General features: G+C 29.9%; 104 protein-coding genes and 1 other RNA gene. 26 read left to right on the forward strand and 79 right to left on the reverse strand.

Going from position 1 to position 115,343, the window contains the following annotated elements; translation table 11 throughout:
- Positions 1-207: 207 nt before the first annotated feature.
- From L3B98_RS09235 to L3B98_RS09245, 3 genes are all read right to left on the reverse strand, one after another.
- On the reverse strand, positions 208-2,751 hold the full coding sequence (locus tag L3B98_RS09235; protein WP_238916418.1) for a helix-turn-helix domain-containing protein: 2,544 nt from the start codon (positions 2,749-2,751) through the stop codon (positions 208-210).
- A 19-nt stretch (positions 2,752-2,770) separates the two neighbouring features.
- Positions 2,771-3,415, reverse strand: a complete 645-nt coding sequence (locus L3B98_RS09240) for a TetR/AcrR family transcriptional regulator (RefSeq protein WP_238916419.1) — start codon at positions 3,413-3,415, stop codon at positions 2,771-2,773.
- Positions 3,416-3,753: 338 nt separating this feature from the next.
- On the reverse strand, positions 3,754-4,722 hold the full coding sequence (locus L3B98_RS09245) for a flavodoxin family protein (protein ID WP_238916420.1): 969 nt from the start codon (positions 4,720-4,722) through the stop codon (positions 3,754-3,756).
- Positions 4,723-5,441: 719 nt separating this feature from the next.
- Here L3B98_RS09245 and L3B98_RS09250 point away from each other — a divergent pair.
- Positions 5,442-6,272 carry a ThuA domain-containing protein gene (locus L3B98_RS09250; protein WP_238916421.1) on the forward strand — a complete coding sequence of 277 codons (831 nt, stop codon included), beginning with the start codon at positions 5,442-5,444 and terminating at the stop codon, positions 6,270-6,272.
- Between the two features lie 151 nt (positions 6,273-6,423).
- On the opposite strand, the gene L3B98_RS09255 is transcribed toward L3B98_RS09250, so the two are convergent.
- The 10 genes from L3B98_RS09255 to L3B98_RS09300 form a co-directional block, all read right to left on the reverse strand.
- Positions 6,424-8,676: a glycoside hydrolase family 3 N-terminal domain-containing protein gene (locus L3B98_RS09255; RefSeq protein WP_238916422.1), complete on the reverse strand. Its 2,253-nt coding sequence runs from the start codon at positions 8,674-8,676 to the stop codon at positions 6,424-6,426.
- 287 nt (positions 8,677-8,963) lie between these two features.
- Positions 8,964-10,331 carry an MFS transporter gene (locus L3B98_RS09260; RefSeq protein ID WP_238916423.1) on the reverse strand — a complete coding sequence of 456 codons (1,368 nt, stop codon included), beginning with the start codon at positions 10,329-10,331 and terminating at the stop codon, positions 8,964-8,966.
- 152 nt (positions 10,332-10,483) lie between these two features.
- Positions 10,484-11,533 carry a Gfo/Idh/MocA family oxidoreductase gene (locus L3B98_RS09265; RefSeq protein WP_238916424.1) on the reverse strand — a complete coding sequence of 350 codons (1,050 nt, stop codon included), beginning with the start codon at positions 11,531-11,533 and terminating at the stop codon, positions 10,484-10,486.
- Positions 11,534-11,592: 59 nt separating this feature from the next.
- Positions 11,593-12,507 carry a sugar phosphate isomerase/epimerase gene (locus tag L3B98_RS09270; RefSeq protein ID WP_238916425.1) on the reverse strand — a complete coding sequence of 305 codons (915 nt, stop codon included), beginning with the start codon at positions 12,505-12,507 and terminating at the stop codon, positions 11,593-11,595.
- Between the two features lie 80 nt (positions 12,508-12,587).
- Positions 12,588-13,571, reverse strand: a complete 984-nt coding sequence (locus L3B98_RS09275; protein ID WP_238916426.1) for a TIM barrel protein — start codon at positions 13,569-13,571, stop codon at positions 12,588-12,590.
- A gap of 11 nt (positions 13,572-13,582) precedes the next feature.
- Entirely contained in the window at positions 13,583-14,017 is a 435-nt protein-coding gene (locus L3B98_RS09280) for a DUF6379 domain-containing protein (protein WP_238916427.1), read from the reverse strand.
- A 29-nt stretch (positions 14,018-14,046) separates the two neighbouring features.
- Positions 14,047-15,150, reverse strand: coding sequence for a Gfo/Idh/MocA family oxidoreductase (locus L3B98_RS09285; RefSeq protein WP_238916428.1), 1,104 nt, complete (start codon positions 15,148-15,150; stop codon positions 14,047-14,049).
- A 394-nt stretch (positions 15,151-15,544) separates the two neighbouring features.
- Positions 15,545-17,962, reverse strand: coding sequence for a helix-turn-helix domain-containing protein (locus L3B98_RS09290; protein ID WP_238916584.1), 2,418 nt, complete (start codon positions 17,960-17,962; stop codon positions 15,545-15,547).
- Between the two features lie 256 nt (positions 17,963-18,218).
- Positions 18,219-18,413 carry a hypothetical protein gene (locus tag L3B98_RS09295; RefSeq protein ID WP_238916429.1) on the reverse strand — a complete coding sequence of 65 codons (195 nt, stop codon included), beginning with the start codon at positions 18,411-18,413 and terminating at the stop codon, positions 18,219-18,221.
- A gap of 339 nt (positions 18,414-18,752) precedes the next feature.
- Positions 18,753-19,199: a GNAT family N-acetyltransferase gene (locus L3B98_RS09300; protein WP_238916585.1), complete on the reverse strand. Its 447-nt coding sequence runs from the start codon at positions 19,197-19,199 to the stop codon at positions 18,753-18,755.
- A gap of 219 nt (positions 19,200-19,418) precedes the next feature.
- On the opposite strand from L3B98_RS09300, the gene L3B98_RS09305 reads away from it, so the two are divergent.
- From L3B98_RS09305 to L3B98_RS09330, 6 genes are all read left to right on the forward strand, one after another.
- Complete coding sequence (locus tag L3B98_RS09305) at positions 19,419-19,625, forward strand: DUF1657 domain-containing protein (protein ID WP_015394394.1); 207 nt, start codon at positions 19,419-19,421, stop codon at positions 19,623-19,625.
- A gap of 12 nt (positions 19,626-19,637) precedes the next feature.
- Positions 19,638-20,498, forward strand: a complete 861-nt coding sequence (locus tag L3B98_RS09310) for a DUF421 domain-containing protein (RefSeq protein ID WP_015394395.1) — start codon at positions 19,638-19,640, stop codon at positions 20,496-20,498.
- 12 nt (positions 20,499-20,510) lie between these two features.
- Entirely contained in the window at positions 20,511-20,990 is a 480-nt protein-coding gene (gene spoVAC / locus L3B98_RS09315) for a stage V sporulation protein AC (protein WP_238916430.1), read from the forward strand.
- Position 20,991: 1 nt separating this feature from the next.
- Complete coding sequence (gene spoVAD / locus L3B98_RS09320) at positions 20,992-21,993, forward strand: stage V sporulation protein AD (protein WP_077365290.1); 1,002 nt, start codon at positions 20,992-20,994, stop codon at positions 21,991-21,993.
- Positions 21,994-22,013: 20 nt separating this feature from the next.
- Positions 22,014-22,367, forward strand: coding sequence for a stage V sporulation protein AE (gene spoVAE, locus L3B98_RS09325; protein ID WP_015394398.1), 354 nt, complete (start codon positions 22,014-22,016; stop codon positions 22,365-22,367).
- 66 nt (positions 22,368-22,433) lie between these two features.
- Positions 22,434-22,637, forward strand: a complete 204-nt coding sequence (locus L3B98_RS09330; protein WP_015394399.1) for a DUF1657 domain-containing protein — start codon at positions 22,434-22,436, stop codon at positions 22,635-22,637.
- Between the two features lie 57 nt (positions 22,638-22,694).
- Here L3B98_RS09330 and L3B98_RS09335 read toward each other — a convergent pair whose 3' ends face one another.
- The 6 genes from L3B98_RS09335 to L3B98_RS09360 all read right to left on the reverse strand — a co-directional run bounded on the left by L3B98_RS09335 (position 22,695) and on the right by L3B98_RS09360 (position 27,706).
- On the reverse strand, positions 22,695-23,177 hold the full coding sequence (locus L3B98_RS09335) for a MarR family transcriptional regulator (RefSeq protein ID WP_077365293.1): 483 nt from the start codon (positions 23,175-23,177) through the stop codon (positions 22,695-22,697).
- A gap of 26 nt (positions 23,178-23,203) precedes the next feature.
- Positions 23,204-24,730: a DHA2 family efflux MFS transporter permease subunit gene (locus tag L3B98_RS09340; RefSeq protein ID WP_238916431.1), complete on the reverse strand. Its 1,527-nt coding sequence runs from the start codon at positions 24,728-24,730 to the stop codon at positions 23,204-23,206.
- Positions 24,731-24,742: 12 nt separating this feature from the next.
- Positions 24,743-25,396: an efflux RND transporter periplasmic adaptor subunit gene (locus L3B98_RS09345; protein ID WP_238916432.1), complete on the reverse strand. Its 654-nt coding sequence runs from the start codon at positions 25,394-25,396 to the stop codon at positions 24,743-24,745.
- A gap of 18 nt (positions 25,397-25,414) precedes the next feature.
- Positions 25,415-26,392: an HlyD family secretion protein gene (locus L3B98_RS09350; protein WP_238916433.1), complete on the reverse strand. Its 978-nt coding sequence runs from the start codon at positions 26,390-26,392 to the stop codon at positions 25,415-25,417.
- 211 nt (positions 26,393-26,603) lie between these two features.
- Positions 26,604-27,053, reverse strand: a complete 450-nt coding sequence (locus tag L3B98_RS09355) for a MarR family transcriptional regulator (RefSeq protein ID WP_238916434.1) — start codon at positions 27,051-27,053, stop codon at positions 26,604-26,606.
- 26 nt (positions 27,054-27,079) lie between these two features.
- Complete coding sequence (locus L3B98_RS09360) at positions 27,080-27,706, reverse strand: class I SAM-dependent methyltransferase (RefSeq protein ID WP_238916435.1); 627 nt, start codon at positions 27,704-27,706, stop codon at positions 27,080-27,082.
- A gap of 194 nt (positions 27,707-27,900) precedes the next feature.
- On the opposite strand from L3B98_RS09360, the gene L3B98_RS09365 reads away from it, so the two are divergent.
- Positions 27,901-28,137 (forward strand): DUF2164 domain-containing protein, encoded by a 237-nt coding sequence (locus L3B98_RS09365; RefSeq protein ID WP_015394406.1) that lies wholly within the window; start codon positions 27,901-27,903, stop codon positions 28,135-28,137.
- Positions 28,138-28,170: 33 nt separating this feature from the next.
- Here L3B98_RS09365 and L3B98_RS09370 read toward each other — a convergent pair whose 3' ends face one another.
- From L3B98_RS09370 to ulaG, 11 genes are all read right to left on the reverse strand, one after another.
- On the reverse strand, positions 28,171-30,642 hold the full coding sequence (locus tag L3B98_RS09370; RefSeq protein ID WP_238916436.1) for a GxGYxYP domain-containing protein: 2,472 nt from the start codon (positions 30,640-30,642) through the stop codon (positions 28,171-28,173).
- A 619-nt stretch (positions 30,643-31,261) separates the two neighbouring features.
- Positions 31,262-31,909, reverse strand: a complete 648-nt coding sequence (gene fsa, locus L3B98_RS09375; RefSeq protein WP_238916437.1) for a fructose-6-phosphate aldolase — start codon at positions 31,907-31,909, stop codon at positions 31,262-31,264.
- A gap of 57 nt (positions 31,910-31,966) precedes the next feature.
- Positions 31,967-32,896: a transketolase family protein gene (locus tag L3B98_RS09380; protein WP_077365311.1), complete on the reverse strand. Its 930-nt coding sequence runs from the start codon at positions 32,894-32,896 to the stop codon at positions 31,967-31,969.
- 24 nt (positions 32,897-32,920) lie between these two features.
- A complete protein-coding gene (locus L3B98_RS09385; RefSeq protein WP_017810426.1) occupies positions 32,921-33,736 on the reverse strand; it encodes a transketolase in 816 nt (271 codons plus the stop codon).
- Positions 33,737-33,848: 112 nt separating this feature from the next.
- Positions 33,849-34,694 (reverse strand): L-ribulose-5-phosphate 3-epimerase, encoded by an 846-nt coding sequence (locus L3B98_RS09390; RefSeq protein ID WP_015394411.1) that lies wholly within the window; start codon positions 34,692-34,694, stop codon positions 33,849-33,851.
- Between the two features lie 14 nt (positions 34,695-34,708).
- Complete coding sequence (araD, locus tag L3B98_RS09395) at positions 34,709-35,401, reverse strand: L-ribulose-5-phosphate 4-epimerase (RefSeq protein WP_015394412.1); 693 nt, start codon at positions 35,399-35,401, stop codon at positions 34,709-34,711.
- Between the two features lie 114 nt (positions 35,402-35,515).
- A complete protein-coding gene (locus tag L3B98_RS09400) occupies positions 35,516-36,544 on the reverse strand; it encodes a hypothetical protein (RefSeq protein WP_077365313.1) in 1,029 nt (342 codons plus the stop codon).
- A gap of 407 nt (positions 36,545-36,951) precedes the next feature.
- Positions 36,952-37,245 (reverse strand): PTS sugar transporter subunit IIB, encoded by a 294-nt coding sequence (locus L3B98_RS09405; RefSeq protein WP_015394414.1) that lies wholly within the window; start codon positions 37,243-37,245, stop codon positions 36,952-36,954.
- Between the two features lie 81 nt (positions 37,246-37,326).
- The gene (locus tag L3B98_RS09410) at positions 37,327-38,784 is read right to left on the reverse strand and encodes a PTS ascorbate transporter subunit IIC (protein ID WP_015394415.1); all 1,458 of its coding nucleotides are present in this window, start codon (positions 38,782-38,784) and stop codon (positions 37,327-37,329) included.
- A 75-nt stretch (positions 38,785-38,859) separates the two neighbouring features.
- A complete protein-coding gene (locus L3B98_RS09415) occupies positions 38,860-39,321 on the reverse strand; it encodes a PTS sugar transporter subunit IIA (RefSeq protein ID WP_077365315.1) in 462 nt (153 codons plus the stop codon).
- A 57-nt stretch (positions 39,322-39,378) separates the two neighbouring features.
- Complete coding sequence (ulaG, locus tag L3B98_RS09420) at positions 39,379-40,443, reverse strand: L-ascorbate 6-phosphate lactonase (RefSeq protein WP_015394417.1); 1,065 nt, start codon at positions 40,441-40,443, stop codon at positions 39,379-39,381.
- Between the two features lie 390 nt (positions 40,444-40,833).
- Between ulaG and L3B98_RS09425 the strand changes: the two genes are divergently transcribed.
- On the forward strand, positions 40,834-41,628 hold the full coding sequence (locus L3B98_RS09425; protein ID WP_077365317.1) for a DeoR/GlpR family DNA-binding transcription regulator: 795 nt from the start codon (positions 40,834-40,836) through the stop codon (positions 41,626-41,628).
- A gap of 125 nt (positions 41,629-41,753) precedes the next feature.
- On the opposite strand, the gene L3B98_RS09430 is transcribed toward L3B98_RS09425, so the two are convergent.
- The 6 genes from L3B98_RS09430 to celB form a co-directional block, all read right to left on the reverse strand.
- Positions 41,754-42,815, reverse strand: coding sequence for an iron-containing alcohol dehydrogenase family protein (locus L3B98_RS09430; RefSeq protein ID WP_077365319.1), 1,062 nt, complete (start codon positions 42,813-42,815; stop codon positions 41,754-41,756).
- A gap of 168 nt (positions 42,816-42,983) precedes the next feature.
- On the reverse strand, positions 42,984-43,295 hold the full coding sequence (locus tag L3B98_RS09435) for a hypothetical protein (RefSeq protein ID WP_015394420.1): 312 nt from the start codon (positions 43,293-43,295) through the stop codon (positions 42,984-42,986).
- A gap of 201 nt (positions 43,296-43,496) precedes the next feature.
- Entirely contained in the window at positions 43,497-43,805 is a 309-nt protein-coding gene (locus L3B98_RS09440) for a PTS sugar transporter subunit IIB (protein ID WP_077365321.1), read from the reverse strand.
- A gap of 60 nt (positions 43,806-43,865) precedes the next feature.
- On the reverse strand, positions 43,866-45,314 hold the full coding sequence (locus L3B98_RS09445; protein WP_077365323.1) for a glycoside hydrolase family 1 protein: 1,449 nt from the start codon (positions 45,312-45,314) through the stop codon (positions 43,866-43,868).
- Positions 45,315-45,492: 178 nt separating this feature from the next.
- Positions 45,493-45,810, reverse strand: a complete 318-nt coding sequence (locus L3B98_RS09450; RefSeq protein WP_015394423.1) for a PTS lactose/cellobiose transporter subunit IIA — start codon at positions 45,808-45,810, stop codon at positions 45,493-45,495.
- A gap of 43 nt (positions 45,811-45,853) precedes the next feature.
- On the reverse strand, positions 45,854-47,179 hold the full coding sequence (gene celB, locus L3B98_RS09455) for a PTS cellobiose transporter subunit IIC (RefSeq protein ID WP_077365325.1): 1,326 nt from the start codon (positions 47,177-47,179) through the stop codon (positions 45,854-45,856).
- Positions 47,180-47,416: 237 nt separating this feature from the next.
- Between celB and L3B98_RS09460 the strand changes: the two genes are divergently transcribed.
- Positions 47,417-48,271 carry a MurR/RpiR family transcriptional regulator gene (locus L3B98_RS09460; protein WP_015394426.1) on the forward strand — a complete coding sequence of 285 codons (855 nt, stop codon included), beginning with the start codon at positions 47,417-47,419 and terminating at the stop codon, positions 48,269-48,271.
- Positions 48,272-48,455: 184 nt separating this feature from the next.
- Here the strand turns inward: L3B98_RS09460 and ilvD are convergent, their stop codons facing one another.
- The 10 genes from ilvD to L3B98_RS09510 form a co-directional block, all read right to left on the reverse strand.
- Complete coding sequence (ilvD, locus tag L3B98_RS09465) at positions 48,456-50,171, reverse strand: dihydroxy-acid dehydratase (RefSeq protein ID WP_015394427.1); 1,716 nt, start codon at positions 50,169-50,171, stop codon at positions 48,456-48,458.
- A gap of 213 nt (positions 50,172-50,384) precedes the next feature.
- Positions 50,385-51,107, reverse strand: a complete 723-nt coding sequence (locus L3B98_RS09470; protein WP_077365327.1) for a FadR/GntR family transcriptional regulator — start codon at positions 51,105-51,107, stop codon at positions 50,385-50,387.
- Positions 51,108-51,197: 90 nt separating this feature from the next.
- Complete coding sequence (locus L3B98_RS09475) at positions 51,198-52,433, reverse strand: MFS transporter (RefSeq protein WP_015394429.1); 1,236 nt, start codon at positions 52,431-52,433, stop codon at positions 51,198-51,200.
- Positions 52,434-52,610: 177 nt separating this feature from the next.
- Entirely contained in the window at positions 52,611-54,011 is a 1,401-nt protein-coding gene (locus L3B98_RS09480) for an amino acid permease (protein ID WP_015394430.1), read from the reverse strand.
- 292 nt (positions 54,012-54,303) lie between these two features.
- Positions 54,304-55,209: a hypothetical protein gene (locus tag L3B98_RS09485; RefSeq protein WP_238916438.1), complete on the reverse strand. Its 906-nt coding sequence runs from the start codon at positions 55,207-55,209 to the stop codon at positions 54,304-54,306.
- Between the two features lie 120 nt (positions 55,210-55,329).
- On the reverse strand, positions 55,330-56,736 hold the full coding sequence (locus tag L3B98_RS09490) for a HAMP domain-containing sensor histidine kinase (protein ID WP_238916439.1): 1,407 nt from the start codon (positions 56,734-56,736) through the stop codon (positions 55,330-55,332).
- Positions 56,723-57,409 (reverse strand): response regulator transcription factor, encoded by a 687-nt coding sequence (locus L3B98_RS09495; RefSeq protein WP_015394433.1) that lies wholly within the window; start codon positions 57,407-57,409, stop codon positions 56,723-56,725. The genes L3B98_RS09490 and L3B98_RS09495 overlap by 14 nt, the downstream gene beginning before the upstream one ends.
- Before the next feature lie 149 nt (positions 57,410-57,558).
- Complete coding sequence (locus tag L3B98_RS09500; protein WP_238916440.1) at positions 57,559-58,947, reverse strand: L,D-transpeptidase family protein; 1,389 nt, start codon at positions 58,945-58,947, stop codon at positions 57,559-57,561.
- 117 nt (positions 58,948-59,064) lie between these two features.
- Positions 59,065-60,777: an NAD(P)/FAD-dependent oxidoreductase gene (locus tag L3B98_RS09505; RefSeq protein ID WP_238916441.1), complete on the reverse strand. Its 1,713-nt coding sequence runs from the start codon at positions 60,775-60,777 to the stop codon at positions 59,065-59,067.
- Between the two features lie 99 nt (positions 60,778-60,876).
- Positions 60,877-61,227 (reverse strand): helix-turn-helix domain-containing protein, encoded by a 351-nt coding sequence (locus tag L3B98_RS09510; RefSeq protein WP_077365339.1) that lies wholly within the window; start codon positions 61,225-61,227, stop codon positions 60,877-60,879.
- Between the two features lie 176 nt (positions 61,228-61,403).
- Between L3B98_RS09510 and L3B98_RS09515 the strand changes: the two genes are divergently transcribed.
- The gene (locus L3B98_RS09515) at positions 61,404-61,799 is read left to right on the forward strand and encodes a pyridoxamine 5'-phosphate oxidase family protein (RefSeq protein ID WP_238916442.1); all 396 of its coding nucleotides are present in this window, start codon (positions 61,404-61,406) and stop codon (positions 61,797-61,799) included.
- Between the two features lie 125 nt (positions 61,800-61,924).
- Here L3B98_RS09515 and L3B98_RS09520 read toward each other — a convergent pair whose 3' ends face one another.
- From L3B98_RS09520 to L3B98_RS09530, 3 genes are read right to left on the reverse strand one after another with little or no spacing between them, the layout of a single operon-like run.
- Positions 61,925-63,613 carry a [FeFe] hydrogenase, group A gene (locus L3B98_RS09520; protein ID WP_015394438.1) on the reverse strand — a complete coding sequence of 563 codons (1,689 nt, stop codon included), beginning with the start codon at positions 63,611-63,613 and terminating at the stop codon, positions 61,925-61,927.
- A gap of 4 nt (positions 63,614-63,617) precedes the next feature.
- Complete coding sequence (gene nuoF, locus L3B98_RS09525; RefSeq protein WP_015394439.1) at positions 63,618-65,492, reverse strand: NADH-quinone oxidoreductase subunit NuoF; 1,875 nt, start codon at positions 65,490-65,492, stop codon at positions 63,618-63,620.
- A gap of 1 nt (position 65,493) precedes the next feature.
- Positions 65,494-65,970: an NAD(P)H-dependent oxidoreductase subunit E gene (locus L3B98_RS09530; RefSeq protein WP_077365341.1), complete on the reverse strand. Its 477-nt coding sequence runs from the start codon at positions 65,968-65,970 to the stop codon at positions 65,494-65,496.
- A 422-nt stretch (positions 65,971-66,392) separates the two neighbouring features.
- Between L3B98_RS09530 and alr the strand changes: the two genes are divergently transcribed.
- Complete coding sequence (gene alr / locus L3B98_RS09535) at positions 66,393-67,556, forward strand: alanine racemase (protein ID WP_238916586.1); 1,164 nt, start codon at positions 66,393-66,395, stop codon at positions 67,554-67,556.
- Positions 67,557-67,644: 88 nt separating this feature from the next.
- Here alr and L3B98_RS09540 read toward each other — a convergent pair whose 3' ends face one another.
- Positions 67,645-68,232: a DUF1349 domain-containing protein gene (locus L3B98_RS09540; protein WP_015394442.1), complete on the reverse strand. Its 588-nt coding sequence runs from the start codon at positions 68,230-68,232 to the stop codon at positions 67,645-67,647.
- A gap of 229 nt (positions 68,233-68,461) precedes the next feature.
- On the opposite strand from L3B98_RS09540, the gene L3B98_RS09545 reads away from it, so the two are divergent.
- Positions 68,462-69,337: an AraC family transcriptional regulator gene (locus L3B98_RS09545; RefSeq protein WP_238916443.1), complete on the forward strand. Its 876-nt coding sequence runs from the start codon at positions 68,462-68,464 to the stop codon at positions 69,335-69,337.
- 72 nt (positions 69,338-69,409) lie between these two features.
- On the opposite strand, the gene L3B98_RS09550 is transcribed toward L3B98_RS09545, so the two are convergent.
- Both L3B98_RS09550 and L3B98_RS09555 read right to left on the reverse strand, forming a co-directional pair.
- The gene (locus L3B98_RS09550) at positions 69,410-70,315 is read right to left on the reverse strand and encodes a DUF4367 domain-containing protein (RefSeq protein WP_238916444.1); all 906 of its coding nucleotides are present in this window, start codon (positions 70,313-70,315) and stop codon (positions 69,410-69,412) included.
- Position 70,316: 1 nt separating this feature from the next.
- Positions 70,317-70,883 carry a sigma-70 family RNA polymerase sigma factor gene (locus L3B98_RS09555; RefSeq protein WP_077365349.1) on the reverse strand — a complete coding sequence of 189 codons (567 nt, stop codon included), beginning with the start codon at positions 70,881-70,883 and terminating at the stop codon, positions 70,317-70,319.
- A 460-nt stretch (positions 70,884-71,343) separates the two neighbouring features.
- Between L3B98_RS09555 and L3B98_RS09560 the strand changes: the two genes are divergently transcribed.
- On the forward strand, positions 71,344-72,750 hold the full coding sequence (locus L3B98_RS09560) for a peptide MFS transporter (RefSeq protein WP_015394446.1): 1,407 nt from the start codon (positions 71,344-71,346) through the stop codon (positions 72,748-72,750).
- A 70-nt stretch (positions 72,751-72,820) separates the two neighbouring features.
- Here the strand turns inward: L3B98_RS09560 and L3B98_RS09565 are convergent, their stop codons facing one another.
- From L3B98_RS09565 to L3B98_RS09590, 6 genes are all read right to left on the reverse strand, one after another.
- A complete protein-coding gene (locus tag L3B98_RS09565) occupies positions 72,821-74,602 on the reverse strand; it encodes a dynamin family protein (RefSeq protein WP_238916445.1) in 1,782 nt (593 codons plus the stop codon).
- A gap of 3 nt (positions 74,603-74,605) precedes the next feature.
- Positions 74,606-76,375 (reverse strand): dynamin family protein, encoded by a 1,770-nt coding sequence (locus tag L3B98_RS09570; RefSeq protein ID WP_238916446.1) that lies wholly within the window; start codon positions 76,373-76,375, stop codon positions 74,606-74,608.
- Entirely contained in the window at positions 76,376-77,071 is a 696-nt protein-coding gene (locus tag L3B98_RS09575) for a hypothetical protein (protein WP_238916447.1), read from the reverse strand.
- An 11-nt stretch (positions 77,072-77,082) separates the two neighbouring features.
- Positions 77,083-79,602 (reverse strand): dynamin family protein, encoded by a 2,520-nt coding sequence (locus L3B98_RS09580; protein WP_238916448.1) that lies wholly within the window; start codon positions 79,600-79,602, stop codon positions 77,083-77,085.
- A gap of 162 nt (positions 79,603-79,764) precedes the next feature.
- A complete protein-coding gene (locus L3B98_RS09585) occupies positions 79,765-80,544 on the reverse strand; it encodes an SDR family oxidoreductase (protein WP_238916449.1) in 780 nt (259 codons plus the stop codon).
- 283 nt (positions 80,545-80,827) lie between these two features.
- A complete protein-coding gene (locus tag L3B98_RS09590; protein WP_015394452.1) occupies positions 80,828-81,352 on the reverse strand; it encodes a ferritin in 525 nt (174 codons plus the stop codon).
- 231 nt (positions 81,353-81,583) lie between these two features.
- On the opposite strand from L3B98_RS09590, the gene L3B98_RS09595 reads away from it, so the two are divergent.
- Both L3B98_RS09595 and L3B98_RS09600 read left to right on the forward strand, forming a co-directional pair.
- Positions 81,584-82,465 carry a LysR family transcriptional regulator gene (locus L3B98_RS09595; RefSeq protein WP_238916450.1) on the forward strand — a complete coding sequence of 294 codons (882 nt, stop codon included), beginning with the start codon at positions 81,584-81,586 and terminating at the stop codon, positions 82,463-82,465.
- Positions 82,466-82,551: 86 nt separating this feature from the next.
- Complete coding sequence (locus L3B98_RS09600) at positions 82,552-84,444, forward strand: FAD-dependent oxidoreductase (protein ID WP_238916451.1); 1,893 nt, start codon at positions 82,552-82,554, stop codon at positions 84,442-84,444.
- 231 nt (positions 84,445-84,675) lie between these two features.
- On the opposite strand, the gene L3B98_RS09605 is transcribed toward L3B98_RS09600, so the two are convergent.
- The 3 genes from L3B98_RS09605 to eno all read right to left on the reverse strand — a co-directional run bounded on the left by L3B98_RS09605 (position 84,676) and on the right by eno (position 87,720).
- Positions 84,676-85,938 carry an Nramp family divalent metal transporter gene (locus L3B98_RS09605; protein ID WP_015394455.1) on the reverse strand — a complete coding sequence of 421 codons (1,263 nt, stop codon included), beginning with the start codon at positions 85,936-85,938 and terminating at the stop codon, positions 84,676-84,678.
- A 140-nt stretch (positions 85,939-86,078) separates the two neighbouring features.
- Positions 86,079-86,288, reverse strand: a complete 210-nt coding sequence (locus L3B98_RS09610) for a DUF1450 domain-containing protein (RefSeq protein WP_238916452.1) — start codon at positions 86,286-86,288, stop codon at positions 86,079-86,081.
- A 139-nt stretch (positions 86,289-86,427) separates the two neighbouring features.
- Positions 86,428-87,720, reverse strand: coding sequence for a phosphopyruvate hydratase (gene eno / locus L3B98_RS09615; protein ID WP_238916453.1), 1,293 nt, complete (start codon positions 87,718-87,720; stop codon positions 86,428-86,430).
- Positions 87,721-87,973: 253 nt separating this feature from the next.
- Between eno and L3B98_RS09620 the strand changes: the two genes are divergently transcribed.
- The 3 genes from L3B98_RS09620 to L3B98_RS09630 all read left to right on the forward strand — a co-directional run bounded on the left by L3B98_RS09620 (position 87,974) and on the right by L3B98_RS09630 (position 90,128).
- Positions 87,974-88,891 carry a DUF5685 family protein gene (locus L3B98_RS09620; protein WP_238916454.1) on the forward strand — a complete coding sequence of 306 codons (918 nt, stop codon included), beginning with the start codon at positions 87,974-87,976 and terminating at the stop codon, positions 88,889-88,891.
- Positions 88,878-89,498, forward strand: coding sequence for a J domain-containing protein (locus tag L3B98_RS09625; protein WP_238916455.1), 621 nt, complete (start codon positions 88,878-88,880; stop codon positions 89,496-89,498). The genes L3B98_RS09620 and L3B98_RS09625 overlap by 14 nt, the downstream gene beginning before the upstream one ends.
- 135 nt (positions 89,499-89,633) lie before the next feature.
- The gene (locus L3B98_RS09630; RefSeq protein WP_238916456.1) at positions 89,634-90,128 is read left to right on the forward strand and encodes a hypothetical protein; all 495 of its coding nucleotides are present in this window, start codon (positions 89,634-89,636) and stop codon (positions 90,126-90,128) included.
- 319 nt (positions 90,129-90,447) lie between these two features.
- Here L3B98_RS09630 and L3B98_RS09635 read toward each other — a convergent pair whose 3' ends face one another.
- A complete protein-coding gene (locus tag L3B98_RS09635; protein ID WP_238916457.1) occupies positions 90,448-91,467 on the reverse strand; it encodes a pyruvate kinase in 1,020 nt (339 codons plus the stop codon).
- A gap of 156 nt (positions 91,468-91,623) precedes the next feature.
- Between L3B98_RS09635 and L3B98_RS09640 the strand changes: the two genes are divergently transcribed.
- Positions 91,624-92,106, forward strand: a complete 483-nt coding sequence (locus L3B98_RS09640) for a DUF4883 family protein (RefSeq protein ID WP_238916458.1) — start codon at positions 91,624-91,626, stop codon at positions 92,104-92,106.
- 267 nt (positions 92,107-92,373) lie between these two features.
- On the opposite strand, the gene L3B98_RS09645 is transcribed toward L3B98_RS09640, so the two are convergent.
- On the reverse strand, positions 92,374-95,514 hold the full coding sequence (locus L3B98_RS09645) for an N-acetylmuramoyl-L-alanine amidase family protein (protein ID WP_238916459.1): 3,141 nt from the start codon (positions 95,512-95,514) through the stop codon (positions 92,374-92,376).
- A gap of 369 nt (positions 95,515-95,883) precedes the next feature.
- On the opposite strand from L3B98_RS09645, the gene L3B98_RS09650 reads away from it, so the two are divergent.
- Positions 95,884-96,729 carry a PHP domain-containing protein gene (locus L3B98_RS09650; RefSeq protein ID WP_077365378.1) on the forward strand — a complete coding sequence of 282 codons (846 nt, stop codon included), beginning with the start codon at positions 95,884-95,886 and terminating at the stop codon, positions 96,727-96,729.
- A 91-nt stretch (positions 96,730-96,820) separates the two neighbouring features.
- Here the strand turns inward: L3B98_RS09650 and hprK are convergent, their stop codons facing one another.
- Both hprK and L3B98_RS09660 read right to left on the reverse strand, forming a co-directional pair.
- Positions 96,821-97,726 carry an HPr(Ser) kinase/phosphatase gene (hprK, locus tag L3B98_RS09655; protein ID WP_015394468.1) on the reverse strand — a complete coding sequence of 302 codons (906 nt, stop codon included), beginning with the start codon at positions 97,724-97,726 and terminating at the stop codon, positions 96,821-96,823.
- 5 nt (positions 97,727-97,731) lie between these two features.
- Positions 97,732-97,929 carry a DUF896 domain-containing protein gene (locus tag L3B98_RS09660; RefSeq protein ID WP_015394469.1) on the reverse strand — a complete coding sequence of 66 codons (198 nt, stop codon included), beginning with the start codon at positions 97,927-97,929 and terminating at the stop codon, positions 97,732-97,734.
- A 307-nt stretch (positions 97,930-98,236) separates the two neighbouring features.
- Here L3B98_RS09660 and L3B98_RS09665 point away from each other — a divergent pair, with 307 nt between their 5' ends.
- Entirely contained in the window at positions 98,237-98,449 is a 213-nt protein-coding gene (locus L3B98_RS09665) for a hypothetical protein (protein ID WP_015394470.1), read from the forward strand.
- 172 nt (positions 98,450-98,621) lie between these two features.
- On the opposite strand, the gene ssrS is transcribed toward L3B98_RS09665, so the two are convergent.
- From ssrS to L3B98_RS09685, 4 genes are all read right to left on the reverse strand, one after another.
- Positions 98,622-98,811, reverse strand: a non-coding RNA gene (ssrS, locus tag L3B98_RS09670) — 6S RNA.
- 55 nt (positions 98,812-98,866) lie between these two features.
- Positions 98,867-99,265 (reverse strand): hypothetical protein, encoded by a 399-nt coding sequence (locus L3B98_RS09675; RefSeq protein ID WP_015394471.1) that lies wholly within the window; start codon positions 99,263-99,265, stop codon positions 98,867-98,869.
- Between the two features lie 21 nt (positions 99,266-99,286).
- Positions 99,287-99,532: a DUF1292 domain-containing protein gene (locus L3B98_RS09680; RefSeq protein WP_015394472.1), complete on the reverse strand. Its 246-nt coding sequence runs from the start codon at positions 99,530-99,532 to the stop codon at positions 99,287-99,289.
- A gap of 253 nt (positions 99,533-99,785) precedes the next feature.
- On the reverse strand, positions 99,786-100,337 hold the full coding sequence (locus L3B98_RS09685; RefSeq protein ID WP_015394473.1) for a hypothetical protein: 552 nt from the start codon (positions 100,335-100,337) through the stop codon (positions 99,786-99,788).
- 240 nt (positions 100,338-100,577) lie between these two features.
- Here L3B98_RS09685 and L3B98_RS09690 point away from each other — a divergent pair, with 240 nt between their 5' ends.
- Positions 100,578-101,381: an MBL fold metallo-hydrolase gene (locus L3B98_RS09690; protein ID WP_238916460.1), complete on the forward strand. Its 804-nt coding sequence runs from the start codon at positions 100,578-100,580 to the stop codon at positions 101,379-101,381.
- A gap of 65 nt (positions 101,382-101,446) precedes the next feature.
- Here L3B98_RS09690 and L3B98_RS09695 read toward each other — a convergent pair whose 3' ends face one another.
- On the reverse strand, positions 101,447-102,655 hold the full coding sequence (locus L3B98_RS09695; RefSeq protein ID WP_238916461.1) for an NADP-dependent isocitrate dehydrogenase: 1,209 nt from the start codon (positions 102,653-102,655) through the stop codon (positions 101,447-101,449).
- A 361-nt stretch (positions 102,656-103,016) separates the two neighbouring features.
- On the reverse strand, positions 103,017-103,163 hold the full coding sequence (locus L3B98_RS09700) for a DUF3237 domain-containing protein (protein WP_238916462.1): 147 nt from the start codon (positions 103,161-103,163) through the stop codon (positions 103,017-103,019).
- A 438-nt stretch (positions 103,164-103,601) separates the two neighbouring features.
- Here L3B98_RS09700 and L3B98_RS09705 point away from each other — a divergent pair, with 438 nt between their 5' ends.
- Positions 103,602-104,615: an MBL fold metallo-hydrolase gene (locus L3B98_RS09705; RefSeq protein ID WP_238916463.1), complete on the forward strand. Its 1,014-nt coding sequence runs from the start codon at positions 103,602-103,604 to the stop codon at positions 104,613-104,615.
- Positions 104,616-105,317: 702 nt separating this feature from the next.
- On the opposite strand, the gene L3B98_RS09710 is transcribed toward L3B98_RS09705, so the two are convergent.
- Positions 105,318-106,184 (reverse strand): carotenoid biosynthesis protein, encoded by an 867-nt coding sequence (locus L3B98_RS09710; RefSeq protein WP_238916464.1) that lies wholly within the window; start codon positions 106,182-106,184, stop codon positions 105,318-105,320.
- 298 nt (positions 106,185-106,482) lie between these two features.
- On the opposite strand from L3B98_RS09710, the gene L3B98_RS09715 reads away from it, so the two are divergent.
- Positions 106,483-107,064 (forward strand): TetR/AcrR family transcriptional regulator, encoded by a 582-nt coding sequence (locus tag L3B98_RS09715; protein WP_238916465.1) that lies wholly within the window; start codon positions 106,483-106,485, stop codon positions 107,062-107,064.
- 323 nt (positions 107,065-107,387) lie between these two features.
- Here the strand turns inward: L3B98_RS09715 and L3B98_RS09720 are convergent, their stop codons facing one another.
- From L3B98_RS09720 to L3B98_RS09735, 4 genes are all read right to left on the reverse strand, one after another.
- The gene (locus L3B98_RS09720) at positions 107,388-107,939 is read right to left on the reverse strand and encodes a UbiX family flavin prenyltransferase (RefSeq protein WP_077365393.1); all 552 of its coding nucleotides are present in this window, start codon (positions 107,937-107,939) and stop codon (positions 107,388-107,390) included.
- Between the two features lie 22 nt (positions 107,940-107,961).
- A complete protein-coding gene (locus L3B98_RS09725) occupies positions 107,962-108,309 on the reverse strand; it encodes a hypothetical protein (RefSeq protein WP_238916466.1) in 348 nt (115 codons plus the stop codon).
- 149 nt (positions 108,310-108,458) lie between these two features.
- Entirely contained in the window at positions 108,459-108,689 is a 231-nt protein-coding gene (locus L3B98_RS09730; RefSeq protein WP_077365397.1) for a non-oxidative hydroxyarylic acid decarboxylases subunit D, read from the reverse strand.
- A gap of 21 nt (positions 108,690-108,710) precedes the next feature.
- Positions 108,711-110,138 (reverse strand): non-oxidative hydroxyarylic acid decarboxylases subunit C, encoded by a 1,428-nt coding sequence (locus L3B98_RS09735; protein WP_238916467.1) that lies wholly within the window; start codon positions 110,136-110,138, stop codon positions 108,711-108,713.
- 163 nt (positions 110,139-110,301) lie between these two features.
- Here L3B98_RS09735 and L3B98_RS09740 point away from each other — a divergent pair, with 163 nt between their 5' ends.
- Positions 110,302-111,201, forward strand: a complete 900-nt coding sequence (locus tag L3B98_RS09740; protein ID WP_238916468.1) for a LysR family transcriptional regulator — start codon at positions 110,302-110,304, stop codon at positions 111,199-111,201.
- A 319-nt stretch (positions 111,202-111,520) separates the two neighbouring features.
- Here L3B98_RS09740 and L3B98_RS09745 read toward each other — a convergent pair whose 3' ends face one another.
- The 3 genes from L3B98_RS09745 to L3B98_RS09755 form a co-directional block, all read right to left on the reverse strand.
- Positions 111,521-111,700: a hypothetical protein gene (locus L3B98_RS09745; RefSeq protein WP_238916469.1), complete on the reverse strand. Its 180-nt coding sequence runs from the start codon at positions 111,698-111,700 to the stop codon at positions 111,521-111,523.
- A 94-nt stretch (positions 111,701-111,794) separates the two neighbouring features.
- Positions 111,795-113,732: an aconitate hydratase gene (locus L3B98_RS09750; protein WP_238916470.1), complete on the reverse strand. Its 1,938-nt coding sequence runs from the start codon at positions 113,730-113,732 to the stop codon at positions 111,795-111,797.
- Positions 113,733-113,877: 145 nt separating this feature from the next.
- The gene (locus L3B98_RS09755) at positions 113,878-115,188 is read right to left on the reverse strand and encodes an SLC13 family permease (protein WP_238916471.1); all 1,311 of its coding nucleotides are present in this window, start codon (positions 115,186-115,188) and stop codon (positions 113,878-113,880) included.
- Between the last annotated feature and the right edge of the window lie 155 nt (positions 115,189-115,343).

Raw genomic sequence — 115,343 nt, forward strand, 5'->3', positions numbered from 1 at the left:
ATGTATCTAATTTCTAGTGTAGTGTTACGATTATAATTTCTCGATAATGCATACATATTCCATTTATAAGTTTAAGTATTAATTTGGATATCTATACTGATAAACAAGCGTAATAGATTATTTAAACTATCACACTTATTAAAAATTATAAATAAATACTAATCAAACCCTTAACCATTTTCACTAATAATTTATTTGTACATTTAATTAACTATATTCAAAAGTAATCTCATAAAAATTAACCTCATGTGGTGAAAGACAGCTTTCAAGCCTTAGTTCTTCTATGCTCTCTACATAAAAAACAGTTTGCTTTGGTATACAAATTTGTTTTAAATAATCAATTTCATCTTTCTTAATGTTAAAGATAGCATTCATGTTAAGCCATTCGTCGAAGATACTTCCATGTTCTCTATTTAGAACATACTTTTTTATACGATATCGTCCTTTTTTAACTCCTTTTAACGAAATAGAAAAATTCAAATTTTCTTGATTTTCATAAATATTATAATATTGTTCTAAAGTCACGGGTGTTTCTTCACTTAAACAGTAAAAATAATCAAAATGTTTATAATTATAGGTGATTATTTCAAAATTATATAAGGATTTCTTGGTTATTATATATCCATCACCTTTTTGTACTAAATCACTCCCCAGTTTTCCTAACATTTCATAAGCATAAAAGCCTGGTTTATTTATTCCATTAGCACTTATGAGTCCCATATCTCCATAAAGCAAATTTTTTGAATCCTTCAATTCTCCTGAAACATCTGAGCAAAACCAATATCCAAAACTATCAGTTTCATCTAAATTGTCTATTATATTTTTAGCAATAAATGCAGCCTTAAAGGTAGTATCATTAGCTGGATGACGATGCGATATACTTGAATTATATTCTGTAACATGTATTTCTGGAATATTTATTTCTGCTTCCTTCACCATTTTACGTATTTTATCTAATTTTAATTTTGAATAATTTCTGTCTTTAGATGGTAAAAGATGATTTAAATATTCTCCTTCATCATTTTTATAGGCCTTACTCCCAATATTATTTCTTTTACTTAATTTTTCAGCCTTGCTATCTTCAATTAATTCATATGGATATATTGATATAGATAAGAAATCCATCTTAGTACTTGTTTTCTTTACTTGTTTCAAGAATTCATTAAACTGCTTCATATTTACTTCTGGATTAAACCCCGGTCCACCAATTTTAGCCTCTGGCACAATTTCTTTTATAATATTGTAATAATTTTGAAAAGTATTTAAATAATTTTCAAAGTGTCCACTCCAGAAAACATAATCATTATCTCCTTCTTTCCAAATTTCAAAATACCACTGTGAAACTTCATTTATTCCATACCTATTGATACAGTGAAACATAAATTTTTCTAATAAATCTAAAGCTTCTTTTAAGGTTTTCTGCTTTTCTGAGGAATTTCTAAAATACATTACTTTGTCAGAAACAAGATTTAGCACCTTAGCTTTATTCCCTAATTCAATAAATGGTTTTAGGTTAATACTATATAAAAAGTCTATGAGCTTATCAATTTTAGTAAAATTGTAATTCACCTCATTTATATTTTCATCTCCATAACTAAGCATCTCATCACTAAAAATCCCTTGAAATCTTGCATATTTAAATTTAATTTTATTTTGAATATCTGTTAAGTGCTGCTGCAAATCTGATCTTAATCCATCTTGAGCATATCCTAAATTTATTAGATTTCTCCAAGTATGCGCTATATGCTTTGAGGTATAAATATCCGCTTCTACACTTATATTATTTATTTCTTTATAATCAACAATCTTTTTCTCATCTTTTTCATCTTCTACATATCTTGTTAATTTTTCAACAGCTTGATTATAATCAACCTTTGTTACTTCCGACTCCACTTTTTCACTAACATTAGTTTTTATTTGTTTTTTTCTAACTTGGCTTCTATACTCTGCTGGAGTTGTATCATATACTTCTTTAAATATTTTGTTAAAAGCAACTAAGTTAGGGAATCCATTATTCATTGCAATTTTAGTTACTGAAATATCTGTACGAATAAGTTCTTTTACCGCTTGGGCCAATCGAAACTCATTTAAATATTTTGAAAAAGTCATCCCCATATGAATCTTAAAAAATTTAGATAAATATTCAGGTGTTAAGTATTGAGAATCTGCAACATCTTGCAATGATATCTGTTGATAATAATTTTGTTTAATGTATGAAACTATTTTATTTATACGATCAGTATATTTGCTATTTTTAATATCTAAACTTTGCATTTTATAGTCATCTGCAATTACAAAATGAACATTTAACAAATATATTAAATCATACAATAATGACATTATTTTATAATCATAACCATATTCTCTATTTGAATATTCATACATGACTTTTGCCAATATGCTTCTAATATCATCATAATGCTTATTATCGCTAATAGAAGAATTACATAAAAATAAACTTTGTTCTCTTTTTACTACATCATTAAAGAAATCATTATCAATTTCCATTAATAAAATAAGATTTTCTTCTTCACCATAAATTTCAAAAACATCTCCATTATTTATTAATATCACATCTGATTCTGACAACTTGTATTTTTGATTGTTTATTATTACTTCCAATTCTCCTTTTAAAACAAATAAAAATTCCACATTTTTTTGAATATTAGAAGAAATTTTTTTAACCTTGTTCAAAAAAATCATTACTGGTAAATTACTATTTTCATTAGTACTTTGTCTTATATTACTCATATTTCACACTCCTTTAAAGTTAATTACACACATTTTCAATAGACTTTATAAGTGTATCAACAACTTCAAATGAAATTTCTTCAAACGTAATAGGTTCATATTCAAAAGTTATTGGACTATAACTCATTCTTTGAAGCAATCCCATAACAGTTTGGTATATATACATTCCTGTCTTAGGAAGATCTATATTTTCTTTTAAAGATCCATCCTTAATTCCTTTTTCTAAAGCGTACTTAAGCAAACTTTGATTATAATCCTCTTTTGTAAAACTTTTATATTTTAATTTCAATTCTTCATTTAAATCATGAGAACTATAATAAAGATCAAATGAAACTATAAATTTCATTTCCTCCTTATGCTCTTTTGCAAAGTTTATCCAAGCATAAAGCACTGATTTCAAACTTTCCTTTCCATTGGAGCTAAAATCACTTTTTTCTTTTATAAACATAAGCATACTCTTTAATATATCCATTTGCACTTCGAATATTAATTCATCCATTATATTAAAATATTTATAAAAAGTAACCCTGCTTACTCCAGCTATATTACAAATATCAGTTATTTTTACATCATGAAAACTATGTTTCAAAAATAATTCTTTTCCTGTTTCAAGAATTTCTTCTCGATTTTTATTACTAATATTTAAATGCCAATTATTATTCATTTATTCCACCTATCCATTACTTTATTATAGTTTTTATTTTTTAGTTAAATAAGATAACAAAATCACTAATCATTGTTAACCTTTACAAAGACAACGTCAAAAAATTCTTGCTTTAAACAATTCATTTTAGCTCTTTACATCTTGTAAATAATTATACACTGAACTTTACACCGTGTAAATGGCAATTAGCTTACATTTGTGCCGCAAAATCTTTTAATATCATTATAAATGGATATAGTTATAGTAAAAGAGGCCCTTAAAAACAATATTCTTTGTCTTAAAGTACCTCCTCATATTTATTAACTTAATCAGTTAATCTGAAAATTAAAAATACATTATTAGTTTATATATTTTTCGAAGTTCTTATAAACTTCCATTCTCTTATCTAAAAGTTCTTTGTTTGCCATTATCTTTGGTGCACAGATTGCTCCAAACCCTTGGATTTCTACAGTGTGCTCACGAAGACCTGCAAATGTGCCTCTTGCTCTTGCTTGTTGATCTTCAGAAAAAGTTACTTTTAACTTTTCTCCTTCAATTGCAATCTTACCTTCGATTCCGCATATTGGACATTCTACTGTGGTTGTTCCATTAACTGTTAAAAGGTTTTGATGGCATACTGGACATGTTCCTTCTGGACCAAACCATGCAACATCCTTATCGTCTTTTCCATAAGCTTCTGCAGTTTGTTTACCCATCTCATGAATTTCAGACATCATTTTATCATCTAGGATTGGATTAGCTCTTGTCCCCATTCCTGATGCATCGTAATTTCCAATAACTTTCATCATTGCAGGAAAGCCAAAAAGATGCATGGTTGATGTACCCATCGATACCCAATTTGGTGTAATTGCTCCACCAACAGAAATGTAAGATACATAACGTTTTTTCAATCTTTCTTGTGGATATGCGTCTGGATCTCCAGGAGCCTCCCCATTTCTTCTCTTATCTAGTACCCAGTTAATTGCAGATACATCATGACGACAAGAAAATCTATCAACAAAATTTTTAAATTGCCCAACTGGTTGTAATACATATACTGGTGCACCTACAATCAAGCAGTCAGCTTCACGAATTGCTTCTTCTACCATCTGCAAATCATCTTTAACTATACAGTCATTGTCTTTACCGTTTTCAAGGCTTCTTGAGCAAGCACCACATCCGATACAACGATCAATTGTAAGATTGTTTGTGTTGATAAATCTTATTTCTGCATCTGGTGAACCTTCTTTTGCCCCAAAAAGTGCTTCCTTTACTAAAATATCTGTATTGCAATTTTTTCTTCCAAACGATAATCCTAAAACTTTCATAATTTAAAACTCCTCTTTCTTTTATAACTAATTTTTGTTTATATATGTGACCTTAACAATTAACAATTATTAAAAAAGTTCTAAAAGAATTTCTTAAATTGAAAATTGATAATTTATAATTTAAGATAAAAAAATCTTACTATTCAATTATAAATTTTAATGTATATGTATTCATTAAGTTATTTAACCAATTTCAATCAATATTTTGACTTTATTAATTACCTCTCTAAATAAAAAATAAAGACAACAAAAATAACACTATAATTTTTGATATCTTTATTATTTTTATATTAATTCTCTCTTTTTTGTATTTTTGCCGCTTTCTCATTAGAACCCACTGCATATATATCATTTACAATTGCATTTTCTTTATGATTCTTAGGTATAAAACCACTTTTATTTAAAATTACAGTTTTCTGTACACTTTTCCTTTTATAAAAGGAAAAAATCAAATATGGAATTTCCTAACTATAGTTTGTATATATATGGGTTTAGTTATATAATGACTATATGGCGTTGACGTAAAAAAGCAACATCATCACTTAAAAAAATCTATATATTTTTTAGCAACAGCTCTATATAAACACTTAACACTGATAAAATTATCAGCAGTTTCTATGAAATGTAAATTTTTCAAGGAACTAAAGCTTCGTATGAAAAGGTATACAACTTTTTTCTTTGAACTTGATGAGTTAAAAATATATACTGGAGGGTTTTTAATGAAAAAATTGAATGTATTGCTGGTAACAGGTTTACTTACAGCAGAGCACCAGGGACGTTTAATCACACTGCGTCTCAGAGAATTATTAGAAGCAACAGGACGTTTTCATGTTGCAATTGTGGAAGAATTCCGTAATGTGACACCAGAATTTTTAGAACCTTACGATGTACTCTTTGTAGACTATGATGGAAAAACCTGGCCAACAGACCATGCACGTAGATTTGGAGAACAGAGCGAAGCTGCTGTTTATGATTTTGTTTCAAAAGGAAAAGGAATTGTATTTTATCATTCTTCAATTTGGGTCGATGCAGATTGGCCAGATGAGTGGAGAAAACTTTTAGGTGGGTATTGCTCTATGGAAAAAGGATGCAGAAGATGTCCAAAAGATGATCACTTCGTTGAGACTATGGATGAGAATCATCCAATTACTAAAGGAATAGATAAGAAATGGATGAACGTTTTTGATGATTTATTCACACAGCTAATCATTCATCCAGAAGCAAAAGTTCATGTACTAGCATCTATTTATGATGATGTCGAGAATTACAGAATTCCTGGATTCCCGCCACCACATCATCCTGTTGACATTCCAGATGGAAAACTTGAGAATATGGCAGGGGTGAATGAATATACACCGGTAATCTGGACAAATGAATATGGAACAGGACGTGTATTTGCTACATCTATTGGACATTGGGAAGCGCTTGATCGATTTAATTTCATTACTATGCTTGTTCGCGGTGTGGAGTGGGCTGCTACTGGTGAAGTTACATTGGAGAAGCCAGATCGTTCTGGAGACAACCGATTAAAATTGTTTCCATATTATTAAAAAACGTGCTGTCACACTATAATGATGGCGTACAATAAAATACATAAATTTAAATCGCCGGACATATTTTGACCGGCGATATCTTTTTGTTCAAAACTTCCACTTGAATAATAATACTAGTATCAGTTATGAATAAATTTAAAATCATATTTTACCTTGTTTTGTATTTTTTTACTCTATCATCATTAATAACCCCATTAAAATCTAGGCCATATGCAAAGTCATATACATTTCTTAATTCATCTTCATAGCATTCCATATCATGAGGTACATCTTCGCATTGATTTTCTACAGTTTCCATATTAACTGGCATTTGAAATGGTAATAATCCACTTGGATTAATTTTCCCACTTACAATATCCATTATTGCTTGAGTTTGTACACCAAATTCTACTATTATTCCATCTACATGCTCTTCAAACTCTGCTACTACAGTTGGATTTGTCATATTTATAGACACTATTACTGGTTTCTTTTCCATAGCTTCTTTTGTTTCAAGTATTATATCTAAATCCGCTTCATTACTTGCATAATTAGTTTTATTTAAATATGATCTATTATCTGATGTTTCTAGGGGATCTCCTCCAGCTATACTTTTTTCTCTAGCAGTTAATGCTGTATATTTTCTATATTGCAAGCTAATTGGTAGATACCCATCTTCTTTTGTATATCCTACTGTTTTTGGCGATTCTATAAATACAATTGAAAAATCAGCTTTATTTGGATCTTCAACTACATCATAATACTTTTCAATAATAGATTTACTTACTGGCTCCTTTTCATATGCCGGTATTATATTTCCAAACCAGTCTTTACTTTCTTTAATTCTTCTTTTTGGTATATAAACTTTTTTTCTTTCTTTTATTGGCATAATGTTTTCTTTATTTTTTAACATAACAATAGATTTTAACTGTGCATCATATCCAGCTTGCATAAATTCAGAATTTCCAACCACTTCCTTAGATATTTCAGCATCAACATAAGGATTTTCAAACAAACCAGTTCTAAATAGATTCAATAATAATCTTACAGCGGATTTTTCAAATCTACAGCGCATGAACTCTTCTCCATGTTCCTTTACGCCAATTTCATAAGCTTTAATTACAGGTTCTACTTGATTATTACCTCCAAATTGGTCAACACCAGCCATTAATGCTTTGTAATGTCTCTCCTCTACTGAAAGGTTCTCTACCCCCCAGCACTTTCCAGATATAAATGCATCCATTTCTCTATTGTCTTCTGTTATTGCCCAATCTGTACATACAACACCATTATAATTATATTTTTCTCTTAATAAGTCATTAATAATATACTTACTATAGGAATTTCCTACATTTTCATTATTTTTCTTATCTTGATCATAAGAAATCGTGTAATATGGCATTACTGCTGAGGCTGTATTAGTTTTTCCTTTTAACTTAAATGCACCTTCGACAAAAGGCTTTAAATGCTCCTGAAAATTATTACCTGGATAAACAGCAAATTTACCATAAGCATAGTGTGCATCACGTCCACTTTCACCACTACCACCACCTGGCCAATGTTTAACCATTGCATTTACACTTTCAAATCCCCAGTTATCATTTATTTCCATTTCTCCAGTTGATGTTTGAAATCCATCACAATAAGCTTCAGCTAAATTAGCTGATAAAGTTGGATCTTCTCCAAAAGTTCCATTAAATCGCATCCATCTTGGTTCTGTTGCTATATCTACTTGAGGAGATAAAGCTGTTGATATACCTAATGATCTGTATTCTTTAGCAGCTATATAACCAAAGTTTCTCACCAATTCTGCGTCAAAGGTAGCAGCAAGTCCTAAAGGTTCTGGCCATTTGGAAATATCTCCTCCTGCTCCAGCATTAAATTCAGTATCGCTACTTGTTCCATGTCTTGGATCTGTAGATATATTGACAGGAATACCAAGAGGTAATTCTTCTGAAAATGCTTGTACATTATTATTCCACATAGCTCCAATTTCTGAATTCTCTATTATAGTTATTAATATATGCCTTAGATTATCATTTTTTAAGAATTCCATCTGCTGATCAGTTAAATCTGTTATTTTTGCTTCACTTTCATATAATTTTTTACCGTTATAAGTTCCTGCAAACATTTTTGCAAATGAATCTTCACTACTTGAAATTGCTTGATGTCCACTATAAAGCATCAATCCAGCTATTTGTCTAATTGTCATTTTACTTGCTAAATCTTTAGCTCTTTCCTCAACTGGCAATCTCCAATCTTCATATTTTTCTAGCTTCCCGCTTCTACTTAAATTCTTAAAAGCAAACCCATCTTCCTCAATAATTTTTACATTTGACTTTGGTGAATAAGCTACACTTTGTCCACCTTCATTTAAAATAAGATTATATCCTTCTTTTTTAATTTCTTTCCATTTTTTCATAATGCTCCTTATTCCTTTCAATGTGCTCAAGTACATAAAATTTATTAGCGTATAATTCCAAATTATATCATTATTTAAAATAAATATAAATTCTATGTAGCACTCCTAATTAATATTTACTGATTATACATCCAAATTTAATACAAAAGCTTCTTCTAAGTAATTATCTATTTTACTATACGATTATTTCTCATTTCACCAAATACTATTACTAATATCTATTTCAGCTGTAAATTATTTAAGGATTTGAATTATTCATTCAAATCCTCAAAATAAAAATTTATCTGTTATACATTAGCATTAGCACGTCTTTCTTCAATTTCCTTAGCATAGCCTTGAGCCTTTGCTTTAGTTATTCCATAGAAAAGCATTGGTACTACCGCCAACAAGTATACAATTCCTGGAAGAAGATTAACTACCATATTTAAGCCTTTAATAGTTTCAACAGATTGTTGTGCATTTGGAATATACCCAATCCATCCAAGTGCAATTGCAGTAATTCCACCAATTATAGCTGAAGATATTTTTGTAATAAGACTTGTTACTGAATAAATAGCTCCATCTGCACGAGAACCATGCTTCCATTCACTATAATCTATACTGTCAGCAACCATACTAAATATCATTGGAGCGCCAAAACCTACTGGTATAAATCCAATAGTTGATAATATCATTATTGCAGTAACGCTTGTAACAGGTATTAAATATATTCCAATGCAAGTTAAACCACATAATACTACTCCAATAATTGCTAAGGTTCTTTTTTCAAAATATTTAGCTATAGCACCAACTACTATAGATCCAATTGCTGTACATAACCCAAATCCACCCATCAATGGCGCAATTAAATCAGGTCTTTCCATAACATATATATAATAAAAAACTACTGTTCCTAATCTTCCAAATAGTGCTGTAAATAATAAGAATAAGTAAATTGCAATTAACATAAATGGTTTGTTTAATGAAACTGCACGAATTGAATCCTTGATTGAAGGATGACTCCCCTTTGGAGGTTGTATAACTTCCTTGCAATTTCTAAAAACCATATAGAACAGCGGTAATGTAAATAACGATATTACTAACGCACCATACGAAAAACCTTTTTGATTGTTTCCTTGTCCGAGTGCCATTACAAGCGGCATTAATGCAGCCCCTGTGATAACATTAGAGATTAATGAGAAAAATCCTCTAAAGGAATTCAAAGAAGTTCTTTCTTCTGTGTCACGTGTCATTACTGTTCCTAAAGCTCCATAAGGTACATTAACGATTGAATAAACTGTTCCAAGTATAAAATAAGTTACAGTTGCATAAATTATTTTTCCTGTAGGGTTTAAGTTCGGTGTAGTAAATGTTAAAGTATTAAATGCTGCAAGCACTATAGCACCAAAAATTATATATGGTCTAAAACGCCCAAATCTAGTATTAGTACGTTCAACAACTAATCCAACCACTGGATCAACGAAACAATCCCATATTCTTGCAGCAAGTATAATTACTCCTGCTACTGCAGCACTTATTCCAAATACATCTGTATAAAAGAATAATAGATATGTTGATACTAGACCCCAAGATAGATTACTTGCTAAATCCCCTATTCCATAACTAAATTTTGTTCCAAAACTAAGCTTTCCTGTTTTTACATTCTCATTATTCATAATAATTTCTCCTCTTTTTGTTAATAAGTAATATAATATCGTTTACAAAATTGTATAAAAAAAGCATATTATGTTATAATTCATTTGGTTGTTTTTATTAATTACTACTTTTTAGTTTATAAGCAAGGTGCGAACTTGCTTATAAACTTTTATTATTCAAAATCAATTATGGCTTTATTTGTTTTGCTAGATTTCCACGCAGCTTCCATTACTGATAATACACGACGTACTTCTGAAATCTTAATTTTTGATTCTTCTGTTCCATCCAATGCACCTTGTACATTTTTATAAAAATCTACCCAGTCAGTTTCAACTTGTGGAAGCATCTCTTCTACAATTCCTCCTGGAGGTACAGGAGCAAATTGTCTTGTTGGTCCTGCAACAGTTTCAGTTATTTGAGGTGGAAGTTTCTTTAGCATATCTCCTGTACGATAAAGGGCTCCTTCACATCCAAAATTCTTTACAATTATTGTTCCTTTATCTCCTGCTACTAGCCAACGTGGTTGATATTCTAAAATATAAGTTGATAATTCTAAATGGAAGGTAACTCCATTTTCCATCTTTAAAATTATTTTAAAATAATCATCAACTTCTTCATGCAATACGTTCTTTATATCTGCATAAATAGATTTAATCTTTACACCAGGCATCATGAATAAAGCTTGGTCAATTAAGTGAACTCCCCAATCATATATCATTCCACCACCATATTTCTTATAAAGATGCCATTCATGCATATAACCATTACCTGAATGAAGTTTACTTTCAATTGTAAATATATTACCTAAAAGTCCTTCATCATATGCTTTCTTTACAATAAGCATATCTCTATCCCATCTTCTATTTTGATGAGCTGTAAAGAAAACTCCAGCTTTTTTGCAAGCTGCTTCCATTTCATCTAATTCTGCTACATTCATAGCTGCTGGCTTTTCAGTAATTACATTTTTCCCAGCTGCAGCTGCTTTTAGGCACATTTCTTTATGCAAATGGTTAGGTACGGTCAAAATTACTGTATTAACTTCACTATCTGCTAGTAGTTCATCTGCTGATTTATAAAGCTTAAATCCCATTTCTTCTGCTTCACTCCAGCGTTCTTCTTTAATATCACATACTGCTGCAATTTCAACTCCTGCACGAGGTGCATTTTGAGCATGCCACTTTCCAATACCTCCAAATCCTATAACACCTAATTTAATTTTCATTCTTTTCACCTTCTTTTAATATATTGTATACATATTTATACACGTTTTTATTTACTTATCTATATTACAAATTGTCTAATATATCTTGTACTTAAAATTACAGCTTTTTTAGCATCTTCAACTGAACCTTCAAATGCTTTGTCTTCAACTTCAATGCACGTATCACCTGTATATCCTATGTCTGTTAAAGCGGAAACATATTTTCCCCAGTCAACATCACCAAGTCCTGGCAACTTAGGCGACATATATTGAAGTGGTGTTGCCATAGTTCCAATATCATCGAGCTTGTCTTTATAAACTTTTATATCCTTGTAATGTACATGGAATATTTTTTCTTTAAATTCGTATATTGGTTTAATATAATCAATTTGCTGCCATACAAAGTGAGATGGATCATAATTTAATCCAAAGTTTGGACTATCTAATATTTCAAATACTTTTCTCCAATTAGCAGGAGATGTCATAAGATTTTGCCCTCCTGGCCATTCATCATTTGTGAATAACATTGGACAGTTTTCAATTCCTATCTTTACAGCTTTTTCTTCTGCATGTTTTACAATTGGAGGCCAAACTTCTTTAACTATTTCCAAGTTTTCTTCTACTGTTTTTGATGGTATACGCCCTACAAAAGTTGTAATCATATTAACCTCTAATTTACTAGAAGCATCAATTAACTTATTTAAATGCTCAACATATACTTTTCTTTTTTCTAAATCTTCCTCAAGGGTATTTGGATAATATGCCAAAGAAGATATTTTAACATTCTTTTTAGCTAAATAATCTTTAATATAAGAAACTTTAGCATCATCTAGTGTATCTACATCAATATGACATACACCTGCATATCTTCTTTCTGCTTTACCCTTAGGCCAACAGCACATTTCTATACATTCAAGTCCATTTTCAGCAGCAAAATCTACTACTTCTTCAAAACTTAATTCGCCTAGTATTGCACTTACAAATCCTAATTTCATAAGAACTCTCCTTTCTAAATCCCTATTTACCTAATGATTTTTCATCATCAGGTAAATATTAAATTTATGCACTTACCAAATTACATTCCTAAGAATTTTTTCTCCATTGCAATTTGACGTCTTGTAAATTCTGTTCCACCACAGAATAATTCATCTTCATATTCACATATAAGATACCCATCAAAATCTGTATCCTTTAACATTCCTAGAATTTCTTTATAAGGTATACTTGGTTCTACACAATCTTCGCTTAAATAATGGAATTTACCATGCATTTCAAAGCAATATGGGATAATTTCTTTTAATCCATTTAATAATTCAGGTAATTTCTCCTTTGGATTAAATTGAACAAATCCATACATTCCTTGTAATGTACCATTGATTGCTGGATGAGCTCCTGCTTCCATTAATTTTTTACGAGCTTCTTCTATATCAACACCTTGATATCTAAATTCTGCTGCCATCTGTAAATGTTCTTCCTTAACACCTGCTGCAAGAGCCTTATCCCAATGTGGCTTATTTGGAGCAACTGCAAAGCATCCAAAGTCTGGTACAAAGCCTAAATGCTTAGAGCCTGTACGTTTAATAACTTCTAAATATTTCATCATCTTTGGAGATGTTGGTGTTTCTGGATTATGAATTTCAATACCTGCTTTTACATCATATAGTTCTGCATAAGGAGCAAGTCTTTCAAAGGCTTCTGGTGATAACATGTATTGTACACGCATAACCTTACAACCTAATTTATTAGCTGCTTTCAAATCAATAATTGCATCTGCTAACATTTCATCATCAGTAAGATTTCTATCATGACGCATACCTTTATCATTATTTGCACCATATCCAACTGGTCCAATACCATACTTAGCCTTTAATGAATTTACTAATCCTAAAAACTCATCACTTACATTAGGATAAGAAGGAATCATTTGAGTTCCTACAATTTCATATCCTGTTGCACCAGCTAAAGCTGCTTGTTTTACACATTCTTCAAAATCATATTGATATCTTGCATACTCTGTTCCATAACAAAACAAAGTAGCACCTAATTTAATATTACTCATCTTTATTCCTCCTACTCATTTATGGTTACAGTCACAGTATCTCCACTATCAAGTGGCATATATTGATGATCTGGCCCCATTTGCATATAAGGAACTCTAAGTATAAGCTTTAATTCTAATTCATGCTCTCCTATAGCTAATCCATCTTTTTTAATTACTCTGATCTTAGCTAATTGAACTTGGCTCCAGAATTCAGTTACTGCATATTTTAATTTATAAATAGGCATTTCTTTACCATTTAATTCAAAAGTAACTGCTTCTTCTGGCATCTTTTCACCATCACAATATACTTCTAATAAATCTATATCTGATAAATAATGTCCTCTATAATAAGCTAATTGAACATCAAATTCGAAACCATGTTTTTTCCCATTTATATACATACTTTTAAAAGAATCTTCTTTAATAATTTGATTATTAAGTTTCATACGCATTGCAAATGCCATTTTTCTTACCTCCTTTGGTATCAAAAAAATTAAAATTTAACTTCTGCTTTTTGTTCTGCTGATTTGTAAATTGCATCTAATATTTTTGTAACAGCTAATGCTTCTTCAGGCTTAACTAATGGTTCTGTATCATTTGCGATAGCTTCTAACCATTGTTTACAATCCATGCTGCCTTCAGCACCGCCTCCTCCACCGAAGTATGCAACACCACCAACTGGAGATAATTTTTCTTCCATTAATTGATTATTTCTTCCACGGTTATAAATTAATTCATTTTTAGAATGGCTCATTCCTGAATGTATTTCAGCACCTGCTAGTGTTCCACAAAGTGTAGTTGATGCTTCTCTTGATTCAAGTATATTTAATGCCCAGCTTGCTTCTAAGTTTATAGTTGCACCATTTTTCATTTTAACGAAGCCCATTGCAGAATCTTCTACTTCAAAAGTTTCTGGATTCCAAGGTCCAAATAAGTTTCCTTCTGTGGCCTGCTTCAATCCACCTAATTTGTAGAATACAGAACCTGATACACTTTCAACATCATAATTATTCATACACCATAAAGTAATATCTAAAGCATGTGTCCCAATATCTATTAGTGGGCCTCCACCTTGTTGTGCCTTATCCATAAATACTCCCCAAGTTGGTACTCCTCTTCTACGTACTGCATGAGCTTTTCCGTAGTAAACCTCTCCTAATTCACCGTTCTTACAAGCTTCGTGCAAGTTCATAACTTCAGCTCTAAATCTATTTTGATATCCTACTGTAAATTTCATTCCTGATGCTTTCCAAGCTTCAACCATCTTTTCAGCTTCTTCAGTTTTATGAGACATTGGCTTTTCACAATATACATGCTTCTTAGCTGCAAATGCATCAATTGCAATAACACTATGAGATACATTTGGTGTACAAATATGCACAACTTCAACGTCTTTATCCTTTAATAATTCTTTATAGTCTGTGTAAACTCTTGCGTTTTCCACTCCAAATTGTTTAGCAGCCTTAGTAGCTCTTTCTTCAACTATGTCACAAAAAGCAACTATTTCATTTAAATTAGAATTTTCTTTTAATGCTGGAAAATGCTTTTGATTTGCAATCCCTCCACAACCGATAATTCCTACTTTAATCTTACTCATTTTATAATTCCTCCTATTTTCTTATATATAAATTTCTTGTTGTTTCTTCTTATGTATCAAGTATACTTTTTTAAACGTATTCAGACATTCAATTAATTTCACTTAGTTCAATCATTTATTGACTTATTTTATTTTTATATTTGAAAACAAGAAAATAAGGTCAAAAATAATACTAATTATTTTTGACCTAAATAAAAAACTCACCTAATTCTAAAATATTTTTTAATTGGCATGACTCATTAACTTTGATATTTCATATAATTATCTAAATATAAAAGTAGTTTCATATATAACTACTTTTATATTTGCCTATAAACATATACATCCATTTAACCTATAAAAAAAGTCAGTTATAAAATCTATCTCTTTATAACTGGCTTGCTTCTAAAATTTATCACAAAGTCTTATCCCCATAGCATATATGTATAATATCAAATTCATGTGGTGCTAAAGCAACTTCTAAATTTAAAATTTCCTCTTCAACATCACATCGCTTTATAGTTAACCTTGGAGTTGAAATTCTCTTTAAATAATCGATTTCATCTTTATCTAAATCACCAATTTCATCCATCCTCATCCATTCATCTAAAACACTTCCACGCTCTCTATTTATAGAATAAGTTTTTACATTATATTGACCATTTAACAAGTTCTTAAGTTGAAAATTCAAACGTAAATTATCATAATCATTAAATATTTTTCCCTGTTCTCTTGGCTTTATTTCATCTTCTGGTTTTAAATAATAATAATAGTTGAAATGTTTGTAATTATGACATACTATATAATATCCATTATGATTATTAGCAGTTATGATATAATTTTCACCTTTATCTATAATCTTTCCACCAATTTTATTCATAAATTCTATTGCATAGTAAGCAGGCTTTTTAATGCTATTTTTAGAAAGCAATCCTGCACCACCATTTAATAAAACATGAGAATCATAAAATTGAGAAAACAAATCCGATCCAATCCAATAGCTAAGAACATCTACTTCATTTATATTATCAATAATGTTCTTAATTATATAAGCACCTTTATAGCAGCTATCATTTGTATAATTACGATTAGATATAGTGCTATTCCATTCAGTAATATATAATTCTTTAACCGCCCATTTTATATCTTTTAAAGTTTCTTTAATAAGCTTTATCTGATTTAAAACATAATCTTTATCTGTAGACCTCTTTGAATATTTATCTCCTTTTTCTTTAATGACTATATAAGGGTATAAATAGAAGGATAAAAAATCTGGCTGAATAATTTGTTCTTTCCACTGAATAATGTTTTCCATCAATTGTTTTAAGCCATAATCTCCACGAAAACCTGCTCCTCCAACTTTACAGTTAGGGATATATTTTTTTAATTCACCATATCCAACATTAAAAATATTGAGATAGTCTACCTCCATATCTTCAGTTTCAGGTCTCCAGATTTCAAAACACCAATTTTGAGTCTCTTCAAGGCCATATCTTTTAACAATATGCATAGAAAAAGCCCTCATTACATTTTTCCACTGCTTTATATTATTAAATAATTGTTGCTCCTCTTCAAAAATAACTGCTTCCCTTACTGTTCTATCAAGTCTTTTAGGCTTTTGACCTAGTTCAATGAATGGCTTTATTTTATTGTCTAAAAGAAAATCCAAAACTCTATCTATTTTATCAAAGTTATATTTCCCATCTGGATTAGATACGCCAACATACATATCATGACCAAATATACTCCAAAATCTCACATATTCAAACTTCAATTCATTTCTTAACATTTTTACGTGTTCCTGTATATCTGATTGAAGCAAATCACTTGCTGCTCCCACATTGATTACTTTATTCCAATTTTTTATATAATCTTTTTTATCTCTTGCATCAACTATTATATATTGATTATCGTTTACCAAATCAGTATTATTTTCAAATTTACTCATTTCTTCAAAATGATTATCTAATCTATCCAATATGATATCTTCATTTGATTCGACTTCTTCAACATTTTCATATATGCTTTTCTTTACTTTCTTCAAATATGCAGATGGAGTCATATTGTAGGTTGCTTTAAACAATTTATTAAATACTGCTGTATTTGCAAAGCCATTATCTAATGCCGCTCTAGTGATTGTAGCCTCAGTATACAATAAATCTTCTAAAGCATAATGCAACCTAACATTATTCAAATAATCTATAAAGTTCATGCCTAAGTGTTTCTTTAAATATCTAGATAAATAGGCATTAGATAGATGTAGCTGATTGGCCAAGTCATTAAGACTTATTGGCTTATTATAATTGCCTCTTATATAGTTAGTAATTTCATTGATTCTATCATCATATTTATTTTCTTTATCATGAAAACGCTCATCTGCATTATTAATTAAAAAGTTATTGGTTAATAGATTTACTAACTGATAAAACAAGCTATATTCATAAAAGTCTTCTTTGCCCTTCCTATTTAAATAATGATTGAATATTAATTTTAATATTTTTCTAACCTCGTCATAGGAATAATCTTTGTCTATGGTTGAATTACACCAAAATAATATCAAGTTATTTTCAAGAAAACTGCTTAATCTTTGAAAGGAAATATGAAAACTTGCCATTAGTATATCTTCTGAACATTTATAACTATGTTTCTTATTAGGATTTACAACGACAAAGTCATCCTGCTTTAATTTAAATATATCCGCTTCAACTTTAAGCTCCATTTCACCTTCCAATACATAAATTAATTCAACGTCTTGGTGAAAATGTATTTCTTCTTTTTGCTTAACCATTATATTATAGGTAACTATATTTTCCTTGTTAAGATTTGATTTCATCACTTAATTACCCCTACCTTAATCATATTTATTAAGTATTTTATCACATAATTATAATATAATTAATCTATTAAGAATAGTCACTTTATGATCTGATACGTCATTTAAATCTTCTTCATTTATTTTACCGACACATAAAACGTATGCATAATATGCCATTTTTGAGCAAAAAAAAAGCGACTATTTAATATAGTGCCATCTAAATTTCAAAATATTTCTTTATAACTTTATGTAAAAAAGCTTGGTAAAGCTTTATTTACATAGCATATGAAACTTTTTTTGTTTTCATTCCTGCTTTATTTACTTGATTTGCTTCATTATCAAACATTTTAAGTGATTCACTTAATCTAGCATAATCAGCTGCTGCTAAATTTGGATTGCTAAATAACATATTTATTCCCGCCCTTTTTAAATTTCTTGAACTAAATAATTCTCTAATAATATTCATCATAGTTATCATATCTCCTTTTCTTTTTTCTTTATATATTTATAATAAATCACAATAAATTTTAATTCAAACCAAATTTTCCCCTGATATCGTTTCAAATTTGTTAACATTTTGTTAATAAATTCAAATCATTATTGAAAACTTTTACAAAAAGTTTTATAATAATTACCCAACAAATGAGTCAATTGACTAAGTTGATAAAGATTATATTATAAATGTTATCTTAATTATCTCTATTAATTATAAAAAAATAATACGAAATACGCTTTTAATACAATATTTCATCACGTTGATTTATAATTTTATTACTCAAAACTTTTCTAAATGCATACAAGTAATGAATTATAACTTTAAGTTATAATTCATTACTTGTAATGTTAATCCACTTTTTTCAGATATAAAAGTATCCTCTATGCAATTAAATCCAACTTTCTTATAAAAACCTACCGTATCTATTCTTGCATTTAAACTCAGATTATTAATACCTTGTTTCCTAGCCTCTTCTATATGCATTTTTAACATTTCAACTCCAATGCCTTGTTTTGTATACTCATATCCAACAACTACATTAGTAATTTTACCCTCACCATTTAAGTTCGTCATACGGGAATATGCTATAACTTCATTGTCCTTCAACACTGCTAAGTGCAAACTAATCTTATCAAATTCATCATAATCATATTTGTCTATTTTGCCATAGGGCTTAAATAGTACATTAAATCTTAACTCTATTGCTTCTTTAAATTTTTCACTTTTATAATCTATATATTCATATGCAATTATATTCATAATACTTTCCTCTTCTTCTCGTATTTTATTATTATTATACACTATATTCATTATTATTGCATACTTATTCATATTTTAATTAAATAATTATTTATTTCTTTTATAAAATTCACCTAGACATTTTTTCTACTATCTTATTCTTAAAATAATGTGAATTAAATTTAGCCTTATTGGTTAAAGTATCTTAGTAAACATTTTATATACAAAGGAGATTTTTATATGACTGTTGGTTCAAAGGTAAAACAAACATTAGCCACCTTGAAAGGTTCTGAGGCTACTTTAAGAATGTACTCCCTTCAGGAACGTGATAAAAATGCTAAAGCAGCTTATACAGAAGCTTATGACGAATTAAGCCAAATTAAAATAGATTTAGAAAAAAGATTGGGCTTCATAGAATTTCAAGAACCCCAATATAAAGGTAACTAAGTGAGGTGGAATATGAGTACTTGGTTAATATTTTTATTTAATTCAATTATTTTATTTTTTCTTGCCCTTATTATTTCAAGGTATATGAAGAAAAAAACTTTATCTAGGGCTACTCCCTTTGATTTTATTTCTTACGCAGTTATAGCCATTATAATTACACTAATTTCATTAAATACCGTTAACAATGTTTACTTTGCACTAACTACATTAGTTGTTTGGGCATTAATGCCCATGCTTTTAGATTTTGCATCAATGAAAAGTAAATGGGTATACAATCTAATACATGGTAAAGAACGTGTATTAGTTAAAAGTGGAAAAATATTAGAAGATAATTTATCTAAGGAAAGAATTACAGGGCAGGAATTTCTCCAGGAAATGCGGTCAAAAAAAGCTTTTAATTTAGCTGACGTTGAATTTGCTTTAATGGAAACAAGCGGAGATATAAGTGTAAGTTTTAAAGCTGATAAAAAACCAGTTACACCTCATGATTTAGGGAAAAATGTTTCATCTACAGCTGAACCTCAAACTGTAATCTTAGATGGAAATATTTTAAATGAGGGTCTTGTTAATGCTGGATTAAATCATGGCTGGCTTAACACCCAATTAGAGAACAAAGGCATTGCTCTTGAGAATGTTTTTCTTGGTCAGGTAGATTCTTCTGGTGATTTATATGTAGATCTTTTTGATGATATGATACAAATTCCTAAAACTCAAGTTAAAGAAATGCTTTATGCAAGTCTTCAAAAAGCTCATGCTGATCTTATTACTTTTTCTCTAGATACAGATGATAAACCGGCAAAAACAATGTATTTACAAAATGCACAAAAATTAGAGAATGTTATAAAAAATTTAGAACCATACTTATTACGTTAGAAGGTGATATAAATGTCCAATATGAAAAATAAAAAATTAACTACAACTCAGCTTCAATATAACCAATTAGTTACTTCAATAGAGCCCAAGCGTCCAATTCTAACTAACTGCATAAGAGCATTTCTCATTGGTGGTCTTATATGTACCATTGGACAATTTCTACAATGGGTCTTTATAACTTATTTTAATTTTGATGAGAAATCTTCAGTTGGTCCAACTTCACTAGTTTTAATATTTACTGCTGCTTTACTTACAGGACTTGGAGTTTATGATCATCTTGCTCAATGGGCAGGAGCTGGCTCTGCTGTACCAATCACAGGTTTTGCTAATTCTATAGCTTCAGCCTCAATTGAACATAAAAGCGAAGGTTTTGTACTTGGCGTAGCTGGAAATATGTTTCAACTTGCTGGTGCAATTATTGTTTATGGAGTATTTTCTGCCTTTGTAGTTGCTACAATAAAATTGATAATAACATGGTTGGGGGCGATGTAAAATGCTTAAAGGTCATCAATCCTGGATTTTTGAATCTAAACCTGCAATATTATCCTCTGCTGCTGTTGGAGGTCCTTTTGAAGCTGAAGGCGCATTAGCTGATGATTTTGATATTCTTCATGAAGATTTATGGCTAGGTCAAGATAGCTATGAAAAAGCGGAAAAAACTCTACTTGAGCACGCTTGTCAAAGAGCAATACAAAAATCAAAGGTAAAAAAAGAAGATATTAACTTCTTTTTAAGTGGAGATTTAATGAATCAAATAATTTCTAGCAGTTTTGCTGCGAGAACATTAGGAATACCATACTTAGGCATATTTGGTGCCTGTTCAAGTTCTATGGAAGGATTATCTTTAGCAGCACAATTAATTGATAGTAAAGCTGCTAAATATGTTTTAGCTTCTGCATGCAGTCATAATGCAGCCGCTGAAAAACAATTTAGATACCCTACTGATTATGGTGTTCAAAAGCCACCTACTGCGCAATGGACAGTAACTGGAGCTGGTGCAGTATTGCTCGGAAGACGTGGAGGTGGACCTAAAGTCACTTCTGCAACCATAGGAAAAGTAATAGATATGGGAATTTCTGATCCTTTTAATGTAGGAGCAGCTATGGCTCCCTGTGCAGTAGATACCATTGAAGCTCATTTTAGAGATTTGAATATTGATGCTTCCTATTATGATCTTATTGCTACAGGTGATTTAGGAAAGGTAGGACACGAACTAGCTAATGCATTATTTGATAAACATGGTATAGCTATGCCACAACATATATTTACAGATTGTGGGCTTTTAATTTATAAAAAAGACCAGCCAGCTTTTTCTGGTGGAAGTGGTTGTGGCTGCTCTGCCACTGTAACTTATGGTCATTTTCTTAATCGAATGAGAAAAGGAGAATTAAAAAAAATTTTAGTTGTTGCAACAGGTGCTTTAATGTCTCCTATTTCTTTTCAACAAAAAGAAAGTATACCTTGCGTTGCTCATGCTGTTTCAATCGAAATGTAAAAGGACGGTGTAAGTTATTTATGGAAAAATTTATTTTTGCATTTGTAATAGGTGGCTTAATTTGTGTTATAGGTCAACTTATAATGGATACACTTAAGATTACTCCTGCTCATACAACTTGCACACTAGTTGTAATTGGAGCTATACTTGGTGGCTTTGGACTTTATGATCCTTTAGTCAAATTTGCTGGTGCAGGTGCATTTATTCCTATAAGCAGTTTTGGAAATACTCTTGTAACAGCTGCTTTAGCTGACGCCCAGGAAACTGGCTTTATTGGTATATTCACAGGTGTTTTAAAGACAGTAAGTGCTGGTGTCTCTGCTGCAATAGTATTTGGTTTTATGTCTGCAATGATATTTAAACCTAAAGGCTGATTTCAAATTAACAATTTAAACAGATGATAAAATCACTTCGTGATTATTTGAAAGGAGGTGATAATTATGACAGTTGGAACTCAAATGCAAAAAGCAATTGCTGGAATTCAAAGTGCAGCTGCTACAATGAAAACTTTCTCTTTAGAGACTGAAGATCAACAGGCAAAGCAAGATTTTAAGATGATTGCAGAACAACTTGATTGTTCATTGGAACTTTTAAAAGGAAGACAAAAATATATTGAAGAACAAGAACCTCAATATAAATCTTAATTAATATTAAATCCCCTACATCACAATAATTTAATGTGATGTAAGGGATTTAATTTTTTATTCTTCTTCACTTAATAATTTACTAAACTGTCTAAGTCCATATATAATTTTTTCAACTTCTTCTTTATCTGTCTTCTTTATTGCATTAGATATAAATTCTCCAAGAAATTTTTTCTTTATTAAACATATATCATTATTCTTTTTAAATTCTTCAGAAATTGATAATTTTACAGTTCTACGATTATCTTCTGGCACTTCCCTGTTTACAACACCTTGTTTTGCTAAACGATCTACTATTCCTGAAACAGTACTTTTAGTTAAACTCATATGCTCACTTAATTCATTTAGAGTTATTGAAGGCATTTTATACAAATGAAATATAACACCTAACTGTTGCGGTGTATAACCATATTCCTTTGCAATTTTTTCATATTTACAGCTAACTGCCCTTCTAATGCTTTTAAATATTTCAATTATTTCATCCGCTTCTTCTTGAACCATTTCATCATTTGTATTAGGTAAATCTTCTTTAAAATTCATTATGTTCACCTTCCTACTTAAATTCTCTAGATTCTTTTAGTTCTCATAAAGAAAGTTAAAATCAAAGCTGCTATTACTGCTACTACCGTTACCATAACAGCATATTCCATTCCATCTAAAGTTGCTTGACCTTTTATAATTTGAACCAAATAAGATGATGCTGAAACTTTAGCCATGCTCTGAGACATACCAGAATGCATGTATCTTTGTATCAGCGAACTTAACATATCATTTGATGCCTTATTGTAAACATTTATTTGTTCTGCCAATTTAGCATAATTATAATCACTTCTGCTTTGCATTATTGTGGACATTATAGTTACAGCTAACGCACCTGCTACTTGCCTAATGGTATTATTAAGAGCTGACGCTCTTGAAACTAGTTCTGTTTTTACAGCATTCATCCCTGCTGTACTAATTGGCATCATAGCAAGGCCGAGTCCGATTGATCTAATACAGGTAACTAATATTATATATTCTTTACTTGTATTCATATTTATAGTATGTGCAAGTTCATAAGAACTAATACCCAATATTGTGAGTCCAGGTATTACAAGAGGTTTCGCACCCATCTTATCAAACATTTTCCCACTTATAGGCATTAAAATTCCCATTACTAAGGCAGAAGGTAACATAATTATTCCTGTTTCTATAGCAGTATATCCTCTTATATTTTGCAAAAACATTGGTAATATATATGAAGACCCCATAAGTGCTAAAGTTAAGACACTAGTTATAATTAGACTTATACTAAAATCAAACAACTTCAGAACTCGCAAATCTAATAACGGATTTGGATGTGTAAGCTCATTTACTACAAATAATATAAGACTCAATATTCCAAGTGTCATTAATATTGGATTTTCCAGCTTGCTCCAATCGATTGAAGAACCTTCCCCAAGCACATATAATACACTTACTAGTCCAATTGTACAAGATAAAAATCCTATTATATCAAAGGATTTAATAGGCTTTCTTTTCGAATCCTTTAATAAAAATCCTGCCATTATTACTCCAACTACCCCTATAGGAACATTTACATTAAAAATCATTCTCCAATCCATCTTTTCAATAATAAAGCCTCCAAGTGTTGGCCCTATAGCAGGCGCAGCCATAGCTGCTATTCCCCAATAGCCAAGGGCAAGTCCTATTTTTTCTCTAGGGAACAAGCTATATATGATGGACATTCCTACTGGCATTATCATACCACCGCCAAGGGCTTGAAGTACACGAAAGGCTATCATAGTTCCACCACTCCATGCAAAACCACACAATAATGACCCTATTGAAAACATCCCTAACGCAAACATATATATTTTTTTAGATCCAAAAGTATCCTGAAGAAATCCTGTCAATGGGATAATAGCTCCAAGTGTTAATGAATAAGCCGTTATAATCCACTTAGCATCATCTAAAGGCATTCCAAAAACAGACATCATCTTAGGAAGAGCAATATTAACTATACTACTGTCTAGTATAGACATGAAAGTACCTATTACAACTACACCTAATGCTAACCAGCTATTTAATAATCCTTTATTATTCTCTTCCATATTACCACCTCATTACTTAACATGGATCTTAACAACTGCATTAGTTCCTGGAAGAATTTTATTATTAAAATCATCAAGTTCAATTTTTACTGATATTCTTTGAACTACTTTTGTAAATGTCCCACTTGTTGATGATGGTAAAATGGATAAAGCTGAATTTGCAACTTCTCCAATAGATTTAACTTTTCCTGTAAACTTTTGCGAATCATATTGATCGATAGTAATTTCAACAGGTTGTCCAACTTTCACTTTTCCAAGTTTTGTTTCCTCAATATCTGCGGTAACATATAGTTTACTAGGATCTATTAATGTAATTACACTTTGACCAGCTGATATAAGCTCTCCAACAGTTCCTTGTTTTTTTATAACCACACCATCGATTGGCGATCTCATCAAAGATTGTTCAACATTAGTATCCGCAAGACCATTTACATCTTGACGTGCCAATATTTCATTTTTAGATACTGTATCACCTTCTGCAACATTAAGTTCTAACAATTTTCCTGTAATTTGAGGCGTCACGCTAACTAAATCAGCACTAACTCTTGCGTCATCAGTTGAAACATAATATGTATTTTCATACCAGTAATAGAATACTATACCACTTAATGCTATCACAATTGTTGCTAAAATTCCAATAATTAATAATTTACGTTTTTCCTTCATCTTAACTCACCTCTTCTCTTATTCCTTTAATCCAACTTCTGCCAACATTCCAGGTTTTAACTCTGATTTTGGATCTATTAACGCTACTTTAACTAAAACATTTCTACTTTGAGAATTTATTTTAGTATTAATCACTGTTATTTTTCCTTCAAATTCTGTATCTTCAACTTCTGCCACTTTAACAACAACATCTTGATCTTCTTTAAGTTTGCCTACAATATCTAATGGAGCATAAGCATTTACATATAAAGCATCTGCATTAGATATTGACGCTAAAGTTACCCCTGGTGAAGCCATTTCACCAACATTAATACTCTTAGCATTTACTACTCCTGAAATTGGAGAAGCAATAACTCCATTACTTAAGGCTGTCTGTGCAGTTTTTAAAGCTGCTTCCGCTTGTTCAACTTGAGCTTTATAAACATCAATGCTTGTTTCTGTTGCACCTTTTTTAAGCATATTTAATTGCTCATCTGCTGATTTTTTTTGTGCTTCTGCTGCGACAAGCTGCTGATGAGCAGCTTCTAATTGTTGCTGAGTATTTGCTCCTGAATCAACTAAAGCTTTTGTACGTTCATAATTTTTATTTGCGACCTCATAACTTTCAGTTGCACTATCTAGGGACGCTTGAGCTTGAGCAATTTGTTCAGGACGTGTACTATTCATTGCATTAGCTAAATTAGCCTTTGCAGTATTTACTGCTGCTTGAGCTTGATCAACTTGTGCTTGTAAATCTTTTGTATCTAATTTTATTACAGCATCTCCTTGATTTACTTTTGAACCAATGTCAACTAATACCTCTGATACTCTTGCAGAAATTTTTGACGCTATATTAACCTCATCATTGGAATCAATTTTTCCTGCCATTATGTATTTATTTTTAGCTTGCTTTGTTGCAGTATCAACAGCTTGTACATTGCCGTTTCCATTGCTAACTGAGCCGCATCCGCTTAGCATCATTGCCGTAACTAAACAAAGTAACATTATTTTTTTCATATTAATCCTCCTTATGCGAATGTTTCTTACACTTATTGTTCGTATGCTGACATTTATTATATACTTAATATTTTATTAATTCAATACTAAAATTCTAAAAAAATGAATAAGTAACCATTCACCATTCATCTTCCCCCTAGATTTCATCAGCCTCTCAAGTTTCTGAAATCATATAATTTTTTGCAATATAAAAAATAGGCAGAATTACTACCTATTTTTTTGAAATATTTATACTTATCTTTCTTATAAGTTTTAAAAGTTCTTCTCTTTCTTCAAAAGTATCTAAAGCCAGTATTATTGTTCCATAAACTTCATCTTCAAATTTCATATGTTCATCTTGAACTTTCCTTCCCTTTTCAGTAAGTTCTAGTTTATAGGATCTCCTATCTCTATCACTAATAGCTCTAACAATAAAATTGCGCTTCTCAAGTCTATCAATTATACTAGTTAATGTACTTTTAGGAAGCCTTAACGTATCTACAATATCCTTTATTATAACATCTTCTTTCTCAGAAATAATTCTAATAACACTTATTTCAGTTGTACTTAACTCTTGAAGATTTTCATATTTTTTCTCTATCTCATTATATTTAGGTTCTGTAAGCATAACATGCCATAACTTATTTAATTCATCTACTTGTCTTTTGCATTCTTTATCCATATTTTCACTCCAAAGCTTATATAATCTTACCCTACTATTTTAGCATTAATTGCAAAGCTCTTCCAATTAATCATTTTAAAATCACTTGGTTCAAAACCACATCTTAATAACATTTCTTCTATTTCTTTTTTAGAATAGATTCTATAATCACCATTATCAGATAATTTACAAAATATATTTAAAATTTGTCTTATCATTATTGGACATGTTGGATCCCCAATAACTAATGCTCCATTTTTCTTTAATACTCTTTTCATTTCAAGTAAAACCTTTTCCGGGTTTGGATAATGGTGAAATGATGCATTACACACAATCACATCAAAGGTATCGTCATTCCAAGGGATATATTCTGCATCTCCAACTTTTAACTCTGCTCTATCTCCAACATTTTTCTTTGCTATTTCAATCATATTTCCTGAAAGATCCAATCCACTTAAAACAATTTCTTTATTCTCTTTAAGTCTCTTAAGTACATTCCCAGTTCCACATCCAAGATCTAATAATCTCTTTGGTTTTTCACTGATAATCCTACTAATAATTTCTCCATACATCGGCGCAACAAACTTTCCATCACCACTTTCATCATAAATTTCAGCTTGTTTATTGAAATTATTCTTTGAATTTTCTTTAAAAATATTTTTACTGCTTGCCATACAAATTCCCCCTTAAGTAATACCATATTAGTATTACTTTCATTCCAAATAGTCAATTATTTTATCTTTTAGGAAATATTAAGTTTATAATCCAATTAACTATAAGCTCTTCTTTAACACTAAAAAGATTTGCATAGTCTATTAACCTAATATATGATTAGAATGAATTAAATTTTTTACAAAGGAGTGTTTAAATGAGTGATAAAAATAAAATCAAAATAACCAAAGAACAACGTGAAGATATGATTACTTCTATTAAAGAGTATTTTTCAACTGAAAGAGAAGAAGAAATAGGCGATTTAGCTTCAAGCAAAATTTTAGATTTTATTATAGATGAGCTAGCAATAGAATTTTATAACCAAGGCGTCTATGATTCTTATAAGTATATGACTAGAAGTATAGATGATTTGCTATCAATTCAAAAGTACTAATTTAAAATAAGAATAAAGTGACCACGCAACGCTTTAATTCACAATTTGAGGTGTAATATTGTTCCTAATTAGTTCCATAAATACTTCAGGAGTTGTTATTCTTACCTTCGGATTTTCTTTTAGCTTATTTATAACTGTTTCTACATTATTAACATCTTTGCTCCACACATGAATATAAACAAAAGTATACGCTTCTGAAGTATGTATATTAGTTTCACCAGACTTGACTCTAGCATTTATTTTATTTACAAGTTCGTCTTCATCTTCAATAGAATTCCAAAGTAGATCTCTACAGGAGACTATTGGTTTATTGTTTGACCATATAATTTTCCCGCCGAAATTATCATGCCTTGTATAATCAAGATAAAATAAACCTTGAATATTAGATTTTTCAGTGAATCTATTCCAAATTTCAGTATTGTAAAAAGCATAATTATCTATAACCTCAAGATATTTTTCATCTACTATTTTCATATACTCATTTAAAGTATTAATGTATTCACTTAATTTCTTAATATCAAATTTACTTGGATACATATAACCATTTCCTGAAGGTGGCACAATAAAATTATTATAGGTCTTCTCATTGCTTATACTCTTATAATATATATTAAAGACCGTTGGCGCTAAATAATATAAGGCTGGAGTCATTGACCACCCTAAAGAAAGTTTGTCTCTATTTATATTACCAAACCATTTGGTAGAACTATAGTTATTTCCAAGATTCCATTGTAGATTATCGCCATCAGACATAATAAAAGTCACATAATGAACATCTTCTTCTTTAGGTGTTCCTAATGGATATTTTTTCAAACTTCTTGATGTTGGAAAAGAGCTTAAAGTAGTTAAATTATAGGCCCAATCTGCTGCAACTACACTAACGCCATGCTTAGATGCTACACTTACATTAATAAACTCATCAGGCCCCCACCCTAAACAAGTAAAACCTTTATCCATTGAAGAAAATACCTTATCTCTAAGCACTGTTTTGTTTATACTATCTTCATAAAATATTAATGACTTGCTCATTATTGCATAATCTCTTAAAGCAGCATCTTTGTCAGGTGAAAGTTCTATTACCGTTAAATGATTTAATCCTTTATTCCACAGATTATCATAAGCCCAGCTTTCACCTGTATTCCTGCAATCTTCTTTAAATCCTATGCCCATTTTCTTTACTTTAGCTTCTATACTTTCTTCAATCACTATAGCTTTATTTAAAGATGCAAAAGTACAAGCATTATTAATAGATGGGTCTTTGGGTGACTTATTGCTATAAAGTACATATCCATCTATATAATCCTTGTAAATCTCTACTAGCTGCCAGGGATCCGATATTATTTTGCACTGGATATTATTGTTTTTTTTCAAATCGTTCAACCATATTTTATAATCTGGTTCTGAAGAAGTTAAAGTATATATTTGAAAAGAACAATGGTTATTTACCAACCCTTGAAGGCTGGCAACCATTGTTCTTTCACTTGATGACATAGAATCTAATGAGATAACATAAAGAAAATTTGGAATGATTTTATTTCTTATATAAGGAGAATTTATCCTTGGTACTTTAAAAGCTTGAAACATCACTCCATTATCTGTAGTAGAGGCCGTCTTCCATCCTCTCCATTTTCTACCAAACAAATCACTATTTTCTTTGCAGTAGTCATAAAATTTCTTCAAAAAATCCATTCTTTCCTTATTTTGAAAAGATTTAATATTTTCTTCATTAAAAGCTGCCAATGCCATCTGTCTATTAATTATGTCCTCTATACTAACCTCTTTACAATTTTTAATCATATCGTACATAATCATAAAAGTCGTAGTTCTTCCAAATCCTGCTTTGCAATGAAAGTGCAGCCATGAATTATCTTCTTGATTCTTTATAAAGTCTATAAAATAATCAACCATTTCATCTGAAGGTATTCCACCATCTCTAACTGGTATTCTTTTGTATGCTACAGAATTTGACTTAACAATGTCATTTTCATCTTCAACTTTTGTTACTATTACTGTTTCTTTAGGTTTATTATAAAAAGTAATCGGTGATCCAATCTTAATACTCTTAAGCTTACTAGCCTCATCTTCTAATACCTGTTCCCTAGTTAATCCTTCATTAGCATTATTTTTTGAATTTGCCCAGCTCACTGGCAATCCATTGATAAAGCCGTGAGATTCTTGTCTTAAATCTATATCTGTTATAGGCATGGAGGTTCCAATTGATTTTATTAATGTGGGAAGATTAAATTCTGAAAACTGCTGACTTCCAGAAATATTTAATTTATCTAAACCTTTTAAATTTATATTTTTATTATCTTTTATACTTGTTAAATCCGATGTCTTACGAAATTCCTTTGGAATAGTCTCTCCTTCAGTTGATGTATCTAAAACAAGATGTGCAATATTCTCTTCTACACTTTGAGCTTCAACATTTTTTTTCACCATAAAAGATGAAATAGTAGTCATAAACATTACTAATATAACGAGTAGCTTTAATTTTCTATACAATCATATCCTCTTCTTTCGTATTAAATTACAATTCTACATACTTTAATTTAGCATTTATACTCATTAGCATTTAAAATAAACTCTATAATATTTTTTGCAACATTCAAATTATTATACACTCAAATTTATTAAATGAATTATTCACCCTTCATCTATGATAACCCTATATTTAATCAGAATCTCAAGTTTCTGAAATCCTATAATTTCCTGTACAAGAAAAATAGAGCTATCAATAACGGATTTTTACCATTAAGATAGCTCTTTAAATATTAGTTTATATCTCAAAGATTATAGATATCCAAATTAATAATCAAACTTATAAATGGAATATACATGCATCATTGAGAAATTATAGTCGTAACACTACACTAGAAATTAGATACATTTTTCTGGAAGCAGGCATGTGAAATTGAGCTGATGAAAGTTATTAGTGGAGGGTTGTTCCACTTTCTGCTTGTCATAAATTTACTTTAGGAACATGCAGAAGTGGGTGCAACCTTCCACTTAGAACCTTCCAGCGAAAATTTCACTAGTCCTGTGGAAGATAAATGGATCTGATTTCGGTAATTGTTGCATAAGTCTAATTCTCGCTTTTTATATCTTTATCTTCCTAATTTAATTACTTATTAAATGCTTTATCATAGTCAGCCAAGAACTTTTCAATACCAGCATCTGTAAGTGGATGTTTTATCATTTGTACTATTACACTATAAGGGATTGTAGCAATATTAGCTCCAGCCTTAGCGCAATCTAATACATGAATTGGATTTCTAACACTTGCTGCAATTATTTCTGTTTCTATTCCATGAACCGCAAAAACATCTGCAATATCTTCAATTAATATCATACCAGTACTTCCAATATCATCTAATCTACCTAAAAATGGACTTACATATGTAGCCCCTGCTCTTGCTGCAAGCAAAGCTTGAACTGCTGAAAAAATAAGAGTTACATTTGTTTTTATTCCTTCTTTATGAAGAATACTTACAGTCTTTAACCCTTCTTCACACATTGGAATTTTAACTACCATATTTTTATGCATTTTAGCTATTTCACGAGCTTCAACCACCATTTCTTCACTTTTCATAGAAATAACTTCTCCACTTATAGGACCATCTACTATGCTGGTAATCTCATTAATTACTTCTTTAAAATCTCTACCTTCTTTTGCAATAAGTGATGGATTAGTTGTAACACCACAAATTACTCCTAAATCATTAGCTTTTTTAATCTCTTCAATATTTGCTGTATCTACGAACATTTTCATTAATAATCACGCTCCCTAAATATCTAATGCACTTGCTTGTACACCTCTTGATTTTTTCTATTTCTTCAATATAGCATTAACTTCTTCTATAATAGCTTTACTTGTTAATTTATATTTTTCCATCAACTCATTTGGAGTCCCTGACTCTCCAAAGGTATCTTTTATCCCAATCATCTTTATAATAGTAGGACATTCACTGCATACAACTTGTGAAACCATAGCTCCAAGTCCTCCTATTATTGAATGTTCTTCTGCTGTGACTATACCTTTAGTTTCTTTAGCAGCTTTAATTATTAAAGCTCTATCTATTGGCTTTATTGTTGAAATATTTATAACCCTTGCACTAATTCCTTGAGTTTCTAATTCCTTTGAAGCATCAATAGCTTTTTGAACCATCATTCCCGTTGCAATTATTGCTATATCATTACCATCTCTTATTTGGACTCCTTTACCTATTTCAAACTTATACGTATCATCAAAGATATCTTCAGTATTGCATCTTCCAAATCTCAAGTAAACAGGACCTTCAAATTCTGCTGCTGCTTTTGTTGCTGCCATTGCTTCTCTATGATCTGCTGGAACAATTACAGTCATATTTGGTAGTGAATTCATTAAAGCAATATCTTCAACTGATTCATGAGATCCACCATCTTCACCAACAGTTATTCCCGCATGAGTTGCTGCTATTTTTACATTCATTTTAGGATAACAAATTGAATTTCTTATTATTTCAAAAGCTCTTCCTGTTGCAAATACAGCAAAGGTACTTGCAAAAGGTATATTCCCAACATTAGCAAACCCTGCTGCCATACCCATTAGATTTTGTTCAGCAATTCCTGAATTAAAAAATCTATCTTTAAATTCTGATTTAAAACCATTTGTTTTAGTTGATTTAGAAAGGTCAGCATCTAATACAACAACTTTTTCATTTTCACGTCCTAGTTCAACTAAAGCCATACCATATGATTCTCTTGTAGCTTTTCCCATTTAATTAATCCTCCTAAAAACACACTAATTCATAATATCTTTTATAGCTTTTTCTTTTTCTTCTTCATTAGGTGCTTGACCATGCCATTCAGCTTTATCTTCCATAAAACTAACACCACTACCTTTTACTGTTTTAGCAATTATTACTGTTGGCTTTTCTTGTGTATCATCAATACTTAAAAAGGCTTGATCTATTTTATCAAAATCATTTCCATCTTCACAGTAAATTACATTCCAGCCAAAGCTTTCAAATTTTTTATCTACTGGTGCAACGCCCATTACTTCTTCATTTTTTCCATCTATTTGGAGACCATTGTAATCTATAATTGCAACTAAATTATTTAATTTATAATGAGCTGCTGCCATTGAAGCTTCCCAAACCAATCCCTCTTGAAGCTCTCCATCCCCTAAAATAACATATATCTTTGCGTTATTTTTTTGATTTCTAAGACCTAAGGCCATACCAACTGCATTTGATATACCTTGTCCAAGTGATCCTGTAGAAACATCAACTCCTGGTACATGCTTAGAATCTGGATGTCCTTGAAGAAGCGCTCCTATTTTTCTTAAATGTTTTAATTCTTCTTTTGGAAAGTATCCCTTTTCTGCTAAAACAGAATAAAGAGCTGGAGCTGCATGTCCCTTACTCAAAACAAATCTATCTCTATTAGGATCTTTAGGATTTTCAACACTTACCTTCATTGTTTCATAATATAAATAAGTTATTATATCTGCACAAGATAAAGAACCACCTGGATGTCCTGACTTTGCCTCATATATCATTTCAATAATATTTTTTTTAATTTCTTTTGATAAAGAAATTAATTTTTGCTTATTCATTTTTTCACCAACCAATCTATATCTTTTAAGTTCTAAAATTCTAAATAAATTCAAAGTTAAAATAATGAATATTTTTGTAAAACTTTAATTTATATTCTAAAGAAATATGAACTTAAGCTAAAGCTTTCTTAAACTTCTCATCTATAAATATTTTTGTATCTCTAATTACTTCTTTCCAATCTTCATTTCCTGTATACCAAAATTCTGCTGTGAACTTTCTTACACCAAGTTCCCATGATTTCTTAATTATTTCTTCAAAATTAACATGCCCAGTACCAAATGTGATTTCTCTAAATTTTCCTGGAACAGTTTCTTTTAAGTGAACTGCTGCAATATGCCCTTTACCTTTATCAAAATCTTCTGTGGCACTACTTCCCTTTTCCAAAGTTGCATTAGTAACATTTCCGCAATCAGGGTATATTTGAAGATAAGGTGAATCAACTATTTTTACAAATTCCATAGCCTTTTCAACTGTATTCATGAATTCAGTTTCCATTGTTTCAAAAGCAAGAATTACTCCCTTGCTGGCAGCCATTTCAACTGCCTTTCTTAAATTTTCTTCAAAATACTTTCTTGTTACTTCATTACCTTCTTCATAGTAAACATCATATCCAGCTAATTGAATTATTTTAACACCTAAATCATCAGCCAATTCAATAGCTCTTTTCATTATATCCATACCTTTAATTCTTATTTCTTCACTCATACTTCCTAAAGGATATTTCCTATGTCCACTTAAACACATAGTTCTGATTTCAACACCGCACTTAAACATCAATTCAACAATGGCTTTTCTATCACCTTTAGACATATATAATCTAGATAACTTTTCCTCAGTTTCATCTATGCTTATTTCAACAGTATCAAAGCCACACTCTTTTGCACAATTTAACTTTTCTTCCCAGGTCAAATAGCTTGGCATAGACTTTTCATATAATCCTAAACTATACCCTTTCATAAGCTCACCTCTTTCTAACCTTGTCCGTAATAAGCATTTGGTCCATGCTTTCTCATAAAATGTTTTTCTATTAAATCTTGTGGCATTCTATTTGCATTATGATTGCTTAAAAGTTCAGTATTTAATGCCATCATTGCAACTTCTTCAAGTACTACTGCATTATGAACAGCATCTAATGCATCTTTCCCCCATGAAAAAGGTCCATGATTCTTAACTAAAACTGCTGGTACATGAACTGGATTTAACTTGCTAAAGGTTTCTACTATAACACCACCTGTATTGTATTCATATTCATTACTTATCTCTTCACTAGTCATATTTCTTGTACAAGGAATTTCATTATAGAAATAATCCGCTTGTGTTGTGCCATATGGAATTATTCCTTTCCCGGCTTGTGCAAATATAGTTGCATATCTTGAATGAGTATGTACAATTCCCCCAATATCCTTAAAATCCTTGTACAATTTTAAATGAGTTGGTGTATCTGATGAAGGTTTATATTTTCCTTCAACAACTTTTCCATCCATATCAACTACAACCATATCTTCTGGTTTCATCATCTCATAATCTACTCCAGATGGTTTAATTACAAAAAGCCCTGTTTCTCTATCTATAGCTGACACGTTTCCCCAAGTAAAAGTCACAAGTTTGTATTTAGGTAAAAGCATATTAGCTTCATAAACTTTTTTCTTTAATTCTTCTAACATTTAATTTCCTCCCGCTTCCAAAATTCATACTGCTTTACTCTGATTTAAATTTTTCATTAAAGATTAAGCATGGAATTCACTTGATAACCATGCTCGTAAATTTAATATCTATAATTACTCTTTTATTACTGTATAAACAGCTGCTTCATTCTTTGTATGGTTAGCTGAAACAATCAAATCGCAGTCCTTTAAATTAATAACTGCTACATTAGCAGGTCCTGCACCTTTTTCTATAATTGTTTCTTGACATTTTCCATCAACCCATTGAATATAAAACAATTCAGCTTCTACACGTCTTACACCACCAACAAAGCTTGGTACACCGCAAAGAGTTGTTCCTACTAAGGTATGCGCAAAATCTATTTCATGTGGATATGTATAAATTTCAGTATATTTACCATCAATTAATTTGTATATTTTCATCGAATTTCCATGGAATGGTTCAATAGTCATTAGTTCATCCTTGCCATCACCATCTAAATCACACCAAGCAACTTCACTAATTTGACCTTCCATTAAATGATTAACTTCCCACTCTCCAGTTTTACTTGGGATTACTTCAAATACTCCTTGATCACATCCAAAAGTTCCGTGTATCTTTTCATCAACTATATGACGTATATATCCATGATTTCTAAACAAACCATTTTTTAGAACTTTAAGTTCAATTCCATCAGTTGGATTCTCTGGCAATTTACCATAATAAATTGTACCTGAATGACTCCAGTCATCTTTAGCTGCTTTTAGATCTGCTATTGTTGCAGCAACTACATATATTTCACCATCAACATCCCATACATCAAAACGGTGCAAATATGGTAATTTATTAACAGTTTCAATAACCCATTCACCCTCAACTAAATGTCCCCAAACTAATCTAGAACCACTTGGACTTTCTTTTAAATAAAAATCGCGAACTGCTAAGAATTCATTTTTACGGTTAGGAATAGGAATTATTGACATGCATCCTCCACCGTTGTCCCATACTGTTTGACGGTGCTTAAAATCCTTACCACTATATGCATAACAAGGATATCCTTTCTCTTCAGAAGCTACAAATAAATTCAATTCACCATTAACTTCCATTGAACTTGCCGAATATGCCCTATACATTTCATCTAAGTGTTTTTTAATAATTTTCATGTTTAATTCACCTCAATTTCGAATTAACCTAGTTAAATTTCTAGGTATCCAATTTAATAATCAAACTTATAAATATAATATACATGCATCATTAAGAAATTATTATCGTAACACTACACTAGAAATTAGATACATATTTGTGCAAGCGGCATATGAAATTAAGCTGTGCTGGTTATTAGTGGAAGGTTGTTCCACTTTCTGCTTGTCATAAATTTACTTTAAGAACATGCAGAAATGAGTGCATCCTTCCACTTAGAACCCATCCAGCGAAAATTTCATTAGTCCGCTGTAATAAATATGTGTTTAATTTCGGTAAGTTACCCATATGTCTAATTCTTGCTTTGGATATCTATAATACTTTATCATTTTTTTTAGCTATTTGAAGGAATATTATAGTGATATATACTTTACTTTTTATTAACTATTTGCTCTAGAACTTTTTCTTCCATTTCTTGTTCTGATAATATATTTTTCAAGCCTATTATTATAGTTCCTGAATCTTCTGCTCTTTTAAAGTTTGATTTTAACACTTCTGAACAAAATACTACATCAAAACTTGATGCTTGGCTTTTTGCTTCCCCAACACTGTTATGTTGTACTGACACTTCTATTCCCAATTTTTTAAACACTTTGTTTATTTTCATCTTTATAATTTGACTTGATCCCATTCCACTTCCGCACGCTGCTATTACTTTTAACATAATTTATACACACCCTTCTTCATTTTATTTTTTATTTCATTACATTAAATATCGAACTTACTTTACGTTACTATATATTGTTTATGCTTTCTCAATTTCATTAAGATATTCTTCGTAATCTTCTGCTATTTTGAAATAACCTTTTTTATTTTTAAGATATTGGAATTGTGGTATTGCAAGTAATGCTATAACTGCTATTCCAAAACCTACATATGTGAAGTTCTTCATTAAGAATCCAATTACTGGCCATACTGTATCCCAGTCGAAGTTTCCATGCCATCCTCCGAATTGTGATAACCCAAAATAATAAGCTGCAAATGCTCCACCTAATACTTGAATTATTCCTGATACTAATGGAATTATGCAAGCTGCTTTTAATCCACCTTTTCTATTTGCAAATACTGCAAATGTTGCATTATCAAAGAATACTGGAACGAATCCTGTGATTATTAATACTGGGCTATGGAATACTATTAAACCAAGAATTGATATAAATTGTCCTAATGCACCAAATAAGAATCCAATTGTTACTGCATTAGCATGACCAAATCCATATGTTGCTGCACAGTCAACTGCTGGCATTGAACCTGGTAAAATTTTATTTGAAATACCTTGAAATGATTCTGTAAGTTCTCCAACGAACATCTTAACTCCAAGTTGTAATATACTTAAGTAAACCGCAAAACTTAATGATTTTTCCATTATGTAGAAGAAGAAGTTTCTATCTGCTGCAAAACCTGTCTTGTCTATTTGATGTAACAAATCTGATCCTAATATCCCCATAATTGTTCCAAAGAATAACATCATTAAAACACCAGTTGCAACTACATTATCATTGAATATTTGTAAAAATCCAGGTAATTGAAGATGTTCTATTGATTTTTCTTTATTACCAATTTTTCCTGCAATCTTATCTGTAAGCCATATACCAAACATTTGTTGATGACCAACTGCAAATCCACCACCTTCAGTTAATTCTTGAGTTGCTTCAACTGTAAGGTTTGCTGATACTGCCCAATAAGCTCCAAGTAATAGTCCAAGCATAATTACTGCTTGTGTATCAATTATATTAGGGAAACAGAATAATACTAACCATAATGCTGTTGACGATTGTTGAACCATTATATGTCCTGTAATAAACACTGTTCTTACTTTTGTAACTTTTCTAAATAATACCAATATTATATTAAATATAAATGCTATTAATAATACTATCATCATAAGAGAAAATGATCTGCCAATATTTTCAATTGCCTTTTGTGCTGCTGTTTGACCAAAATAAGGATCAATAACTGCTGCTGTTAAATTAAAACGATCTTTTAATCCAGCTAGTATTGGACGGAAGTTACTAACTAATCCACCAGATGCTACATTTAAAATTAAATAACCAACAGTTGCTTTTATAAATCCTGCAATTGCCTCGTAAATTGGACGTTTTAATAACAAATAACCTATAAGTACTATAAAACCAATAAAAAACGCAGGGTTTGTTAAAATATTTACCTGAAAAAATTTCCATATGCCCAATAATATTTCCATTTTAATTCCTCCATTATTTAAATTTATTTTACTTTCATTAATTTTCTCTTTCGATTATCTTTCGTAGCCTTTATTTTATACTGCATTAGCTTGTAACATTTCAACTATTGCATCTAAATCTTCCTTACATTCTGCTTCTAATAATTTATCAACTACAGCTTCGTCTTCTATTAAGCCAACCATATTTGATAAGTTTTGTAGATGTACTTCATTATCAGTAGATGCCAAAACAAAGAATAATCTTGCATCTTGTTCAGGATCATCACTAAAATGAACAGGATTTTTAGTTCTCATAAAACACATTGCTGTTTCATTAACTCCAACTACACCTTCTTGTGCATGTGGTATACAGATATTTGGAGCTATAACTATGTATGGTCCATATTTCTTAACATTTTCTATTATTGCATCAGCATATGCCTCTTCTATTGCCCCATCGTTTATTAAAGGTTTACAAGAAGCCTTAATTGCGTCTTCCCAATTATCAAATCCATCATGGAATGAAATTCTTCCCTTATCAATTAATTCTTTTAACATCTCTTTCCTCCTTATTATTTGGATAGAGGGCTAATTCATAACCCTCTATGAATTTTACTATAACATTGATTTAAATGGTAGGTCTGGTTCTATTTCAAATGCATCGTGGAAGCCTCTATCGTGATGATATTGCATTACATCCTTATCGTTTGGATAAACGAATTTGCCACCGACTTCCCAAATAAATGGTTTAAATTTATATTGTAATCTATATTTTCTCATATTCCATAAAGTTATAATTTCTTGTGTATCAGCCATAAAGTTTGTCCAGATATCATGATGGAATGGAATGACAACTTTAGTATTTAAACATTCAGCCATTCTTAAGATATCAATAGAGGTCATTTTATCTGTCATCCCCCTTGGATTTTCACCAAATGATCCTAAAGCAACATCTATTTTATGATCGTTACCATGTTTTGCATAGTAATTAGAATAATGTGAATCACCACTATGATAAAGGCTTCCACCTGGAGTTTTGAAAAGATAATTTACAGCTAACTTATCCATATCCCTTGGCATTTTATCTTTTAATATTGTACCTTTTGGCGCTGTAACAAGTTCAGTACGATCAAAAGAATCAAGTGCAACAATTTCTGTATCTTTTACTTTTACCACATCACCAGGTTTTACAACTATACATTGGTCTTCTGGAACTCCCCAGCCTAACCAAATATCTACACAAGCTTGTGGTCCTATGAATTTAACATCCTTTGAACAATTTTGAATTACAGCTGCTGCTACATTTGCATCAATATGATCACTATGATCATGTGTAGCTAAAATTGCATCAACTTCTTTTATTTTAAAAGGATCAATAACACAAACTGAATTTCTTAAATTTGGTTGCATTGCTACGCATCCTATCATCCTTTGATGTTGATGCTGTTTAGCCATTAATGGATTTGCTTTTGTTTTCTTTCCTGAATTAACCCATAAGTCTACACATATATTTGCATTTCCTTCAGATTTAAGCCATATTCCTGTACATCCCAACCACCACATTGCAAAGGTTCCTGGTTTCACTTCTTCTTGTTCTATTTCTTCATTAAGCCATGTTCCCCATTCTGGAAATGTGTTTAATATCCAAGACTCTCTTGTAATTTCATTTACTTTTGACACTTTAAATCTCCCCTTTATTATAATTAATGATCTTTTATTTTCTTATTTTATCTTTTTGAACGTTTTGAATTATTTATTTTGAACTTTCTGTCTTGTTTATGTTTTCATAATACACCAACAATTCAAAAAGTTCAAGTATTTTTTGAACGTTTTTTTATTTTTTTATTTTTTGATCATTTTTATTGAACTTTTTGAACATTTATATTATACTGATATTGGATACACTCTAATTATTGTTAATTTAGTCTATACAAAAACATACTATAGATAATCAACATAATCATTAAGTGGATAGTGTATACGCACTTTACAGGAAGTAAATTATCTATATTTTATTTATTCGATATATTCATAAAACTTATCAATTATATTAAAGGAGGAGCAACTTAAATGAAAAAGACTCAAGGTATCGTATCTAAAAGACGAGCAAGAATTTTAGAATATTTAAATTCAAACGAAACTATTAGCAACAATGAATTAGCCGAAAAGCTAAATATATCTCCTCTAACTTTAAGAAGAGATTTGCAAGCATTAGATGAAGAAGGCTTGGTAGTAAGACATTATGGTGGTGCAAAATTAGCATCTTCAAGTGATAAATATGAAAATCCAAGTTCTAATGAAAATGAAAACAATTCAACATTACTTGATAACAAACATGCTCTAGCAAAATATGCTGCTAGTTTGATAAATGATGGGGACACAATATTTATTAATTCTAGTTCAACTGCACTATTAATATTAGAGTATTTAGGCGATAAACGTGTTTATGTCGTTACAAACAATGGTAAAGCACTACATTCTACTATTGGCCCTAACATAGATCTTGTTTTAACTGGAGGACAGGTTTATGAAAGAAAACAATCACTAATTGGGGAATTTGCAACTTACATTCTTTCAAAAATTACTGCTAACAAATGTTTCTTAGGGGTTAGCGGAATAGATTGTGATTTAGGCATTAGTACATCAGTTCTTCAAGAAACACTTGTTAATCACGAAATGATTAACCGTTGTGGCGGACCAATTTATGTTTTAGCTGATAGCAGCAAAATTGGTAAGCACCATAATTTTTCAAGTGGCGAAATAAACGAAATTTCTCATCTTATTACAGATTCAAATATAAGCGATGAGGATATTGAAAAATTCAAAGAAAAAGGAGTTACTGTAACAAAAGTAACTAATGAATAATTAGTAAATCTAAGCTATTGCAAATAATTAGAAATCAAATATATTCTTCCTACATCACAAGAAAAAATATATTTGATTTCTTAATAAAGGCCTTCAATTCCGCTCATACTAATGCTATTTCATATCTAAATTAATACATGTTTTAATATTTCATCTTCATCTACTATTCTTTTAGCAAGAATTCGATTTTCTTCAACGTGAATATATGTGTATCTGCTTGATTTTATTGAAGGCGCATCATCTATTGCCCTCTTAAAATCTTCCTTTTTCATTTTTAAAGATTTAACATATTCAAAAAAACCTGTTTCCTTTAACACTTTACTTATCCTCTCAAATCTATGATTTTGAACCTTTGCCATAATGTAAGTTGCTATACCAACTTGTATCCCATGAAGCTGCGGTACTTCTACGAACTTATCTAAAGCATGAGAAATTAAATGTTCTGAACCAGAAGCAGGTGAGCTATTTCCTGCTATCTCCATAGAAATTCCATTTAAAGTTAACGAATCCACTAACTCTTTTAAAAACAAATCATCTTTAATAGTCTTAAATTCAGTTCGCACAAAACTATTTACTGCTTTCTTAGAAATCATAGTTGCAAAATCATCAACAATAGCCTTTCCATTCTCCTCTTCAAATTTCCAATCATATAAAGCAGTAATATTTGAAACTAAATCACCAATTCCAGAAAATATAAATTTTTCTGGAGCTCCTTTAATTACATCGATGTCTACAATAATTCCATAAGGTGTTTTAGCTGGAACCGACATACGTCTATCATTTACCAATAACGAAGCTCCTGCACTCGAAAATCCATCATTAGAGGTTGAAGTTGGTATACTAATAAAAGGTAGTTTTTTCAAAAAACTCATATACTTAACCCCATCAATAACTTTTCCTCCACCAACCCCAATCAATGCTTCAACATCATTTGATATTTCAAATGCTTTTGTACTTATTGCCTCGAATTTTATATCTGATATTATTTCCACATTAGAAATTTCTATATCAACCTCTTTTAATGAATCACGTATAGCATCTCCAAACAATTCTTCTATACCTTCCCCAAAATAAATCGACACTTTTTGAAACATTGCTTTTTTAATCAAAGTTCCTACATTATTGATATTTCCTTTTCCAACTTCAAGTATCGAAGGAATTGCTATTCTATGAATTGAAGTTTTCATTTCTCCACCCCTTATTCTAATTTTATTTAATATTAAAGCATACTCAAGAATACAATAAGATAATATATAATTTATTATATATCTTTATCCTAAAGTTTTCTTTCATATGCTTTATTTTAAATCAAAAAATTTATTATTATGTATACCTAAACTTCTTGCTAAGAAAAATTAATTCAAATCATTAACTACCTTATTAATTTTTTCAGCCTTATCTACCGCTTGAGTCCACACTTCCTTTGAAGGAATTATTTTTTCAATTGCTGTGTAACTTTCCTTCACTCCAGGTATATTAACTAAATTTGTACTTTGTAACGACATTAGCACAAAATAGCATACTCCTATTATTGCAACAGTTTTTATAATTCCACTAATAGCCTTTATTACAACATAAACAGCTATAATAGTTACTGCTGCTAAAATTATTGTATTAGTTGTCAAATGAACTGGAGCTTTATCTAACATATTATTTATCGTTTCCATTGTAATCTCTCCTCTTCACGGATACTTTTTTGATAATATTATTTTTTTCGCATCCACCTTATAAATTTGTTGTATTTTATTATAACACATGTTAAGTTTTTTTCCATTTCTTCAGCACAAAAAAATTATATTTACATTAATTAAACCGTGGAAAAATACTTTAACCACGGTTTAAAATAAGATTATTGCATTTATTATTTATTATTTATTATTTATTAGACTCATTGCAAAACTCAAAACTTTTGGACCATTACACATACCATAATCTATAGACGGAATTGCTTCTACAGGAATATTATATTTCTCACCTTTTTTCTTCATTTCAGGAAGCTGAAAACGAATTTGCGGCCCTATTAATACAACATCTGCCTTTGCCATATTTGAATCAGCTGCATCAGTGGATACTGCCCAAATTGTCGCTTCAATTCCTTCTTCTTTCGCTGCTTTCTCCATCTTTGTAACTAATAAACTTGTAGACATTCCTGCCGAACAAACTAATAAAATTTTCATTAAAATCACCTCATAATATTTTTTTATATCTTTCACTTTAATTTTACGCACTAAATATTTTTACTTATAAACTGTTTCTGTATTTTTAGCTTCAAAACATCTATCAGTAGATATCTTTTTAAACCAACGACCTGATTTTTTAATAATTCTATTTCTATTCTCTTCTAAATTAATTTCAATTAGCCCATATCTATTCTTAAATGCATTTTGTGGTGACACATTATCAGTAAATGCCCACAACATATACCCAATACAATTGCATCCTTCTTCAACAGCTTTTAAAAGCCAAACTAAATGATCAGATATAAATTCTATTCTGTAATCATCTTGAATTATACCTTCTTCATTTTTATACTTTGCTTCGCCTTCCACTCCCATTCCATTTTCAGCAATGAACCATTCAATATTTCCATATTCATTTTTAATTCTCATTGCCATATCATACATTATTTTAGGATATATTTCCCAACCTCTATGAGGATTCATTTTTTTACCAGGCAAATCAAACATATCATAATAATATGACGGATGAAATGGCGCCTCTGGATTCCACCCATTTGTCCTAGCTTTTACTCTATGCGGAAAATATAAGTTTAACCCCAATAAATCAACAGTGTTATTTTTAATAACAGCTAATTCTTCATCATTATATTCAAATAAACAATCATGTTTTTTTAGAATTTCAAATAATTCTGCTGGAATTTCTCCTTTTACACTTGGATCAAGATAAAGTCTATTAAAGAAAAGATCATACATTTCAGCTGCTTTCATATCATGAGGCGCTGATGATCTTGCATAAGTCACTTCTGGGTTTAAAATAACACCAATTTTCCCTCCAATATCCTTTCCAATTTCACCTAACTTAAAGGCTTCCACTACTTTTGCTGTTGCAAGAATTTTATTATAATTCCACTGCATCCAAGTTCTTGTATTTTGTTCAAATGGCCATCTAATCGCATCTAAATACACTCTAGTTTGCACCACTATTGGTTCATTAAAAGTGAACCAATACTTAACTTTATGACCAAAAGCTTCAAAAGCTTTCTTAGCATATTCTACAAATAAATTCACTACATGCTTAGAGCCCCATCCCCCATATTCTTCAAATAATACAGCTGGTAATTCATAATGCTCAAGACATATCATTGGTTCAACACCATTTTTAATAACCTCATCTATCATATTGTTATAATATTCAAGTGCTTCTTCGTCAACTTCTGCAGTTTCATAATCTTTTATAAATCTAGACCAATCAATAGAAGTTCTATATTTTTGTAATCCCACTTCACTCATAAGTTTAGCATCTTCTTTATATCTTCTATAAAAATCCGTTGCTAATGTAGGTCCATAACCATTGTGCCAAAGATGTGGTGTAGATTTATACCACAAATCCATATATGAATCTTGACCATCCTTTTTACCTGTCCACCCCTCAGTTTGCCATGCGGATGATGATGCTCCAATGAAAAAATTTTTAGGTAGTTCAATTGTACTTTTTTTCAACTCCATATCCTGCCTCCAAATATACTATGAATTTTAATATTGTTCTAATTTCTTTAGGTTTTGCTTATTTCATTATTAAGTTTTTGATTTAACTAATTTTTATGTTATAATATAATCCGAAAATGTTTATTAATTATTCTTGATCAGATGTGCGAAATATGCCCATTTCACACATCTCATCTTTTTATTTTGAATTTGTCATATCTTTTCTTATTTCTATAATTTCTTCTGCCAATTGTTTTACTGTAATGCCTGTCATCAAGTGGTCTTGAGCATGTATTAATAATAGCGAAATTATTTTTGCGTTTCCATCTGCCTCCATGGTCAATAATTCTGTTTGTACATGATGTGCTTGTTCAAATTCTTTACTTGATTTTTTCAATAACTCTTCTGCTCTTTCAAACTCTTTTTCTTTTGCCGCTCTAATAGCTTCGAAAGCATAACTTCTTCCGTCCCCACTATGCATTATTAAAGAGAATGCTTGTTGTTCTAAATTTTCCATTATATTTTCCTTTCCTTTCTTAGTATTAGATTTCTATATTTATCTAAGATACTTCTATATCTTCTTGTTCTTGCCTTACCATATTATGATCATAAGCTTTTAGGAATGGCCAATAAATAATAGCTGAAACAAGTATATTTATACCTTGAAGAATTATAGCTCTCCAATCGCCGTTTGTAGCTAAAAAGCCTGAGAAAAATGATGGTACAGTCCATGGTACTGCAATTCCTGCTGGATAACTAACTAAACCTGTTGCCATTGCAATATAAGTTATTGAACCTACAGCTAAAGGCGCTAGAATAAATGGAATCATCATTATTGGATTCATAACTATTGGAATACCAAATATTATAGGTTCTGAAATATTAAATATCGCAGGTGCAAGAGCTAATTTACCTATTGATTTTACTTGTCTTGATTTTCCAATCAATATAATACATATAATTAAACCCAATGTTGCTCCGCATCCACCTAAACTGTTAACGAAGTTATCATAAAATTGAAGCGTTACTATATTCGGTAATTGGTGACCTGCTTCTAACGCTGAACGATTTTGGTCCATAGCTGGTAGTAATATTGAATCCATAACTCCGAATACTACACGCGTCCCATGTATTCCAAGTGTCCAAAAGAAACTATAAAGTGATACTGTTGCAAACATTCCACCAAAAGATAATCCAACTAAAGCTAATGGTGCTCCAACGAATTTAGTTATAAAAGCAAACACTGTTTGGTATGATGTACTTTCAAATCCTAAACGTATTAAGAAAAACACTACTAAAATAATAAGACCTGGTGTTATAGCTGTAAAAGATTTTGCTACAGCTGGTGGTACAGATTCTGGCATTTTTACTACCCAATTCTTTTTAACAACAAATATAAATATTTCTGTAGCGATTATTGCTGTAAGAATTGCTACTATTAATCCACCTGCTGATAGATTTGCTGTCGGCAGAACTTTTCCCAAACTCAATTTATCACCATTTTGTAATACTACATCAATAGTTTGTACTGGTGTTAGCATTAAAAATGCTGCAAGTGATAGTGTTCCAGCTGATAGTCCATCAACTTCTCTATCTTTTGCAAGTTGATACGAAATCGAGATAACAGCTAGTATTGCTACAATATCAAATGTAACTCTAATAGGATATAAGAGCTTTGTTGTAAAACCAGCCCCAAAGATACCGTTTACAAAATTTGCATAACCCGGCATTGGGAAGTTAGCTAAAATCATAAATATTGAACCTATTATAATTAATGGCATTGTAATTGCTAACCCATCACGTAAAGCTCTAATATGTCTTTGTGCTGCAATCTTACCTGCAACCGGCATTGCTTTTTCTTCTAGGAAATTTATAAATCCATTCATAATCGTACCTCCAAAATTTTTATTAAATGTTTACAATAATGACATGAATATTTTCGGCCGTAAAATTATTATTCATTATCTTGATTTAAATTATATCATTCATGAATTTTTTTTTCAATACCTGAAAAAAAATTTCATTTTGTTTTTTATAACAAGTATTTTTATGTTATAATGAAATAAATATTTCATTAATTTATTTTAAAGTATATAAGAACTACTTGAATGGAGTTGAATCACTTGGGAAACAGTTGTTTATTAGAAATCACTGATAGATATAATACCTTTAGTTCAAAAGAGCGTACAATTGCCGATTTTATTTTGAAAAATCCAGCAAAAGTTATATATTATACAATTGACGATTTTGCTAGAGAGCTTAGTATTTCAGAAGCTACAGTATTTCGATTTATAAAGAAATTAGGATACGAAGGCTACCAATATTTTAAAGTGTCATTAGCAAGCGAAGTTACAAAAGCATCTGACAATAGCAAAAAAAAGCTCGATGCAGATAATATATCCGATATATATAAATACATTACAGATTTATATTCTCAAAATCTTCATGAAACAGCAGCAATATTAGATACTAATTTATTAGATAATATTGTTACAAAAATCTTGAATTCAAAGAAAATAGCTTTTTTAGGCTTAGGATCATCTGGAGAATTATCAAAAAATTCCTATAATAAATTTATTGATACTGGATTATTTTGTATTTATAATGCTGACTATCATATGCAACTAAAGTTGGCATCTCAATTACATTCTGATGATATAGCTATAGTTTTTTGTAATTCTGGTATGAACAAAGATACCATTACATTAGTTGATACACTAAAAGACAATAGTGTGCCTACAGTAGGTATATCCAGCAATCCAAATTCACCTTTTGCTAAAATGGTTGATGATTTTATATATACTCACCCTATCAATCCTAAAACAGTAATTGAAAAACTTTCGTCTTATATTTCTCAAATTACTGTAATTGATTATTTGTATCTTAAAGCACTTTCAAACGGTAAAAATATAGATATAAGCCTTAAGCACCAAAACAAAATTATACAAAGTAGAAAATATACAAATGAAAAATCCTAGTAAATTTAGTATTTCTTTTTATTCATTAATAATACTTAAATAAGTATCTCGTAATAATTCTGCAATTATTATGAGATACTTTTTTAATGTAACTCATTTTTGAATAATTAGTGTATATTAACTCGACACATCAATTAACAAAACTCTTACTGATCTGTTAATTGAAATCTCCAATTTCTTTTGTTTACTTCATATACCCACCTTTCATCGGAGATACTGCATGTTCTGAGAATATCTTCAAAATACCAGATTCATATTTCTGCTTCCTAGGCTTCCAATTCTTCTTACGTTGTTCAAAAATTTTATCTATTTCTTCTTTACTACACTCTTTTCCATCAACTCCAATAACCTGCAAAACTCTATTAGGAATATTGATTTCAATCAAATCATCTTCTTCTATCAATGCAATCGGTCCGCCTACAGCAGCTTCCGGTGAGACATGTCCAATTGCTGGTCCTTTAGAAGCTCCAGAAAATCTTCCATCTGTTATGAGTGCAATGCTTGCCCCTAATTCTTCATCGGAGGAAATAGCCTCTGTTGTATAAAACATTTCAGGCATTCCACTTCCTTTTGGACCTTCGTATCTAATTATAACTGCATCCCCTGGGCGAATGACTTTCTTTAATACAGCTTCGATTGCTTCTTCTTCACTGTCAAAAGGCTTTGCCTTTAATATTGCTGTATGCATTTCTTTTGGAACTGCAGTATGTTTTACCACTGCACCTTCAGGTGCAATATTTCCCTTTAATATAGAAATTGATCCATTTGTACCAATAGGATTATCAAATGGACGTATAACATCTTCTTTCTTTAAACCTACTTTTTCTAAATAAGAGTTACACTTTTCATAAAATCCATTAGTTTTTAATTCCTCTAAATTTTCACCTAAAGTCTTACCTGTTACAGTCATAACATCTAAATGAAGTAAAGGTTTTAACTCTTCCATTATTGCAGGCACTCCACCAGCATAATAGAAATATTGTGCTGGCCATTTTCCAGCTGGACGTATATCTAGCAAGTAATGAGCATTTTTGTGTATTGAATCAAAAGTTTTCTCATCAATATATAATCCAAATTCATGAGCTATAGCTGGTAAATGTAATAGTGAATTGCTAGATCCCGATATAGCAGCATGAACTAATATTGCATTTTCAAAAGACTTAATTGTTACGATATCCTTTGGATAAAGATTCATTTTTGCTAGTTTTACAGCTTGTATTCCAGCTTTCAACGCAACCTCTTCTAAATCTTCACAAGTTGCTGGCATTAAAGCACTTCCTGGAAGCATCAATCCAAGCGCCTCTGCCATAACTTGCATTGTAGCTGCGGTTCCCATGAATGAGCATGCACCACAAGAAGGACATGCATTTTCCTTATAATATGTTAATTTTTCTTCTGTTATTTCCCCTCGCTGACACATAGCACTATAAGCACCTATTTGTTCTAAAGTTAGTAAGTCAGGTCCTGCTTCCATAACACCGCCTGTAACTATTATAGCTGGGATATTCAACCTCCCAATTGACATAAGGTGTGATGGAACAGCCTTATCACAACTTGAAATAAATACTCCTGCATCAAATGGTGTTGCATTTGCATGAATTTCTATTAAAGAAGCAATTGTATCTCTCGATGCTAAAGAATAATTTATCCCATCATGGCCTTGTGCCATACCATCACAAATATCTGTTGCAAAATATCTCGCTGCTTTTCCTCCTGATTGGTTAACTCCATCTGCTGCCTTGTCAACAAATTTTAAAAGATGTGCACTTCCCGGATGACTATCCCCAAATGTACTTTCTATAATAATTTGTGGTTTTGCTAAATCTTCAGTTGTCCATCCCATTCCTCTGCGAAGGGGGTCCATTTCTGGAGCAATTTTTCTTATTTCCTGACTAATCATAACATGTCTCTCCTTTTTACTTTTATATCATTAAAATACATCCGATGTATCCATCATAACACATCAGATGTATTTTACAATATATTCTCTAAAATCTTTTTATTTTTATATTTTTCATCTTTTTTTCTTAATATTCATCTGATGTATTTGCAAGTTCGAAAAAAAATATATCCGCTTACTTTATGAAGCAGATATATCTCGCTCTTTACATAATTAATCATTCATTCTCTTCTTTATAACACCTTTTATATTCCTACGATTATATACTAAATGTAAAAACATTGCATCACGAGCCCCATTAGAATCATGTTCTGTAATTGCATTTAAGACTTCTCTATGTGTTTCTATTGTCTCTTTACGCAATTCTTGGCTTGTAATATCAATAAATATTGCAATAGAACTATTTATAATCGGAATCAAATTCTCCATAACTAAATTTTTGCTACTTTTAGCTATAGCTGTATGAAATTCTATATCCTTTTCAGTATATGGCTCTCCCTTTAAAATTAAAGCCTCTATTTCATTACATAAAATAGTCATTTGCTGAATTTCTTCCTCTGTTGCTTCCACTGCTGCTATTGCTGCTATTCCTGGTTCAATCATAAATCTAACTTCTAACAAGTCAAGAGCTAACTTGAATTTATCTTTTACAAACGTCAATCCTAATGGATCATCTACAATTCCGCATTTTTGAGATACAAAAGTTCCAGCACCTCTTCTAATCTCCAATATGTTTCTTGAAACTAACGCTTTTATTGCTTCTCTGACTGTACTTCTTCCTACCTTAAGCATATCAGCTAGTTCATATTCGTTAGGTAATTTATCACCAATACTCCAATTATTCTCTATAATTAACTGAATAATCCTATCTGACATCTGTTCACCCAAAGATTTTGAAGAATTATTTATATTATTAAACTTATTAGTCGCCGACATATTTCCTCCTAAAAAATTATCTCATTTTTCTAAAATCACTTAATTTTATTATACTACTACATCAACTATATATTTTACACTAACCTGTGATTATAACCCTCTTATTTTTTTCACAAAAAGCAAAGGAATCATTAGAAGAATTATAATCCCACCACAAGCTGCAAACCCTACTCTTGCATTAAAATGTTCAGCAAACAACCCAGCATAAAGATTACCAAAAGGTGTTGATCCTGCAAATACTAAAGTATATACACTCATTACTCTGCCTCGATATTCATTTTTCGAGTTAAGCTGCAGAGTTGAATTAGCACTAGAAGTGAAACATATAAAAAAGAAACCTGTTAAAGCTAAAAAAATTCCTGTTAATAAATATATATTAGTATAACCAGTAGCAATTAATAGCATAGCTACTATTAATGGTACAAAATAAATTATAAACTTTTTAGGACCCGACTTACTTAGAGCAGCTACACACATAGCGCCCAAAAATGACCCAAATCCCATAAAGGACATTAATAGACCAAAACCAGCTTCTCCTTGATTTAAAATCTCCTTTGCAAAAACAGGAACAAGTACATTAAAATTTGGTACAAAGGTACCTACTATGGCTAAAATTAATATTGTATGTAACAAAACCTTTTTTCTATAAATATATTTTAATCCATCTTTAATTTCCGCTAAAATTCTAGTTTCCTTATTCTCTCCTCTTTTTACTACATTTATTTTTATAAAAAACAAACCAACTACAACTGCTGCAAAGCTAATTGAATTTGCAAAAAAGCAAACTGCTATTCCAGCATATCCCATTACTATTCCAGCAATAGCTGGTCCTACAATTCTTGCTAGATTAAATACCATTGAATTTAAAGCAATAGCATTCATTAAATCTTCTTTACCTACAAGTTCTATAATTATAGATTGACGCGAAGGCATATCAATTGTATTAACTATTCCAAGCATTGTAGCCATAATCAAAATATGCCAATATTGAATTTTCCCTGTCCATACCAAAATTGCTAGTACTAATGTAATAACAAGAGATGCAGTTTGAGTAAACAACAAAATTTTCTTTTTTGAAAATTTATCAATTATAACTCCTGCAAATAGTGAAAAAATTAGCATTGGCGTAAATTGTACTATTCCAATTAAACTTAGTAAAAAAGGTGAATTAGTTAAGGTATATGCCAACCATGGCTGGGCTATATTTTGCATCCAAGTACCTATTAATGACACACACATACCTATCCAATAATATCTAAAATTCTTATGTTTCAATGCTGTAAATGGATTATTAAATCTATTTTTAAAATCATTAGTTATATTCATCTATATTCTCTCTTTCTTCTGGATATAAATACATAAATTAAAACATTAGCAATCAAATTTTACTTTTATGCCTAATTTCTACATATATAGATTATACACTATTTTTAATAATAAATAAAAATGAGATGCCTAAGAATTTTTTATCATTCTAAGGCATCTCATCATAACTCAACTATTTTAACTATTTTTTTTAGCAAGATAAGGCATAATTAAGCCTAAACCAAGCAATACAAATGGTGTTATTATATTTAGTGATAATTGGAATGTATCAGTTGAATACATTCCGCCAAGACATGCAAAAGCAGTGAAAGCAAAACACCATGCTCCAAATATCATTCCTATTGTTCTATTTTTAATAAAATGATATTCTGATTTAAATTTGTCTCCTGCCTTTTTAAGTGCAACATATGCAATAAATACCCATAAATAACGAAGAGGCATACATACTGCATTTAACTTAACTAACCATTTAACTAGTGCGTCAACATCTTTAATACCAATAGCTGGTACAATTATTAATATTGAAACTATAACTAAAATAAGTTTATGACCATTAATATATGCTCCATACTTATTCTTCTTAAACATCTTTTCTGGAATGAAATTTCTATCACCACTATCAAGTAACATACGTAAAGGCGCATCTACTGATATAATTAATACAGCAAATTGTCCAATCATATTTGTAACAGCATAAATAACTACAAATAAATTTCCAAGATGATAATATTCTCCCAGCTTTTGGAATGCATAATATGCTCCATTTGTCATTAAGTCCTTAGGAACATTGTTTGAATCAAACATCATACCTAGTGAAATAGTACCTAAAATAGCACATACAGCAACCATAATTGCAAGTGCAATCATCCCTTTTGAAAACCCTTTTTCAGGATCTTCCATTTGGTTAACATAAGGTGATATCTTTTCACAACCACCAACTGCAAAAACTAAAATAGATAAGCTTGTAAAAAACTTCAAATCAAATGTTGGCATAAAAGTATTTATTGACCAATCAATAGAATTTAAATGTGCATCTGTAATTGCAGGTGCCGCTATCATTAAAACAATAAATAAAATTGACATTACAAACATAGATGTTCCTGCAAGTGCAGCCAATTTTTTTAATGGATTTAATCCCTTTGATGCAATATATAGACCAATTATAAATATTACTAAACATGCTAGTTGCATTAATTTAGGGTCCATACTACTAATTCTCTTATCTTGGAATATAGCCCAGCTTGTTGCAATCATAAAACCTGATGGTTTTTGTGAAATATAAGGCATATGTACTACCCAGTATGTCCATCCTGCGTAATAAGCAATTTTAGGCCCTATTGTTTCATTAATCCACGAACTAACTCCGCCTCCATATTCTTTAAATGCAGATCCTAATTCTCCTACCATCAAAGCATATGGTACAAAATAAATAACAAAAATTAAAATCCAAGAAACTATCGATTTAAGACCATTATACTCTGAAAATCCATTGATAACGTTTCCAAATCCCCACACTGTTGAAAACGCCATAAACGCTAAGGTATACCATAGAATCTTTTTATCATTTCTTTCTGACATTTTTTCTTTTCTCCCATCTTTAAATATTTAATATTTATATTAAAATAATATAATATATAATTGTATTTGTATACATGTTCGACAAAACTAGACTTCAATTTGTTATTAATATAACAATTCAGAACTCCTACCATTTATTATTTGAATTTTATTCAGATTAAAATGAAAATAATAGTATCATACTGTAAAATATCAATAAAACATTTTCATTTTCGCTATTTGTAACTATAAAAATAAAAACATAGGTCACGCAGAAAATCCATCCACATGACCTATGTTTTATTTATGATTTTTATACTGTTCCATTTGTTGATTTTACTCTTTTATTAGCTTTAGCTGCTTCCCTAGCTTCTTTTAGCTTTGCTCTTGCATCTTTGTTATTAAGCCCTGTAACATCAACTCCAAGCTTTGCTGCTCTTGCTTCTATTATTTTAGTAGCTAATTGTTCATTTGTAAGTCCAGTAGTGTCAATTCCTAATTTTGTTGCTTCTGCAGTAAGCTTTTGAGTGTTTTCTTCTTTTTTTGTACCACGAACTTCTTTTATTTTTGCTTTTATTTGATCACTTGTTAATCCTGTAGTATCTATTCCCAACTTTGTTGCTTCTGCTTGTCTTATTTTATCTCTTGCTTGATCATTTGTTAGACCTGTTATGTCTACTCCCAATTTTGTTGCTTCTTGAGCAAGTCTTTCAGCAGCTTTAGCTTCACGCGCCTGCTTCATTTTAGCTAATGCATCTTCCTTAGATAAACCAGTTATATCAACTCCTAATTTAGCTGCCTCCGCTTGCATTACTTTATCTCTTGCTTGTTCATTAGTTAAACCTGTTATATCCACGCCTAACTTTGCCGCTATTTTAGAAAGTCGCGCTGCTGCATTAGCTTCACGTACTTCCTTAATTTTTGCATTTATTTGATCCTTTGTTAGGCCGGTAATATCTATGCCTAATTTAGCAGCTTCTGCTTGTCTTATTTTATCTCTTGCTTGTTCATTAGTTAAACCTGTTATATCCACGCCTAACTTTTCTGCCCTTTGTGTAAGCCTTTGAAGAATTTCCTCTTGTGTTAATTGTTTTGTTTGTGTTTGCACTGTAGTAGTTGTTTGAGTTGCTGCAACAGAATCATCTGCAAATGCAGGCACCATACTTGTCATCCCAATTATAGCTGCAATTGCAATTCCTAAAATTTTATTCTTTTTCATATTAATCCTCTCCTTAACCTACTTATTTTCCAATAAAAAAATGTATTTGTAATTCAGTAATAACTGTTTACAAATACATAATAAAATCCTTTTGTGAAATTTATGTGAAATATAATTGTATTAACTTGGTATTTCTATAGAAAATTTTACACCACCATCAATATTTTCTACGCTAGCTGCACCCTCATGAAGTTCAGCTATTAATTTAACTATAGATAATCCAATCCCATGCCCCCCATATTTTCTTGACCTTGCTTTATCTATTCTATAACAAACATCCCATATCTTATTTATTTCTTCTAAAGGTATATACTCACCAGTGTTAGCAACACTAATCGCAACCCCTTCTTTGCCATTTTCCACATTGATATCAATCACTTTTTTATCACTTACATGATCAATAGCATTTGTTATATAATTATTTAAAGCTTTTTCAAGCATATCCATATCCGCAGATATAATAAAATCATCTATACATTCCAAATTTAAACTAATATTTTTTTCCGCAAATACAGGTGTAAATCTCTCAATTATTCTTGATAACAACGCTTTAATATTAAAGGCTGTAATATTTAATTTAATCATACCACCTTCCATCATAGAATAATTCAGAAGTTCCTTTACTAATTTATCCATCCTATCGCATTCTTCAACTAGAATTGTGCAATATTTAGCCATCTTTTCTTTATCTTCAACCACTCCATATTTTAATCCTTCTGCATATCCTTTAATTATTCCTATTGGAGTTTTAAGTTCATGGGACATATTTCTAATAAGTTCTTGTTTGCTATTTATATCCCGTTTTAACTCGTTAATGCTACAATTTAATTTATCAGAAATTTTGTTTATGCTATTCCCTAATCTACCAATCTCATCTTCCGAATTAGTTTTTATCACTTTATCGAATTGAAGATTTGAAATACTTTCCGCTACATTACTCATTTCTATAATTGGCTTTGTTATCTTATTAGAAAAAATAAGTACGATTACAGCTCCAATGAAAATAATTATTATTCCTGCAATAATAAAAAACTCATTTGCAATTACTACACTTTGGTGGATACTTCGAACAGACTTTGTTAAAATAATAAACTCATCATCATTTATTCTTGAAAAAAACACCAATCGAGTATTTTGAGCATTCTCTTTTTCAGCTATATAATATACATACTTCTTTGCATTTTTTTTATCATTAGCTAAAATCTCTTTTTGTACTTGCTTTGATAATCTTTTTTCTTCTTCCGAAGTTTTTTTCCTAACTGAATTGTATTTTATATTAAAGTTCTTATCAGTGATTATCGTATTTATATTTTCTATATTTTGTACCATATCAGCATATTCAAATTCACTACCAGCACTACTGATATATTCATCCTTTATTTTTTCGCTTACCGACACTAATATTCCTTTATTTTTATAAACATAATATGACTCTAAAAATAAAGAATTTAATATTATTCCACCTGCAATCAGAGAAATCATTAACCCTAAGAATATGCAAAAAAGTTTTGTTTTAATAGTCTTCATTCTCTTCCACCTCAAACATATAACCACTGCCTCTTACTGTTTTTATGTAATTTCCTTGGAGCAATAACTTAGCTCTTAAAGTTTTGATATGAGTATCTATAGTTCTGACATCTCCCTCAAAATCATATCCCCATATTTTATCTAATATTTGATCTCTTGATAATACAGTGTTCATATTCTTAATAAAATAAATAAGAAGATTGTATTCTTTTGGATTTAATTTAATATCTACATCATCTATTACAACTTTATGAGTTCCTTGATTTATTTTTATTTTGCCAACATTTAATTCATTTGAAACTTCCCTCTTTATTTTTTTAGCTTGATTATTTAGACGAGCAACAAATACCTCATAGCCAAAAGGCTTTCCAATATATTCATCTGCTCCATTTTTAAGTCCTAAAACTTCATGTTTTTCATCTCCTAAAGCTGTAAGCATAAGTACTGGTGCATCTGAATGTTCTCTTATTTCTTTAAGCACTTCCCATCCATCATAAACAGGCATCATTACATCTAGAATAACTAAATCAATATCATTTCTACTGAAAAAAATATCAATTGCTTCTTGACCATCACACGCTTCCACTGGTGTATATCCTTCTTTTTTTACTATATCACAAACAAGATCTCTAAAAACATTATCATCTTCTGCTATTAGAACTTTAATCCCCATATCTTCACCCTCCAAAAATTCCATTTTAAACAAAAATAAAAGCAAGTTTATGAATTTTCTAAACCTGCTTTTATTTTAACACATCTATTTTTACATCTACTATTAAATTGTCTTATAAATCCATAAATAAATATAAATTAAATAATACCTTATTCATTATATACTACAATTGGAGTCCCAGCCTCTATATTTGCAAATATTGTTTGAGCTAAATTATAAGGACAATTTACACATCCATGGGAACCACTTGCTAAGTATATCTGTTTACCGAATTCTGATCTCCAACTTGCATCGTGAAGTCCAACATTTCCATTAAAAGGCATCCAATAATCCACTGGTGATGAATAATCCTCTCCTTTTAATGTTGCATTTTTTTCTTTATAATTTAAAACATAAGTTCCAACTGGTGTTCCTGTATTATTGCTTACATTTCCTGTAACAACATCTCCGTCTACTACAAGGGAACCATTCTTATAAAACCATACATGTTGTTTAGTTAAATTAACTTCAACATATGTATTTCCAACATCATTACTACCTGTTACTGCTGCTTTTTGAGCATATGCAGGTTCCTTTGTCACATCTTGTCCACCTTTAATTGCTTCAATCAAATCTTTAGTTTCCTGAGATTTATTAACAATCCATCCATAATTACCACCACTAACTTGAACTGTTTTATTTGAAGCTGTCACAAAATCTCTAGTATTACCAAAAGTATTAAAGATACTAGCTATTTTATTTACATATCTCTTTACTTTATCCTCGTTAAATGTAACCTCCATATTTTCATTCACGCTAAGCCAATCATGTATTGTTGAACCATCTAATATCTCAGTTTTTCCATTAGACTTGTATGTAATTTTTAAATTTACATACTTATCCATTATACTTTTAGCATCAGCTACTTCCTGTGACTTTGCGTTATATTTAGGATTTTCATAGGAATTACTTGAAGATAAATCTAAAGATGCTTTTCCATTAACTATTGCATCTGCAACACTATCATGCAATGCTTCTTTATTTATTTTATTTCCAGCAACTTCTTCTACTATTTCATAACTTCCGTTGTTATATTTTAAACCAGCATTTTGAGGATTAGTTGTTTTTTTATTAGTAACACATTTAAGATTATCAATAGCTTTATTAAGCAAATTTTCATCATAAGTTATTACTTTATCAGCTTCTGCATTATCTTTTTTAAATAATGTAGAAGGCCACGCAAAAGAATTCTGTTTATCTTTTAACTCCTTAATCTTCTCATTATCATATTTCAAGCCAATATCAGTACCTTTGATTTGTTCTTTTTCATCTCCTTTCTCTTGTAATTCTAATGTGTATTTTTGCATTTGTGATGATAATTCACCTTCAGCATCTTCAACAGTTTTACCCCCAACATTAACGCCGTTAATTTTAGTTCCAAAATGAAAATGATTCGCGGAATATAAGGACATACCTAAATACGCAGCAGCTAATGTACTTACAGCTATTACAACACTTGGTAGAACTCTGCTACGACTACTATTTCTTTTTCTTCTCATGATGCTTACTCCCTTCCTCTGATATTATACTAAAAAATTCAATTTAATAATATATGTTTTTTCTCCAAAAAAAGCCCGCCTAAAATAAAAATCCCCCTTCAAATTTCTTCTTTCTTCTCATATCATACTTTTACAATATTCTGCTATAGAGTTTGCAGCATTCATAGCAGATAATATAGATCCTTGTATCCATCCATGTGTCAAAGAAACGTGTTCTCCAGCGAAATAAACTCTATTCTCATATTCTGGTTTTTCCATTGCGTAAGAAAAAAGTTGCTGTTGCTCAGGATAAAAGTAACAAAATGCTCCATAAAAACCTTTTTCTTTATTCCAATCAACAGTTTTATAATCAATCACTATGGGATCAAGATATCCTTTTTTGAGCCCATGAACTTTTTCAACTTGCCGCTTTATTTCATAAATTCTATCATTATCATCTAAATTACCTAAGCGTATTGCATCTAAATTAATATTATATGATGCCAATAATACTCCTGCAGATCTATTTAAATTGCTTTTTCTATTTTCTAAAGCACGTTTTTGATTTATATTTCCGGAATGATTTGGATACCATATTGTTTGAATTGGCAAATCCGTACTTGATCCTCCTCCGATTATTCTTTCATTTGCTGAACCTTCTTCCCAAAAGCGCTTCCTACATAGAAATACAGTCTTTTGAGATGATGTATAAAAAACTTCCTTTATTGACTGCATCTTTTCTGTACTAAACATAGGATCAATGTTTACATTCCTAAGACTAGAGAAAGGAATCGAACAAATTACAAAATCAAAATTTTCTTTAAATATTTCTAAGTTTTTTTCATCCCTGTATTCAAGGCATACTTTATTCAATCCCTCAAATTTATGTATACCTATTATCGTTTTTCCTCTCTTAAAAGTGACTTTTCCTAAACTATTTTCATCAATATTAACATATTCCTTTGGCTCAGTAGATAATAAGGATTTATACGAAGCTAAAGGTAATTTAATGAAGCCACCTTCAATTTCATATCTATAGGCATAATCTAGTGTATACTCTTCAATTAAATTTTCAGAATAACTATTATAATAAAAACAGCCAAGAAATGGTGCTATTCCCGAAATCAATTCTATTGCACCTTCACTTAACCCCATTTTTTCCATTACTCTCCTTATACCATATCTACCAACATATTTGATTGTCATAGAATATTCTTTTTTTATTTCTAATAACTCTTTTCTTATATTTGGACTAATTTTATATAAATTACTAGTTAAAGCATATTCAATCAATTTTTGCCATGGAGTATTTCTTTCTTTAGGAGTCAACTTAAATTCAGGATAAATATTTTCCATAACACTTTTACCTTGAGCATCATTCCTAGCTCTCTTATTTCGTATATAAATAAATGCATTTTCGTTATTTTGAATAAAAGGTCTTGTTTTTAATTTAAAAAGATTTATATAATGCCACACAGATTCATGAGATATTGGCAACCGCATTGCACCAAGTTCTCCATAATACCTTTTATCTTTATCAAAATAATGAGTATAAATTCTTCCTCCTATACGATTTTTTTCTGTTTCAAAGATAGTAATATTAAAGCCTAGTTTTCTAAGTTCAAATGCTGACGTAAGTCCTGCAATACCTGCACCTATTATTGCAACTTTAATATCTTTACAACTACCTGGATTTAAAATTGATGTAATTTCTTTAGGTGGACCAAGTAATTTAATTATATTATCGAAATCCTCAAGTCTATTTACTTTCTCTAAGGTCATTCTTAACATTTTATGTCTCTCTTCATTTGTTGGATTATCTGGCTGTATAAAATTCATATCTTTAGCCAAATAATTTCAACTCCTTACAACATCATTTCTAGTATAAATATATTATTAAAATGTAAGGAAAATACTATTCTTTTATTATTACCTAATCATTAATCATATTTATTCCGAAATCTTATCCATTGTTTTCATATGCTCTATATACTTTTCTCCCCACACTGAGATGCTATCTAATACTGATTTAAAATCCTCACCTATATCGGTCAAAGAATATTCTACTTTAGGAGGTACTTGCGGATATACATGACGCCTTACCATCCCATTATCTTCTAAACTGCGAAGCTGTTTTGTCAAGGTTGCTTGGGTTAAATCTGGTAGTAGTTTTTGAAGTTCCCCAAATCGAAGAGTCCCATTGCTTAAATTATGTAAAATTACTACTGCCCATTTACCAGCTATTATTTTTTGAGCTGTTACAAACGGACATTTACCAAACAAATCATATTTTTCTTCCATTAAACTTCTCCTTTATCAATTGCTAATTATGATGATAACATAATCTAATATCAAATCATTAGTATCTTTTGTGATACTATGTATCACAAATAATCGTACTTGAAATATTTTTTGTACAAATATATTATCAAAGTACATAATAATTTTATCATATTAAAATAAAAGGAGCAATTCAAATGAATGAAGTATTAGAATTTTTAACTACAAATCCAACTTTTTATATTGCAACAATTGAAGAGGACCAAGCAAGAGTACGTCCTTTCGGTGCAGTAAACGAATTCGAAGGTAAATTATATTTCGGCACAAATAACACAAAACCTGTTTTTAAGCAATTAGTTGCAAATCCTAAAGTTGAAATATCTACTGTATCACCAAAAGGCGAATGGATTCGTTTAAGCGGAACTGCTGTTGTTGATTCTAGACGTGAAGCTAAAGCTTCTATGTTAGAAGCTTTACCATCATTAAAAAAGATGTACAATCTTGATGATGGAATTTTTGAAGTATTCTATCTTACTGATGCTGTTGCTGTAATTAATTCTTTCACTAATGGTTCAAAAACAATCAACCTATAATTAAGTTTTTTACAAATACTTAAAAGAGCGTAATATCATAAAAATATGATACTACGCCCACCTATAAACATTTTTATTTTCAAAGAGTGGCACTACTACACAAAGCGTCAAACTTATTCAAACTACTACTCTTTTCCTTTATAGTGAACATGTAGTAATTCATGAGTCTTATCTTTTAATATTCCTGAATACAAGGAATCCATTAATGGATTATCATCTGAACGGCTTATGCTTTTCATTTTATCTACCTTATAAAGTTGAGCTCCACGTTTTACCTTTTCTTCAGCCTTTGCAAAAGGTTGACCCGCACCATTTATACATCCACCTGGACATGCCATAACTTCTACAAAATCATAATGTGCTTCTCCAGCTCTTACCTTCTTTATAATATTATCAGCATTCTTTAATCCACTTACTATTGCAATCTTTATTTCTCTATCTAATGCATTAATAGTAGTTTCCTTAACACCTTCCATGCCTCTAACACCTTCAAATGCAAAAGAACGTAATGCTGGTACTGGTTGCTCACTTAAAACTTTACGAATTACAGCTTCAGTAACACCTCCAGTTACACCAAATATAACTCCAGCTCCACTACAGCTTTGGAATGGTCTATCTAATGCTTCTGGCTCTAATTCTGAGAATGCAATTCCTGATTCATTTACCATATTAACGAATTCTTGCGTTGTAACTACATAATCCACATCAGGTACACCATCATTTTTAAATTCTTCTCTTGCTGCTTCGAATTTTTTAGCCGAACAAGGCATAATTGCTACACTTACAAGTTCCCTATCATCTTCTCTATAATGTTCCTTTAATACAGCTGCAAACATCCCCATAGGTGATTTGCAAGATGATACATTTTTCATTAACTCTGGATAAGTCTTTTCTGCATAATTCACCCATGCTGGACAACAAGATGTAAATAATGGCAATGCCTCGTTATTTTGGAGTTTTGATACAAATTCATTTGTTTCTTCAATAACTGTAAGATCAGCTCCTACTGAAGTATCGAAAATCTTATCAAATCCCATTCTTCTAAGAGCAGCTGCCATTTTGCCCATTGCATTTCTGCCATCTTCTTCTCCTAATTGCGTACCCAAACCTACTCTTACAGCTGGAGCTATTTGAACAACTACTCGTTTCTTAGGATTATTTAAATCCTGCCAAAGCTTTTCTGTATTACTTCTTACAACAATTGCTCCAGTAGGACATACTGCTGCACACTGGCCACAAGAAACACAATTTGAATGTCCTATAGGTTCATCAAAAGCTGTAGTTACAGTCATTTTAGAACCTCTTCCTACAAAATCAATTGCTCCAACATTTTGTACTTCTTCACATACTCTTACGCAATCACCACATAAGATACATTTGCTTTTATTTCTAACTATAGCAACTGAAGATTCATCTAATTCAACATCTGGTGCTGTATTAGGAAATCTCACATCATTAATTCCAAATCTTTTTGCTAACTCTTGAAGTTTACATGCTCCGCTTTGCTGACATGTTGTACAATCTCTACAATGATTTGCAAGCAATAATTCAAGAATGTTCTTTCTATATTTTCTAAGTCTTGGTGTGTTAGTGAATATTTCCATACCAGCTCTTGGAGGTGTAGAACATGCTGATTCAATATCTCCACGTTTAGTCTCTACCATACACATACGGCAAGCACCATAAACTGAAAGTTCTGAATAGAAACAAAAGGTTGGTAATTCAATACCTGCTTTTCTAACTAACTCCAAAATGTTTTTCTCATCTTGTATTTCTACAGGTATATTATCAATAGTCATAAACTGTCCGATCATCCTATTAATCCTCCTTTATAGCTTTAAATGGGCAAGTTTCCAAACAAGCTCCACATTTTATACACTTGTTTTGATCTATTACGAATGGTTCTTTAATTTTTCCTGAAATTGCCCCTACAGGACAAACTTTTGAACATTTTGAACATCCCTTACACATAGAAGGGTCAATTAATATTGTCTTAAGCTTTTGACAAGTCTTTGATGGACATTTTTTATCGACAATATGTTTTATATATTCATCTTTGAAATTCTTAATTGTGCTAACAACAGGTGATGGCGCTGTTTTTCCCAGTCCGCAAAGTGCTGTAGCTGAAATTGTGTCCGCAAGTTCAAGTAACATATCCATATCTTCTAATTTACCTTTACCAGCAACAATTCCTTCAAGTATTTCAAGCATACGTTTAGTACCTTCACGACAAGGAACACATTTTCCACAAGATTCATTCTTTGTGAAATTCATAAAGAAACGTGCAACTTCAACCATACAGGTATCTTCATCCATAACTACAAGACCACCAGATCCTATCATTGCACCTGCTTTTTTAAGAGAATCAAAATCTAACGGTAGATCAAGGTGTTCAGCTGTTAGACATCCTCCTGATGGTCCACCAATTTGCACGGCTTTAAACTTTTTACCATCTCTTATTCCACCACCAATATCAAAAATTACTTCCCTCAAGGTTGTTCCCATTGGAACCTCTATAAGACCAGTATTTTCAATATTCCCTGTTAAGGCAAAAGCTTTTGTTCCTGGACTATTTTCAGGTCCAATAGATCTATACCATTCAGCACCTTTATTAATAACTATAGGTACATTAGCAAAAGTTTCAACATTATTAAGTACTGTAGGCTTTCCAAAAAGACCTTGTTCAACAGTTCTTGGTGGTTTTACTCTTGGCATTCCTCTTTTTCCTTCAATAGAAGCAGTAAGTGCACTTCCTTCACCACATACAAATGCTCCGGCACCTCTATTTATTTGAAGATCAAAGCTAAATCCAGTTCCTAAAATATTTTCTCCTAATATTCCATACTTTCTTGCCTGCTCAATCGCATTTGAAAGTCTGCTTACTGCTAAAGGGTACTCTGCACGAACATATATATATCCTTTTTGTGCACCACAAGCTACACCAGCAATCATCATGCCTTCAAGCATTCTATGAGGATCTCCTTCCATTATGCTTCTATCCATAAATGCACCTGGATCTCCTTCATCACCATTACAAACAATATATCTAATTTCTTCTTTTTGGCGACTTACTTGAGACCATTTACGACCTGCTGGAAAACCACCGCCTCCACGACCTCTTAAATTTGATTCTTCTATTTCCTTAATAACTTCATCTGCTTTCATATCGAACAACACCTTTTCAAAGGCTGAATACCCATCTATAGCAAGGTATTCTTCAATTGAAGTTGCATCAATATGTCCACAGTGCTCAAGTGCAAGTCTAGTTTGTTTTTTATAAAATGGTATTTCTTCTTGTTTTTTATATATCTCACCATTTTTAGTATATGCAAGTCTTTCGACACATTCATCATTAATTATAGTTTTTTCAAGGATTTCAGCACAATCTTCTGGCTTTACCTTTATATATAGATATCCAAAAGGCTCAATTCTTACAAGAGGTCCCATCTCACAAAACCCATGACATCCACTTTTTTTAATTCCAACAGTTTCATCATGTGGTTCTTTCTCAAGGCTCACTTCACAATTTATTTCTTTTTCTTTCATTAACTTTATAAATTCTTCATAAATATCTAGTGATCCACCTGCTACACAACCAGTACCAGCACATATTAAAATTTTCTTTTTTTCTTTTATTAAACTTTTTTTATAAAGTTCTCTTGTATTAATCAAATCATTTCTATTAAGAAGCATATTATTTTTCCTCCTTAAAAGTATTTAACAGTTCCATTGCTTTTTCTGGTGTCATTGATCCATATACTTTATCATTAACAGTCATAGCCGGAGCTAGTCCACAAGCACCAAGGCAAGAAACAGTTTCCAAAGTAAACATTAAGTCATCCGTTGTTGTTTTAGCCTCTGAAAGATTAAGTTCCTTTCTTAGCTTGTCCAATATTGGTATAGACTTTCTAACATGGCATGCTGTACCATCACATATTTTAATTACAAATTTGCCCTTAGGCTCTAAAGAAAAATTTTCATAAAAAGTTGCTACACTATAAATTTTAGCTCTACTCATCCCAAGCTTTTCTGAAAGATATACAAAAGCTTCTTTTGGTAGATATCTATACTTTTCTTGAGTATCTTGCAATATTGCAATAATATTACACGCATCATGGTTATATTTTGTTAATATTATGTCTAAGTTACTGTAGTCAAAAGATTTACTCATTTATTCTCCTCCTTGCAATTGTTTTCATGCATTCAACATTTATATATTACTTTATTTAGACGCATATTACAATACGTTTATTCAAAATATTCAGTTATTTCTGATTTTTTCGTTAATTTTTTATCTATTTTTTGTTATATTATTAACATACTTATTAAATTTAGGTATATTAATTAACATAATCAACCACCCTTAATATAAATTCTAATATTAGTGGTACTTTTATTTTTTCGCTCATTTTATTAAAATATATATTGTAAGGTTCAATTATAAATGATTGATTATCAATTTGTTTTGATTTCCTTTGGAAATCTACATATTGGCAATTGATCATTGATAAATGACAATTGTTAATTTTTACTGTTATCTGTAAGATGATATTAGAAAAATTTAATTTAAATAATAATTGCGAGGATAGAAAAATGGAGAAATTACTCAGACCTGTATATGCAGAAATTGATTTAGATGCATTGGCATATAATATGAAAAATATAAAAGCTTTAGCAAAAGATAAGGAAGTAATTGCCGTAGTTAAAGCTGACTGTTATGGTCATGGTGCTGTCGATGTAGTTCCTACTTTACTTGAAAATGGTGCCTCCAGGCTTGCTGTTGCAGTTTTAACTGAAGGAATTGAACTTAGAAATAATAATATTAAAGCTCCAATAATGATACTGGGCTATACTCCAGTTGAATTAGGTGAAGAGCTAATAAAATATGATATAGAACAAACTGTATATGATTTAGATTCTGCAAAGGAACTGTCAAATATAGCTTTATCTCTTAATACAAAAGTTAAAATTCATATAGCAATGGATACTGGTATGGGTAGAATTGGCTTCCTTCCAACAAAAAATTCGGTTGAAGATATTGTTAAAATTTGTTCATTAAAGGGATTAGATGTTCTTGGTATATTTACACACTTTTCAACAGCAGATGAAAAAGATAAAAATTATACCTATGAACAATTCAAGAAATTTACAAATTTCACTGAAGAGCTTTCAAAACAAGGAATAAAAATACCTTTAAAACACGTATCTAATAGCGGTGCAATTATGGATATGCCCGAAACATATTTAGATGCTGTTAGAGCTGGAATAATACTTTATGGATATTATCCATCCAATGAAGTAAAAAAAGAAATGCTTCCATTAAAACCAGCACTAACTTTAAAAGCAAAGATAACACGAGTTCAAGAAATGGACAAAGATATGTATATAAGCTATGGAAGAACCTTTAAAACTAATAGAAAAAGTATAATAGCAACTCTTCCTATAGGTTATGCAGATGGTTATTCACGATTATTTGCCAAGGACGCAAAAGTAATTATAAATGGTCAATTTGCTCCTGTGGTTGGAAGAATTTGCATGGATCAATGTATGATAGATGTCACTGATATTGACTGTACCGTTAAGGTTGGAGATGAAGTAATACTTCTTGGAGAACAAAACGGTTTGAAATTTAATGCAGATGATATAGCAGCAGTCATGGGTACAATCAATTACGAAATACTATGTATGCTTAAATATAGAGTCCCTAGAATTTACACTAAAAATGGTGAAGTGGTTAAGGTTCATAACTACCTTTAATACTAATACAATAGCCCCTCAATATTGTAATTGGACCAAATGTATACTTTTTCCATACATTGGTCCATATTTCTTTATATTAATTAACTTAATGAGCTTCCCATAAACACTCAGATATATTTATTTCAGAAAACTTTGCTTCAAAAGAAGAATTTGATGGGCTACATGCATATAGTCCAAAATTTATTTCATTATCTCCTTCAAATAAATGAAAAATCCTCATCTGTTTAAATACTTTCCCATCCATTGAATTTTCAACACAAAAATCATTTTCTCTACGGCTTAATCTATAATACATTGAATTAATGCTGCTATCTATATCTCTTGTAGCCCAATCTGAATATCCATTATTAGTAACTACACTTCCCAACCTTTGATATTTATCATTTTCATATTCTGTGGATACCTTAAACCAATTATCGCTATTTTGATAGATTATAATTCCACATTGATCAAATTGCTTTTTGCTATTAAAGTTAGTTTTAACTGTAAATGAAAAATATCTTTCATCCGTTTTAATTAATAAAGCTGGCGCGTTATCATTTCTAAATCCATAATAAGTTCTTTGCCAAAAATCTGTTTCTGGCTCTGTAATTATTATAATTTCTTCATTATTAATTTCATATTTTTTAGGTTTATTAATCCAAAAAGTTTTTTCCAAATCAAAATTCAACATCTAAATCCCTCCAAAACAATTATTTTAATCTATACACTCACACCTCAAATACATTTTACTAAACTCAATTAACATTTTTGGTTTTTTATAATAACTTCCAAAAATATTAATTTTTTAGCTATAGCGCCCACCTAATTCCATTATAATGCTATTATAAATAATAAACACTTACAATACTTTTATAATACAGATAATTTATATAAAAATACTGCTTTTTTGAGGTGATTTTTTGAATAATATAGATTTAAAAGAAAATAAAGCACATGGAAACTTCATTCTTCCATTTACAACTTATTTTTGTGAACTTGATAATAAAAATTCTTCATCTGTCGTAACTCATTGGCATGAAGAAATTGAAATTGTATTTATAAAAAAAGGTACTGCTCAATTTAGAGTTGACTTAGATTCCTATATCTTAAAAGAAGGAGATATACTTATAATAAAACCTTTTTCTCTTCATTCTATGAATCCTATAAACAAAATGTATTGTTCTTGGAATGTTATGGTCTTTGATTTAAGTATGTTAAATAGTGCTATAACAGATGGATGTTTAATTCAATACTTTGCTCCAATATTAAATAATGAGCATCAATTACCTTTAATTATAGATAAAGAAAGTAGTGGCTATTTTGAACTATCAAAATGTTTAGAAGAAATTTTTAAATGCTTTAATTCTAAAAAAGCTGCTTTTGAACTTAAACTAAAATCCTTCTTATTTTATTTTTTCTCACTTCTTTATGAAAATGATTTGGTAATAAAGAAAAAAGTTGTTCCGCTAACAAATGAAACAACTCGAAAAATTAAAATAATATTAAATTATATACACGAAAATTATATGAATGATATCTCAATCATTGATGTTTCTAATAGTTGTAATTTAAGTCAATATTATTTTATGAAATTTTTCAAAAAAAATTTAGGAATTACTTGTACCGAATATATTAATGTATATAGATTAGATATAGCCTCAAAGCTTTTAAATACAACTGACAAATCGATAACTGAAATATCTTATGAAACTGGATTTAATAGCGTTTCTTACTTTAATAAACTTTTCAAAGAAAAATTTAAAGTTACTCCAAAAGAGTTTAGAAATGCAAATTAATAAAATTTTCATCCTGCTAATATTTTTTAAACTTTATATTAAGTGAGGTCAAAAAAATCACCCCACTTAATGTTATTTAATTGATTCCGCTACTTTAATAACCTCATCCTTACCAATATTTTTACCCCCTAAATAAAACAAAGTATTATCAGTTTCCCAATCAATATTTCTACCATCTGACAAAATAGCATCTGCCCCATTAATTTTGATTTTCTCAATATCATCTGCATTACCTACTGTTTTAGTTTCATCACAAGCAAATCTCTCTTGTAAAAATATTTCTTTTCCTGTTACTTTATTTTCAAAATTTATATCCGCATATTTACTATCTTTCACATTACCATTTTCGTCCTTAGTGAATTCTGCATCTTTAAATGTATATCCATCAGGTAAATAAGTAGGTAGCTTAACCTTAAAACAAGTATAATCACTTATTTTGTTAATATCAGTAACATATAACTTATCCTCCGACTTACTATTCTTGTCCTTCATTCCAACTACCGAACCATCATTCATAATGAACTTTGTAATTCGGTTTCCATCTTTATCATATATACCATCTTTTGCTGTATCTTTTGTAAGCTTTTCAATTAATTTTCCATTTTTATCATAAGCTTTACCTTTAAGCGAATCTGGCAAATCAACTTCTTTAGGCTCATCATTATCTTCTTCTTGCACCATTGTTACATGTCCTAAATTTATGCTTTTTATAATTTTACTCACTGATTCTTGTGCAAATGATGTTTGAGCTACTAATGTTGAAGCTATTACTAACGATGCTGCTATAGCCACTGTTTTCCTTATTTTATTCATATCTTTATCTCCTTTACTATTAACATTTTTTAAAGTTGTTTCAAAAACATAAGCTTTATTACTTTCTTTACTAAAATCTAATTTACTAAAACCGGCTGCTAAATCCTGAAATTTTTCGTCTATACCTTCAATGTAATTTCCTTTATTATCCTTATTTCGTTTCATTTTATTTAGCCTCCTTTTCCATTTCATTTTTAAGTTTTTTCATAATCCTATGGAGCTTTACCCCAACATTACTTTCACTAATTTTTAAAATTTTTGCAATTTCCACATTTTTTAAATCCGCACCAAATTTATATGCAATAATATTACGTTCTTTAGCATCTAAAATATTTAATGCATTTATTAGTTTATTGTTTCTTTCTTCATTAATAATTAAATCTTCTGGTCCCTTATCCCCTGATATCAAGTCAATAATGCTATCAATTGAAATGATTTTATGTCTTTTTTGTTTTCTAAAGTAATCATTAATAACATTCCTTGATATAGTAAACATCCAAACTTCAAATTTTGATTTTTCAATACAATAAGTTTTTATGTTTAACATAATTTTTTCAAATACCTGACTTGTTAAATCTTCTGCAACTGCCTGCGAATTAACTCTATAATAGGCATAGTTATATAGTCTTTTATAATAAAGTTCAAAGATTTCAGTAAACTCATCTTGCTTATCTACAATCTCATTTATTTTTTTCTCTTTCTGCAAGAAATTAACCACGGTAACCGGCTCCACCTTATTAATCTCCTCCTTACTGCAATAATATTTACTTAGCTAAGCTGCTTACATAAGTAAATACGCTCTTTTTTCTATTTCATTACAAACTTTTTATAAAAAATAATTTTTCTCAATTTAAAACTATTCCCTATTTAAGATACCATATAAAAAACAGGTAATCCCATTTTGAACCACCTGCTAATATTGAGTTTCTTTGATTATAATATTCTCATTTCCAACTACAATAATGAAAATATGAATTTATCATGAAAATTTTATTATTTTTATCATATTCACAATTATGCAATAGGTTTTATAAAACCTATTATTAAATTTTTCATATTAAATATTTAATTTTTAATATCAGCAGTCTTATTTTATGTTTAAATTTAGCAGTTTTTAACCTATTTTTTTGCAAATTGTCAAATTTATTGATAAAATCAAACTGATAACAAAATATTAGAGAAAGAGGATTATTATGGAACTTAAAAAAGAAAATGATGTTATGATAAACGAAGTTTTATCTAACGAAACAAAAAAAATGAAGCATCCACCCGGTTTATATATGTTATTCATGACCGAGATGTGGGAACGCTTTAGTTATTATGGTATGAGAGCATTACTTGTAATGTACTTAACCACAGAATTTATAAAAGGTGGACTTGGTGTTGATAAAGCTTCCGCAATGGGCATATATGCCAACTTCACAGGGTTAGTTTATCTTACCCCACTCTTAGGCGGATATCTTTCTGACAGATATTTAGGTCAAAGAAAAGCTATCACTATTGGAGGAATAATAATAGCTTTAGGGCAATTTACATTGTTCTCAAATCAAAGTTTAGCAGCTTTATATATAGGCTTATTTTTACTTATCATTGGTAATGGATTCTTTAAACCAAATATTTCAACAATAGTTGGACATTTGTATCCTGAAGGAGATAAACGAAAGGATTCAGCTTTTACTATTTTCTATATGGGAATAAATACTGGGTCATTTTTAGCTCCTCTTATTTGTGGAACTTTAGCTGAAAAAACAATGGCAACAGTCCAAGGTGGAGAAATCATACATTATGGATACAGATACGGATTCTTAGTTGCTGGTATTGGTATGGTACTCGGACAAATACTCTTTAATGCTTTATCAAATAAATACCTTGGTGATATTGGAAAATCACCAGTAGTAAAGGTTAAAAACAACACAAATACTAAAGCACAATATCCTCCTTTAACCAAAAAGGAAAAACATAGAACTACAGTTATTTTAATACTTACAGCTTTTGTTATAATTTTCTGGACAGGCTTTGAACAAGCTGGTAGTTCACTTACTATCTATACTCAAGATTATATAAATAGATCAGTTGGGGGATGGGAAGTTCCAGTTTCATGGTTCCAATCACTAAATCCACTTTTTATAGTGACATTTGGAATACCAGTATCAAAATTATGGTACAAACTTGCTTCTAGCAAAAGAGGTGATTTAAGCATTCCTCAAAAGATGGCAATAGGTTCAATAATGTTAGGTTTTGGTTTCCTACTTATGGTTTGCGCGGTTATGCAAAGAGGCGGCAATGTAGAAGATACAGCAGTTAAAGCTAGTATGATATGGCTAGTTGGAACTTACTTCCTTCATACCATGGGAGAACTTTGCTTATCGCCTGTAGGTCTTTCAATGGTAAGCTCATTAGCTCCAGCTAAGCTTGCATCATTCCTAATGGGTGTGTGGCTATTAAGCAGCTTCGTAGCCAACGAAATTGCTGGACACCTTGCTGGATATGTTGAAATTCTAGGTCATTTACAAATATTCAGCGGAATAGCTGTTGTTTCAATTATTATGGGATTAATATTATTAACCTTTAATAAAAAATTAGTAGCTATGATGGAATAATATGCATAATAACTTTAGGCACATGAAAATATTCATGTGCCTAAAAGTTTACTCTATACAAATTGTTCTACTATTTTTTTAAATTTATCAATAAACATTTATTAAGTAAAAAGTCTATCTCTGTTTTAAGTCTAGTTAATTCTTCGGAACTTATATTCTCTAATTCTTTTTTATTATTTTTAAATTCTTTACTTAAATCATAAAATAAAGCTCGCACTTGTTCCATATTAGCTTCTTTCATCTTATCTAAATATCTTCTTACAGCTTCATCTATATTGCTTGCCCATTTATCCACTGCAGTCATAGATATTTCCTCAATTTTTTTCTGCCAAGTCAACGAATCATATAAAAAGAAAATTGAATCTGTGAATACACTCAATGATTCAGTAATTCCTTTTACAGATGCTGCTTTTATAGTTTTTAATACATGATTTAAATTATTGTTAGTATCACCATAACTCACTCTTTCAAAAGCATTCAAAAGTTTCTTTAAATTTTTACTTTCTCCCAAGCCATTTTCTGCTCTTCTAAACATTTCACCAGTAGCTTGCTTTATAATATCGCCTCTATGCTTTTCAATAATTTCCTCAATGACTTCGCTATATAGAGAATTATTCTTCTTAACATTTTCCTCTAATTTTATTATTTCAGCACTTAACAACTTCTCAATTTCTCTATCTAAAGCAATAATTTCATCCTCAATATAAGAATTCAAATTATCAGTTTCTTCATTAGTCAGTTTAGGAACATAATAATGCTGCATTAAATTAAAGGTTTCTTCCTTCATAGTCCATTTACTTTCATCGTATATGTATTTTTTCACATCTTCTTTAATCTTTAAATCAAATTTTCCAATAAGTCTAATAGCTTGTAATTTTATTTTTACAAAACCATTCTCTATTGAATCTAATATATTTTTCTTTTCATCTAAAAATTCTTTGATTACATCAACTTTTTCTCCTGTGCTTACCTTAGCCGATTCAATATCTGCAATTTTAGAATTTATTTTAATATTACATTCACGTAACACATAATCCTGATAGCTTTTTAAAACTTCTGCAAGTTCTTCCTCTTTACTTGGATCAGTAACTCTTTCATAAATGTAATCCCAAAGTTCATCTGTTGCTGGATTTTTTTCACTACTGCTTTCAATTAGAAATACCTTCGTATCTATATGAAGACATTCACTGACAGCTTTTTTTATTTCACAAATTCTTTTATTAGTTTCATCTGTATTTTCTGGGCACATATTAACTGCTAATACAACTTCAACATTTTTATTTATAATTTCTCCAACATATTTTAAAAATTGAAAATCATCTTCCCCTACACCTGTTCTATAAGAAACGACATAGACTATAAAATCACTTTCTGGTATAAATTCCTTTAAAACCTCTTCATGCTTTTCAATAAGAGAACCATAACCTGGAGTATCAAAAATTCTTATTCCATTATATTTTTCATTTTTACTTCTTCCAACATATTTAAGTCTCATTAAATTTCCAATAGGTTTAGTTGTAAGAGCTGCAAATCTATCTTCATCTATAACTGCTCTAGTAAGATCGTCACTTATAGCAATCAAGCTCTCTTCTTCCTTCTCATCTATAACAACTTCAGTAACTACGCCTGTTGTTGGTCTAACACTTTCTACGAGTATCTTTTTATCAAAAATACTATTTATTAAAGCACTCTTTCCTGAGCTTGTCTCTCCTAGCATAACAACATAATGAGCTGGATTAATTATTCTATCCTTCACCAATTGATTTTTAATTGTAACCTCATCACTGTCAAGGATATTAACAACTTTATCTATTCTATTTTGTCTATCTACACAGCTTTTAAAAATATCCATATATTATTTCTCCTTGCACATTTGTATTAAATCTCTTAATATCTTTAAATCTTCTTCAAATTCTTGAACATGTTCCTCGTTATAATGTGTTTCATATCTCATTTCTATATTTTTCATATCTTCTTTAAAAGTCTTTTCTAAATTATTCTTTAATTCTCTAATAGCATCATCTACCTCTTGTTGTTTTGCCATTAAATCTCCAAGGATTTCTTCCTTTAAATACTTTTCCAAATCTTCTATCATTGGCTCTAAGTCCTTCAGCGTATAGCTAGCTCTATTTTCAACAATCTTTTTACGCATTTGATTTCCTATTAATGAAAAGGCTAAGCTAATTCCCATACCAACTAAAATTCCAGCTGGTCCTCCAAGGACACTTACTGCACCAGCAGCTCCTATTAGTCCACTTGACACTCCAAGTACTGTAGGAAGTGATTTTTCATACTTAACTGAACTTTTTCTATTAAAGAATGATATATTTTCATAAGTTCCAGTGAACCCTTTTACTTTAATTTCATCAAGTTCATAATTAATATTCTTTATAAGATTACCTATACTAGCTAAAATTTGATCCATTATATCATTTATTGCTTTATCTGAACTTTCCTTGTAGATTAAACTTAATCTATTTCCATCTACAATTCCTTTATTAATAATTCTTCTTAATTCAATCCTTAAATTTTCCATATTTTCTTTTATTATCTTAGAAGAATTATCTATAATATTCCCCATTTCTTCATCTGCATAAATTCTACATTTTCTTATTTTAGCTTTATTATCAGAAATCAGCATTTTTACCTGATTAATTTTTTCTTCTTTTTCCAATACATTTTGCTTATGTTCATTTAAAGCTAATAACTTATACGCCTCTATTTTATCATTGATCCCTTTTAAAGCTTCATATAATCTTTCTTTTAAAGTTCTTATTAAATCCTCATTATATTCTTTTGAAATGTTTTTTATTTCTTCTATAACTTTAGTAATACCTGATTCCTCATAAGCTAAATTGTCCTTAGTAAATTTTCCTTTTACCGCTTGATAAACATTTACTACATCAACATGAATTTCTCTTTCTTCATTATGAGCATAACTTATACTGCTTAGGACACCTTCATTGTGTTCTTTTGCTTCATTAGCATCTTCTAAACTTTCATCATTCCATTTATTTTGTATAAAAAACGTATTTGAAAGCTTTGGCCATAAGGCATTAATAAAGTTCTTTTCTGATCTTGTTATAGGAGGGTTTGTTCTAATTAAAAAAATTCCTGCTACAAGCTTATTTACATATTCCAAAGTAGTTCTTTGATTTTCAGGCGTCAAACTACCTACTCCTGGTAAATCCACAAGAACAATATCATCTTTCAATACTTCGCTTTGATTATGTAAAACTATTTTAGAAACTTTAAGAGCGTTTCCAGCATTAAAATCATTATGAACATACTTTTCTAAATCTTTAACTTGTATGTTCTCCTTAGTTCCATTTATATAATAGACTATAGCCTCATTAACATTATCTCCATATCTCACTTCAACTGGTACACAAGTTGTCTCATCTACATCTGTAGGAAGAATATTATCTTCCATCAGTATAGAATTTAAAAAACTGCTCTTCCCAGCTCCTTGAATTCCTAACACAGGAACTATTATTTCTTTCCTATTTAAATTTTCTAAAAAATGATTAAAAAACTCTTTATAGTTAACTCCCTGATCATTATGTAAATATTTTTCTAATAACCCATAGAATCTTTCATCTTCAATTAAATTCATATATGACATTTATTGTTCTCTCCTTTTTCCAAAAATCCTAGCGAAGATTGACTTATTGCCCCATTCAACTTCTTCTTGTATATTATCGATTCTTTCATTAAAACTATCTTCCATTTTATTAATTAATTCAATCAAAACATCTTTATCTTCAATTTTATCATCAATCTTCTTAATTTTCTCTAAAACAAAATTATTACCACTAACTAAGTTATCCTTAATTGACTTTTCAACTGCTTTGGTCTTACTTTCGATACTTTTTCCTACTTCTTCAACTTTTTCTTCAACTTTTCCAAGATTAATATTATCAATCTTATTAATAATTTCCTCTTTATTGCTAGTAGCATCTTTTACAATTTTAAGGCCTAAAATAGCAAGTCTATCTTCTATTGAGCTAAATAGAACTTTATTTTGCTCTTCTAAATTTTTATTTATAGCGGCCTCTATTGTATTTTCAATAGTTTTAGACATATTTTTTATACTATTATTTAAATCTTCAAGTTTTTCTTCAAATTCTTCTTCTTGAAACTCTTGAAAACTTCCCTTTAAATCATTTATCTTCTTTTCAATAGGAATTAACTTTTCAATTACTTCCTCTGACATGTTTCTAGACACTTTGGAAAGTGCATTTGCCATATCATCTTGAATTTCACTCATTATATTTTTTGTAACCTCATCACTTTGAATTAAAATTGATTTTTCTTCCATGTTATACTCCTTTACGCATTAAAATCTGCGTCACAGTTTCTATTCAAATAATAACTTAATATTGATTCTAATATTTCTTTTTCTTCCATCCCTCTTGCTAAAGGATTTTCAAACAACTTTTCCTTCAAATTCTTATAATCACTTATTAAAAATTGTCCTTTCTGTGTACTTTCTATCAGTGCCATATTATATATAGGATTTTTAGCATTGATCAAAACATAATCTACCACAACATTATAATATCTATTTTTAATGCTATTTTTTAAATTTTTAACTTCAAATAAAAGTTCTTGAACATTGTTTGCATTAATAAATTCTCTTGAAGAATCTATAACTAAATTCAACATAATGCTTTTGCTATTTTTAAAGAATGCAAGTAAATTTCTACTTTCTAAAATCTGCTTTTTAGAGTTTCCTATTTGAATGCCATTAAATAAAATAAACATATTGAAAGACTTATCTTTAAGTGTATTAATCTTATTATAAAAATCTTTATTATTCTTACATAATTCATAAGCAATTACTAAATTATCAATACTCAGCAAACCTTCTTCTTTTAGCCTTTCACATTCATTTTTACTTAAATAATTTCCATAGGTTCTAAATATAAATTCATTGCAGGAATCTATATCCCATGTCCAAAAAAGATTAAAAAAGCTATTTTTCACTTTTTCGCTACATTTTTGTCTTATATATTGTCCAACTAATAAATAATTTTGCTCTAAAACTTTATTACTTAATACATAAAAATTATATTGCTCTTTTGGAATTTGATATACTATCTTTTGTTCAGGTTCGTCTATTGTTATTGATACTTCATCTTTTTCTTCAAGTTTGAATTCTTCAAGCATATCTTTAATAACTGATAAGCTCCTGCTCACATCATCTAAATCAAATAATTCAATATTTTGATCTTTTTTTTCTTTATATTCTTCTGCTCGTTTCTTAGCTTCATCATAAAATATCTCAATAGATTTATTAAACTGATTACTCCATTCTTTCAATATATTAATATAGCTTATTTTATTTTCATTACATATATCCTTAGCCATTTTTTGGGTAGCATCTTTATCTATTATTTTCTCATCATATTCTACCTCTTTATAGCCCCATTCTTTATCTAACAAATTAGATAAAAATCTTTTTCCTTTATTAAACACTCCATCTTTTTTGAATAGCATAGTCTTTTCTTCAACCCTATGTTTAATTTCTATATTTTTGCTTTCAATATTAGGTAGTGAATAGGAAAATCTTATATCTAAATTTAACTTATCATATATATCCTTTTTACGATTTTCACAATCTTTAACTACATTTATGATATCACTTTCAATATATAATTTCTTATTATTGATTCTATCTACTATATTTAAATAATCTTCAAAATCCTCGGAAGTTGATTCTGTAATTTCACTTATTGTTCCAGAAATAACTTCTTCAATATCTTTAATTTTTAACAAAATTTTTTCCTGGGCATTTTCAAAATCATATACAAGTTTATCAACATCTCTACTTTTTACCTCTGCCAAAGCTTGTATAGCTTCTAAATCATTTCCTTTTACTATTTCTTTGTCAGTATTAATTATGCTATTTATTTTATCCTTAAGGCTAATAGCCCTTTTCATATCAATCTTAGGTATAGTATTTTCCGTGCAGATTTCTACTGCTCTTATAAAACCTTCTAAATTCGATTTTTTATATAATTCATTATCATCATTTATAATTCCATTTAGTCCATTGAGAGCAGATATTTGAATAACTTCAAACTTTTCTTTTCCTTGTGTTGCTTTATCCAATAGATTTTCAGCCCTATTTTTATGTTTTTTCAAAATAGTAATCTTATCTTCTTCAATTATTCCATTTTTACCAATTTTCTCTTCTACTGAGTCAATCATATTTTGTACTAATATTATCTGCTTTTCTTTTTCATCAACAATTTTTATTTTTTCAGCATTTGTTCCATCACTATTAGCTTTAACAGTCGTTACAAAAATGCATATATCTATTGTTGGCAATAGTATTTCTAAAGTTAATTTCTCATGATTTTCTAAATTCCAAGCATCAAGTCCCGGGCTGTCAATGATATGTATATTTTCATCTAATAAGAAGCTAGGGGTGGTAATATGAATTTGTGTAACTTTCAATTCATTGTTAGGATTCTTATTTTCATCAGCATATTCACTTATAGTATCTTCATTTAAATCATCCTCTTTTAATATTTTCGGCTTTTTATCATTAAAATAAATTATTGCTTCTCTATTTACACCTTTCGATGCAGTAATTATTATACTAGAACTTGGCCTTATAGCCATAGGTAAAATCCGCTCACCTAAAAGTGCATTAACCAAAGTTGATTTTCCACTACTGGTTACTCCCATAATAGCAATTCTTATTATATTGCTATTAAATAGTTCTTTTCTTTCTTCAAGCCATTCTATATCTTTATTATATCTTGTTTTTCTATAATCATTTTTTTGTAAAATATCTTTTATTTCTTCAATCGCATTTAATATATAACCATCTTTTATCATAATATCTCCATAACAAACTATAAGTAATTTGTAGAATTAATTTACATTTATCATACCTATATATTAACACAATTAAGCCTAATTATCTAAATAAAAAAAGATACTACCTCTTGTTAGCATAGTATCTATTCTAATTACAAACTTCTTCATTAATAACTGATTTTATTTTTTCTCCTCTTTAAAGGCTAATTTCCTCTGCATTTTGAAATTTAGTGAACTCACTAAACTAGATGGCAGCTTTATTAATATTTTATTTGCAAATCCTGGTACCACTAATCTCTTATTTTTCATTAATCCATAATATGCAGCTTCAGCTACCTTTTCAGGCTCCATGCCACCTGGTACATCTTTCTTTCCGGCATTTTTTGAAAAATTAGTTCTTGTTGCTCCAGGACATAGAGTTGTAACTGATATTTTATATGGCTGCAATTCCTTATAGAGGGCCTCAGAAAAGGATAAAACATATGCTTTTGTAGCATAATAAACTGCTGTAAAAGGGCCAGGTGCAAAAGCTCCAGTAGATGCTACATTTAAAATTCTGCCCTTATTTCTTTTAACCATTTCCCTTGAAAAAAGTTTTGTCATCTCCGTTAAAGAAACTATGTTTAATTGTAATATTTCTAAGTCTCTTTCTATTTCAATTTCATGAAAAAATCCTACTTTACCACTTCCAGCATTATTTATTAAAATATCTACCTGCAAGTTCATTCTAGTTATAGTATTAAATATTATTCTTGCTGCTCCTTGCTCAGATAAATCCTGAGCAATAATATAAGTCATTATGTTATATTTCTCAGATAATTCATTAGCTAATCTAGCAAGTTTATCTGCATTTCTTGACACTAAAATAAGATCATATTTATTAAAAGCAAATATTTTTGCAAGTTCATATCCTATTCCACTAGTTGCGCCTGTTATTAATACAATTTCATTGCAACTCATATTTTGATACCTCTTTTCTGTAAAATAATTTATAATAATTTATTTTAATAATAAACTAAATATGTTCCAATTATCAATTCTCACTTTTCATTTATCAGTTAATAAATTATTCACCATAAACTATTCACTTTTCATCTTTGGTAATTCTATATTTTATCAGCTTATTACTTTTATGAAATTCTATAATTACTTGTACTAAAACAAATACGAACCATAGTAATTTTGATTTTTACTATGGTTCATTTATCTAAACAATGTAAATATTAAGTTTTATAATCAACTTTTATTCTGCTGGCATGGCTGGATTTGCTGCTGGAGTATATGTTCTTGTTAACAATTCAGAATCTAACAATAACAAACCTCGTACATCATCGCCAATTAATTGTAATTTCTTAATATTGTCATCCATATTTGACTCTTCTTCTGCTTGCTCACTAACAAACCATTGAAGAAAAGCATTAGTCTTGTGATCCCTCTCATCAAGTGAAAGATCAACAATTGAATAAATAGACTTTGTAACAAATAATTCATGTTTGTAGGCCTCTTTAAAAACATCTAGTGGAGAATTAAATACTAAGTTTGGCTGATCTATCTGTTGCAACTTAATTTCACCTTGAACGTGAGATATGTATCTAAAGAACATCATTGCATGATCACGTTCTTCTTGAACCTGAACCTTAAAGTAGTTAGCAAATCCCTTAAGGTTTTTATCTTCAAAATATGCAACCATTGATAAATATAAATATGCTGAGTAGAACTCTTTATTTAATTGTTCATTTAAAAGTTGTTCCATTTCCTTACTAATCATATACTTTCCTCCTTTTAATTTGCTCTTTTATATAAATTTTCTATGTTATAAAATAACTATTCCTTACTAATAATTTTATACCTTAAAACCATATTTTTCAATCATCAAATATTTTCTATAGAATAATTTATTTTTTTGAAGTACTCTTAGATTAAGGAAATCACATAATAACAATTATCATAAGTTTCACAAATATTTTACGCATAAATAGGAAGGATATTGATTATAATCATGTATATAAATAAGCTTGTTTATTTTATAAGTGTAGCAGAAAATTTAAATTTTACTAAGGCAGCTCAAGAATGTCATTTAGCTCAACCAGCTATTAGCCAGCAGATCAATTCATTAGAACACGAAATAGGATTTCAATTATTTATACGAACAAGTAAAAATGTTGTACTTACTGAAGCAGGAAAAGTATTTTACGAGGAAGTAAAAAAAATAATTGGAGGCTATAAAACTGCTGTAAAAAAAGCTGAAAGTGTTGCATATGGATTTGAAGGCATGATTACAATAGGAATATGCGGAGGAACTGAAGAAGTATTTTTACCACAGATTCTAAAAGAATTCAAAGAAATGTATCCTTTAATAGGATTCGAATTTAGAAGAGCAGCCTTTAATGATATAAGTAAACAATTAGAAAATAAAATTTATGATATAGTATTTACATGGCCATATGATTTAGAAGGCCTAAAAAATACTGGTTATAAAATAATCTTTGAAGATGAAGCTTGTGCTATGATGAGTTTTAACAATAAGATATCAGAAAAACCTCGAGTTTCTAGATGTGAACTTGCTATGGAAAATAATATAATGGTAGCATATGAAGAAAAAACAAAGACGTATAAACATTTTTCTGAGTTTTATGGTGAATATAATATTAAACCTAGGTCAATTATAACTGTAGAAGATAGTGAAATATTAAATTTAATGATAGATTTGAATATGGGAATAAGTATTGTACCTAAAAGAATTAAAGAATTAAATAGCAACAGATTTTCCTTTGTTGAAATACAAGGTGAACCACATTCAATTAAATTTTGTGTAGCATATTTAAAAGAAAATACAAATCCATGTGTTGAGTTATTTGTCAACAATGCAGCTATAAGATAATCTTATAGCTGCATTGTTTTATTATATTTCTAAATAAAAAAATTGAATGCTATACTAAAAGCATAATTATGACAGGAGGAATACTTATGGACAAAAAATCTAATATTTTTAAACCTATACAAATTGGAAATATTACAGCACAAAATAGAATTGAAATATCACCAGCTGGATCGTTTTTATGTGGAAGAGATGGTGGAAACACTCCAGAATTTATAGCTTACGTGAAGTCACTAGCAAAATCAGGAGCAGGAATTGTGACTTTAGGAGTTTCATCAATTGATGAACAAAGCTCTGGAGTTCCTATTACTAATGTAGGCAATTCATTGTATATATCAGATTTAGCTGATCTTGTTGAAGTTATCCATAGATATGGCGCCTTAGCAAGCATAGAATTAGTATCAGGACAATATATGCTTACACCACCTGAAGTTGTAGCAACTCAAAGCAGCAAAGAAGAAATCGAACATATTATAAAGTTATTTTCAAATGCCGCAGAAAGATGCATGATAGCTGGTTTTGATATGATAATGATTCATGGCGGACACGGGAATGTTCCAGCTATGTTCTTTTCTAAAAAACATAATCATAGAACAGATGAATATGGTGGAACATTTGAAAATAGATGTAGATTTGGTCAGGAACTACTAGGCGCAATACGTAAAAAAGTTGGAAATAAGATAGCAATAGAATATCGTATAAGTGCTGAGGAGTTATTAGAAGGATCTTCAGAATTAGAAGAGACTTTAGAATATGCAAAGAAAATTCAAGATAAAGTTGATATTATGCATGTTTCAAGAGGATTACTTGAAGAAGAATCATTACTTCCATATTTATTTCAACCAACATACTTTCCAAGAGCTATGAATTTGGAAGCAGCGAAAAGATTTAAGAAGGAATTAAATATTCCAGTATCAGTAGTTGGAAGTTTTGATTTAGATACTGCGGAAGAAGCTGTATCAAATGGAGATGTTGATGTAGTTGCAATGATAAGAAATATTTTAGCTGATACAAATTGTGTACGTAAAGCTTATAAAGGAAAAAGTGATGAGATAAGACCTTGTGTTCGTTGTAACACATGTATAAATAGAACTCATACTCAATTTATAAGATTAAGGTGTGCTGTCAATCCATTAGTAGGAAGGGAAACTCAATTTTCTGAAATAAAAGAAGAGGCACGTAGTAAAAAAGTCGTAATAATTGGTGGAGGTCCAGCGGGTCTTGAAGCTGCAAGAATATCTGCAAAGAAAGGTTATAGTGTAGTTGTTTTTGAGAAAAATAGCGAACTAGGCGGGGCACTAAGAATGGCTTCTATTGCACCATTTAAAAAGGATATGCAACGTTATTTAGATTGGTCTATAAGAAGTGTAATAAATAATCCTAAAATAGTAGTCAAACTTAATACACTGGCAACTAAAGAAAATGTTCTCAACGAAAAACCTGATGCTGTGCTAATTGGAGTTGGAGCAAAACCTATTATTCCTAAGTTTACTTTAAGCGACAGTGAAAAAGTTGCTTGGGTTGGAGATGTAGAATCAAAGAAAGCTTCAGTCGGACAAGATGTTGTAATGGTAGGAGCAGGATTTACAGGCCTTGAAGCTGCACTTACTCTAGCACAAGAAGGAAAAAATGTTAAAGTTATTGATATGATTCCTGAAGAAAGAATTGGTGCAGATGGTATACAAATCAGCATGATTGCACTAAAAGAACTTCTAAAAAAAGAAGGAGTAACTTTTGAATGTGAAGTTAAATTATCTGATATAACAGAAGAAGGCGCAATTATAGAAGATAAAGCTGGTAATAAGAAAGTAATAAAATGCGATACTGTAATTTTATCACTAGGAGTAAAAGCTGATAGAAAACAAGTTGAGCTATTTGAAGCTATTGTAGATGATGTTTATGCTATTGGGGATTGCGCTACAAAAGGTGGCACCTTATGGAATGCAACCCGAACTGGATTTGATGCAGCAATGGATTTATAATTTAATATGCAGCATTTATATAAAAATTCTATAAATCAGGTTGCATGTTAAATACTTCAACCCCTTACTAAAATTATAAAGAAGTTCAAAAGAATAAGGCTGTAGCACTAAATAATTAGTGCTACAGTTCATTTTTGTGCAAAAACATAAATCTCAAACCCTATTAGTCTGAGATTTATGTTTAATCCGCTAATGCTACAGCCCTTATCTTCAGATATAATCTTACGAATTTTATATATCTAATAAAAGCATTATATTCAAAGCTGTTATAATAAAAGCAATTATGCCCAAAATTATTTTACCTAGTATATCGTTAGAATATTTCCCCATAACTCGCTTAGATGAAGTTAAGTATATTTGTAAAAATACTGTAATAGGAAGTTGTATACTTAAAAACATTTGTGAATATACTAACCCTTTAAAAGGATCTCCTACAAAAAATATAACTGCAAGTGCAGCTATTAAAGTACCTGCAACTCCAACTTTAGTATGTGAGTCACTTATGTCATAAGGTTCTTTATACATACCTGCAAAAATACTACCAGATGCCATTCCTGCTGTTATTGTTGATGAAATACCTGCAAACAATAAACCAATAGCAAATATTAGTGCTGCCCAATTACCAAGTAATGGTTCTAACATCTGTTTTGCCTGACTAAGATCATCTACAACTACATTATTAGAGAAGAATGTGGTTGCAGCAATTAAGACCATAGCACTATTAATTGCCCATCCAATTAGCATTGAAAATAATGTATCTGCAAATTCATACTTTAATTGCTTTTGAATCACTTCTTCATCTTTTAAGTTCCATTGCCTGCTTTGTATTATCTCCGAGTGAAGAAATAAATTATGTGGCATTACAACAGCTCCAATAACACTCATTATTATAGGTATTGAGCCTGTTGGAAATGATGGTGTCACCCAACTCACAATTGCATCTTTCCAATCTACTTTAACAAGAAAAAGCTCAAATATAAAAGATAAGCCTACAATAGAAACAAATCCAATTATCCACTTTTCTAACTTTTTATAAGAATTAGTTAAAAGCATATACATAATTAATGCAAAAGCTAATATACTTCCAATTTTTATTGGTATTTTAAACAACATATTCAATGCTATTGCAGCTCCAAGAATTTCAGCCATTGCTGTTGAAACAGCAGCTAGTATTGCTGTAAATAAAATACTTTTACTTAGCCATGGTTTTAAGTAAATCGATGCAGCTTCTGATAAGCAATAGCCTGTTGCTATTCCAAGGTGCGCTGCATTATGCTGCAATATAATAAGCATTATTGTTGAAAGTGTTATAGTGAATAAAAGCGAATATCCATATGTTGATCCAGCCATAAGGTTAGATGCCCAGTTACCAGGATCAATAAATCCAACTGTAACTATTAATCCTGGTCCTATATATTTAATAAAATCTAATGCCATAAACTTAGGTTTATGTTCTCCTGTAAAAAGAGATTTATTCTTTAGTAGTTTTTTCACCCTACTCACCTCCATAATTTAATATTAATTTTCATTATTCATATATATATTCCAATTATCAATGATCAATGAATGTTTATTCCCTTTGAAAATCTTAATTGATGAACAATTCTTTTTTCAACATATATATTTTAAATAAATTATAATTCCTTTTTTATTTTTTCATATAATTCCTCAGAGTCTTTTCCTTTAATAAGTTTATCTTTTATCATAGCAATTGGTTGTTCTGAACATTGCTTACATTTTCCCAAACACTTTTTCTTTGAAATCTCAATATCTGGGTATTCTTCTTTTATCCTATTTATAACACTTTTCTTGCCTTTATTTTCTTCACAAAATTTTATTTTCATATCAATCCTTCCTCTCTTAAACTGAAATAACACCTCAATGTTGACAATTGGCCATTAATCCTAGATATTATTAAAGATAATCAATAACATAAAATTTATTTTACGTTATTGATTATCTTTTACTATAATCTACCAAAAACTATTTTATGTTAAAGAAAGCCTTTTTTCCTCTATATTCAGCTACATCACCTAACTCTTCATTTATTCTTATCAATTGATTATATTTAGCAACTCTTTCAGATCTTGCTGGAGCCCCTGTTTTTATTTGACCTGCATTTACAGCTACAACTAGATCAGCTATAGTAGTATCTTCTGTTTCTCCAGATCTATGTGATACTACTGCAGTATATCCTGCTCTATTAGCCATTTCTATAGCATTTAAAGTTTCTGTTAAAGTACCAATTTGATTTAACTTAATCAATATTGAGTTAGCAACTCCAAGTTCAATACCTTTTTCTAATCTTTCAGTATTAGTAACAAATAAATCGTCACCAACTAATTGAACTTTCTTTCCTAATCTCTCAGTTATTAGTTTCCAACCTTCCCAGTCTTCTTCAGCCATCCCATCTTCAATAGATATGATTGGATATTTATTAACCCAATCTTCAAAGAAATCAACCATTTCTGCAGCTGTAAGTGTTCTTCCTTCATGTTGTAATACATATTTTCCATCTTCATAATATTCTGATGAAGCAGCATCAATAGCAATAAAGATATCTTCACCTGGTTTATATCCTGCTTTTTCTATTGCTTCAATGATAACATCAAGAGCTTCTTGATTTGATTTTAGATTTGGAGCAAATCCACCTTCATCACCAATACCTGTTGAATATCCTTTATTATTTAATATTTTCTTAAGTGTATGATAAACTTCTGCACACATTCTTAAGGCTTCACTAAAATCTGGCGCTCCAGCTGGCATAATCATAAATTCTTGTAAATCTACTGAGTTATCAGCATGTGAGCCTCCGTTTAAGATATTCATCATAGGTACTGGAAGAACCTTCGCATTTACCCCTCCTATATACCTATATAAAGGTATCTCAAGTGCTTTTGCAGCTGCATTTGCAACAGCTAAAGATACACCTAAAATAGCATTAGCTCCTAATTTCTCTTTATTTTTAGTTCCATCTAAATCTATAAGCATTTTATCAATATATGTTTGTTCAAATACATTGCATCCTATTAATTCTGGTGCAATTATTTCATTAATATTGTTTATTGCTTTCAAAACGCCTTTTCCTAAAAATTTATCTTTATCTCCATCTCTTAGTTCCAAAGCTTCATATATTCCTGTTGAAGCACCCGAAGGTACAGCTGCTCTTCCTACAGTTCCATCTTCTAAATATACTTCTACTTCAACTGTTGGAAAACACCTTGAATCTAAAATTTGTCTACCAATCACATCTATAATTTCTACATAATCTTTCATTTATAAATCCCTCCTTAAATTCAAAACCTTAATTGATAATTATTATCAAATAAATTATACTACATATTTCGAAAAAATAAAAGTATTTTTATGTAAAATAATCTAAAAATTCAAAATTTTTAGAAATAAATAATTTAAAATAAATAATTTAAAATAAATAATTTAGTTTTTCAAATAATTTTGTTTTTATTGTTTCAAACTTGAAATTTACTGTATAATGGTCTTATACTTAATTCAATAAGGAGTGTTTTTATTGTTTGGATATGTAACCCCCTTAAAAGCAGAAATGAAAGTTAAAGACTGGGGTAGATTTAAATGTTATTATTGCGGATTATGCTGCCATATAAAAAAAGAATTTGGCAATATTCCAAGAATGTCTTTAAATTATGATATGACTTTCCTCGGATTATTATTAGATGCACTAAATCCTGAAGAGCTTCAAGTATCAAAGCATAGATGTGCTCTTCATCCAGCTGAAAAAAAAACTATAATAACTAATAATAAAGCTTTATCTTATGCTGCTGCCATGAATATATCCTTATTCTACTATAAACTATTAGATGATGTTCAAGATGATAAGAATATTAAAAGTAAGTTTTTTTCACTTCTCTTATCACCCTACAAAAAAAAGTTCCCTTCATCAATAACTGCTATTAATAGTAATATAAGTGATTATTTAAACAAACTTTCTACCCTTGAAAATAGTAAATCTTTTTCTTATATAGATGAAATATGTGATCCTTTTAGTGCTTTAGTAGGTACAATTATGCGTGATTATCCATATGAATTAAGGGATGATTGCCCTGACTTAAGAAATACACTATATAGTTTAGGATATTCTATTGGGAAATGGATTTATCTAATTGATGCTTTAGATGATTTAAAAGCTGATATGGAAAACAAGAAATTTAATCCATTAAATTTCTTATATAATAATGGAAACTTAAATTATGATAAGTTTATTGAAGCTATAAAACCAAGAATAGAATTTACTATTTTAAATTGCGGATATACTTGTAAAGAAAATTTAGAAAAATTAAATCTTGTAAGAAATAGAGATATATTATATAACATAATTGAATTAGGCCTAATGGATAAATACATTAATATAATTAACCGTTCACAAAATACCAAGGAAACAAAAGGAGAGATTAATAATGAATCCATATGAAGTATTAGGAGTAAAACCTGGTGCAAGTCAAGATGAAATAAAAAGTGCTTACAGAAAGCTTATTAAACAATATCACCCTGATAAATTTATCGATAATCCCTTACAAAACTTAGCTGAAGAAAAAATGGCTGAAATAAATAAGGCTTATGATGAACTAACAAAACATTCAGGTAATAGTAACTCTAATAATTCTTACTCTAGTAGTTCTAATAGTTATAGTAATTCTTCGAATGACTATGCTTCTTTTGATCTTCAGGAAATAAGAAGCTTTATTCAATCAGGAAATTATATGGCAGCTGAAAGCAGATTAAATTCAATTAATAATAGAAATGCAGAATGGCATTATTTAAATGGTGTCGTAATGCTTAATAAAGGCTGGTTTGATGCAGCTTTAAACGAAATGACTACAGCTGTTAATATGGACCCAAATAACTTTGAATACAGACAAGGTCTAAATTCATTACGCAGAAGAGGAAATAATTACTCAAATCCTTATTACAGAACCACAAATACAGGCAGTTCTGATATGTGCGATTGCTGTATTAAACTTTGGTGCTTAGACTCATTATGCGAGTGTGCTGGTGGGGATTTAATTGGTTGCTGTTAATCAGTTTACAGTTGTTAATTATCAATAATCAGTTTTTATTTTTTATTATCAATAGTTAATTCTCAGTTATCTATATTTAGAAGATAATTTTCAATATATATACAGGATTAAATTTATATAAAGAGGTGAGGTTAGATGAAGTCAAAACAAATTGCTGAAAATGGATTAACTGTAGCATTAACCCTTGTAATACTTTATGCTACTTCAATTCTTCCCATAAGTACTTTATCAATATTAACAGTTGCTTCTTGTTTAATACCAATTTCCATAATAAGAACATCCATTAGAAACACCATTTTAGTATATCTTGCTTCAAGTATCATCAGTTTCTTTTTGGTTCCAACAAATATAGCTTTATATTATGCATTATTTTTTGGAGTTTATGGAATAATAAAATACTTTGCTGAAAAAATAAAAAATAGGCCTTTGGAAATAGCATTAAAATTATTAGGATTCAATATTCTCCTCCTAATAATATATTGGGTTACAATTAACTTTTTAGGACTTCCTACCGTTAATTATCCTTTGTATTTGCTATGGGCACTGGCACAAATTGTTTTCTTAATTTATGATTATGCATTAACTATTATAATAAGTTTTTATTTAAACAGAATACATAAACATATTTAAAAAGCAGGCAATGACCACTATTGTTCATTGCCTGCTTTTTTGTTAATTTATTTGTTGCACTTATTGATTTCTTAATTGTGCTTTGCACTCTTTTTATTGGTGCGCGCTTTTTCTAAGGTGCGTTGGTTACTTAAATTTATGATCTTGGTTGCAGCATAGCTGCTTTTTCTATGTGGGATTGTTTATTTAAATTATTGATCTTAATTGCGCTTAATAAGTTCCTAATTGTGCTTCGCACTCTTTTTATTAGTGCGCGCTTTTTCTAAGGTGCGTTGGTTACTTAAATTTATGATCTTGATTGCAGCATAGCTGCTTTTTTCTAAGGTGTGTATTTTTTTATCAAATCAGTCAAGAACTGTACTGTTTTTATTGGTGCTTTTCCTATTGAGGTTTCTCCTGCTAGGAGGAAGCCTGTAACTCCACATTTTATAAAATTATATATACTTTCAACTTCTGTAATTGATGGCATCTTTCCATTTTTCATACTGTTGAGGAGATGGGTACCTATAATAATATCCTTTCCTTTATTTTTAGCTACTTCCTTTATTATTTTTTCTTCATATATTGGAGTATCTTCTATTGATGTCTCTGGAATTAAATCACCTCTTCCAATTACTACTCCATCAACTTCTTTCACAATATTTTCAATATTATTCACACCGTTTAAAGTTTCTATTTTTGCCCATATTCTAGGCTTAAATTCACTTTTTATATTGCTTATAAATATTTTCATTTCTTCTATGTCTTCTTTTCTTTCAACAAATGATTGGCATATTGTATCTATCTTGTTTTCTATTCCCCATTCTATTGCATTCTTATCTTTTTCATTTAAAGAAAAATTTTCTCTTTCCAAATTTTTAATATTACAACCTTTTCCACTTCTTATAATTCCACCTTTTATCGTAACTGCTCTAATAAATTCATGTTTTTTTCCAATTATGCTAAAAGACATAGTATTATCTTTAATACCAATTTGATCATACTCATTTTGATTTAAAATTTTATTTTCTACATTCAAAGGAATTACTTTCTTTTTCATCTTACTAATATTATGCTTTATTTGATCATATATATCTTCTCCACAAAAATATACTTCTTCTTCATTATAAATTTTGTATATATATTCAAACTTACTAGATACCCTTACTTTTGTTCCTGACAGATCTAATACTATTTCTATATCATTTTTTATGTCCTTTGCCATTTCTAAAAATTCTAAAAACTCTGCTTCGCTGCCATGAATATAGTTAAATCTTAAAATATTAACCCCACTGTCAATTATTCCTTTAAGAATAATTCTATCTTTTACATTTGGCCCTACCGTCCCTATGATGTACATACTTTCCTCCAAATTAGCACTACTTTTATTCTTATTATAGAAGCCTATTATTTAGCACTTATTTTCATTTTATTTTACAGGTGCTACATATAAGTTCTAAAAAACTGTTTTAAGAATAAACTTATTTTGTGTACAAGTATTTTAGGAGGTTTTTATGTGAAAAAGATTAGTTCTATTTTTATTATTTTATTGTTGTCATTAACGCTAACAGGCTGTGATTTTCAAAATCCTAGATACATAAATTTTTCTATGAAACCTAGTAACCATTATTATATTGATAAAATTAAAAATAGAATTTTAAATAATTATAAATATAAGCTTTATGTATTTGATACCAATTTATATAAAGAATTTCAAATTCCTGATGAAGAGGACAATATAGTAGAAGATCTTATTTCTTCCATAAATAGTGATGCATATACAGATGAAACAATTACTTCAAAGGAGCCTTTTAAACTAACAATAATTTTTGATAATGGTGAAAAATACCTAATAAAAGTTTTTAATTCTTCTATAATCTCTGTAGCTCCTTGGGATGGATTTTATAAGGAAGATGTTATATCAATTAAGGACTTGCCTTTAAAATATAATCTTTTTGATTTTTGCAATCATATATTAAATAATCCTATATCTAAATAAAATCAAACTATATTAATCTTTGTCTAAATTAGTATGATTTTTTAGACCTAAAAAATTTAACTTCCAAACCTATATAGCTTATTTAAATAATATAAAGGTAATTCTTGATAAGATGATATAAAAAAGGCTATAAACATTAATTTCTAATATTTATAGCCATAAAACTTTTAAATACTTTAAATTCTATATTACTTTCAAAATTACAGAATTACTGTTGCAGGTACTTTATAAGAGGTACTTATATTTAAATACCTCTTCATTTTCACTTCATATTAATGCTCCATCGCTTCCTAAATTATATCCATCTACTGATGTATTTGCTGCCATAGAACCATCTAACTTAAGATAATACCACTTATTTTCATTTTTTAGCCATCCTGTAGCCATATATCCATTTTCTTTTAGGAAATACCACTTACCATTATCCTTTTTCCAACCAGTTTGCATTTTTCCATCTACTGGGGATAAATATGTCCAGTTTGTATTGTCTTTTTGCCAGCCAGTTAATAAATTTCCTGTCTTATCTAGCAGATACCAGCTGTTTTCAACCTTTGACCAACCTTCTGACGCGACATCTGCAGCTGCAATTTTATCTTTCACTGCAATATAAGTTGCATTTGCATCTGTTGGTAAAGTCATTGTATTATTTACTTTATCTATTTTAACTTTATCTGTTACTTTTACATATTTATTTAGTTGTGGTACAAATTTATAAACTTCTGCAACTTCTCCAATAGCTGTATCTAATTTAATAGTTTCTAATGGACTAGACTTCTCAACTGCTATTACTAAACCTGTATTTTTACCGTTATTAGTCAAAGCCGTTAAAGATAATTTATTTCCATCTGAAGTTTGTACTTCCTTAGAGGTGCCAACTTGTGTTCCTTCTCCTAAAATTGAACTTAATTTAGATATTACTTGTTTTTCTATCTCTTTATTAGCCAAAGCACTGCCACTTTGTCCAACAGTTGAATCTGCTTCAGTTGTTTTTGCAATATCTGTTTTTGAGTTTACAGCTGTACCATAATCATTAGTTACATGATTATGGTGATGCCCACCAGATGAATTATTACTTATCACTGGTTCATTAACTGGATCCATATAATTAGGCCAAATTATTTTACCAGTATCATCTCTGTCAATTGTTTTTGGCATTTCAACACTTTTAAAGTAATCTTTTGTAATCTCTGTACCGCCCTTATTTATTGATTTTACTCCATCGCAGAAGTAGTTGTTATCACTAAGGACCATATCTGGAATATTATCTTGTTCTCCTGCCACGGTTCTAAATGAAATATCATTTTTCAAATCATAATCCAAAACTGCACCAGTATAGTAATCTAGTCCATAATTAGCATGCTTATTGTCTACTGAAGTAGAATTTTCTACAACAGCTGCCGGATTACTATTTCCAGTAATACCTACCGCATTATTATTAAAGGATAACGAATTTTTCAAAGTATGTTTGATAGATATTCCTTCTCCACCTAGTTTGAACCCATTACCATCACCTTTAGTAACTGTACCATCTGTAAGAGTCCCATTTCCATATGCTATACAATTTTCTATAGTGACTGCTCCGATTTTTCCATTTTCAAGCTTTGAGTATAAATCCCAGCCATCATCGCAGTTATTATGAGAAACACATCCTCTAAACACATTACCATATCCACAAGAAATTTTAGCTGCAAATCCATCAGCATTGTTCATAGCTGCATCCATATTATCATAAGATTCACAATTTAAAATAAGATTGTTGTTTGGCCAATTAGCTATTTTATCATTAATGTCTCCACTTATTTGTAAGCCTGAATCTCCATTTTTATAAGTCTTTACATTTTCCACTAAATTATTACTTCCTGAAATAGTAATTCCATGTTGTTTATCCAAAGTGTTAGTAACGTCTATTCCATATATCCTCCAATAATTTGCATAGGTTGTGAGTCCTCCAGATTTTTTACCAAAATCAAATATTGGTCTTTGTCCATCATAAGCTGTAAGAGTCTTCATTTTATCTTTAGTTCCACTATTAGTATTATCTATTACGATTGGACTTGTAAGATTGTATACACCACCTTTGACCTTTATTGTTTGTCCTGCATTAGTATATTTAATTGCTGAATATATGTCTAATGGACTATCTTCAGTTCCTTTCCCGGCATCTGTTCCATTAGGTGAAACATAAACCTCACCATTTTCAACCCCATAAGTTTTCATGTTTACTGTTTGAGTTTTGTCAATAACTGCTGCTCCTGATTGACTAGGTGTATATTTTATATCAAAAATATTATCTCCATTTCCTAAAACAGAAGGAATCTTTAAAGGTACACTATTTTTAATTTCACCATCATATAATATCCTTCCACCAAGTTTAACGTTAACATTCCCATCAATATTAGATTTTAATGTTAAATCATAATTTGATGTTCCAGAAGTAGCTGAAGAGGTTACACTTATCGCTGGTGTTATTACTATAGGCGGCTCTTTCACTCCTTCAGGATCAGTAGCTACATTTGACTCTCTCAAATCTATATTTGAAACTGTTATTGAAGCTACACGAGCTGCAAAGAATCCAAGGTAAATCCTATTACCATCTAAAACTTCTAATTGCTTTGGTCTGTAATAAGTAACCTCTTCTCCATCATTTACCGAAGCAATATATCCAGTATTAGTCTTTTTTAGTTTTAATTTATAAGTTGCAGTACCATCATTTGCAGGACGATTCCCAAATTTATGGCATCCTTCCATTACTATTGGCTCACTAAAATCTTTAGTTACCCCATTTCTAAATACAGATTGAACAAGCCCATTATATCCTCCTACCAAGCACATATTTGATGGAGATATTGATGAATCATTTTCTGTTCCTATAGTATCTCTTGCCATTATTCCAAAACCTGCTTGATTATCAGGTTTTGCTTTTTCAAAAAAGTTTACTTTTACATCTGCTGAAAGTTCAAAATTCTGAGATGGATCTATTACAGTATAATAATAAGACATTCCATCTTGCGATCCAGTAACTTTACCTCCTGTAGCCTTACCATCTTTACTTCCTGCTATCAATGTAACTGTATTATTAGCACTATCTACACTTATAGTATTATTTTGTATTGAAGTTGTGGTCCCAAATCTAGTAGATTTCCATTCAACCTGCTCAGCTATATTTCCAATTGATACTGCTGCTCCAGTTGTTCTAACTGCTGGTCCTGTTGTTCCCCCTATACTATTTTCAATTGATGATAAAGTGACTTTTGTGGTACTGTCACTTGCCGATAATAAAGTATTTTCATTAATATTTTTAGTTGCAGACTCTCCAAAATTTTCTCCATTTACCGCAGCAGAAATAACTGATACTTGTGATGTAGCTACTGCTGTAGAAATCAATATTGATAAAACCTTTTTTTTCATTTACTAGCTCCCCTTTTCTGTTAACGTTAACAAATAAATGTTAACGTGTTCATTTCTAAAATATACTTCACTAATCCAAAATCGTTTTCATCTATATATTACTATTCATAATTTATTTATGCAATAGTATTTTCTAATTTTTTCATTATTTTCCATAACAATAATTAATATGGAAAATAAAAAGCATATTATTTAATATATATATTTAATTCAAATTAATAATATGATATTATCTTGTTTATAGATGTCTAAAAAGCAACTCTATTAACAATAACAACTTGCTCATAGCAAATTAATAAAAAGGTATAATTTCAAACTTGTTTATTTATACTTATTATAAAAAATTAAATACATTAGGGAGTGATTTATGTGGTTAAAGTAGACTTTCATGTTCATACTAACTCTTCAGATGGAATTCTTTCTCCCTCGGAGGTTGTTAAGAGAGCTTACAAAAATAACGTTAAATATTTATCCATAACCGATCATGATACAGTAAGTGGCTTAAGTGAAGCTATTGATGAAAGCCTTAAGTATAATATTACTTTAATTCCTGGAATTGAACTATCAACTCAGCATAATAATGAAAGTGTGCATATTTTAGGTTTCTTTAAGGATAACAATTTCAGAAATGATAATCTTATAAAAGAATTAGCTAAAATAACTAACCATAGGGTAGTTAGGGCAAAAAAAATGATTAGTAAACTTAAAGAAGAATTTAATATAGAAATTAATTTCGAAAAAATTTCCAAAGAAACTAATGATACTATTGCAAGACCACATATTGCTAGAGAAATAGTAAAATCTGGCTACCCTTACACCCATAATGAAATATTTGATAATTTTATTGGTAAAGGCTGCAAAGCTTATGTACCGACCTTAAAATTATCAACTATAGATGGTTTAAAGCTATTAAAAGACTATAATGCCACAGTGTTTTTAGCTCACCCAAAACTAATTAAGAACACTAAGATAGAAGAGTTTCTTTCAATGGATTTTGATGGTATAGAAGCAATATATTTTCAAAATACTCCTGAAGAAAATCAAAAATTTATAAAAATAGCAAAGGATAATAATCTTCTTGTTTCTTGTGGTTCTGATTTCCATGGAGATTTAAAAAATGATGATCGACACGGTGATATCGGCTCAATTGAATTGCCTTTTGAATATTTATCAAAACTTCTTAATACCTTAGACATAGAATTTACCTATTCATAAAATTTCACTTTTGATTATCTACATAAAAATAAAGTGTACTCTAGAAGAAATGATTCATTTTATTGAACAATCTTCTAGAATACACTTTTCTTTAATTAATATCATTCATTCTACTCTCAATTACATCAACTGGTGTAACTTTTGACATTAAAGCATGTCTATAATTTACTGCTGCTGCTTCAATAATTACAGCAATATTTCTTCCTGGCCTAATTGGAACTGTTAACTTTTTCACGTTTATACCTAATATATTCATGTATTCATTATCTATTCCTAATCTGTCATAGTCATTATCATCTTTCCAGTGTTCAAAATGCATAATTAATCTAATTTCTTTTTCCTGAACAACTGAACTTAATCCATATAAAGTTGTAACATCTATAATACCAAGCCCTCTAACTTCAAGCATTCCAACTGTAATACTAGGTGATCTTCCTATTAATTGACCATCAATTTCCTTTATGTCAACAGCATCATCTGTAACAAGTCTATGTCCTCTTTTTATTAATTCTAATGCAGTTTCACTTTTACCAATTCCACTTTCTCCAGTAATTAATATCCCTATACCAGAGACATCAACCAATACCCCATGTAGTCTTGTTTCAGGTGCAAGTTTATCAGCTAGATATACTGTGGTTTTACTTATAAAATGCGTACTTACTAGGTTGCTTCTAACAAACCAGATATTATGTTTTTGAGCTTCTTTTATAAATTCCGGATGTGGTTCAAGCCCTCTGGTTATAATTAAACAATTTATATCAAAACTAAAATACTTTTTAACTCTCTTTTTTCTAAGCTCAATCTGCATGTCATCTAAAAAGCTCCACTCAGCTTTTCCTATAACTTGTATTCTTTCTGGAGCAAAATAATTATAAAAACCAGCAAGTTGAAGTCCTGGTCTATTTATATCATTAACGGATATCTCAACATCTTCTTTACCTTCGACTAATACTTCCAAATTCAAATCATCTACTAGTTTTTTTACTAAAACACCCATTCATACTACCCCTTTGTACTTTTTTTAGGTTCTATTTGATCCAACTGCGCTCTAAAATTTCTTTTAACATTATCTATGTATCTTTTTCTAAGTTTCTGTTGCAATTCCTTTTCTTCATCAGTAAGTCCTCTCTCCTGACTAAGCTTGTATAATAAATTTATCTTCTCTACAACTTCCTCTATTTTAGCGTTTTCAATATCCATTTATATTGTCATCCTTTCTACTTATATATCAATAATTTTACCATTTAAATTAATATAATCAATATGAAATAATTCGACATAAAATAAAACATAATAAAATACCTGTCGAACGTTTTAAATGTAAAATATATACATTTCTGTTATCATATGGTGTATTTTCTTTAGAAATATTTGTTTTCTCATACATTCTTCCAATATCTTGCTGCTTGTTGTCATTAATTGTTATATGAAATATTTTTACAAATTCTTCTTTGTTGTTTATAATTATTATATATTAAAAACCAGCTATGGTGAAAGAGGTGTAATTATGAGGACTTGGTTTATTTCTAAATTAAAATATAATGTTATGATTAGGACACATCTACTTAATCTATTATTATTGTTTTTTTCTCCAAGGAATAAATTTATAATTGCTTTATCTCAAAATTTGGACAAATACATTGTTTTATATCAAGAAGAATTACTTTCTTTACATCATAAGCAACATAATTCCAAAGCTGTTGATGAGATTGCAGCTTAGTCATTCTTAATATACAAATTTGTTACTCCTTTATTTGAAAATAACAGTATATTATAATATATAATTAATTATAAAATATTAAAGGTTTCTGAATTAAAATCAAAAATCACATATAAATAATTGATTTTGTCAATACAAAAACACCTCATTACTGAGGTGTTAAATCCAATTAATAGTTCCCAACATGCCGTTCACTTATATATTCAAATCCTGCGCCTCGCAGGTGGGTTAAACTCAATTCACTCCTGCCTTCTACTGCCACATTTGTGATAAAAGAAGCCTGACATTTATGAATATGTTGTAAATCCCGATAATGTCATGTAGGTTGAATATCATAAGCTTTGCGCACATCTCAGGAATTCTATGTCTTTATTATATCATAAAACACCATATTTTCAATAGTATTTTATGGGATTTTTACTTATGGTAATCGTTTAAAACATCTTCCATTTCTTCATCTGTTAGTTCATCTGAAAAGACTGCAATAAATTTATAATACCCATTCTCTACGTTTTCCATTCCAAATTCTTTGTACTTACCTTCTATCTCTAATTCATCAGATATTTCATCTATAATTGATTCAACATTATCTACAGCAATATCTCTTAAATATGGAATGTAGCATTCATTATACCATTCGTCAGTTTCAGGTTCAAAATCACTTTCTTCAGTTGAATAAGCTTTTGCAGCACTTATTTCTTCATTATCAAAATCATAATAAAATTTTATTATTACATAATTACTTTTTTGCTTTATCTCCTCTACATCAGCTAAGTCATTATCTTCTAAATATTCTATTATTTCAGAACTCTTCATAAAATCCGTGCCCCCTTAAACTTAATATAATAATTTTTTATATTCTTTTTTAATTTCTTCAAATTCCTTGTCATCTTCAACAAGATTTAATTCTTCATTTCCTTCTTCATTTATGTCTATTCTAAAAGCAAACATATCATCACTTTCTTCATCAACTGGTGATAATAATAAATAGCCTTGTTCTTCTAAATATATTTTTGCTATAGCTTCAAAATCTACCTTGTTTCCATCTTCATCTCTAAAGGACATTATTTCTTTTTCTTCCAAATTGTTCACCTCATCTTAATATTTGCTTACAACCATGCAGTTGCAAACTCAATAATTTTGTTAAACTTTTATTCGTTAACTTTCAAATTATTATATCCTTATTATATGATATTTCATACTTTTGTCTATAGATTTTAATAATTTTCTATAAGTTTTACTACTATGCTGCAAAAAGCTCAATGCATTTTAAAATTATACATTGAGCTTTAAAATCTAAAAATATTCTACTATTTATTATATAAAAAATTCCTTACTATACTGAACTATATTGATGTTTGCTTTTAAAATCCCCAAAAACATTGTAAATACTTTTCTTACTAGCCTTTGCAACTGCTTTAACTATTGCATAAGCTATGATACTATCTGCTGTATGATGTATTATTGCTCCAACAACTGTTGTTATCAAAGATATATAAACAGCTGGTCCAAATCCTACAAATGGAATTGTTACTAGAGCTTCTAATATTCCATGAATAGGTGCTGTTACAGCTACTGCTTTAACATAACTTTTATATTTTAAAATCATCATTGCCCCAACATATCCAACAATAATATGTGTTGCAGCTCTTGCAACTACAGGTAAAGGTAATCCAGCCATTAAAAAGCCAATAGTTGAACCTATTCCAACTACAACTGCCACAAATGGTGATATTAACATTGATAACATCATTGGTACATGCGCTGCTAAAGTTGCTGTATAATATGGTGGAATAACTATTCTTAAGATTCCAAATTGAATAGGAATTATAATTGCCAGTGCTGTAAGCAATCCTGCATATACCATTTGCCTAATTTTATTATTCATTTATTATTTCCTCCTCTTGTTTTTGCTGTATATACACTAGTATATAACATGTACACTCATAAGTAAATGCTCTATTTAAATAATCTTGAGACACATTTTTGCACAATAAATAACTTTTTCTTTTCTAACCATAAACTTGTTTTTATTTCATATAACTTTTATAATAAAACTTAGCATGACTATACATGACCTTTACTTATATTATCTTTAAAATTCTTATATTTATTCAAGGAGATTACAATGGAAAAAATATATATACTCGGAACAGGATCAGCCATGGTTACAAAATGTTATAATACTTGCTTTACTTTATCAAAGGATGATGAACATTTTCTAGTCGATGCTGGTGGAGGAAATACTATTTTAACTAATTTAGAAAAATCAAATATATCCATTACACAAATACATAACATGTTTATATCTCATAATCATAATGATCATATTCTTGGCAGTGTTTGGGTAATTCGTGCAGTCGCACAAAGTATATTAAACGAAAAATATATTGGAAATTTAAATATTTATTGTCATGATGAATCTATAACTGCAATAAAATCAATTTGCTCTTTTGTTTTACAAAAGAAATTTTTGAAATTATTCGATTCTAGAATCATTTTTAATGAGATTAATGATGGTTATAAGCTAACTATATTGGACAGAGAAACTACTTTCTTCAACATTCATAGCACCAAGGATTTGCAACATGGTTTTAAAACCATACTAAGTAATGGTAAAACACTAACTTTTTTAGGAGATGAGCCCTATAGAGAAACTGTAAAAAATTATTGTGAAAGTGTTGATTACTTATTTCATGAAGCCTTTTGCCTTTATTCTCAAAAAGATATCTTTAAACCTTATGAAAAGCATCATGCTACGGCAAAAGACGCATGTAAAAATGCTAAAGATTTGAATGTTAAAAATGTTATTTTATATCATACAGAAGATAAAAATTTAGACAATAGAAAAGAACTTTACATTAATGAAGGGCTTAAGGAATTTGATGGGAATATATTTATGCCTAATGATTTAGATATCATAGAATTATAGAAAAAAAGAATGTGCACTTCAGTAAACCTTTTGTGTACATTCTTTATATTACTTTTATATTATTCTTAAAGCATTTCTGTTAATGTAGCTCTAATTGCTTTTATAAAATCAAATGTGTTTAAAGTTTGAATATTATTATGTTCTGCAAGTACTGACAAGTCCCCTGTCATTTTCCCATCTTCAATAGTTTTTATCGAAGCTTTTTCTAACTTATCCGCAAATTCCACCAATTCTAAATTATTATCAAGTTCTCCCCTTTTTCTTAATGCTCCAGACCATGAAAATATTGTTGCTACAGAATTAGTTGATGTTTCCTTACCATTTAAATGACTATAATATTGATCCTGCACTGTTCCATGCGCTGCTTCAAATTCATAATTTCCATCTGGCGAAACTAATACTGAAGACATCATTGCGATTGAACCAAACGCAGCTGCTACCATATCACTCATTACATCCCCATCATAATTTTTACAAGCCCAAATAACTCCACCTTCACATTTCATTATATTAGCTACTGCCGCATCTATTAAATTATAAATATATTTAATCCCAGCTTCTTCAAATTTTATTTTATATTCATTATCAAATAATTTTTGAAAAATTTCTTTAAAGGTAGTATCATATTTCTTTAATATTGTATCTTTGCTTGAGAACCATAGATCTTGCTTAACATCTAATGCAAAATTAAAACAACTTCTTGCAAAATTTTCTATAGAATCGTTTAAATTATGCATTCCCATGACAACACCAGCTTCTGAAAAGTTGTGTATTAATTCTCTCTTTTCTTCACCCTTTTCAGACGTAACTACAAGTTCACATTTGCTTTTCGCTTCTACTATCATTTCTTTAGATTTATAAATATCCCCATATGCATGTCTTACTATTGTAATTGGCTTCTTCCATGATCTAACATATGGCTTTACGCAATTAACAATGATTGGAACTCTAAAAACAGTTCCCCCTAGTATTGATCTAATAGTACCATTAGGACTTTTCCACATTTCTTTTAAATTATACTCTTCCATTCTTGCTACATTTGCTGTAATAGTAGCACATTTTACCCCAACTTTGTGTTTCTTAATAGCTTCTGCAGAATCTATAGTAACTTGATCACAAGTTTCATTTCTGTGCACCAAACCAAGATCATAGTATTCTGTTTTCAAATCAATAAATGGTTCTAATAATTCCTTTTTAATTTCGCCCCAAACAATTCTTGTCATTTCGTCTCCATCCATTTCAACTATTGGATTAGACATTTTTATTTTTTGCATGTTTTTGCCCCCTTGTATTGCTTATATCCACTTTAATTAGATAATAACATTATACATCACCATTATATTTTTTTCAACTTTTTTGCATGATTATTCAATATAACTTGCAAAATTTTAAACTTTTCCTATATTTTCATAACACAAGAGTTGTTTACAAGCAATTTAATGCAACAGCTTTATATTTGCAATTCAATTTTCTCTTTCCCGAACAAAAGTTTTTAACTCTGCATTTATATAATATAAATTGTTAACCTTTTAGATTTTATCGAACTTCCAAATCTATAATATATATAAATAAAAAAATCTGAAAGATATAATGCAGATTCTTTTCTACATTAATCTTACAGAGTAAGATAGTATATTAAAATTTTAATTTTTCTCCTTCGAAGCTACCTCCACTAATCATAATTGCACGTAGATACCCAAAATCATTTTCTCCAACCTCAAGCCTTTCAGGACAATCTACTTTTAATTCTATAATTAATTCTGCATCTAATTTAGTAATCATATTTTAACCTTCTTTCTTAATTGAAATAATATTATAATCTCCTCTAAATAAACTTTTATGGTATAGTGTTTTAATTAAAAATCACTATACCATAAAGTAATGATTTGATAATGGACTAATCTTTCCTCATATCCTAAAGGCCTCATATTTATTATAATATTATCCAATTTCAAAACACTTGTTTCGTCTTCAAAACACTTGTACAAAAAAAAATATAATGTTTTAGATTAAAAATTCATCTTATACTTTTATAATCAATTTTTACGCATGACTTTATGCTTGCATTGACAAACTTCTTACTATATTCCATAAAATTAAATAACAAAAATACACACTTTGGCATAAATATTGCTTTAAAATAATAATGAAATCAACTTAATTTTCTAACAGTATCGTCAATTACTTAGAAAGATTAAACTTATTTAGGAGGAAAATTTTATGGAAAAAGAAATCAATTCGTTAAACAATGAAACGATAAATAAAAATCAAAAAGCTAAAGCTTCTGCAATTCTTGATAAAGATATGGCTACATCTACTTGGGATGAAAATTCGATGCCTTCAGTACGTATCAAATGGAATGGTTATGCTTTCAATGAAATCAAACTTCCAAATGGTAAAACTATTGTTATAGATCCTTACTATCACAATGTAGATAATAAATATGTACTTGATAAAACAAAAACTGCTGCTGATATTGTTGATGGTTGTGACTATGTGCTATTTACACATACTCACTTTGATCACAGCCAAGACTTTCCATATATACTCAAGAAATACCCATTGGTACCAGTTGTTATGCCTGAATCAGCTATAAGTCCCTTTAACTATGTCTATCAGATCATGAGTTTAAATTATAATGTTCAAGGTGTTTCAAATAATGATAAACTTGAATTTCCTGATTTCACTCTAGAAACCTTCTTAGGAAAACACACAACTAGAAAGGATATATCTAAAGATCCTAAAACTATTCCAATTTATTTCAACAAGGATGGAGAATTTGATCCTTTTGTATTTGAATTTTTCGAGACAGGAACTATTGTATTGAACTATAGAATAACAACAAAAGAAGGTTTTACTATACTTATTTGGGGTGGACAACTACCATCTGAATATAGAAAATACAATTATTTAGGAACTAATCCTGATTTAATGTTCTATCAAATGGCAGCTAATAATCTAGGGGATGGAACAACCTTTAACACTGGTAATAGAGAAAATCCAGTAGCTACTATGCTTGGAGATTTTATAGCTTCTGTTAATCCTAAAGCAGCTGTACCTTATCATCAAGAAAAATTTAGTATGGATGATCTTAATTCTATTGGCAAGCAATGTGCCGAACGAGGAAATTTAAAAGGTACAACAACTGGCTTTGTTGCGCCTGAAACTCATAAATGGTATCGCTTCACTAAAGATCAATCTAACAATGTAATTGTAACTTCCGTAGAAAAATAATACTTATTAATAAAAAAATATAACTCCATTATAATTAAGTTGACGAGACTAAATAGAATGGAGTTATATTTATGTATGAATTAAGTTTAAATGATAAAGCAATGACTTTCAAGGAGTTAGAGAGTCTAATATATTTCCTAATATTCTTTTTCCTTAAATAAGCTTTACCATCATAGCTATAATCTTTTGTAAAACTTCACTTAATATAAAATTTCTATTTGCTTGATATTCTGATTTTAAATTTTTATTATCATTATCACTTGCTATTGCAGCATCGGCATCTTTCTTAATATTGAAAGATTCGCAATATTTTTAGCCAATCAAGATCATCTGTAAAATTAAAGTTATATTAAAGGTACAAGAAAAAAAGCACGTAAAGTTCATTTACTTTATGTGCTTCACATGTTTTGTATGCTCTTAGTTCACTTAAAATTATACTATCTCTATCCCATCACATATGCACGCTCAAATCCTGTTTGAACTGCTTGTGCAATTCTACTAATCCTTTAATATCCCTTTTTATCAGTTCTTTATTATACCCATATTTTGAGAGTTGATAGTATCTCCTAAGTTTCCGTGTAATCATTGTATAGCATGCTTGGCTCTTTGACTTCAATGAAGTTATAGTATACTCACCATTATATTATCGTCTACTATTTTAATTTATCAACTTTTAACACAATTCTCTTTCCATGAAATTATCTAATCATTTAATTCTTTTGAATTTTTAATATTTAGTAATGAAATATAAGATACAAAAACTACTGTAAAAACAGACATCATTGCCATACATCCGTATATTTCAATATGGTCTGTATGCGTAATTCCTTCCAATACGACACCTAGTCCCATAATTAAGTATACAATTGCAGCTTCTAACCAATAAGTTTTCTTTGAAGTTACATTGTTTTTACTGATATCTAAATTTTTAGTTGAAATGAATAATGTGAATATTTGCATAAAAACATATACAACAAAAACCCAACCTACAAAATTTGATATAGGAACCCCAAAATAATCCCCGCCATTTTCCCAAATCCATGTCTGATGTATTGTAGATGCTTGAGGATCAGTCACAATATCCCACATAGTCATAATAATTGCAGTGGTTATAGGTATTATAATTTTTTGAACTCCTACGATTTTTTTACTAAAATGTCTTGTTAGAGCTTGTGTAATAGTCCATGAAGTATAAGCAATTCCAAAATATGCAATCATGATATACGCAGGAACATCTAAAATTCTAGGACCTGGAGTAGTATAATGATAATGTCCGAAAGGAAATCCTGTTTTTACACTTAATCCCTCAAAACAATTACTTACAATCCATGTAATCACGAACCATATAATCATGTTTTTTAATCCATATCGCTGACTCCCATGTATCCAGGCAAAAGCAGCTAAAGATATAAAGAAAATATACTTAGCTCCATCTAACATAGGTATATTTATTCTCATCATTATTGTACTAATACTAAGAAGAAATATAATTCCCAATTTAATATAATTTAAGTTTTTATTATTTTTCGTACCTACTGTCGGTTTAACATTAACGTTTGTATTAAACATATGATACATCTCCTTTTTCATATTTTTAATAAATGATATCATTTCATCTTTTTAACTTTCACTTTACTACATAACTAATCCATTCCTTTTTGCCTCCAAATTATTAATATTCATAGATCTTGTCCAACAATTAGATAATTTACGACGTCTGTTAATGAACGCAATGTTGATTATCTAAGTTATTTTTATTATAATGTCAATAATAACAAAATGCACTAACCAATAATTTATAAAATGTTTGATACACAACAAAATGCAGCAAATTGTTCATTAACAATTTTTTTGAAAGGATATATATATGGATAAACAAATTAAAGACAGACGAATTAGAAAAACAAAAAAATTACTAAGAGAAGCACTTACTGAATTAATGAATGAAAAAAATTTCGAAAATATCACCGTAAAAGATTTAACAGAAAGAGCAGATTTGAATCGGGGTACTTTTTATTTACATTATCGTGACATATATGATTTTTTAGAACAAAGCGAAGATGAAATAATTCAAGAAATTAATAACATTATAATTAAATTTGACCCAGTATTACTAGCTGAATATAATTTAAAAAATAAGCCATTTCCACCTTTAGTTGAACTCTTTGAATATTTTGCAGACAATATGGATTTTGGTAAAGCTTTAATGGGAAGCAAAGGAGATATTTCATTTTTAGAAAAGTTGAGAGTTGCATTTACAACTGAAGCCAAGAAATGGATTAAAATTTCTAGAAAAAATAATAATATGATCTTTGATAAGTATTTTGTTGACTATAGTGTATTTGGTTTTATTGGGATTATAAAAAAGTGGTTTGAAAGCAATATGGAGACTCCACCGAAAGAAATGGCGGTAATGGCGGTAAAAACCATATTCAACGGCCTCAATTAAAATGTGATTTTTTATACATCATTCAAAAATTAAGGTTAAGTTTCTTAATCTTGTTAGGAAATGTAGCTAGAAGCAAAGCACAACTATTCTGCATAAAAAGTGATATAACTTTTTATGCAAACAGGATATCCATTTCTCTTCAGATATCCTATTTATTATTACATTTTAATTACTTCTAGCTCTTCTAAGTATGTTTATTTCTTCATCCATAAGTCCTTTATTGCATCATTGTCTAATCCAATCTATATTGCTTTTATTGCTTGCTCTTCTTTTCCTCTTTTTATTCTCCTTCAACTAACAATTCACTTAGTTTCGAAAAATTTTCACCATCTTTTACCTATTTCATGGTTAATTCCAAATTGATCAAGAATTTTCATGACTTGATGATTTATTATATCATCCAAGTTTAAAGGATTGTTATAGAAAGCAGGCATTGGTGGTACAATTCTCACACCTAATCTTGATAACTTAAGCATATTTTCTAAATGAATTGAACTTAATGGAGTTTCACGAGGACATAATATTAATTTCCTACCTTCTTTCATCATTACATCCGCTGTTCTTGAAATCAAGCTGTCACTATAGCCATTAGCAATTGAACTAAGACTCTTCATGCTACAAGGAACAATTACCATGCCATCTGTAATAAACGAACCACTTGACGTTTTAGCACCTAGATTTTCATTATCATAAATTTTAGAAGCCAGACTTCCTACATAATCCAATGTGTAGCCCGTTTCTATTTCCAGATTGTTCTTAGCCCATTTACTCATAATAAGATGGGTATTCACATTTTTATTTTCCTTTAGTGCTTCAAGTAATTTTACTGCATATATTGTTCCTGTAGCACCTGTAACTCCAATTATTATCTCCATATTTCACCTCATCATATGATTCTTAAACAATCATTTTTAATTGCTCACATAACTCTATAATCATTTCTGAACATAAATTACGAGCATCAGATATTTCTTGTTTTGTAATATTATCTAAGTGTATTCCGCAACATAAAACAAAACTCCCCACATATTCTTTATTTAGTATTTCTCCAAGCATTTTTGTTATAATGCCTTCTTTATGGTTTGGAAAAGTAAATGTTTCATTGGTTGAAATTCGCGAACCTGTTGTTACTGCTCCTAAATGTGGTGTATCTCCTCCTGTCACAATGATACAAATATCTTTTCCCATAGGTATTGCAATCATATTTATTTCTACTCTATTTCTTTCTCTATTGATTTTAATCATACTACCTCCCTTTCATCTTTACTGCCGATAACACAAATAGTGTGAAAAAATATGTATTTTTTCACACTATTAACTTTGTTTTGCTTTAATATCTACATCTGAAACTGCTAATCTAATGTTATAACACATTTTTTTTATTCATGTTATTATTATTTTTTTAATCGTGCCTGAATAGGAATCCCAATTTTTATCTCATCAAAATCGATTTTATCTAGTTTAAAGTGTGGATCCAACTTATCAGGATTGATTACGTCCTCTTCTTCTGTGCTTCTCCAACTATAATTACACTTTTTACAATAAAAAACTTCCCAAGCACCGCTGCCATCTGGAGCTTTCGCTACAACTTCAGCTGAATCATTTAAACAACGTACACATTTCATTTTCTTATTTCTCCTTAATTGTTAATGTTTTTTTAAATCATTTTGAAGATTAGATACTAACTTACTGAATTCAGAAACCTTTTCGCTTTTCTCAATCATTTTTGAATCACTCATAACTTTATCTGGACTAACTGGGGTAGTCGCATCAAGTATTAGTTTTCTATCAATACCAGGTATCTCACTGGCCGGATTAAGAGCTATACCTGGACAGTTAGGAATAACAATAATATCTTTATCATCTCTAACTCTGCAGGATAATGCCCACATAACTTGAGTAAGATTAAATGGATCGACATCCTTATCTACAACAATTATATTACGACAATAAGCTGTACCATGTGGTGTTGATGCTAATTTAAGAGCCACAGTTTTACTAAATCCACCATATCTTACATCAGTTGATATAATTGTTGTTAAACCATGCTGATAAAAAGCATTTACGGCTTCAATTTCTGGCATTGTCTCTTTTAATTGTTTAAATAAAGGCACGCTAGTATTTAATGCCATAAGAGTATCTGCTTCTGTCCATGATTTACCAATATATAAGTTTTCATATATTGGATCTTTACGATGAGTTATCTTTTTAACTTTTATAAGTAACTGTTTTCGTACCCCAGAGTAGCTTCCTGGAAATTCTCCAAATGGTCCTTCAACAGTACGCACTCCCGGAATTACCTCGCCTTCAATTACGTATTCTGAATATGCTGAAACATCAAGGTCACAAGTTAAGCACTTTACTAATTCCATAGGTGTTCCCTTTAAAGCAGCAGCATATTTGTATTCTGACTGATCATAAGCTATTGGTGTGCTGGCAATAAAAGTAAGCATAGGATCATTTCCAAGACAGATAGCAATTGGTAAAGGTTTATTCATCTGTTCTGCTTTTTGAAAATGAACACCAAGATCATGGAAAAGTGCTGTCTGTAAAGCTAAAGTATCTGGACCCTGCACTTGGATACGATATGTACCAACATTTTGTGCATCAAAATTATCCATATCAGTAATATCTTTAGTTACTACACAGGCTTTTGAGAAATAGAACCCTCCATCATACTTATTAACTTTATAAAGAGGTAATAATTCATAAAGATTTATATCTTTATCAATCACGACTTCTTGGCAAGGAGCATCTTTTATCCACTTTACTTCGCCAGGATAATTATCCCAACGATTAGTCAATTCATAAAACTGCTCTTTTATAGTTGAATTCTTAGGCATATTAAGCATTAATGCCTGATTAGCCCAACTTCCATGAACATTTACAGCCACCTTTTTCCCTTTATACCCTATAATATTATCAAGTAATAGTGCTGGTCCACTTTCTAACTCTCCTGCTGCACAGCTAATTGCACTAATATCTGGCTCAGGTAAAAGTTCATCATGGTAATAAACAAGCTGACCTTCCACTTCAAGTATATCTAAAAATTCTCGTAAATCACGATAAGACATAATTTTTTTCTCCTTAATCATAATAATAATTTATTTAATTAATTTTAGAATCTCAAATAAGTTATAACTTATAAATTTATTATATGTTTGATTTTTAATAAATACAAAGATATAATTTGTTATAAATTAATACCTTTATTGATATAAAAGGAGTGTGTATTTTATGGAATTAATTCAATTACGGTATTTTCTGATTGTTGCCCAATTAGAACATATTACTCAAGCGGCAGAAATACTTCACATTTCCCAACCCTCATTAAGCAGAACTATTTCTAGATTGGAAAATGAATTAGGAGTTAAGCTATTTAATCGACAAGGAAGGCAAATTAAACTTAATGAATATGGAACAAGCTTTCAAATTCGTGTTAAAAGAATATTTAAAGAAATTGACAATGGAATAGATGAAATAAAAAATTTATCCAGTTCCAAAAAGCAAACTATTTCTATTGCTGTTAGTTCAGCAAGAATAGTATCCGATTTATTAATAAGATTTGCCAAGCAACATCCAGAGATTTATCTTCGTCAAACCCTAGTCCCTACAAATGATATGGCACATCTATTAGAAACTAGAAAAGTTGATTTCTGCATATCCACTTCACCTGTTGAACACCCTGAAGTAGAATTCCTTCCATTAATAGAAGAGGAAGTATTTTTAGGCGTTTCATTAAGTCATCCATTGGCAAAATGTAAAAGTATCTTACTTAAAGATGTTGCAAATGAAGCATTCATTAGTTTAATCAAGGGTTATGGATTACGAGAAATAACAGATAGCTTTTGTGAGAAGGCCGGCTTTTCTCCTAATATCATGTTTGAAGTTGATGACCCTTCATCCATAGGTGCGTTTGTTCTAGCAGGACTTGGAGTAGCATTTATACCTGAACCTGTATTTCATCACTACAAATCTCTACCTATAGTAAAACTACAAATTAAAGAACCAATATGCCGACAGACTATTGGATTGTATTGGAATAAAGACCGTTATTTTTCGAAAGCATTATTCTACTTTTCTGAGTTTATAAAATCATATTTTGAAACATTGAAATATAATCATCCAAAAAGATAGTATATAGATTTTGTTTTTACACAAAACTATATACTATCCCATCAATTTCACTATATGCAAATTTTTATCTTCACACGATTATCATCAACCATATAATTTATCCTTTCATTTTCAACAACCTTATTTAGTTCTTTTATCGCACTGTGACAATTTCTTTTAGTTCTAAATCCGTTAGTAATATTAGTGGTGATTATTTTAAAATTGAGAAATAAATCTACTTATCGTTTTTTACAATTCATTAACAAACATATACCTCGCATCAATTAGATGTAATAATATTTCTAATTGATACGAGGTACTGTACTAAAATACTTTCAAATTAAATTTTATCCCTTATAATAGCATCTTTATTGCTACCAAAGAACATTTGCTCCCATAATCCTTCTTTTTCCCCATTTTTCTCTATTGATAATTTAACATTGCCAATGTATCTTACGTAAGAGTGTTTCACTACCATATTTAAATTCATCTCAAAAAATAGTACACTAAATAAATCCATTCCATTTTTTTAACTTGTTTGTTGAATTATAAAAAGAATCAGCGCCTATTCTACATAATTCTTTAAATGCTTCAGGAGATCAATTAATTATTAACTACAGTAACTTTTTGATATAATTTAATTGACCACCATCCAATAACACATCTTTTTGTCTATCTGAAAGTGTTGCATAAGCTTCTATTTTTGCATTCTTCGTTTTATTTATAATTATAAATTCACCATTTTTAAGCTGATCCTTTGCATTTTCAATAACTAAAACATCCTCTTGGCTAATATTGTTATAATCAGCTTGATCCTTAAATCTTAATGGCAATATACCATAGTTTATTAAATTATCATGATGAATTCTTGCAAATGACTTGGCTAAAATAGCTTTTACTCCAAGATACATAGGCGCAAGTGCTGCATGCTCTCTAGAAGACCCTTGTCCATAATTAACTCCACCTACAACAATTCCGCCATTGTTTTCTTTAGCTCTTTTAGCAAATTCAGTATCTATACCATTAAATACATATTCTGATATTGCTGGCACATTTGATCTAAGCGGAAGAATTTTAGAACCAGCTGGCATTATGTCATCAGTTGTAATATCATCTCCAACTTTTAGTAGTACTTTACCACCAATTTCAGCTTCCATTTCACCTCTTACTGGTAATGGTCTAATATTTGGTCCTCTTCTTACAACAACATCTTCTGTATTTTCTACTGGTGCTTGTATCATTCTATCATCTATAATACGCTCTGTCGATTCTTTAACTTCTTTTAATGCCTCTACATTAAATCCATCTAAATCTCTAGGATCACTTATTACTCCAGTTATAGCACTAGCTGCAGCAACTTCTGGACTTGCTAAATAAATTTGACCATCAGCAGTTCCACTTCTTCCTATAAAGTTTCTATTATTTGTTCTTAGGGATACTCCACCTGATTGAGGCGATTGACCAATTCCAATACATGGTCCACATGCACTTTCTAGAATTCTCGCTCCTGCTGAAATTAATTTTTGAAGTATTCCATCTCTAGCTATCATTTCAAAAACTTGTCTTGATCCTGGTGCTATACAAAGACTCACATCGGGATGAACAAACTTTCCATCTAAAATGATTGCAGCTTTAGCTAAATCTGAATAAGATGAATTCGTACAGCTTCCAATGAATACTTGAGTAACTTTTACATCACTTGCTTCTTTAACTTTAATTACTTTATCTGGCATATGAGGCTTAGCAACCATTGCATCTAATTCGTCAAGATTTATTTCAATTAATCCATCATATTCTGCATCATCATCTGCTTTAAGTTCTGTCCAATCAACTTCTCTGCATTGAGACTTCATAAATTCATATGTAAGCTTGTCACTTGGGAATATTGATGTAGTAACCCCTAGTTCTGCTCCCATATTAGTTATAGTACATCTTTCAGGTATACTTAGTGTTTCTACACCTGGTCCTGTATACTCTATTACTTTTCCTACTCCGTTTTTAACCGTCATTCTTCTTAAAAGTTCTAATATTATATCCTTAGCTGCAACACCAGCTCTTAACTGTCCAGTTAATCTGACATTAATTACTTCTGGCATAACTAATGGAAATGGTTGACCTGCCATAGCCATAGCAACACTCATACCTCCAGCACCTATAGCTATCATTCCCAAAGCACTAGATGTAGGTGTATGACTATCTGATCCTAAAAGAGTTTTTCCTGGTACTGCAAATCTTTCTGAATGTACCTGATGACATATTCCATTTCCAGGCCTTGAACAGTGTATACCATATTTTGCAGCAATAGTTTGTAAAAATGCATGATCATCTGCATTTTCAAAACCTGTTTGTAAAGTATTATGATCTATATAACTTACCGACACCTCTGTTTTAACTCTTGGAAGTCCTAATGCTTCAAAAGATAAATATGCCATTGTACCAGTAGCATCTTGTGTTAATGTTTGATCAATTTTTATTGATATCTCTTCTCCAGCAATCATATTACCTTCTACTAAATGACTTTTTAAAATTTTTCTAGTTATATTTTCTTTCATTATTAATTTCCTACCTTTCGTTAAAAAATATAATATATATCAAACAAATTTAAACAATTAAATTTCAAAACTTGTTTTAAACTAATTCATATAAAATATTCTGATTTTTTATTTATCAGAAAAGCATATCTTAATCAATTTTCTACTATCTAATAACTCCAAATACAAATCCAATAAGAATAACCAAAATATTTGATATTGTTTGTACCGGAACCGCTAACTTACAATATTCTTCAACATCCATTTCTAATAAACTTGCTCCTACATGAGTAGTTGGAGTTAATGTTGAAGACCCTGTTGCAAAAGCTAAATTAGTTACAAAAGGCGCAATAATTATTATGCCATCTAATCCAAAAGACGCACCAATAGAAATTAAAAGTGGGTATAGCGAATTGTAAAGTTGATATGGCACAAATCTAATGACAATAACACATAGCGCTAATAAAATCAAATGCATATATCTCGCTAAAAATCCCGGAAAAATCCATACTATGAATTGAGAAATACCTTTCACCATTCCTGTTGAATTAAAGATACCAACAAAAATTGAAATACCTATTAACATAAGTAATGTATTATAAAAAGTATGTCCAGATTTTTCCCATATAGCTTTATAATCCTTTGGTTTTGGATAATTAATCAAAGTAGTAATAAGTGTCGCAAAAATAAACACTATATATGAAGGAATCAAGAAATATGATAGTGCGACTACAGATCCAATAAATACAATCAAATTAATCCAAAAAAATTGTGGTCTTTCATTTGATTTCACATTATTTTTATCAGATTCTATAGTATTCTCTGTATCATCTTCTACTTCCACAAACGCCCCTACTAATTTCTTATGACGCCTTCCAAAATATATCCATTGCAATATAATTACTGGAATAAAACATAAAGAAATAGGAAGAACTCGTTGTGATAATTGTAACGGATCTACCTTTGCAAAAACAGACGAATTTGCTATTCCAATTCCCCATGGCAAAAAACTCATAGCAGCCACTGTAGTTTGGACAATAATCATAGCAGCTTTTCTATCAAAGTTGAATCTTTTATATAACGATACCATAACTGGGAATACAATTAAATAACATGAAACTGGTGTTGCTGTTGCCATTCCTATCGCAGCTACAATTGTTGTCATAATCATAAGAGTATAAACATTAAATTTGCCTCTTGTTAATTTCATTATTCCCTGAACAATAACATTAAACATACCTGTTTCTGATAATAAAGTAAAATACATCAAACCAAATAACAGCATATATCCTACAGACTTCATAGTATTATTAGTTTGTTCTATCATAGCATTGCTTAAGTCAGTTAATTTAACTCCTAAAAGCAAAGCGCAAATCATTGGAACAACTGCTAATACAAACTGAATCGGAATTTTTTTCAAAAATATACATACAATAATAATACATAACATAACAATTGCCATAATTGTTGTTGTCATTGGTAATTCCCCCTTTTTTAAGTAATTCGACTATTTGCCTTCGGTTCTATCTACTAACTTCGTATATGCATAACAATATTATTAATATAACAAGTTGTACACCAACTTTCGATACTTTATCGAAAGTTTAATTTTAGTAGATTTATTTACTATTA

It is taken from the genome of Clostridium sp. YIM B02555, assembly GCF_022320955.1.
GTDB classification, from domain to species: domain Bacteria; phylum Bacillota; class Clostridia; order Clostridiales; family Clostridiaceae; genus Clostridium; species Clostridium saccharoperbutylacetonicum.

Coding starts and splice junctions, on each gene's coding strand:
- L3B98_RS09235 (WP_238916418.1), bottom strand. CDS start 2,751: ATGAGTAATATAAGACAAAGTACTAATGAAAATAGTAATTTACCAGTA.
- L3B98_RS09240 (WP_238916419.1), bottom strand. CDS start 3,415: ATGAATAATAATTGGCATTTAAATATTAGTAATAAAAATCGAGAAGAA.
- L3B98_RS09245 (WP_238916420.1), bottom strand. CDS start 4,722: ATGAAAGTTTTAGGATTATCGTTTGGAAGAAAAAATTGCAATACAGAT.
- L3B98_RS09250 (WP_238916421.1), top strand. CDS start 5,442: ATGAAAAAATTGAATGTATTGCTGGTAACAGGTTTACTTACAGCAGAG.
- L3B98_RS09255 (WP_238916422.1), bottom strand. CDS start 8,676: ATGAAAAAATGGAAAGAAATTAAAAAAGAAGGATATAATCTTATTTTA.
- L3B98_RS09260 (WP_238916423.1), bottom strand. CDS start 10,331: ATGAATAATGAGAATGTAAAAACAGGAAAGCTTAGTTTTGGAACAAAA.
- L3B98_RS09265 (WP_238916424.1), bottom strand. CDS start 11,533: ATGAAAATTAAATTAGGTGTTATAGGATTTGGAGGTATTGGAAAGTGG.
- L3B98_RS09270 (WP_238916425.1), bottom strand. CDS start 12,507: ATGAAATTAGGATTTGTAAGTGCAATACTAGGCGAATTAAGTTTTGAA.
- L3B98_RS09275 (WP_238916426.1), bottom strand. CDS start 13,571: ATGAGTAATATTAAATTAGGTGCTACTTTGTTTTGTTATGGAACAGAG.
- L3B98_RS09280 (WP_238916427.1), bottom strand. CDS start 14,017: ATGGCATTTGCAATGCGTATGAAACTTAATAATCAAATTATTAAAGAA.
- L3B98_RS09285 (WP_238916428.1), bottom strand. CDS start 15,150: ATGAGTAAGATTAAAGTAGGAATTATCGGTTGTGGAGGGATTGCAAAT.
- L3B98_RS09290 (WP_238916584.1), bottom strand. CDS start 17,962: ATGAAATCAAATCTTAACAAGGAAAATATAGTTACCTATAATATAATG.
- L3B98_RS09295 (WP_238916429.1), bottom strand. CDS start 18,413: ATGATGAATATTATTAGAGAATTATTTAGTTCAAGAAATTTAAAAAGG.
- L3B98_RS09300 (WP_238916585.1), bottom strand. CDS start 19,199: ATGAATATAATTGCATATGAATATATAGATTATAAAAGTGAAAAATTT.
- L3B98_RS09305 (WP_015394394.1), top strand. CDS start 19,419: ATGACTGTTGGTTCAAAGGTAAAACAAACATTAGCCACCTTGAAAGGT.
- L3B98_RS09310 (WP_015394395.1), top strand. CDS start 19,638: ATGAGTACTTGGTTAATATTTTTATTTAATTCAATTATTTTATTTTTT.
- spoVAC (WP_238916430.1), top strand. CDS start 20,511: ATGTCCAATATGAAAAATAAAAAATTAACTACAACTCAGCTTCAATAT.
- spoVAD (WP_077365290.1), top strand. CDS start 20,992: ATGCTTAAAGGTCATCAATCCTGGATTTTTGAATCTAAACCTGCAATA.
- spoVAE (WP_015394398.1), top strand. CDS start 22,014: ATGGAAAAATTTATTTTTGCATTTGTAATAGGTGGCTTAATTTGTGTT.
- L3B98_RS09330 (WP_015394399.1), top strand. CDS start 22,434: ATGACAGTTGGAACTCAAATGCAAAAAGCAATTGCTGGAATTCAAAGT.
- L3B98_RS09335 (WP_077365293.1), bottom strand. CDS start 23,177: ATGAATTTTAAAGAAGATTTACCTAATACAAATGATGAAATGGTTCAA.
- L3B98_RS09340 (WP_238916431.1), bottom strand. CDS start 24,730: ATGGAAGAGAATAATAAAGGATTATTAAATAGCTGGTTAGCATTAGGT.
- L3B98_RS09345 (WP_238916432.1), bottom strand. CDS start 25,396: ATGAAGGAAAAACGTAAATTATTAATTATTGGAATTTTAGCAACAATT.
- L3B98_RS09350 (WP_238916433.1), bottom strand. CDS start 26,392: ATGAAAAAAATAATGTTACTTTGTTTAGTTACGGCAATGATGCTAAGC.
- L3B98_RS09355 (WP_238916434.1), bottom strand. CDS start 27,053: ATGGATAAAGAATGCAAAAGACAAGTAGATGAATTAAATAAGTTATGG.
- L3B98_RS09360 (WP_238916435.1), bottom strand. CDS start 27,706: ATGGCAAGCAGTAAAAATATTTTTAAAGAAAATTCAAAGAATAATTTC.
- L3B98_RS09365 (WP_015394406.1), top strand. CDS start 27,901: ATGAGTGATAAAAATAAAATCAAAATAACCAAAGAACAACGTGAAGAT.
- fsa (WP_238916437.1), bottom strand. CDS start 31,909: ATGAAAATGTTCGTAGATACAGCAAATATTGAAGAGATTAAAAAAGCT.
- L3B98_RS09380 (WP_077365311.1), bottom strand. CDS start 32,896: ATGGGAAAAGCTACAAGAGAATCATATGGTATGGCTTTAGTTGAACTA.
- L3B98_RS09385 (WP_017810426.1), bottom strand. CDS start 33,736: ATGAATAAGCAAAAATTAATTTCTTTATCAAAAGAAATTAAAAAAAAT.
- L3B98_RS09390 (WP_015394411.1), bottom strand. CDS start 34,694: ATGAAAGGGTATAGTTTAGGATTATATGAAAAGTCTATGCCAAGCTAT.
- araD (WP_015394412.1), bottom strand. CDS start 35,401: ATGTTAGAAGAATTAAAGAAAAAAGTTTATGAAGCTAATATGCTTTTA.
- L3B98_RS09400 (WP_077365313.1), bottom strand. CDS start 36,544: ATGAAAATTATTAAAAAACACTTAGATGAAATGTATAGGGCATATTCG.
- L3B98_RS09405 (WP_015394414.1), bottom strand. CDS start 37,245: ATGTTAAAAGTAATAGCAGCGTGCGGAAGTGGAATGGGATCAAGTCAA.
- L3B98_RS09410 (WP_015394415.1), bottom strand. CDS start 38,784: ATGGAAATATTATTGGGCATATGGAAATTTTTTCAGGTAAATATTTTA.
- L3B98_RS09415 (WP_077365315.1), bottom strand. CDS start 39,321: ATGTTAAAAGAATTAATTGATAAGGGAAGAATTTCATTCCATGATGGA.
- L3B98_RS09425 (WP_077365317.1), top strand. CDS start 40,834: ATGAAAAAGACTCAAGGTATCGTATCTAAAAGACGAGCAAGAATTTTA.
- L3B98_RS09430 (WP_077365319.1), bottom strand. CDS start 42,815: ATGAAAACTTCAATTCATAGAATAGCAATTCCTTCGATACTTGAAGTT.
- L3B98_RS09435 (WP_015394420.1), bottom strand. CDS start 43,295: ATGGAAACGATAAATAATATGTTAGATAAAGCTCCAGTTCATTTGACA.
- L3B98_RS09440 (WP_077365321.1), bottom strand. CDS start 43,805: ATGAAAATTTTATTAGTTTGTTCGGCAGGAATGTCTACAAGTTTATTA.
- L3B98_RS09445 (WP_077365323.1), bottom strand. CDS start 45,314: ATGGAGTTGAAAAAAAGTACAATTGAACTACCTAAAAATTTTTTCATT.
- L3B98_RS09450 (WP_015394423.1), bottom strand. CDS start 45,810: ATGGAAAATTTAGAACAACAAGCATTCTCTTTAATAATGCATAGTGGG.
- celB (WP_077365325.1), bottom strand. CDS start 47,179: ATGAATGGATTTATAAATTTCCTAGAAGAAAAAGCAATGCCGGTTGCA.
- ilvD (WP_015394427.1), bottom strand. CDS start 50,171: ATGATTAGTCAGGAAATAAGAAAAATTGCTCCAGAAATGGACCCCCTT.
- L3B98_RS09470 (WP_077365327.1), bottom strand. CDS start 51,107: ATGTCGGCGACTAATAAGTTTAATAATATAAATAATTCTTCAAAATCT.
- L3B98_RS09475 (WP_015394429.1), bottom strand. CDS start 52,433: ATGAATATAACTAATGATTTTAAAAATAGATTTAATAATCCATTTACA.
- L3B98_RS09480 (WP_015394430.1), bottom strand. CDS start 54,011: ATGTCAGAAAGAAATGATAAAAAGATTCTATGGTATACCTTAGCGTTT.
- L3B98_RS09485 (WP_238916438.1), bottom strand. CDS start 55,209: ATGAAAAAGAATAAAATTTTAGGAATTGCAATTGCAGCTATAATTGGG.
- L3B98_RS09490 (WP_238916439.1), bottom strand. CDS start 56,736: ATGAAGACTATTAAAACAAAACTTTTTTGCATATTCTTAGGGTTAATG.
- L3B98_RS09495 (WP_015394433.1), bottom strand. CDS start 57,409: ATGGGGATTAAAGTTCTAATAGCAGAAGATGATAATGTTTTTAGAGAT.
- L3B98_RS09500 (WP_238916440.1), bottom strand. CDS start 58,947: ATGAGAAGAAAAAGAAATAGTAGTCGTAGCAGAGTTCTACCAAGTGTT.
- L3B98_RS09510 (WP_077365339.1), bottom strand. CDS start 61,227: ATGGAAGAAAAATATGATTTGTTTGGTAAATGTCCGTTTGTAACAGCT.
- L3B98_RS09515 (WP_238916442.1), top strand. CDS start 61,404: ATGAATGAAGTATTAGAATTTTTAACTACAAATCCAACTTTTTATATT.
- L3B98_RS09520 (WP_015394438.1), bottom strand. CDS start 63,613: ATGATCGGACAGTTTATGACTATTGATAATATACCTGTAGAAATACAA.
- nuoF (WP_015394439.1), bottom strand. CDS start 65,492: ATGCTTCTTAATAGAAATGATTTGATTAATACAAGAGAACTTTATAAA.
- L3B98_RS09530 (WP_077365341.1), bottom strand. CDS start 65,970: ATGAGTAAATCTTTTGACTACAGTAACTTAGACATAATATTAACAAAA.
- alr (WP_238916586.1), top strand. CDS start 66,393: ATGGAGAAATTACTCAGACCTGTATATGCAGAAATTGATTTAGATGCA.
- L3B98_RS09540 (WP_015394442.1), bottom strand. CDS start 68,232: ATGTTGAATTTTGATTTGGAAAAAACTTTTTGGATTAATAAACCTAAA.
- L3B98_RS09550 (WP_238916444.1), bottom strand. CDS start 70,315: ATGAAACGAAATAAGGATAATAAAGGAAATTACATTGAAGGTATAGAC.
- L3B98_RS09560 (WP_015394446.1), top strand. CDS start 71,344: ATGGAACTTAAAAAAGAAAATGATGTTATGATAAACGAAGTTTTATCT.
- L3B98_RS09565 (WP_238916445.1), bottom strand. CDS start 74,602: ATGGATATTTTTAAAAGCTGTGTAGATAGACAAAATAGAATAGATAAA.
- L3B98_RS09570 (WP_238916446.1), bottom strand. CDS start 76,375: ATGTCATATATGAATTTAATTGAAGATGAAAGATTCTATGGGTTATTA.
- L3B98_RS09575 (WP_238916447.1), bottom strand. CDS start 77,071: ATGGAAGAAAAATCAATTTTAATTCAAAGTGATGAGGTTACAAAAAAT.
- L3B98_RS09580 (WP_238916448.1), bottom strand. CDS start 79,602: ATGATAAAAGATGGTTATATATTAAATGCGATTGAAGAAATAAAAGAT.
- L3B98_RS09585 (WP_238916449.1), bottom strand. CDS start 80,544: ATGAGTTGCAATGAAATTGTATTAATAACAGGCGCAACTAGTGGAATA.
- L3B98_RS09590 (WP_015394452.1), bottom strand. CDS start 81,352: ATGATTAGTAAGGAAATGGAACAACTTTTAAATGAACAATTAAATAAA.
- L3B98_RS09595 (WP_238916450.1), top strand. CDS start 81,584: ATGTATATAAATAAGCTTGTTTATTTTATAAGTGTAGCAGAAAATTTA.
- L3B98_RS09600 (WP_238916451.1), top strand. CDS start 82,552: ATGGACAAAAAATCTAATATTTTTAAACCTATACAAATTGGAAATATT.
- L3B98_RS09610 (WP_238916452.1), bottom strand. CDS start 86,288: ATGAAAATAAAATTTTGTGAAGAAAATAAAGGCAAGAAAAGTGTTATA.
- eno (WP_238916453.1), bottom strand. CDS start 87,720: ATGAAAGATTATGTAGAAATTATAGATGTGATTGGTAGACAAATTTTA.
- L3B98_RS09625 (WP_238916455.1), top strand. CDS start 88,878: ATGAATCCATATGAAGTATTAGGAGTAAAACCTGGTGCAAGTCAAGAT.
- L3B98_RS09630 (WP_238916456.1), top strand. CDS start 89,634: ATGAAGTCAAAACAAATTGCTGAAAATGGATTAACTGTAGCATTAACC.
- L3B98_RS09635 (WP_238916457.1), bottom strand. CDS start 91,467: ATGTACATCATAGGGACGGTAGGGCCAAATGTAAAAGATAGAATTATT.
- L3B98_RS09645 (WP_238916459.1), bottom strand. CDS start 95,514: ATGAAAAAAAAGGTTTTATCAATATTGATTTCTACAGCAGTAGCTACA.
- hprK (WP_015394468.1), bottom strand. CDS start 97,726: ATGGGTGTTTTAGTAAAAAAACTAGTAGATGATTTGAATTTGGAAGTA.
- L3B98_RS09660 (WP_015394469.1), bottom strand. CDS start 97,929: ATGGATATTGAAAACGCTAAAATAGAGGAAGTTGTAGAGAAGATAAAT.
- L3B98_RS09665 (WP_015394470.1), top strand. CDS start 98,237: ATGAGGACTTGGTTTATTTCTAAATTAAAATATAATGTTATGATTAGG.
- L3B98_RS09675 (WP_015394471.1), bottom strand. CDS start 99,265: ATGAAGAGTTCTGAAATAATAGAATATTTAGAAGATAATGACTTAGCT.
- L3B98_RS09685 (WP_015394473.1), bottom strand. CDS start 100,337: ATGAATAATAAAATTAGGCAAATGGTATATGCAGGATTGCTTACAGCA.
- L3B98_RS09690 (WP_238916460.1), top strand. CDS start 100,578: ATGGAAAAAATATATATACTCGGAACAGGATCAGCCATGGTTACAAAA.
- L3B98_RS09695 (WP_238916461.1), bottom strand. CDS start 102,655: ATGCAAAAAATAAAAATGTCTAATCCAATAGTTGAAATGGATGGAGAC.
- L3B98_RS09700 (WP_238916462.1), bottom strand. CDS start 103,163: ATGATTACTAAATTAGATGCAGAATTAATTATAGAATTAAAAGTAGAT.
- L3B98_RS09705 (WP_238916463.1), top strand. CDS start 103,602: ATGGAAAAAGAAATCAATTCGTTAAACAATGAAACGATAAATAAAAAT.
- L3B98_RS09710 (WP_238916464.1), bottom strand. CDS start 106,184: ATGTTTAATACAAACGTTAATGTTAAACCGACAGTAGGTACGAAAAAT.
- L3B98_RS09715 (WP_238916465.1), top strand. CDS start 106,483: ATGGATAAACAAATTAAAGACAGACGAATTAGAAAAACAAAAAAATTA.
- L3B98_RS09720 (WP_077365393.1), bottom strand. CDS start 107,939: ATGGAGATAATAATTGGAGTTACAGGTGCTACAGGAACAATATATGCA.
- L3B98_RS09725 (WP_238916466.1), bottom strand. CDS start 108,309: ATGATTAAAATCAATAGAGAAAGAAATAGAGTAGAAATAAATATGATT.
- L3B98_RS09730 (WP_077365397.1), bottom strand. CDS start 108,689: ATGAAATGTGTACGTTGTTTAAATGATTCAGCTGAAGTTGTAGCGAAA.
- L3B98_RS09735 (WP_238916467.1), bottom strand. CDS start 110,138: ATGTCTTATCGTGATTTACGAGAATTTTTAGATATACTTGAAGTGGAA.
- L3B98_RS09740 (WP_238916468.1), top strand. CDS start 110,302: ATGGAATTAATTCAATTACGGTATTTTCTGATTGTTGCCCAATTAGAA.
- L3B98_RS09745 (WP_238916469.1), bottom strand. CDS start 111,700: ATGGATTTATTTAGTGTACTATTTTTTGAGATGAATTTAAATATGGTA.
- L3B98_RS09750 (WP_238916470.1), bottom strand. CDS start 113,732: ATGAAAGAAAATATAACTAGAAAAATTTTAAAAAGTCATTTAGTAGAA.
- L3B98_RS09755 (WP_238916471.1), bottom strand. CDS start 115,188: ATGACAACAACAATTATGGCAATTGTTATGTTATGTATTATTATTGTA.